Origin of the sequence: Brevibacterium ihuae, from assembly GCF_900184225.1 — a bacterium.
GTDB classification, from domain to species: domain Bacteria; phylum Actinomycetota; class Actinomycetes; order Actinomycetales; family Brevibacteriaceae; genus Brevibacterium; species Brevibacterium ihuae.
This window is the reverse complement of the sequence record NZ_FXWZ01000003.1, coordinates 628,557-741,783: the sequence shown is the minus strand read 5'-3', so window position 1 is coordinate 741,783 and position 113,227 is coordinate 628,557. Positions and strand designations below refer to the sequence as shown.

Here is a 113,227-nt window from a genome sequence, read left to right as displayed (position 1 = left end):
CGACCCGAAGGTGCCCGTCGAGGAATCCGTCAGCGCGATGGCCGAACTCGTCACTGCCGGGACCGTTCGGGAGATCGGACTGTCCGAAGCGACGGCGGAGGAGATCCGCCGGGCCCGGACCGTCCACCCGATCGCCGCTCTGCAGAGCGAATGGTCGCTGTTCTCCCGCGACATCGAGGACGGTCCGCTGCAGGCCGCTCGCGAGACCGGGACGGCGATCGTGCCCTACAGCCCGCTCGGCCGCGGCATGCTCACCGGAGCCGCTCGTTCCACCACCCGGCTGCCGCTCCTCGACTACCGGCGGTTCCTTCCGCGGTGGCGGAGGTCGAACCTCAGGGCCAACCTCGCCGCCGTCACGCGGGTCGAGCGGATCGCGCGGCGGCACGGAGCGACGGCGGGCCAGGTGGCGCTCGCCTGGGTGCTCGCCCAGGGAACAGACGTCGTCCCGATCCCGGGGACGACCCGTCCGGAGAATCTCGAGTCGAACTGGCAGGCGCAGGAGATCGAGCTCGGGAGCGCGGATCTGGCTGCGCTCGACGACATCCGTCCCGCCGGCGAGCGCACCGTCCGATACGACCGACCCGACGCCTGACCGCCGAGCGTCGTTCGGTTGTGCGAGCGCAGGGGCACGGCCTCCGGAGGGTGTGCGGTCGGCTCTGTGACCAGCGGTCCGGATGGACGCTGTGCGCCGGGCCGTGCGGCGTCCCGGGTCAGCGGAACGCGGCGAACACCTCGGCGGGGTCGATCCCCCGGGCCAGGGCGAGCGTGAGTGCGATCCGAGCCGTGCGCGGGTCGAGGCACCCGGCCGGGATCAGTCCCCGCCCGAGCAGATCGATCTCCGCCCCCGGATAGCCGTACGTCGACTCGAGAGTCGCGCCGGCACCGGTGCGGGAGGCGAGGACGACCGGCATCCGCGCGGCGAGGGCGGCCACCCGCTCGACGGCCCACTCAGCGACGTGCCCGCCGCCGGCTCCGGCGATCACCGCGCCCGCGTACCCGAGGTCCGGCAGTGCGGTGAGGTGCTCGAGCCCGTCGTCGAACCCGACCTCGATCTGCGCCACCCGAGGGAACCCGTCGCCCGCACCGGAGTCATGCGGGTCGCCGTCGGCGTTCGGGGGTGCTGATCTGTGCCCCTCGGTGACTTCCTCAGCATCCTCCGGCTCGGAAGCCACCGACTCGGCGTGCTCCGGCACCGCGAGCCCGGCCGGCAGGGACCTCGGCACCGGGACGTGCGGGAGGTGCAGCCGATCCTCCGCGACCCAGCCGAGCGCACCGATGACCGGGCCCGAGGTGAAGGGCGAGACGTGGCTCGCGTGCGCCTTCCGGACGAAGACGGGGTCGTGCACCTCGTCGGCGAACACGAGCGCCGCCCGCAGTCCGGCGGCTTCCGGGGCGAGCGCGACGACGGCGGCCGCGCGGACGTTGGCCGGGCCGTCGGCTCCGGGGAGAGTCGGATTGCGCATCGCACCGGTGAGGACGATCGGGATGCCCGCGTCGTTGAGCAGCGCGAGCGCGAACGCGGAGTCCTCGAGGGTGTCGGTGCCCTGGGTGAGGACGATGCCGGTGGCCCCGCGCCGGGCGGCCGCCCGCGCCGACCGCACGACCCGGTGGAGGATGTCGAGGGTGATGCTGCCGGAGCCGACCTGGGCGAGCTGCTCGACCGTGACCTCGACGGGGTCCCCGGGCAGCGAATCGAGGCGGGCGGCGGCGGTGATCTCCGCCGCGGTGATCGACGGGGCGACACCGGACGGGGTGTCCGTCGGGCCGCCGCCGGCGGATCCCGGCCGACCGGCCGGCGAGCTCGAGGCGATCGTGCCGCCCAGGGCGATGACGTGGAGTGTGCGCATGCGGTCCTCGGATGGTCGGGGGTGCGGGTGTGTGCGGACGAACCGGTGGGCGAGGCCGGAGACGGTTCGGGGAGCCGGATGATCGGACTGCGCCGATCGGACCGGACGCGGTTGAGGAAGCTGCGCCGATCGGGCCGGTCCCGGTTCAGGGCTCCGGGTCGCCCGCCCGGAGCAGGTCGAGGGTGATCTCGAGGTGCCCGAGGTGCTGGCACAGCTCCTCGAACACGTGGAGGAGAACCCCGAAGGTCGTCTGCGACCACGGGCCGTACCCGGTGGCCGGGGCGACCGGCGGTGCGGCCCAGTCGGTGGCGGCGAGGTCGTCGAGGAAGGCCCGGCGCACCTCGGCGGCTCGGACGATGAGATCGGCGACCGGACCGGCGGCGCTGAACTCCGCGTCGCGGTCCCGTGGCACCGTGACCCCGAGATTCACCGTCGAGGACCATCGTCGCATCATCCCCAGGCAATGGGTGAGGAGCGCGTAGGGCGAGTTCGCCCCGGGAACGGCGGGTACGGCGTTCGCGGTCGCGTCGTCGAGTGCCCCCACCGCGTCGACGATCTCGTCGAGCTTGACGAGGGAGAAGTCGATGAGCGTCTGCACGGCGGGCGGTGCGGTCACGACGGGTCCTTCCTGCGTGGGGCCGAGGTGGTCCTCAGCGTGCTCCGGCGGCCGAATCCCGCAGCGGCCGGGGCCCGGTGTCGGCGGGGTGAGTGCGGTGCGGGTTCGTCGGCCGAGATGTCGACGGATCCTGCAGTTGCCCACGATACCTGCACAGTCTCCGTCGTCAGGTGCAGTTTCCGTCGCCGTCTGCAGGATCTGCGCGGTTCTCGGCGGCCGCGTCCGGCCGAATGCGGAGCCCGCAGGCTGCGGCTCAGCCCTCGAGCAGGTACTCGCGGGTGTAGGGCAGGGTGAAGCGGACGTACCCGCGTCCGGCGGCCTCGATGACCCCGCGGGTGATGAGGCGTTCGCGGTAGACGCTGCCGTACTTCGCCGTCACGCCCATCCGGCGGGCGACCTCCGCCGTCCGGGAGCGGTCCTCGTCGGCCGCCATCGCGAGCACGTAGCTGCGCTCCTTCTCGGTGAGTCCTCCGATGGCCGGCTCATGGATCTGCCGATGCATCGCCGCGCGGGCGCGCGCCACCGCCTCCTCGACGTGGACGGCGGTGATGACGTCGTCGTCGCCGGCGGCCCGCCACGAGCGGTCGCCGATGAGCTGGATGAGGAACGGGTAGTGCCCGCTCGCCGCGATCGCCGCCTCGAGCGCTTCGCGGGTGATCGTCTTCCCCGCCTGGGTGATCGGCGCCTCGAGGGCGATCCGGGTGTTCTCCGGGCTGAGGTTGCCGAGCGTCACGCGTTCGGCGCGCCGCAGGTAGGTCGAGACGTCGTCGTCGACGAGGCTCGTGATCGCCTGCGGGAGCCCGGCGGCGACGAACGCCACCGGCGCCTCCTGGCTGAACGCGTAGGCGATCGCATCGGTGACGAGACGGAGCTCGTCGAGCTGCGAGCGGTGGACCTCGTCGAGGGTGAGGACGAGGCCGGTGCCGTGGTCGGCGAGGATGGCGAGCACCCGCATGAGCTGGTGGCGGAAGTCCGGTGTGAGCGGGTTCGTGCTCTCCGTCCGCGTGGTGAGCCCGCCCGCGCCGAAGGGCAGGGTCACTCCGACGACCGAGGACTCCACCGTGTCCGCGGCGTCGAGCGCTGCGAGAGCCTCGGGCAGCCGGGTCGCGGTGAGGCTCGCGGCGAATCCGGGGGAGGCCTGGGCGTGCACGCTCAGCCACTGCCGGCTCGCCGCGACCTCGTGGAAGACGTGGAGCAGGACGCTCTTGCCGACGCCGCGCTGACCGGTGACGAGGGTGGCCCGCCCGGTCGCACCCGGGCCGCTGTCGAGGGCATAGGCGAAGTCGTTGACCTCGGCCTGCCGTCCGACGAGAGCGGGCGGGATGACGCCGAACGTCGGGGTGAACGGCGAGGGCGAGGCGCCGGGCACGGGCGGCGGAGGGATGGTGACGGTCACAGGGAGCACCTCCGTGAGATTCTTTTAGACTTTTGAGAATATCGCTGTCCGTGACGCAACGGAAGGCCTCCGGCCGCCGCGAGACGTGTGCGCAGTCGGTCCTATGGATTCCTTGAGATTCTTTGGACTGCGAGCCTGGGCCGAGCGCGCGGGCAGCCGACCGCGTCACAGGACCATGTCCGGTCAGCCCAGCGCCACCCAGATCATCAGCAGCGTGACGAGGAAGCCGACGACGTAGTTGAGCCACAGGAACACCGACCAGCCGCGGTGGGCCTCGGCCGAGGTGCGATCGCTGATCGACCAGAACCGTCCCGCGTTGATCGCGTACGGGAGGGTGAGCAGCCCGGCGAGCGGCACCGGCCAGGCGGTGGGGACGAGCAGGGCGCCGGCGACGAGGTACATCGCCGTCGTGAGCCGGACGGTCGTCCGTGCGCCGAGCACGGTGGCCACCGAGGCGAGACCGCCCTCGCGGTCCGGGACGATGTCCTGCACCGCGCCGAACGCCTGGCTCGCGATCCCCCAGAGGAAGAACGCCGCGAGGACGAGCCAGCCGTCCGCGCCGATCGGCCACCCGAGCAGCGCGAGGGCGAACCAGGCCGGAGACGAGAAGTGCGTCGACGAGGTGATCGAGTCGAGGACGGGGATCTCCTTGAACCGCAGGCCCTTGATCGAGTACGCGAGCAGAGCGAACACGCTCAGCGCGAGCACGGCCGTCGACAGCGCGGTGCCGAGGACGACGAAGGCGAGGAGGAACGGCAGGCACGCGACTGCGGAGGCGAGGAGGATCCGCCGGTGCTGCTCCGGGGAGGCGAGGTGCCCCTCGACCCCGCCCTTGCGCGGGTTCCGGAGATCCGATTCGTAGTCGAACACGTCGTTGATCCCGTACATCGCGAGGTTGTACGGCACGAGGAAGAACACGACGCCGAGGACGAAGAGGACATCCACCGTCCCGCCGGCGAGCAGGTATGCGGCGCCGAACGGGAACGCGGTATTCACCCAGGACACCGGACGGGAGGCGAGGACGAGCTCACGGATCACGGCGATCGACCTCCTCGTCCGCAGAATCGAGGGCGGCGCCCGGTTCGATGCCGGGATCGCGGCGCACCGCGCTGTCCGGCCGTGCACCGACCCCGGATCCCGGGCGGCGGCGCCGGCCGAGCAGCTCCCACAGGGCGGGCAGGAGGAGGACGGCGACGATCGTGTAGGCGAGGTCCTCGATCGGCATGAGCCCGATCATCACGCCGGAGATCCGGTCCTCGGCGTAGGAGAAGAGGTCGATGCTGATCATGAGGTTGTCGAAGACGATGGTGAGCGCGATCATCGCGCCGGCGGTGACGAGGAGCGCGATCCGCGACAGGGCGCCGGAGCGCCAGGCGAGGGCAGTGATGACGAGGGCCGGTACGAGGAAAACGAGGTTGATGAGCGTGTACGTCACGGCCGGCCCCCTGCCCGCGGGTCGTGCACGTCGGCCGTTCCGGGGGTGCGCGGGGCCTCCCCGCCCGCGACCCGCGGCCGCCCGCCCGTGCCCGCGCCTGCGACCCGCTTGCTCGCCGCCCGGTCGGCCCGCGCGCGCAGGGTCCGGGAGCAGCCGGTGTAGAGGTTCATCGTGAGCCAGCAGAGGAAGGCGAGGAAGACGACCTCCTCGAGCGGCAGCTCGGGTGCGAGGTCGATCCCGATCATGTACGGGCTGTCGCCGCGGTGGAAGATCCCGGTGAGGATCCCCGCGCCATCCCACACGAGGAATGCGGCGAGACCGATCCCGTGGACGATCGCGGCCCGTTTGGGGTCGGCGAACCAGAACAGCCGATGCCGCCGGTCGAGGATCGCCATGCCGACGAGGCTGAACAGCAGGCAGCCGAGGTAGGCCCAGCTCATCACAGGGATTCCAGCCAGCCGCCCGAGGTGTCCCCGCGCAGCTCCTTGACGACGTTCTCCGCGCTGATGAGGCACATCGGCAGGCCGACTCCGGGTGCGGTGAAGGCGCCGGCGTAGAGCAGGTTGTCGAGCCGGGTGGCGCGCAGACCGGCCGGACGGCGGGGCCCGCCGCGGAGGAACACGCTCTGCGTCAGGGTGTTCGACGGCCCGAGCACCGTGCCCTGCCAGGCATGGAAATCGTCCGCGTAGTCCCCGGGGCCGAGCGCGCGGCGCACGACGACGTGCGTGGCGAGATCGTCCTCCTCCGACCAGCGGGCGATCTGCTCGATGATCCGGTCGCAGTACTCCTCGAAGACCGGCTGTCCGGCGCGCAGCGCGGGGTCGGCGGGGCAGGGGACGAGGACGAAAAGGTTCTCGCAGCCCTCCGGGGCGACGCCCGGATCGGTGCGTGAGGGCGCGCAGACATAGACCGAGGCGGGATCGGGGAGCGACTTCTCCTCCCCGAACACGGCCGCGAAGTTCGCATCCCAGTCCGCGGTGAAGAACAGCGAGTGGTGGGCGAGCGATTCGACCCGCCGGTCGATCCCGAGCATGAGGACGATCCCGCCCATCCCGGGATCGCGGCGGCGCCACGTGGCGGGCCCCGCGGTGCGGAACCCCGGGTCGAGCAGGCGGGTCTCGAGATGGTGGAGGTCGCATGCGGCGACGACATGATCGGCGGCGAACACCTCGAGCCCGTTCGCGGTGCGCGCGACGACCTCGGTGATCGTGCCGCGCCGCCGCCCGGTGAGCGTCCGGATGCGCCCGCGCGAGGTCTCCGCGGGGAGCGCGACGACCTCGGCCCCGGTGTGGATCTCGACCCCGGCGGCGAGCGCCAGCCGCTCGATCGCATCGATGATCGTGTGCATCCCGCCGCGCGGGTACTGCACCCCGTCGACGAGGTCGAGGCGGCTCATGAGGTGGTAGATGCCGGGGGCGCGCTCGGGGTACATCGCGAGGAACACCGCCGGATAGCCGAGGATCTGTCGGAGCAGCGGATGCTCGACGGTCGCGTCGATGCGCGCGGCGAGCGAGCCGGTGAGCATCCCCGTGAGCGGGCCGAGGCGGGTGAGCAGCTCGGGGTGGGCGAGCGCGGACGGGGAGCGGAAGGTGCTGTAGAGGAAGTGCCGGAGCGCGAGGTCGTAGGCCTCTGAGGCGGAATCGAGGTAGGCGTCGAGGCGCTCGCCGCTGCCGGGCTCGAGGGATTCGAAGAGCTCCCGGACCTGAGGGCGGCCGTAGGGGACGTCGACGACCGCGCCGGATTCGGAGAACACCCGGTAGCCGGGATCGAGGGTGACGAGATCGAGCTGCTCGGCGCTCGAGGTGCCGCACAGCCGGAAGAAGTGGTCGAACACCTCGGCCATGAGATACCAGCTCGGCCCGGTGTCGAAGGTGAATCCCGCCTCCCGGTGGATGCCGGCCCGGCCGCCGAGCCAGGTGTTGCGCTCGAGCACGGTGACCGCATGGCCGTCCCGGGCGAGGAGGGCGGCGGTGGCGAGGCCGGCGATCCCGCCCCCGATGACGACGGTGCGGGTCATCGTGCTCCTCGGGTGCGTGTCAGGGGGCGGCCGGCCGCGGCGGCTGCCGCGATCGCGAGTTTACGCGGGTTCGAGACCCGGATCCGCGTCGAGCCCACCCGCTGCGCCGGCGTGCGGTCGATGATCCGCGTGAGCTCGCCGAAGATCCCGTGGGCCGTCCACACCGCCGGATGCACGCGCCGGGGGAGGTGCGGGATCCGCTCCGCGGCCCGGTCGAGGTCGGCGGTGATGTCGGCGACGATCGCGGACTTCGCGGCGTCGGTGAGCCGGCGCGGGTCGACGCCGGGGAAGTACGCGCGGCCGCGCTCCGCGTCCTCGCCGAGGTCGCGGAGGAAGTTGATCTTCTGGAAGGCCGCGCCGAGCGAGCGCGCGCCGCGGGTGATCTCCGCCTCGCGGGCGGCCGGGATCGGGGCGCCGTCGAAGAAGGCGCGTACGCACATCTCGCCGACGACCTCGGCGGACCCGTGGACGTAGGCGGCGAGGCCGGCCTCGTCCTGGACGTCGTGGGCGGTGTCGGAGCGCATCGAGGCGAAGAACGGCCGCCACAGCTCCGGTCCGATCTCGGTGTGCCGGGCGGTGTGCGCGAAGGCGTGGGCGATGACGTCGGAGGAGAACCCGCAGGCGACCGCCGCTTCGATCCGCTCCTCGAACCGGTCGAGCTCGGCGCGCGCCTGGGCCGGATCCGCCGTGTCCCACGCCCCGTCGACGATCTCGTCGGCCACCCGGACCATGCCGTAGATGCTGCCGATGTGGGCCCGGACGGGACCGGGCAGCGTGCGGACCGCGAGCGAGAACGAGGTCGAATAGCGGGTGAGGACGAGCTGGGCGGCCCGTTGGGCGGTGCCCGTGTAGAGGCGGGCGGCGGGCGTCGTCATGCCGTCGGCTCCTCTCCCCGCGGACCGTCATCCGGGGTGCCGGTCGCGCGCGGTGCGGAGCCCGCTTCGGCCTGGGCAGCCGCGACCTCGTCCTGGGCGTGCTGGACGGCGCGGGTGAGCATGACGATGATCGCGTCGAACAGCGCGATGTCATCCGGGTGGATCCCGCGCATGACGTGCATCATGTGGTCGACGAGCGGGGCGAACATGTCCGCGCCCATCTGCCGGGCCCGCTCGGTGGCGTGGAGGATGACGGCCCGGTGATCGGTCTCGGACCGGTGGCGGGTGAGGTGCCCGTCGCGCACGAGGCGGTCGATGAGGGCGGAGGTCGCCGGTCCGGAGAGCACGAGGCGCTTGCGGAGATCCGTCGGCGTGATCGCGTACCCGCGGCGGTCGGCCTCGACGACGGCGTTGATCGCATGGACATCGGTGTGCCACATGCCCTCGGTCCGCCGCACCGTCTCGAAGTAGCGGTCCGATTCGACGGTGAACTTCTGGAGCAGGAAGAGCGAGGAGAACCCGGTCTCGTTCCGGTGCGGACTGCGGCTGTCAGCGGGAGCTCCGCCCACCGGCACCGACGCGTTCACCGGTGGGGCTGCGTCCCCGGGTGCCCCTCCGGCATTCTCATCCTCGGTCATAGTTCCACGATAGATCAGAAGGTCGTGAATCGGCCACGTCGATTTCCGAAAGCGGTTCCACGGTGGAACTATCCATCCGGTGACCTCCTCAGCGGTCGCGCGCGAACAGATGTCCGAACGTGCTCCGGTAGCGGGTGGCGCCCTCGATCTCGACCGCGCCGCCGGCCCACCGGGGGTCGGTGTCCGCGCCGGTCTGCGGATCACCGCCGAGCTCGGTGCCGGTGCGTGCGGGGCTGAGCGCGCGGCGGATCGCCGAGGCGGTGTCGAGGCGCGGGCCGTCGGCGCACCACTCGGCGGGTTCGGCATTCGAGCACACCATGTCCTCGGCGACGCTGTGGGCGAGCGCGGTGACGACGGTCTCCGGCAGCCCGGTGATCCGGGCGACGGCGGGTCCGACGACCTCGGCGGGCACGGGGCCGGCGGGCACGTGAGGGCGCCGCAGCCCGGCGACCTGGGCGTACAGGCGGATGAAGTCGGGGTAGCGCATGACATCGGGGCCGCCGATGTCGAGGTGCCCGGTCCGATCCGAGCCGAGCGCCCACGTCAGCGCCCGAAGCACGTCGACGACGGCGATCGGCTGCACCCAGTTGTGCATCCAGCCGGGCACCGGGATCGTCGGCAGGCGCTCGGTGAGCCGCCGGACGAGTTCGAAGCTCGTCGATCCCGCCCCGACGATGATCGCCGCCCGCAGTGACAGGGCGGGGACCGCGCCGGAGGTGAGGATGTCCTCGACCTCGAGCCTGGACCGGACGTGCTCGGAGTGCCGGGTGGAGAACCGGCGGCTGCCCCCGGTGGAGAGATCGGTGCGGGCGAGCGGGCGATCCGCCGGGACGAGCCCCGACTGGTAGACGATGCGCGACACCCCTGCGGCCGCCGCGGCTGCGGCGAAGTCACGGGCGGCCCGGGCGTCGAGGCGGGCGAAGTCGCGGTCGGCCATCGAGTGGACGAGGTAGACCGCGGCATCGCAGCCCTCGAGCGCGGGTCCCAGGGTCTCCGGCCGCAGCGCGTCGAACTCGACCGCGCGCACCCGTGGACCCCACGGGAACTCCGCGATCCGGGCGGGAGTCCGGACGCCGGCGGTCACCTCGTGCCCGGCGGACAGCAGGGCGGGCACGAGACGTGATCCGAGATAGCCGGTGGCTCCGGTGACGAAGACGCGCATGGGGCTCCTGTTCGCTGGCGGTGGGGGCGGGCCGTTCCCCTAGTATCGACCCTGTGGCGCACGTCCAGCACCCGTCCGCTCCCGCCCCCCGCCGCGTCGCGTGGCCGGTCGTGGCGGTCATCGTCCTGTGCCTCGTCCTCGGGACCGCGTTCCTCCACCTGACGTTCCGCGTCGGCTACGACACCGCGCTGTTCTACCGCTTCTCGCTCGTGCTCGGCGCCTGCTGGGTGGCCGTCGGGATCGCCGGCCGTGCGCTCGGGGACGGCTTGACCGGGGCCGAGCGCGCGCCCCTGGGCCGGGCCGTCGGCATCGGGGCGGTCGGCGGTTTCGCGGTCGGGGTGGTGAGCATCATCGGCGCCTGGGTCCTCTCCCTCGTGCCGTGGACCGCCGACCTCATCGTCAGCGTCCTCGGCCCCATCGGCGCGGAGAACTTCACCGCCGTCTTCATCACCGCCGTCCTCGTCGGCGCCGCCGAGGAGCTCGCGTTCCGGGGCGGGGTCTTCGCCCTGTTCCGACGCCGCCCCATCCTCTGGTCGACGGTGATCTATGCGATCGTCACGTGCGCGACGATCAATCCGGCGCTCGTCGTCGCCACCGTGGTCATCGGCGTGCCCTTCGCGTGGCTGCGGGCCCGGACGGGCCGGGTCGCCGCCGCCGTCACCGCCCACGTCGTGTGGACGACGGTGACGCTGTCCGTGCTGTCGGTGATCGTATGAGCGCCGGGGCCTCCGGGGCCGCGCGGCTCCTCGCTCTCGCGGGCGCCGTGGGCCTCGCGTGCGCCGGGTGCGGCGCATTCGGCGCGTTCGGCACACGTGAGGACCCGTTCCCGGTGCAGGCGACGGCGAAGGGCGTGACGCCGCAGTTCGACCTCGCCGTCGAGGACGACCGCCTCGTCGTCGAGTACGTGCTGGAGAACCGCGGGGAGGAGCCCGTCGTCGTCATCGATCAGCTGCCCCGGATCATCGGAATGGGCGAACTCGAAGCTGAGGACATCGATCCCGCGCTCGCCTACGTCAGCGCGCCGGGAGGCGGGATCGTGCGGGTGTCGCGCCAGGTCTGGGGCCTCGGGGACGAATCCGGCGACGCCTCGGTCCAGCCGGTGGTGGGCGGCACCCGGATCGCGCCGGGGGAGGGGCACCGCGGGCGGATGGAGGTGCCGCTCCCCGCCGAGGCGCGCGGTCCCGAGTACTCGAGTCCGGACTACTCCGATCGCGGATTGCGCCGGGCGGACTCGATCCAGGTCTGCCTCGGCATCGTCGACGACCTCGACGGGGACGCCGAGCTCGTGCCGGTGCCGGCGGGCGTCGACGGCCAGGTGCTCCTGTGCTCGGGAACCGAGGCGCTTCCCGCCGAGATGACTCTCGACTGAGGTCAGAGGCACAATGGGAGGTGCACGATCCGAACCGGTCCCCGATCCGAGAAGGTGACACGCATGAGCATCCCCCCTCCGCCCGGAGCCCCGCAGCCCTCCCCGCAGTACGGAGCGCCGCAGTATGGAGCGCAACAACCCGCACCGCCGCCGGGGCCCGGAGCCGTCCCGCCGCCGGGCGGGCAGGCCGGTGGACATCCGGGTGGGAAGCCCCCGGGCCGCGGGATGAAGCGCTGGGGCCAGGGCCTGACGTGGGCCGGAGTCGCACTCGTTGTCCTCGGCATCGGGATCGCTGTCCTCACCGGGGTGCTCGGATTCGGCAATGCGGTGCCGAGCGAGGACCGGATGACCTTCGTCCACACCACCGGCACCGTCGTCGCGGAGGCGGACGAGGACCTCTACCTCTACGTCCGCGAGGGCGACGCGCCGCCGGTATGCACCGTCTACCCGTCGGGACAGGCCGAGGTGCACCCGATCGAGAACCCGATCTCGACGAGCTTCACCCACCAGGGCACGCAGTACCACGCGAACGGCGGATTCACCGTGACGGAGTCCGGCACCTACGAGATCGAGTGCACGACCCCCGAGGTCCTCGTCGCCCCGAGCGTGTCCGGTGGCGCGATCGCGGGCGGAGTGCTCGGCGTCGTCGGCGGATCGCTCACCGCCGTGGCCGGCGGTTTCGTCCTCGTCCTCGGCATCGTGCTGTGGATCATCGGCGCGAACCGGATGAAGAAGTCCGGGATGCGATGACCGCCGCGCCGGACGCGCGCCTCACCGTGCTCTTCGACGGGCACTGCGGCTTCTGCACGCGCTGCGTGGAGGAGGTGCGGCGGCTCGACGACCGGGGCCGCGTCGAGTTCCTCGCGCATCAGGTGCCCGGGGTGCGGGAGCGCTGGGGCGTCACGCGCGCGCAGGCCGAGTACCAGCTGTGGGCGATCGGTCCCGGCGGCGAGCGATCCGGGGGAGCGCAGGCGGTCGCCGCGATCCTCGACACCCTCCTCGGTCTCGATCCGGGGACGCGCGGCCGGAACCCGGGTCGAGTGCGGCTGCCGCGCGCACCCCTGAGCCGGGCCTCCCGGCTCCCGCTCGTCGAGCCGCTCCTCGACCGGGCCTATCAGTGGGTGGCGCGCAACCGCGGGCGGTTTCAGTGGGTGGCGCGCAACCGCGGGCGGTTCCCCGGCACGACCCCCTGGTGCTCCTCCCACCCCACCGACTGCCCCTCCTGAAAGAGCAATTTCCGAAGGTTCCTGAGAGCGACAACGCAGTTCTTCGCAATCTCAGCGGGGTGTGACACCCGCCTCGGCATGCTGCGGGCGCGGTCGGACTGTCGACGACGCGCGCGGGCGGCGTGCACCTGCTCGGCGGGTCCGTTCGCCACCCGCACACCGCGGGTCAGCACCCGAGCCCGAGGCGGATGCTCAGTGCCGCTGAGCGCGGACGCACCTCGCCGCCGAGACGGACGCCTCAGCCGACGAAGATGCAGAACGGGTGACCTGCTGGATCGGCGAAGATGACGATCGGTTCGTCCGGATCGGTGCGCTTATCGATGATCTCCCGCGCCCCGAGCTCGAGGGCGCGAGCGCGGTAGTGGTCGAGGGTGGACGTGTCCCCGACGGTGAAGTCGAGGTGGAGCTGCTGGTGCACCTCGGTGCTCGGCCAGGTGGGACGCGGCAGGTGCTCGGTGGCCTGGAACGCGAGCCGCTGACCGTCGGGGGCTTCGAGGATGAGGAAGTCGTCGTTCCCGCCACCGGGTTCGTCGCCGGCCCGGTAGCGCCAGCCGAGGAGGAGCCGGTAGAACTCCGCGAGGGCGCGATGGTCCTCGGCGTCGAGGACGGTGGACCGCAGTCGGGGATAGTCGTGGTCGCTCATGCGCCCAGCGTCCCACCGTTCGGCCCCGGTGTCAGCCCCCGACGAGGGATCCGGCGCCCTGCTCGCGGGCACGCGCGGTGCGGACCTGCTCCCGGATCGCGAACGGATCCGAGAGGATCCTCCGCGACCCGCGCGCGAGTCCGCGGGCATCGCCGGCCCCGATCTCCCCGGCGCGGTCGAGCCACGTCTCGCGGTCCGCAGCGCTGCTCGTGCGGACCGGTCCGAAGCGGCTGAAGCGCACGGGCCTGAAACCGGTGAACCTCAGGGTCGAGCGGGCGATCTGCTTCTTCGTCGGGTGCCCCTGGAGGGGGCCGAGGTACCAGACCGGCGAATCGGTCGTGAGGAGGAGCCGCGCCGAGCGGCCGGTGAAGTGCCCCTTCGGCATCGAGCCCTCGTAGTGGTAGGCCCACCCGGCTTCGAAGACCCGGTCGAAGAACCCCTTGAGCAGGGCGGGCGTCGAGCCCCACCACAGCGGGGTGAAGAGCGCCAGGTGGGCCGACTCCGCGATGAGCTCCTGCGCCCGGACGAGGTCGGGTTCGAGCGGCTGGTGGCCGCGGTAGCCGCCGTGGAGGATCGGGTCGAAGTCGAGGTCGCGCACGGTGAGGCGCGTGACCGCGCCGCCGGCGGCCTCGGCCCCGGCGGCATAGGAATCGGCGAGGGCGGCGGTGAGGGATGCGGGGTTCGGGTGGCCGTCGAGGACGAGGACGGGGGACATGTCGATCTCCTGGGCGGGGGTGCGTCTCCCGCACGGGACCGTACGGGATTCTTACAGTGTCAAGATGTTGCCGGGATCAGTCTCGACTAGAATCTTTCGCATGTCAAGATCTGTCTCCGAGACCTCGCGTCCGTACCATCACGGCAATCTGCGCAGCGCGCTCCTCGACGCCGCCTTCGACCTCCTCGCCGCGACCCCGCCGAGCGCGCTCAGCCTCCGCGCCGTCGCCCGGCAGGCTCAGGTGAGCCACGCGGCCCCCTACCACTACTTCACCGACCGCACCGCTCTCCTCGAGGCGCTCGGCACCGAGTGCATGGTGCGGTTCGTCGATGCCCAGGAGGAGGCGACGGAGGCCGCGCCCACGGGGATCGAGAAGCTCCGCGCACAGGGCCTCGCCTACATCGGCTTCGCGGAGGAGCACCCGCACGCCTTCCAGCTCATCTACGATCCGACGATCTGCATCCCCGGCAGCCCGACGCCCGAGCGGGCCGTCCAGATCGAGCGCATCGAAACCCTGCTCGGGGCCAACGCCGTCGCCGCACAGCGCGAGGGGCTGTTCGCCGGCGCCCCGAGCGAGGCGCTCGCCGTGGGTCTCTGGGGCACCGTCCACGGACTCGCCCGGCTCCTCATCGAGGGGCACTTCGACCACGCCGCCGCTGTCGCGGCGATCGAGGCGATCGCGGTGCCGGGCGGGCCCTCGGAGGCGGTCGGCTCCTCCTGACGGGTGTGTCGGCGATCGCCGTTACGCGATCGTGACGGCAGGCGCCGCCGAACCCCGGGACAATGGGAGCGGACCTGACCCCGAGGTGCGGGAGCGCCGCGATGACCCTGTTCCGGACCACGACGATGATCTCCGCCGGGTGCCTCATCCTCGGCGTGCTCGCCGCCTGCGTTCCCGGGGGTGATCCCGGTGCCGATGGCTCCGCCCGGCCGGCGACGAGCATCGAGACCGGCACCCCCTCATCCGCGTCGCCGACACCTGCCGCGTCCGACGCCGGTGCGGAACCGGCCGCGCCCGAGGTGCTCGCCACCGGTCTCGACGCCCCCTGGTCCGTCGTGCCGCTGCCGGACGGCTCGGTCCTCGTGTCCGAGCGGGATTCCGGCCGCATCCTCCGCGTGATCGACGGGAGGACGGAGACCATCGGAGAGGTCGAGGGTGTGGCCCACGGCGGCGAGGGAGGCCTCCTCGGGCTCGCGCTCGCACCGGAGCCGGCCGGCCCTGCCGGGACCGGCGACGGCGGGACCGTCTCCGACGCGGCTCGGCTCTACGCCTACCTCACCGCCGCCGACGGCAACCGGGTGGTGAGCTACGCGCTCACCGGGTCCGGTTCCGACCTCGCGCTCGGCGAGCGCCAGGACGTGCTCACCGGGATCCCGGCCTCCGGGATCCACAACGGCGGGCGGATCGCCTTCGGCCCCGATGGTCGGCTCTACGTCAGCACCGGGGACGCCTCCGAACGGCCGGCTGCCCAGGATCCGGATTCGCTCGCCGGGAAGATCCTGCGCCTCGAACCCGACGGGTCCGTCCCGGAGGACAACCCGACGGCCGGATCCCCGGTCTATTCGCTCGGCCATCGCAACGTCCAGGGTCTGGCCTGGGATGATGCGGGGCGGCTCTGGGCCTCGGAGTTCGGGGCGAACGCCTGGGACGAGCTCAACCTCATCGAACCCGGCGGGAACTACGGGTGGCCCGAAGTCGAGGGGTTCGGCGGCACCGGCGAGCACCTCGAACCCGAGCGCGTGTGGCCGACCGCCGAGGCGAGCCCGAGCGGGCTCGCTCATGTGGGCGGCACCCTCGTGCTCGCGAGCCTGCGCGGCGAGCGGCTGTGGGCGGTCGAGGTTCCCGAGGGGGATCCGGAGGTCACCGGTGAGTCCGATCAGCTGCCCGCCGAATCGCTGTTCGCGGGCGAGTACGGCCGCATCCGTGACGTCGTCCCCGATCCCGCGGCGGGGGAGCGCGGCATCCTCTTCATCACCAACGCCACCGACGGCCGCGGCGACCCCGGTCCCGACGACGACCGACTCCTCCGCACCACCCTCCCCTGAGCACTCAATTTCCGAAGGTTCCTGAGAACGCAACCGCAGGAATTCGCGATCTCACGCCGCGTTCCACGCCAGTTGTAGCGGCCCCGCGCGGCCCCGCGTTCTCCGGCCCCGCGCGGTCCCGCGCCCGCAGCGACTCACCCGCGGCGACTCACCCGCTGCGGCACACCCGCGCGTCCCGCATGCCCCGACCGCGCACGGCCATTCGATAGCCTGCTCCTGACACGACCTCCAGCGAAAGGCCCGCCATGCCGGCCACTGCCCGTCCGTCGTCCAGCATCCTCCCCGCCGCCCTCGCCACCGCCGGAGCCCTCGCCGGTGCCGTTGCGCTCACCGCCGGCGGATACGTCCTCCGCAACACCACCTATGCCCGACTCGATCGCCTTCGCGCCGAGCGCGCGGGCTTCGAACTCCGCACGACCATGGTCAACGGCGTCCGCGTCCGCTTCGCCGAGGGGCCCGACTCCGGGCCCGCGCTCCTCCTCATCCCCGGCCAGGTGAGCGACCTGTGGAACTACGCCCGGGTCATGCGTGACCTCGCACGCGACTTCCACGTCTATGCCGTCGACGTCCCCGGGCACGGCGGTTCGGAGGCCGACCCCGACCTCTACTCCACTGCGGTGATCGGCGAGCTGTTCGCCGATTTCGTCGCCGGGGTCATCGGCGAGCAGGCGGTGGTGTCCGGCCACTCCTCCGGCGGTCTCATCGCCGCATGGATGGCCGCCTCCCGGCCCGAGGTGGTCGCCGCCGTCGTGCTCGAGGCCCCGCCGTTCTTCTCCTCGGTGCTGCCCGCCGCGGAGACGACCACGAACCACGTCGACCTCGCGACCTCGGCCCACACCTTCATCGCCGAGGCGCAGGAGCGCCTGGAGCCCGAACGCGCCGCTGCGCCCGGTCCCGCCGCGGAGACCACCCCTCTCGCGGACCCCCAGCGCGCCTCGGCGATCTCCCTGTACCTCGGACCGGCGCACGCCGATCTTCGACATGTTCGGCGACGCCGGTCCGAGGTACAGGGAGAAGGCGCTCGCCCTGCGTGCCGAGCAGCCGCCCCGCACCGTGCGCTGGGCCACCATGCCCCCGGTGCTCAACGAGTTCTTCCGCGGGATGGACGACTACGACCCCCGGTTCGGGCAGGCGTTCTACGACGGCAGCTTCCACGACCACGACGACCATGCGACCACCCTCGCCGCGATCGCCGTCCCCGCGCTGCTCATCCACTGCACCTGGTTCCGCGACGAGAACGGCATCCTCATGGCGGCGATGAGCGGGGACGATGCCGAGCGCGCTCGGTCGCTCATCCCGGACGTCCGGTTCGAGCGGGCCGATTCCGGCCACACCTTCCACTTCGAGCACCCGCGCCGGTACGCCCGGCTGGTCCGGGAGTTCACCGCGGACACCGTGGGCGAGGTCGACTTCCTCGACTGAAGAAGCGGACGACCGAGGCGCCGGACGACCGAGGCGCCGCAGCCCGGCCGGCCCCAGCCAGCGCGGCCGACCCCAACCGACCCAGGTGACACCGACCGGCCCGGCCATTCCCAACCGACCCCGGCCGGCCCCGACCCGGCCGCCTCCTACACTGGGTGCGTGGACAGATCCCTCACCATGCGTCGCCGAGCGCTGCGCGTTCCCGGCCTGCGCTCGATCCGCCGCCCGATCGGCCCCCGGTCCGCCGGTGCCGAGGCGCCCGCCACCGGGCCCGGTCCCCGCGCCGGCGCCCCTGGTGCCCCTTCCGAACAGAACCCCCATACCGGCCCGGAGTTCGACCTCCACTACGTCCGGACCGGGTCGAGCACCTACCGGCGCGGGTCCGATCCCGTCGCCCCCGCCTCGGGCACGGCTGCGCTGCCGCTCGTCATCATCCCCGGCGGACCCGGGCTCGCCTCCGCGCTGCCCTACGACCAGGTGCGCCGCCGGGCCGCCGCCCGCGGTCTCGAGGTCGTCATGGTCGAGCACCGCGGCGTCGGGCTGTCCCGCCGCGACCTCGACGGTCATGACCTGCCGCAGGAGGCGATGTCGGTGGAGCTCGCCGTCGCGGACCTCGCCGCCGTCCTCGACGCCGAGGGCATCGACCGCGCGGTCATCATCGGCTCCTCCTACGGCACGTACGTCGCCCAGGCCTTCGCCGTCGACCACCCCGATCGGGTGGGCGGCCTCGTGCTCGATTCGCCGATGCTCGCGGAGAGCGACGAGAAGGTCGCCCGCGAATTCAGCCGCGACCTCCTCTACTGCGGAACCGCGGGGTGGCCCGAGACGCGCCTGCTCGCCGCCAAGGTCTACGATCTCGTCGACACCGGTGTCGTCGACGAGCTCACCCTGGGTCGCGACGTGCGGATCATCTACGAGTTCGCCGGCCCCCGCACGCTCGACCGGTTCCTCAACCAGGTCAAGGCGGGCCGGGCGAAGCGCACGCTCGCGTTCCTCGACAAGGCCGCCTCGGGCGACACCGGCGAGGGCCTGCCCTACTACATGGAATTCGACATCGTGGGCGAGATCGCGTTCCGCGAGCTCAGCTTCTTCGCCGCCGGCGACGGCCGGATCTTCGACCAGACCCACGAGTTCGAGGCGATCCGGTCGAAGTACTCCGACTATGCCGGTCAGCCCTACGACTTCCCGGCCGCGCTGCCGACCTTCGACTTCCCGGTGCTCGTGCTCTCCGGCGAGCGCGACCTCCGCACGCCGCGGCCGGTCGCCGAGGAGATCGTCCGGCTCGCTCCCCGCGGGCACCTCGTGCCCCTGCCGGACAGCGGGCACAGCGCCCTCGACACGCACCTCCTGCCGGTGCTCGTCGCGGCCGAGGCGATCGCGACCGGCCGTGTCGCCGAGCTCGCGTGGAACCCCGAGCGGTTCGCCGGCCTCCCGCGGGTGACCGGACCCTCGGGCATTCTTCCGCGGCTGATCGACGCGAACCTCATGCTCGATCGCATCCTCTCCCGCTGACCGGGGCCGCTCCCGCTGACCGGGGCCGGGTGCCTGCGGGTTCAGGCGCCCAGCCACCGGCGGTCGCGCCCGTCGACCAGCGCTCCCAGGCGCCACCTCGGCCGCACGGATAGACTGACCGTCACGCCCACAAGGAGGTCCGTCGTGTCCGAATCGCGCTCCCCGTCGTCCCCCTCGGTCGAGTTCCCGGCCGACGCCCCGCTCCAGGTCGAGATCCACGACGGCATCATGACCCTCACGCTCCGCCGCCCGGAGCGGCGCAACGCCGTGAACCAGGACCTCGCCGACGCGCTCGACCGGGCCTTCGCCATCGCCGAGGCGACCGCCTCCGTGCGCGTCATCGTCCTCACCGGGGACGGCGGGTACTTCTCCGCGGGCACCGACCTCAGCGAGGGGACCTCGCCGAAGACCGCGGACGGCGGGTCGTACGGCTTCGTCCGGCGCCGGCGGAGCGTGCCCGTCATCGCCGCCGTCGAGGGGTTCGCGCTCGGGGGCGGGTTCGAGATGGTGCTCGCCTGCGACCTCGTCGTCGCCGCCCGGGACGCCCGGTTCGGCCTGCCCGAGGTCAAGCGCGGCGTCGTCGCGAACTGCGGCGCGTTCTTCCGCACGCCCGCCAAGCTCCCGGCGGTGATCGCCACCGAGATGCTGCTGACCGGGGACCCGATCTCGGTGATGCGCGCCCAGGAGCTCGGACTCGTCAACGCGGTCGCCGAACCCGGTCAGGCGCTCGCCGGGGCGCTCGAGCTCGCGGCCCGCATCACCGCGAACTCCCCGGTCGCCGTCGCCGAGACGACGCGCGCGCTCATCGAGGCCCGCGACCTCGCCGAGGAGGAGCTGTGGCCGCTCACCGAGCACGCCTCCCGCGTGCTGTGGGAATCCCCGGACCGCGAAGAGGGGATCCGCGCCTTCTTCGACAAGCGCGAGCCGCGCTGGACGGTGCGCTGAACCGGCCCGTCAGTCCTGCCGCACCTCGGCGCCGCCCGGTGCAGAGCCCGCGAGCACCTGCTCGATGACCCGCACCGCGGCCGCGCAGCCGTCCTCGGCGGCGTACTCGTCCTGCACGCGTTCCGCCGCCCGGCGGTAGGCGGGATCGCCGAGCAGCCGGGAGACCGCATCGCTCAGCCGCGCGGTCCCGGCATCCCGCCGGTGCAGCGCGATCGCATTGCCCTCACGCGCGCACACGAGAACATTCCACGACTGCTCCGGCTGCATCCCCATCCCGACGAACGGCACCCCCGTGGCGCACGCCGTCTGCACGGTGCCCTGTCCGCCGTGGATCACCGCTGCGTCGACGAGCCCGCCGAGCCGGTGCGCGGGCAGGAGATCGACCGGATGGATGGAGTCCGGCAGCGAATCCTCGTCCCCGGGATTGAGCAGATGTCGCACCGGGGCGATGACCTCGACGTCGAGCCGGGCGAGTGATCGGATCGCGCCGAGCACGGTGCGGCGGTCCCCGGAGGAGCCGAGGGCGAGGTAGATGAGCGGTCGCGGGCCGGCCGCCAGCCGCTCGACGACCTCGGGCACCTCGCACGGGAGCTCGGCGAAGATCGGACCCACCCGGTGGTAGCTCGGCGGCAGCGTGTACCCGTCCAGCTCGGAGGGCATGACGGTGAGGAGGGTGTGATCCCCCTCGAACAGGGCCGCGCCGGTGCGCAGCGGCTCCACCCCGACCTCGCGGGCCACCGTGGTGAAGGCGCGCGGCGCGATCGGCAGGCGGTCGTAGACGAGGCGCAGCGCAGCGGATCCCGCGCGGTCGAGCAGTCGGCGGAGCGGATCCTCGCCGAGCACGAGGCCCAGGTGCGACGTCTGCTCGACGTGGGGCCGGGTGAGGGCGAAGGGCACTGCGTAGAACAGCGGCACCCCCTCGGCCCGCGCGGAGAGGAGCGAGGTCGGATTCGTGCCCATGACCACCGCCTCCGCGCCGGACGTGCGGATGAGGCGGCGCTCGGCGGCGACGCGCTCGCGCACGAGGCGGGCGGAGAACGGGTGCCGGATCGACCGGCCCTGGTCGAGGGCGAGCGCCTGCGCCTGCTCGGCGGGGGTGAGGACCGGGGAGAGGCGCCGGATCTCGAACCCGGCCTGCTCGATGAGGTGGGTGTACGGATCCTCGTAGACCTGGAAGATCGCCCGCCAGGAGGGCCCGAGCGCCCGGGCGATCGCGATCATCCGGGTGGTCTCGGCGAGGTTGAAGGTCACCGGGGCGAAGATCAGGGTCCGCATGGCTCGAGGGTATCGGCGGCACGGCCCGGTGCGTAGACTCGTCCTCCACAGCGCACGACCGCGAGGAGGGAACCGGACGATGAGCACCTGGCAGCCCGAGGACGTCACTCTGTGTGCGACCTGCGGCGTGGAGACGGCGGTGCCCGTGCCCGAGGTGTGCCCGATATGCGCCGACGAGCGCCAGTTCGTGCCCCGCGCCGGCCAGGAGTGGACGAGCCGCGACCGGCTCGCGGTCGAGGGGTTCTCCGTGGGGGTGCGCGAGGTCGAGACCGGGCTGTACGCGATCCGGGTGGAGCCGCGGCTGGGGATCGGGCAGACCTGCTACCTCGCCTGCACCGCGGACGGAAACCTGCTCTTCGACGTGCCGCCCCATATCGACGCCGAGGCTGTGGCCGCGGTGGCGGACCTCGGCGGGGTGGCGGCGATCGTGGCGAGCCATCCGCACATGTACGGCGTGCAGCTCGAGTGGAGCGCGGCGTTCGACGATGCCCCGGTGTACGTGTCGCGCGCCGATGCGGGCTGGGTGCAGCGCCGGCACCGAGGGGCGGCTGCCTCCTCGGGCGCGGGCACCTCCTCGGACGCGGCCGCGGCGCGCGGGCCGATCGTCGAGTACGACGGGCAGATCGAGCCCCTTCCCGGCGTCGTCGTCCGCCAGGTCGGCGGGCACTTCGCGGGCAGCTCGATCGCGGTGTGGCGCTCGCCGGACGACGGGGCGGGGGTGTTCCTCGGCGGCGACACCATCAGCCCGGTCGTGCGGACCGGGTGGGTGACGTTCATGCGGAGCTTCCCCAACTACCTGCCGCTGTCGGCCGCCGTGGTGCGGCGCATGGCAGACACGGTCGCCGACCTCGACTTCGACCGGATGTACGGGAACTTCGGCCAGCGCCTCCTCTCCGGCGGGCAGGCCGCCGTCGAGGAATCGGCCCAGCGCTACATCGCATGGGTCTCCGGCGAGTTCGACCACCTCACCTGAGCCACCGGGCGCACCCCGCCGCGGTTGAGACTGCAAATTCCTGCGGTTCCACGCTCAGGAACCTTCGGAAATTGCTCGTTCAGGGGAGGGTGCGGAGGGTGTGGGCGGTAGCGAGCGCCGCGGTGGCCGCCTCGTAGCCCTTGTCCTCCTGCGAACCGGGGAGTCCCGCGCGGTCGCGCGCCTGCTCGTCGGTGTCGCAGGTGAGCAGCCCGAACCCCACCGGGGTGCCGGTGTCGAGCGCGACCCGGGTGAGGCCGTCGGTGGCCGCGGCGCACACGAAGTCGAAGTGGGGTGTGCCGCCGCGGATCACGACGCCGAGCGCCACCACCGCGTCGTACGCGCCGGCGAGGCGCTGGGCGACCACCGGCAGCTCGAAGCTGCCGGGCACCCGCACGAGCGCGGCCTCGATCCCCGCCTCGTCCGCGGCTCGCCGGGCACCGGCGATGAGGCCGTCCATGACCTCGCCGTGCCACGACGAAGCGACGATCGCCATCGTCAGGCCGCTGTCCTTCTCCGGCGCCAGGTCCGGTGCTCCGTGCTGAGCCATCAGCCCACTCTCCTCTCATCGGTCGTGCCCGCGGTGAGCACGTGGTGCATGCGCACCCGTTTGGTCTCCATGTACTGTGCGTTCTCCGGCCGGACCGGGACCTCGATCGGCTCGCGGTCCGTGACCTCGATCCCGAGCGCGGTGAGTGCGGCGACCTTCCCGGGATTGTTCGTCAGCAGCCGGACCCGGCCCAGGCCGAGACCGGTGAGGATCGCCGCTGCCGACTCGTAGCTGCGCGCGTCGTCGTCGAAGCCGAGCGTGCGGTTCGCGTCCACGGTGTCGGCACCCTGCTCCTGGAGCGCATAGGCCGCGAGCTTGTTCGCCAGGCCGATCCCGCGCCCCTCGTGGTCGCGGAGGTAGACGACGACCCCGCCCTCGGCGGCGATCCGGCGCAGCGCGGCGTGGAGCTGCTCGCCGCAGTCGCAGCGGTGCGAGCCGAACACGTCGCCGGTGAGGCATTCCGAATGGAGCCGCACGAGCGGGGCCGAGGTGTCGGCTGCCGCGCTCTCAGCGAGGGCTCCCGCCGCCCCGCCGCCCCGCCCGGGGGTCGGCACCGGGCCGAGGGACTCGATGGTGAGGTGCTCGACCCCGTCGACGGTCCAGGTGCGGGTGAGGAAGCGGCCGTACGGCGTGGGGAGGGTGACCGGCTCGCCCGCGCGCGCCTCGGGAAGGGCCGGGGGGCCGCTGGTCTCCGCCGGCGCCGCACCCTGATGCTCCCCGGTATCCCGGCCGTCGAGCCAAGTGATGAGATCGGCGATCGACACGGTGACGAGTCCGTGCTCCGCCCCGAAGTCGAGGAGTGCGCCCAGCCGCATCATCGAGCCGTCGTCGTGGACGATCTCGGCGATGACGGACACCGGCTCGAGGCCGGCGAGGCGCGAGAACTCGACCCCGGCCTCGGTGTGCCCGGGACGCTCACGCACGCCGCCGTCCTTGGCGACGAGCGGGAAGATGTGCCCGGGGCGGGAGATCGCGGCGGCCCGGGGCCGGGCCTCGGCGAGCACGCGGGCGGTGAGCGCCCGGTCGGCCGCGCTGATCCCGGTGCTCGTCCCCTCGATCGCATCGCAGGACACGGTGTAGGCGGTGCCCTTGGGGTCCTCGTTCGTCGCGGCCATCGGCGGCAGGTCGAGCTGCCGCGCGCGCTCGGCGGTGAGCGGCGTGCAGATCACCCCGGAGGTGTAGCGGATGAGGAAGCCCATCCACTCCGGGGTCGCGAGCTCGGCGGCCATGACGAGATCGCCCTCGTTCTCCCGGTCCTCGTCGTCGACGACGATGATCGGCCGACCGGCGCGGACCTCGGCGATCGCGGCGTCGATCGTGCCGAGCGCGCGATGCAGCGACTCCGGGGCCGGTGCGGGATCCTGGACGGACGGGGTCATCGTGCCGCTCCTTCCGTGCGGGCTGCGGTGAAGCCGAGCAGGCGCTCGGCGTACTTGGCGAGCACATCGACCTCGACGTTGACCGGACGGCCGACGGTCGCGGTGCCGAATCCCGTTTGCTCGAGGGTGGCGGGGATGAGCCCGACCTCGATCCAGGCGGGCGACTCCCCGGGCTCACTCACCGCGGTGAGGGTGAGGCTCGTGCCGTCGAGCGCGATCGACCCCTTCTCCGCGGTATAGCGGGCGAGGTCCGCGGGCAGGTCGACGCGCATCCGCACCCAGCCGCCGGCGTCGTCGAACCGACTGATCGTCCCGACGCCGTCGACGTGGCCCTGTACGACGTGCCCGTCGAACCGCCCGCCCGCCGGCATGCAGCGCTCGAGGTTCACCCGATCGCTGACGGCGAGCCGGCCGAGGGTGGTGCGCTCGAGGGTCTCGCCGATGACCTCGGCGGAGAAGGTCCCCGAACCGGTCCCGCCCGACCCGACTCCGCTCGAATCGGTCCCGTCCGGGCCGGCGGGTTCGGGGGCGGTGTCCGGCACGGCGGTGAGGCACACGCCGTTGACTGCGAGCGATCCGCCGCGCGGCAGGTCGGCGACGAGCAGCCCGGCCTCGACGGTGAGGAGGGCGAATCCTCCGTCGGCGCGCAGCTCGACACCGGTGACGGTGCCGAGGGATTCGATGATTCCGGTGAACATGGTGCTCCTTCAGTGGCGGGTCGAGGCGGGTGCGAGGGTGAGCGGCGGGTCGCTCGTCGGTCCGGGGCCCTGCAGGCTCCGGACGGCGTGCGGCCTCTCCGCGGCGGACCTCACCGGATCGGACGACGGTGGCGGCGCCGCGGCGGGCACGAGGCGCTGGAAGGTGTCGAGCAGGATCGGGGCGGTGTAGAGGTGGAGCTCGTCGACGAGGTCGGCGGCGAGGAATGCCCCGGCGACGTGCGCCCCGCCCTCGACGAGGACGTGGCCGATCCCCTCGGTGCGCAGCGTGCGCAGCGCCGCACGGGGGTCCCGGGTGCGCAGGTGGCGGGCGGAGGGGTCACCGGCGAGGTGGGATCCGGGGGCGAGGTCGCGCTCGCCGAGCACCACCGGCACCGGCTGCCTCCCGGCCGGTCGGCCGTCGGCATCGCGCGCGGTGAGCCGCGGGTCATCGGCGAGCGCAGTGCCGGTGCCGACGAGGATCGCGTCGACCCGTTCCCGGATCGCGTGCGCATGTGCCCGGGCCCCGGCCGAGGTGATCCAGCGGCTCGTCCCGTCCGCGGCCGCGATCCGGCCGTCGAGGCTCTGGGCGATCTTGAGGGTGACGAACGGCCGGCGCTCGTGCTGGGCGGAGAGCCAGCGCGCGTTGAGGTCCCGGGCCTCGTCGGCGAGGAGCCCGCGGGCCACCTCGACGCCGCGGTCCCGGAGCACGGCTGCGCCGCCGGCGGCGGCGGGGTTGGGATCGTCGATCGCGTGGACGACCCGGCGCGCCCCGGCTGCGGCGAGGAACTCCGCACAGGGCCCGCGGCGGCCGGTGTGGCTGCACGGCTCGAGCGTGACGAGGACTGTGGCCGCGGCGAGATCCATGCCCTCGGCGCGAGCGCGGAGCACGGCGTCGACCTCGGCGTGCGGGGTGCCGGCGCCCCGGTGCCAGCCGGTGACCACGGTGCCGTCCGCTCCGAGCACGGCGGCGCCGACGAGCGGGTTCGCGCCGCGCACTCCGCGCAGTGCGGATGCGAGCGCGGCGCGCATCGCCTGCGTCTCCGGGAACGAGAAAACCGTCCGGTCTGCGTCCATCGACTCCTCCTGGTCTGCACCGGGAGGAGGGAGGGTCGTCACCGAACGGTTCGATGAGTGCAGCGGATGCGGTCGCCCCGGATTCGGGACGGCGCGTCCGCGCGCGTCGAGTTCCTCCCATCCAGACTTTGACTGTCGGTCTCGGAATCTCACCGAGTCAACCGGATCTCCCTGCTGCTGCAGCTCGACCCGGCTCGCGGACTGTACCGCCGGTACGGAATCACACCGTCCCCGGAACTTCGTGGCCCCTACTGTACAGCCGTTCAGTGTGCTGAGCACCCGCCTCCCTCATCGTGAGACACGTCACCGTTCGGTCACGTGCCCGGGGTCGTCGGCTCACGCGCAGGGCGGGGAACGTCCCCGACCACGCGGGCCGTAACGCTTCCGTAACGGGATGGCCCGTCCTCCGGGGTGTGACGTGGATTACTCATAGGGTGGACGGACACCCTCCGACCGGCCCTCACGGCCTCCGGAACGAACACACGCAACCGACATCGACGTCGACAGGGAGCACGCATGCGCACTCGGAACACACTTCTCACCGCCGGCCTGGCCTCGGCCGCACTCGTCCTCTCCGCCTGCGGAGGTGGCAGCGGCGGCGGAGGCGGCGGATCCGCAGAGGGCGAGGGCGACCTCGGCACCGAGTTCATCACCATCGCGACCGGCGGCTCCTCCGGCGTCTACTACCAGGTGGGCGCCGGGATGTCGGAGCTGCTCGCGAGCGAGCTCGGATCCGACACCTCCGTGCAGGCCACCGGCGCCTCGGTCGAGAACATCACCCTCCTCACCGACGGCGGCGCCGAGGTGGCCTTCGCGATGGCCGATGCGACCACCCAGGCGCTCGAGGGTGCCGGACCGTTCGAGGAGAGCGGAGCGGTCGACTCGCTGCCGGCCATCGCCAACCTCTACGACCAGTACCTCCAGCTCATCACCGTCGAAGGCAGCGGCATCGAATCCGTCGAGGACCTCGCGGGCAAGCGGGTGTCGGTCGGCGACATCAACTCCGGTGTCGAGCTCAACGCCCGCACGGTCGTCGACGCGTACGGCATGAGCTACGACGACTTCACCGCCGACTACCTGTCCTACGCCGAGGCGATCGATCAGATGAAGAACGGCCAGGTCGATGCCGCGTTCGTCACCAGCGGTCTGCCGAACTCCGCGGTCACCGACCTGTCGACCACCGAGGACGTCAAGGTCGTGCCGATCACCGGCGAGGGCCGGGAGAACCTCCTCAACGACTACGACTACTTCGGCGAGGGCGAGGTGCCCGCGGACGTCTATGACACCGCAGAGGCCGCCGAGACCCTCACCATCCCGAACCTGCTGCTCGCCAGTCCGGAGCTCAGCGAGGATGCGGTCTACGAGATCACCCAGGCGATCTTCGACAACATCGATCAGATCCACGCGACGCACAATGCGGCGAACGACATCACGCTCGAGAACGCCACGAACGTCACCGTCACCGACATCCATCCGGGTGCCCAGCGCTACTACGACGAAGCCGGCAGCTGATCGGATGAGCACGCGTGACAGCGCCCCGCGGCGGCGATCGCGGTGATCGCCCGTCGCGGGGTGCTGGCGTGGGCGCTCGCACTTCCGTTCCTCACCTCGGCGACCCCGGTCACCGCTCTCGTCGTCCGGGAGCAGCGGCCGGGATCGCGGGAGTTCGCCCGGATCCCGGTGGCCGACGGCGACGTCCTCACGTTCTCGTGGATCCATTCCGTCGACGGCACCCCGTGGACGGAGTACTACCGGGTCGCCGGTCGCACCCTCGTCCTCGACTGCACCGAGATGAGCCTGACCGGGGCGGGCACTCCGTCCGGGGCACCGGAGGTCTCCTACTCCGGGGATCAGACCCGGATGTGCGGACTCGATCTCACCTTCGACGCAGTGCGCTGGATCCACTCCCACCGCGTCGACCATCGCATCACCCTGGGCGACACCCTGCTCATCGCCCCGCAAGCCGTTCCGCATCACTGCCGCGTCGAGATGGCAGTCGTCTGAAAGCGAATCCCATGAGCCACAATCCGCAGCCCCTCGCCGAGGCCGAGGTCGTCGACCAGGAGACGCTGGAGAAGTACGACCGCGAATCCCGCACCCGCGACGTCGACACGACGTTCCTCAAGTGGCCGGTGACGATCGTGGCCGTCGGCCTGTCGGTCTACCACGTGTGGACCGCGCTGCTCGGCACCCCGCCCACCCTCGTCCACCGCAGCATCCACGTCGCCGCGATCCTCGTCCTCGCATTCGCGATCTACCGCCCGTACCAGAAGGAGAAGCGCCACACCATCCCGTGGTTCGACTGGATCCTCATCGCCGCCTCGGCCTCGGTGGCGATCTATCTCGCGACGAACTACGAGACGATCGTCGCGCGCGGGGGACGGTTCGAGACCATCGACGTCGTCATGGGCGGCGTCCTCCTCTTCGTCGTTCTCGAAGGCGCCCGGCGGCTCACCGGCTGGATCCTGCCCGCGCTCGCGATCCTCTTCGTCCTCTACGACTACTACGGGCGGTCCATGCCGGGCCTGTTCCGGCACCGCGGCTACGACTTCGACACGATCCTCAACTTCATGCTCACCACTACCGAGGGCGTGTACTCCACGGCCGTCGGCGTGTCCTCGACCTACATCTTCCTCTTCATCCTGTTCGGCGCGTTCCTCCAGCGGTCGGGCATGGGACAGTTCTTCAACGACATCGCCCTCGCGCTCGCCGGCCAGACGCGCGGCGGGCCGGCGAAGGTCGCCGTCATCGCCTCGGGCTTCCTCGGCTCGATCAACGGTTCCGCGATCGCCAACGTTGTCACCACCGGCGCCTTCACCATCCCGCTCATGAAGAAGATCGGGTACAAGCCGAACTTCGCCGGCGGAGTCGAAGCCTCGGCCTCGGTCGGCGGGCAGATCCTGCCCCCGATTATGGGTGCCGCGGCCTTCATCATGGCCGAGACGCTGGGCATCCCGTATCGGACGATCGCCCTCGTCGCGATCGTGCCGGCGCTGCTGTACTACCTCGGCATCATCGCGCAGGTGCACCTCCGGGCCACCCGACTGGGCCTCAAGGGGATCTCGCGGGAGAACCTGCCGCTCGTCTGGGACGTCATCAAGGAGCGCGGCCACCTCCTCATCCCGCTCGCGTACCTTCTCTACATGCTGTTCTTCAGCGGCTTCACGATCCTCTTCGCCGCGGTCACCACGGTCTTCGTCACGGTCGCCGTCGCGATGCTCCGGAAGACCACCCGGATGGGCTTCGGCGACATCATCGGCGCGCTCCGCGACGGTGCGGTCACCGCGGTGTCCGTCGCGGTCGCCTGTGCCTGCGTGGGCATCATCGTCGGCGTCGCGACGCAGACCGGATTCGGCGTCAAGCTCGCGAACGCGATCGTGACGATCGGCGGCGGTTTCCTCCTGCCGACCCTCATCATGACCGCACTCGCCTGCATCATCCTCGGCATGGGACTGCCGTCGATCCCGGCCTACATCATCACCGCGACGATGGCGGCCCCCGCCCTCACCCAGCTCGGCGTCGAACCGCTCGCCGCCCACCTGTTCGTGTTCTACTTCGGACTGTTCGCCAATATCACCCCGCCGGTCGCGCTCGCGGCCTTCGCGGCGGCGGGCCTGTCCGGGGGCGATCCCATGCGCACCGGATTCGCCGCCATGAAGCTCGCGCTCGCGGGCTACGTGGTGCCGTTCGTGTTCGTCTACAACCCGGTGCTCCTCATGCAGGACGTCCAGGTGCTCGAGGCGGTCCAGGTGGTCTTCACGGCGACCGTCGGCGTGCTCCTCCTCGCCGTCGCGGCGGAGGGATTCCTCATGGTCGTCGTCCCGTGGGTGGTGCGCATCGCACTCGTCGCGGGCTCGATCCTCTTCCTCACCCCGGACGGACTCCTCGATCTCATCGGGATCGGCGTCCTCGTGCTGTCCATCGGCGCCATCGTGGTCATGGCGAAGAAGCAGGGCGAGCTCTCGCTGCGGAACATCTGATCCCTGGCGGCGACCGAGCGGAGCGGGTCGGGTTCATGCCCGGGCTGCCGGCTCGAGTGCAGGGCCGGGGATCCGGTGGTGTGCTCGGATCGGAACACTGCAGGGTCCGCCGCCGAACCGGCCGAGGGTAGCCTGAGGAGGACCACCCCCTGCCGGCTCCCGCCCGGCGCTCGAAAGGAACCGCCATGCGCCTCCCCTCCTGCCTCCGCCCCGTGTTCACCGCGACCGTCCTCGGCTCCGCGCTCGTCCTCGCCGGCTGCTCCGGCGGCGGCGACGCGGGCGGTGGTGCGGCCGACGAGCAGTCGAGCGCCGAGGGCGCCGAGGCGGACGACTCCGGGTCCGGTGCCGCGATCGGCGGCGAGCCGGAGACGGTGTACACCGATGATCAGATCCGCACCGCGATCGAGTCCGTGGATCTCGACGGGGCGTCGTTCTCGGTGAGCGAGTCGAGCGATCTCGGGGATTTCAGCTTCGATCCCAGCGAGGTCGGGATCGAGCCGGCGGAATGCGCGACCGCGTATGAGGAGGCGGTGGGCCATATGCCGGATTCCTCGTCCGGCGTCGTGGGGATCGCGCAGGATTCGGGGATGAGCGCCGGCGGAATCGCACTCGACTCGAGCGAAGCGGTCGAGGAGGCGATCACCGCCCAGGAAAGTCTCGTCGCACCGTGCGCGACGATGACGATCGACATGGAGGGTACCGGCGGCCCCGCTGAGTCGAGCATCGAGCCCGTCGATGTCGGGATCGAGGGAGCGACGGCCTATGACATGAAAGTCGGGTTTCAGGGGGTCGAGGTGACGAACACCTTCGTCCACCTGCCGGTCGGCTCCGCGCTCATCTCCCTCATCGGGGTGTCGACCGTCAACCCCGACGTGGAGGAGGACCTCGTCTCCGCAGCGGAGCAGATCCGCGACAGCCTGGAGTCGCAGGCCGGCTGAGCCCGGCGGGTCAGCCCTCGTCGCCGGTGTGGCGCTGCTCGGTGCCCGGCGAGCCGTCCGATCGCGTCCAGGTGCACACGAGCTCGTCGCGGCTGCCGAACCGCACGAGGTGCCGACCGACGACCCCCTCGAAGCGCTCGACGGAGTCCGCCGGGGCGGTGATCTCGATGTCGAGCGAGTCGGCGCGGTCGGTGAGGGTTGCGAGGACGGCGCCGTCGGCGAACTCGATCGTGCCCTTCCCGGTCTCCGGGTCCCAGGCGGCCTGGGTCTTCCGGCCCATGTGGGACACGAGCTGCTTGGCGTAGCGGCCGGGGCGATCGGTCGTGACATGCGCGGTCGAGACGACCGGGCGGGTGTCGGTGTCGGTCATGACCGGCAGTCTACGCCGGGTCCGGGGTCATGGCACCCGTGTCCGTGCCCCCTCCTAGACTCGGCGGCATGGACAGCGCACTCGGCACCCAGGCCCTCGCCGCACTGCGGGAGCTCACCGGACGGCAGGACGCCGCCTTCCATCCGGGGCAGTTCGAGGCGATCGAGGCGCTCGTGGCCGGGCGACGTCGCGCGCTCGTCGTCCAGCGCACCGGGTGGGGCAAGTCCGCGGTCTACTTCGTCGCGGCGAAGCTCCTCCGCGCCTCAGGCCGCGGTCCCTCCCTCATCATCTCCCCGCTGCTTGCGCTCATGCGCGACCAGGTCGAGGCCGCCGCCCGCGCCGGTGTGCACGCGGTGACCCTGAATTCCTCCAACGTCACCGAATGGGACTCGGTGCTCGCGGACCTCGGCGCCGGTGCCGTGGACGTCCTCCTCATCTCCCCGGAGCGTCTCACCAATCCGAAGTTCCGCGACCACGTGCTCGGAGACCTGCTCACCGAGGTGGGGATGATCGTCGTCGACGAGGCCCACTGCATCTCCGACTGGGGCCACGACTTCCGCCCGGACTACCGGCGCATCGGTGCCCTGCTGGCGGTTCTGCCGGGGGATCTCCCCGTCCTCGCGACCACGGCGACGGCCAACGCGCGGGTGGTCGACGATGTCGCCGACCAGCTCGGCACCGACACCCTCGTCATCCGCGGACCCCTGTCGCGGGCCTCGCTGCGCCTCGGTGTCGCACCCGTCCGCCCGCCGAGCGTACGCATCGCGTGGCTCGCCGAGCACCTCGGCGATCTCACCGGCTCCGGCATCATCTACACGCTCACCGTCGCCGCCGCGCAGGACACCGCCCGTGCCCTGCGCGACTCCGGGTGGGACGTCGCCGCGTACACCGGCGGCACGGATCCGGAGGAGCGGGAGCGGCTCGAGGGCGACCTCAAGGCGAACCGGCTCAAGGCGCTCGTCGCGACCTCGGCCCTGGGGATGGGCTTCGACAAGCCCGACCTCGGATTCGTCGTCCACCTGGGTGCACCCTCCTCGCCCGTGGCGTACTACCAGCAGGTCGGCCGTGCCGGCCGCGCCACCGAGTCCGCCGATGTCCTGCTGCTGCCCGGTGCGGAGGACGAGGACATCTGGGAGTACTTCGCGACGGCCTCGATGCCGGAGGAGGATGACGCGACCGCCGTGCTCGCGGCGCTCGCGGATGCCGGCGGCGCACCCCTGTCGGTTCCCCGTCTCGAGACCCTCGTCGGGGTCAGGCGGTCCCGCCTCGATCTCCTGCTCAAGACTCTCCAGGTCGACGGCGCGGTCGACCGGGTGGCCGGCGGCTTCGTCTCCACCGGACGCGGGTGGACCTACGACGCGGAGCGCTATGCGAACGTCGCGGCCGCCCGGAGGCGCGAGGCCGCAGCGATGCTCGACTACGAGGCCGCCGCCGGCTGCCGCATGCGCTTCCTCGCCGAACAGCTTGACGATCCGGAGGCCGCGGACTGCGGGCGGTGCGACACCTGCGCGGGTCAGTGGTGGTCGGATGCGGTGTCCGAATCCGGTCGCACGGCCGCCCGCTCGGTGCTCAGTGCCGTCGGACTGCCGGTGGAGCCCCGGGTGTCCTGGCCGACGGGACTGCCGTCGATCGGCGTCGAGCTCAAGGGCCGGATCCCGGAGGGGGAGCGGAGCGAGGTCGGTCGAGTCGTCGCCCGGCTCACCGACCTCGGTCCCGGTCAGCTCCTCCGCGAGTTCCTCGACCCCGGTGCGGAGGACCGGCCCGTGCCGTCGGACATCGGGAAGCACTGCGTCCGCGTGCTCGCCGACTGGAACTGGGACACCCGCCCTGAAGTCGTCGTCGCGGTCCCCAACGCACGCCGTCCCGCGACGGTCGCCTCGCTCGCCGCGGAGCTCGCGCGCGTCGGTCGGCTCGAGGACGCCGGCCCGCTGATCGCCCGCCGGGCGGCCGGCAGTCCCGACGTCAACAGCGCATTCCGGGTGCGCGACGTCCACGACGCCTTCGCGGTGAGCCCTGAGCTCGCCGCCGCGGTGGACGGCCGCACGGTGCTGCTCGTCGACGACGAGATCGTCTCCCGCTGGACGATGACCGCGGCCGCCCGAGAGCTCCGTCGCGCCGGGGCCGCCGCCGTCCTGCCCTTCGCACTCGCCCTGCGCGCCTGAGCCCACGGCGCGTCCGAACGTGCTGTGCGACCGGGCCGGCCGCGCTGTGACCGGCCTGCTCGGTCCCGCCCGCTACACTGGGTGACCATGAAGAGCTGATGTCGCCCCCTCCCGCGCTGCGGCCGTGCGCCCGGCGGGACCATCGACGTCTGCATGGGTCATCATGTCAGTCTCATCCTCTTCGTTCCCCTCGTCCTCGCCGAACCGCGGAGCCCATCTGCGCCTCGACGGGATCTCCCACTCCTTCGGCTCCCACCGGGTGCTCACCGACATCACCCTCACCGTGCCCGCCGGATCGCCGGTGGGTCTCATCGGCGAGAACGGCACCGGGAAGTCGACGCTGCTCCGGATCGCCGCCGGGCATCTCGCCCCCGACTCCGGCGCGGTCGCCGCCCGCGTCCCCGGAGGAGCGGCACGGATCGGCCTGCTCCATCAGGAACCGCCATTCACGGCCGGGACCGCGGTGGGTGATGCTCTCGAAGATGCGGTGGCACCCCTGCGCGCGGCTGCCGCAGCGGTCGACGCCTCGGCGGCGGCCCTCGCGCGCCGGCCCGGGGATGCGCAGGCCGCCGCGGAATACGATTCCGCGCTCGAACGGGCTCGGCGGCTCGACGTGTGGTCGGTCGATGCGCACGTCGAGGCGACGGTCGCGGGGCTCGGGCTCGCCGGCATCCCCCGGGACCGTCCCACCGGCGACCTGTCCGGCGGACAGGTGTCGCGACTGTCGCTCGCCTGGCTCCTGCTCAGCCGACCGGACGTGCTGCTGCTCGACGAGCCGACGAACCACCTCGACGACTCCGCCGCCCGGCACCTCACCGGGACCCTGCGCTCCTGGTCCGGCGTCGTGCTGCTCGCCTCCCATGATCGTGCGTTCCTCGACGCGACCGTCGGCCACCTCGTCGACCTCGATCCCTCACCGCTGCCGCACGCCCTCACCGGAGTGCTCACCGGGGGAGACGTCGGTGCGGGAGTGGGTGTCACCCGGTTCACCGGCTCCTACACCGATTACGTGCTCGCGCGGCTCGATGCACAGGACCGCTGGGAGAAGCAGCATCGCGATGAGCAGGAGGAGCTGTCGCGCCTGCGGGCGGCCGTGGCGGACAGCGGCACCGTCGGGCATGCCGGGCGGGGTCCCCGGACCGAGGCGCGCTCAGCGAGGAAGTTCTACGCCGACCGCAACGCCGCGGTGGTCTCCCGGCGGCTGCGCAGCGCGCGGGCCCGCCTCGCCGAGCTCGAGGCCGAGCAGATCCGCAAGCCCCCGGCGCAGCTGTGGTTCCGCGGTCTGCTCGCCGGGTCGCGGGCCGGGAGCGCCCGGAGCGCGCAGACGGAGACCGCCGGCCGGGGTGCTGGCGCCGCCCATCCGGTCCGCGCCGGAGCGGGCCGGGTCGTCGCCGCCTCGGGCGCGGTCCTCACCGCCTCGGCGGTCGCGATCGACGGGCGGCTGGCACCGACCTCGCTGACCGTCGGAGCGGGGGAGAAGTGGCTCGTCACCGGAGCGAACGGGGTGGGGAAGTCGACGTTGATGAGCGTTCTGGCCGGCCGGCTCGAGCCGACGAGCGGGACCGTGCACCGAGCACGCGGCCTCCGGGTCGGATTCCTCGCCCAGTCGACCGAGCTGCCCGACCCGCGCGGCGAGGGCTGCGGGCGCAGCGCGTCACAGGTCTATGCGGACGGGCTCGGGCAGGAGATGGCCGCGCGCGTGCCCCTGTCGACCTTCGGGCTCATCGCCGGGCGGGACGAGAACCGGCCGGTCGGCGAGCTCAGCGGCGGCCAGCGGCGGCGCCTCGCCCTCGCGCTCGTGCTCGCCGACCCGCCTGACGTCCTGCTACTCGACGAACCGACCAACCACCTCTCGCTCCTGGTCGTCACCCAGCTCGAGGCCGCGCTGCCGGACTATCCGGGGGTGGTGGTCGTCGCCTCCCATGACCTGCGGCTGAGAGAGGGGTGGACGGGTCGGCGGCTCGAGCTGCCGAGCAGGGACGGGGCCTGAGCAGGCGGATCGCAGACGGCCGAGGCGGCGCCCAGCGGTCGGAACCCGGACGGCTCCGGTCCCGGGGGGTGGACCGGCAGCGAGGTCAGAAGCGATGGGTGACGGACATCGCCTCACCGAGGATCGCCCCGGTGCGGTACTCGATCGGGGTGTCGCCCGACAACGAGAGGCGGCTGTACTCGAGGACCGGGGCTCCGACCTCGCACTCGAGCTCCGCGGCGAGCTCTGCATCGGCGGTGATCGCTTGCATGGTCTCGGATCCGCCGTCGACGCTGATCCCGCACACCACGCTGAGCTCCCGGTACAGGCTCGTGGTCGAGAAGTCGAGATCGGCGATCGGCTCGGCGAAGCGCAGCGGGATCCAGCTGTCCCCGACGGACACCGGTCCGTCGTCCGAGCAGTAGGTCCATGCCAGGTGGAGCAGAGCGGTGTCCGATTCCACGCCGAGCTTGGCCGCGGCGTCCTTGTTGAGCTCGGTCCGCTGCTCGCGCGTGCGGGTCGTCCCGATCGACAGATCGCCTTCGAGCGGAGGAAGGAGAGTGTAGTCCGGACCGCTCGCCGTCCACGGATCCCTGGTCTGCACCTGGGGTGCGCGCCCCCGGTGGGAGATGATGACCCCCGCATCGCGCAGCGGTCGCAGTGCCTGGCGAACGGTGCCGCGGCTCACACCGTAGTCCTCGGCGAGCTGGACCTCCCCGGGGAACCCGTCGGTGAACTCGCCGGAGTAAATGCGCGAGCTCAGGTCGTCATGGATGCGCTTCCATACGGGATTGGGGCGCGTGGTACCGCTTTCGGCGCTGGTGAACACGTCATGGCCTTTCGTACCCGCGGATGCGGAGGGACCGGCTGCGGTTCGATCGGAACCGACTGCGGTCTGCTGGAGTCGTGGACATTCTCGGTCACTGTACACCCGCCCGACCCGACAATCTACTGATTAGTAACATTTGAGCGGATTGTGATCGCTCGGTTCGCCGCCGGTCGGCGGGTGCGATCGTCCGCCCGGTCATCGGTGGCCGAGGAACAGGAGGTGCGCGGAACACTGCGAGATTCGACATGTTCTCGCAGGCCTCCACCTTACACCGGAGGAGGCGAATGCGGCAGGTTTCATGCGATCGTCGGCCAGGCATTCGGCGCGCACCCGTCGAGCCCCTTGGACTGCTGCTGCATGAGGGGTGCCGGTTCGCCCGGGCCGGGGCAGCTCACGTGTCCGTGGCCGAGCGCGTGCCCCACCTCGTGGTTGACGAGGTACTGCCGGTACACCTCGAGATCGTCGAACTCGTCGGTGCCGAGCATCCAGCGCTTGGCGTTGAGGATGACGTTCGGTCCGTTCCGGCACGACAGCTCGCCGTTGGTGATGAGAGGGGCGCACATCCGATCGACCGTGTCCGGGCTCGCGATGCTGATGACCGAATCGGCCTCGTCGGGATCGACGACGAGTTCGAATGCCACGCCATCGAGCTCCTGCCAGCCGCGCTCGTCCTGCAGGGTGTCGATGACGAACTCGGCGGCGGCTTCGACGTCGATCGGCATGTCGTCCTCGACACGGACGGCGACCGCGAAGCTCCGGCCCTCGTCGCGGTTGGGTCCGATCGCCTCCTCGCTGCTCGCCCACGTTCCGCTGCCCGTCGTGGGCACTTCGGTCGGGGCGTCGCTCGCCGCGGACTGGGCCGGGGCAGGGATGGGCTCCGACGCGGAGGTCCGGGTCGGTGCGGGCTCCGCGGCACCGCCGTCGGCGGTCACGGTCGTTCCGGGTGAGGAGCAGGCTGCGAGAGCGAGCAGCGCGCAGCCGGCGAGCGTGCGGTGCACGCGCTGCCGCCACGGCGTCGAGCCGGAGGCGGTGAGGAGGCGAGGCGCAGGGCCGTGGGGCATGCTCGTCATCGTAATCGACCCTGCGCCGTCGGCAGTGCGCGGGTGCGCAGAGCGGGTCAGGACTGTGCGGCGAGCAGCGCGTCGATCTGATCGGCGGCCTGGCGCATCCCCTCGAGGGCGCCCATGTCGAGGACCTCCTGGAGGGATTCGGCCGAGGCGTAGCGTCCGATCATCGTCATCCGGGTGCAGCCGCTCCCGCACGGTTCGAGGTCGACGTTCGTCACCGTCACCGGGCCGGATTCGCTCACCTCTCCGGCGTCGTCGGCGAACCCGTCGCGGAACTCGAGACGGGTGGGCGGATCGACGGCGAGCACCTGCCACCATCCCGGATGCTCGGTGCCGTCGGGCCCGGTCATGTGGTATTTGACGATGCCACCGGGCTTGAGCTCGTGCTCGTCGACGGTCGCGGGGAAGCCGGGAGGTCCCCACCAGCGCTCAAGCCGGCGGGGGTCGGCCCACATCTCCCAGAGCGCCTCGAGCGGTGCTGCGAACTCGCCGACGACGGTGGTCGTGAGCTGCTCGAGATCGGATTCGGTCCGGATGATCGGCATGATCGCTCCTTCGGTCCGGGAGATCCCCGCTGTCGCATCGTCGCGGCCGGGGTGCGGGCGGCGGTGACCGGTGCCCGTTCTCAGGATACGGCGGACAGACCCCGGGATTCCAGGGTCATCTGCGGCTTGCGCGCATCGCCGGGCGCTTCGTCACCGCGTCGTCGGCGAGCAGCTCCGCGTAGCGAGCGGACTCCATGGGGACCAGGGCGACGCGTCCGCCCGCATCGGAGTGGATACCGAAGCCGTGGGTCTTGGTGAGCGGCGAGGTGCGCAGGCACGCCTGGTCCTTGGAGAAGTACTCCGCCCGCGCGGCCTTGCGGTCCTCCTCGGCGATCCCGCGGCGGTCGGCCCACACGGTGAAGATCACCTCGTCCGAGGTGTGGGTGTACGGATCGGCATCGATGAGCGCGAACTGGCCGGCGGCCACCGAGGGCGTGGCCGCATCGACGTCCGGGGCCCGGGACTGCGTGGCGCGGGTGTCGGGGGCGACGGTGATGAGGGTGTCGGCGGTGTTCGTCGAATGCGCGGCCATGGGTTCAGGATGACCGGCACCGGGTGCCCGGTCAAGGGTGGGCTCGGGAGGAGGATCCCCCTGGGCCCGGCGCCGGGACGGGCGCGACGAGCGGGTCAGGCCTCCGTGTCTTTCGCGGTCCGGTTCGCCCGCATCCCGGACCACACGGCGATGACGACGACGAGTCCGAGGCTGATCCACAGCGCGTAGCGGTCGATCGTCTGGATGACGTCGACGGCGGCCTGGCCGAGCGAGTAGCCGAGGAGCGCGACGCCGACGGTGACGATGAGGCAGGCGAGGAGGTCGGCGACGAGGAACAACCACAGCCGCATGCCGCTCCACCCGGCGACGAGCCACACGAGGGTGCCGGGGATCCCGGGCAGGCGGCTGATGACGGTGAGGAGGAAGAGGAGCCAGGTGGGCATCCGCCGGAATTTCTCGACCTGCCGGCGCTGGCGCTCGGTCGAGGTGAAGATGTTGAGGATGCCGTCGCCCCAGCGCCGGCCGGCGAGCCAGAACAGCCAGTCGAACTTCGCCATGCCGACGAATCCGGCGAGGATGACGAGCCAGAGCGGGAACTCACCGATCCGCGCAAAGGCGGCAGCTCCGACGATCGCGGTCTTCGCACCGGTGAGGAACTCGAGGAGGATCGGCTGGTTCGCGATGAGGAACGGCCGGAACGGCATCATGATGAGGTAGAAGGCGGGGACGGCGAAGATCGCGAACAGGAGCGTCTTGTCGACTCCGGTGGCCGTGCCCTTCCACGGCTTGATGTCGTCCCAGGACTGGGGCGGCGTGCGCTCCTCCGTCGGTTCCCCGTCCGCCGGGGTGGTCCTGTCGGCAGCCGAGGCGCCGTCTGCAGGGGGAGCGCTGTCCGCGGCGGAACCGGGGGCGCCCGGCCGGTCGGGGTGCGGGGGTGACGTTTCGGGGGCCACGGTCTGTCCTTGGCGTCGGGGCGAGCGTTACGGAGCGAGCGGTGCCCGCCGGGTGCCGCGGGCGCTCGTGCCATGGTAGCCGGGAATGCCGTGCGCACGAGGTGCCGGCGGACGACCCCGCGGACTGACGGGCTACCCTGCGGCCGAGAGGCGCAGCCCCTGGGCCTGCATCGCAGCAGTGAGCGCCCGGGCATCGGCCCGGCCCTCCGTCATCGGTACGGCGGCGGCGACGAATCCATCAGGGCGGATGAGGTGGAGGCGATCGGGGAGCAGCCGGCCGCGCGGATCCGCCGGGAACGTCAACGGCCCTGCCACCCAGTCCGGCACCGCGGGTCGCTCCGCTGCTCCGCCGTAGACGTGGAGCTGCCACGAGAGCCGCCGCAGCGCAGCGGCGTTGTCATCCACAGGTGGCAGCCGGAGGCCGACAGCACCCGAACCGGCCCGGCCCGCGATCGGGTACCGGATGCGGTACTGGCCCAGATACCCGGCGAGACGCGCCCCGAGTGCGGAGCCGGCCAGTCGGGAGGCGAGCGGGAACACCGTTCCGGCGGCGATCCGCCTCGCCCCTGCTGTCAGGCGGTTCGGCCGGGCGACCAGCCCGAAAGGCGCGGTCGGTGACGGACACGAGGGTGAGAGCCACCGGGCGGCGCTCGGCCTCGTACCGGTCGAGCGCCGACGGATCGGCCCGTCCATGGACGACGTCGGCGAGGAACAGCCCGAGGTCGTGGGCGTCCTGCAGGCCGGTGTTCATCCCCTGGCCGCCCACCGGGGAGTGGACGTGCGCGGCGTGGCCCGCGAGGAAGGCCCTCCCGCCCCGGAACGCGGAGGCCACCCGATGGTGGATCCGGTACGTGGAGAACCACCGGAGAGCGGCGAGCTCGATGCCGAATTCCGTCCGCAGCCGGGCCGTGACGGCGGATGCGTCGGCCATGTCGGGGGTGCGGAGGCCGACCAGTCGGAAGTCGCCGTCATCCGACATCGGGAACGCGAGTGCGAGGAGTCGGCGCCCCATGCGGATGGAGACGATCCCGGGCACCAGTCCCGCGGAGACGCGCGCATCGGCGACCCAGAAGTCGCCCTCGTCCGTGACGCCGTCGAAGGTGGCCCCGATCGCGGCGCGGACCGGGGAATGGGAGCCGTCGGCGCCGATGCACCATTTCGCCTCGACGACGAGGAGCCCGGACGGATCGCTGACGAGCGCCCGCACCTCGGCATCGGCAGCCCGGGCGCCGGTGAGGAGCGCAATGAGCGAGTGGCGATAGCGCACGGGCCGGTCGTCCTCCGCGAGCGCCTCGGCGAGCAGGGCTTCGTTGCGACTCTGCTCGAACACGCGCAGTCCGGGGAATCGCGTGTCCGCCTCCTGCATCCTCTCGATGGGCAGGGTCCGAGCTGCGGTCGAAGTGCCCATCTGGACGCGTTCGGCGAGGTGGGATGTGCTCAGGATCCGGTCGGCGAGGCCGAGCTGGTCGTAGATCTCCATCGATCTCGCCTGCACGGCCACGGCCCGGGATTCCCGAGTGGGGCCGGGCTTCGCGTCGATGACGAGGGCCTCGACCCCGGCGCGCGCGAGCACGAGGCCGGCCATGAGACCGGTGGGACCGGCCCCCACGACGAGCACATCGGTGCGGATCACCGGAACGTCGGTGAGCGGGACCGGTGGGGTGTCCATCGGGAGGTCCCGGTTCACCGGCGTCGGCTGCCGATGACGAGGAGGGTGATCCCTCCGCCGATCGCGCACACGCTCAGCACGGCGACGACGAGCGCGGTGATCTGGAAGCCTGCTGCGAAACCGTCGAAGGCCTCGGTGTTCCCGCCCCCGCCCAGGAGGAAGAGGCCGAACGGCAGGATGAAGATCAGCACGGACGCGCCGATGCCGAGCACCCCGAGGACGAGGAGCGTGACGCCGAGACCGATGAAGGGCCCCCGCCGAGGTGCCTGCGCGGGCCCGGCGGCATGCGGCACGGGCCCTGCGGGGTGCCGCGCCGGCCCCGCGAGGTGCGGCGCGGGCGCGCGCGGCGGGACGGAGTGCGGACCCTGTCCCCGGTCGCCGGGCGGCGGCGGAGGGGGGAGCGGTGCTCGGTCGGTCATGCGCGGTCCCGTCGTCGGTCGAGATCTGTCCTCCCTCGGACTCTCGTGCACGGTGGCGGAGAGTGCAAGCACCGGACACCCGGGGCGGTCGGCGCGGTGCGGGCCTAGAATCGGGGAACAGCGACAGATCGCTCACGCGGCGTGCTCACCACCCCGCGTGAGCGGACGGGCAGGGGGTGTCGGCGGAATGGACGGGTCGAGTGCGCGGATGACGCTGTTCGGGTCCGAGCACGCCACGGCGCTCGCGTGCATCGCCGTGGGCGCGATCCTGCTCGTGCTCATCGCCCGCCGGGTCCGCGGCACCCGTGCCGAATGCCGGGTCACCTGCGCCGCCGGATGGGTGCTCCTCGTCGTCGCGGTCGGCTGGCTGCTGTGGGGGATGATTCCCGCGCACTGGACCATCGAGCAGTCGCTGCCGTTCCACTACTCCGACGTCCTCCGCATCGTCACCGCCGTCGCCCTCATCACCCGGGCCGGGTGGGCGATCGCGATCACCTACTACTGGGGCCTCACGCTCAATCTCCAGTCGGTGCTCACCCCGGATCTCAACTACGAGCAGTACCCCGTGCTCGAGTTCACCGTGTACTGGTTCCTCCACGCGCTCGTCCTGTGGGCGCCGATCGTCCTCGTCTGGGGTCTCGGCTATCGCCCGACCTGGCGCGGCTTCGGGGTCGCCTACGGTGCGGCGCTCGGCTGGGCCGTCGTCGCGATGACGGTGAACGCGGCCACCGGGGCGAACTACGGGTACCTCTCCCGGCCGCCGGCGGGGTTCTCCGTGCTCGACCTGCTGGGCGGATGGCCGTGGTACATCGGCGTCGAGATCGCCGTCGTCGCGGTCGTCTGGATGCTCATGACCTGGCCCTGGTCGGAGCCGGAGCGCCTCATGCACGCGCCGGTGGTCGACCGCTGGCGGCTGGTACGCCGCTGGGACGGCACTCCGCCGCTCTCGGCCCGCACGCTGCCCGCACGGGAGCGGTCGACGGCCAGGCGAACGCTCAGACGGGACGGTTGACCGCGAGGTCGACCTCGAGGACCTCTCCGCGCTGGGGCAGATGGATGAGGGGCCCGACCGAAGGGACGCCGGCCCAGGCGAGCGGGCCTACCGCCCCCGCACTCGGGCTGCCGATGGACGGGGCGAGACTTCTGCGCGGACCCCGGAATAAACCCTTCCGTCCTAGAGTTGAGTCAGGTGTACGCAACTTTCGCCGGACGGATTTGACACCCGGACGGCATCGTTCAAAGCTTGAGTCGATGGCACTCAATGTGTTCGGGCGAGTGGCTCCGCGACCGTCTCCCGGGGCGGGCCCCGCAGCAGGCGGGGTCCGATTCGGACGCGGCCGTCGCGGAGCCGCCCGCCCGGGCACATCGAACCGCCGACTCGTCCATCCACGAAAAGGAGTTACCCCATGGCACGTGCAGTAGGCATCGACCTCGGCACCACCAACTCGGTCGTCGCCGTCCTCGAGGGCGGAGAGCCCAAGGTCATCGCGAACGCCGAGGGCGGGCGCACCACGCCGTCCGTCGTCGCGGTCAACAAGAACGGCGACTCGCTCGTCGGCGAGATCGCCAAGCGTCAGGCCGTCACCAACGTCAAGAACACCGTCGCCTCCGTCAAGCGCCACATGGGCACCGACTGGAGCACCGAGATCGGCGGCAAGACCCTCACCGCGCCGGAGATCTCCGCCCGCATCCTCCAGAAGCTCAAGCACGACGCCGAGGAGTACCTGCAGGAGGACGTCACCGACGCCGTCATCACCGTCCCGGCCTACTACAACGACGCGCAGCGTCAGGCCACCAAGGATGCCGGACAGATCGCCGGGCTCAACGTCCTGCGCATCATCAACGAGCCCACCGCCGCCGCTCTGGCCTACGGCCTCGAGCGCGGCAAGGAGGATGAGCTCATCCTCGTCTTCGACCTCGGCGGCGGCACCTTCGACGTCTCGCTCCTCGAGGTCGGCAAGGACGACGACGACTTCTCCACCATCCAGGTGCGCGCCACCTCGGGCGACAACAAGCTCGGCGGCGACGACTGGGACCAGCGGATCGTCGACTGGCTCGTGTCCGAGGTCAAGAACGGCTACGGCGTGGACCTGTCCAAGGACACCACTGCGATGCAGCGCCTCAAGGAGGCCGCGGAGCAGGCGAAGAAGGAGCTGTCGAGCGCGACGAGCACGAACATCTCGCTGCAGTACCTCTCGATGAGCGAGAACGGCCCGATCCACCTCGACGAGACCCTCACCCGCGCGAAGTTCGAGGACCTCACCAAGGACCTCCTCGAGCGGACGAAGAAGCCCTTCGAGGCCGTCATCGCCGACGCCGGCATCAAGCTCGCCGACATCGACCACGTGGTGCTCGTGGGCGGCTCGACCCGCATGCCCGCGGTGTCCGAGGTCGTCAAGGAGCTCACCGGCGGCAAGGAGCCCAACAAGGGCGTCAACCCGGACGAGGTCGTCGCGATCGGCGCCGCCGTCCAGGCCGGCGTCCTCAAGGGTGAGCGCAAGGACGTGCTGCTCATCGACGTCACCCCGCTGTCCCTCGGCCTCGAGACCAAGGGCGGTGTGATGACCAAGCTCATCGAGCGCAACACCCCGATCCCGACCAAGAAGTCGGAGACCTTCACCACCGCTGAGGACAACCAGCCCAGCGTGTCGATCCAGGTCTTCCAGGGCGAGCGCCAGTTCACCCGCGACAACAAGGCGCTCGGGACCTTCGAGCTCACCGGCATCGCACCCGCCCCGCGCGGCATGCCCCAGATCGAGGTGTCCTTCGACATCGACGCCAACGGCATCGTGCACGTGTCCGCGAAGGACAAGGGCACCGGCCAGGAGCAGTCGATGACGATCTCCGGCGGATCCGCGATCCCGCAGGAGGACATCGATCGCATGGTGCGCGAGGCCGAGGAGCACGCCGACGAGGACAAGAAGCGCCGTGAGGCCGCCGACAACCGGAACCTCGCGGAGAACCTCGCCTACTCGACCGAGAAGCTCATCGCGGACAACGACGACAAGCTGCCCGAGGACGTCAAGACCGAGGTCAGCGCGGACGTCGAGGCCGTCAAGGAAGCGCTCAAGGGCGATGACGACGACGCCGTGAAGTCCGCCGTGGAGAAGCTCTCGCAGAGCCAGACCAAGATCGGCGAGGCGCTCTACGCGCAGAACGCGCAGGACGCCGGTGCCGCCGGCGAGGGCGACGCCGCGGCCGGGTCCTCGGACTCCGATGACGAGGTCGTCGACGCCGAGGTCGTGGACGAGGACGAGGAGAAGAAGTAATGACTGCCGAGAATCCCGAGAACGGCGCAGCCGAGCAGGGCTTCTCGTTCAGCGACAAGCGCCGCATCGACCCGGAGACCGGCGAGGTCCGGAACCCCTCCGGCGGTCCCGCTCCCGAGTCCGAGGCACCCGCCGAGCCCGACGTGGCCACCGGCGGGGCCCCCGCCCCGGAGACCGACCCGCAGGCCGTTGCGCAGGCGGGCACCGGTGCCGCGGCGGAGCCCGGAGTCGACGTCCCCGACGACATCTCCGGGATCGACGACACCGAGGCCCCGGTGGAGGGAGCGGTCGAGGACGAGCAGTCCGCCGATGCGCGCCTCGCAGCCGAGCGGCTCGAGGACCTGCAGCGGATCAACGCCGAGTACGCCGCCTTTAGGATGCGTGCCAAGCGCGAGCAGGACCGCGCCCGGGAGACCGGCGTGCAGGCCGTCGTCGAAGCGCTGTTCCCGGTGCTCGACGAGCTCAAGCTGGCTCAGGAGAACGGTGACGTGTCCGGTCCGTTCGAGACGCATGCGACGAAGCTCGTCGCGTCGCTCGAGAAGATCGGCGTCGTCCAGTTCGGCGAGCCGGGCGAGGAGTTCGACCCGAACATCCACGAGGCGCTCATGCAGCAGCCCTCCGACGAGGTCGACACCGCCACGGTGTTCCTCGTCATGCAGCCGGGCTACCGGATCGGCGATCGCGTGATCCGGGCCGCCCGGGTGGGCGTCCAGGCACCTGCCGAATGATCCGCTCCCGAGGTGCCCGCCGACCGCAGCCCCCGCCCCGAGCGGAGCGGGGCGCGCGGACCAGCGGCGCACCTCGGGCACGGGCCCGGCGGCAGGAGGCTCCGCCGCCTGCCGCTCGGCACGTGAGGAAGAGAACGACACCCATGCCAGACCACCATGACCGGATCGACGCGAGCGTGAGCTCACAGGAAGGAGGTGCCAGGTGAACACGGGACCTCAGAACGAATGGTTCGACAAGGACTACTACGCGACCCTCGGCGTCTCCAAGGACGCCACGGACGCGGAGATCAAGAAGGCCTACCGCAAGCTGGCCCGCAAGTACCACCCGGACACCAACCCGGGCGACGCCGCGGCCGAGGCGCGGTTCAAGGAGATCAGCCAGGCCAACCAGGTGCTCTCCGACAAGGAGACCCGCGAGCAGTACGACCAGGTCCGCGCGATGGGCCGCGGCGCCCGCTTCTCCGCGGGCTCCGGCGGCGGGGGTCAGGCCGGCGGGTTCGAGGACATCTTCTCCGGTCTGTTCAACACCGGCGGCAATGGCCGCCAGTACCCCCGGTACACCACGCGGGACGGCGGCCAATCGCCCTACGGCGACGTGCCCCCGGACCTCGGCGACCTGTTCGGCGGATTCGGCGGTCAGTCGCCCTACGGCGGCGGGTTCTCGACCGGCCCCCAGAAGGGCGGGGACATCAAGGCGACGACCCGGCTGTCCTTCACCGAGGCCGCCAAGGGCGCCACGGTCAAGCTCCGGATGCCGTCGGGCAAGCCGCTGAGCGTCCGCACTCCCGTAGGGGTCAAGGACGGCCAGAAGATCCGCGTCAAGGGCAAGGGCAAGCCGAGCCCGAACGGCGGAGAGCACGGCGACGTCGTCCTCACCGTCAACGTAGACGCCCACCCGGTCTTCAGCCGCGACGGCGACAACCTCCGGATGGAGCTGCCGGTGACCTTCGACGAGGCGGCGCTCGGCGCCGAGGTCGAGGTCCCCACGCTCTCGGGCATGCCGGTGCGGATGAAGGTCCCGGCCGGCACCCCGTCGGGCCGGGTGCTGCGGATCCGCGGCAAGGGCATCGAGGGCAAGTCGCGCACCGGCGACCTGCTCGTCACCATCGAGGTCGCCGTGCCCCGGACGCTCAGCGCCGAGGCGAAGGAGGCCGTCGAGGCATTCAAGAAGGCGACCGCGGACGAGGACCCGCGCGCAGGCCTGTACTCGCAGGCGAAGTCGAGCTGAACCGATCCGCGAGGCAGAAGAGCCCCGGCGGACGATGACCCGATGAACGGAGGAGGTGGCGCACCATGGCGATCGGACGCACCGCAGCGGTCTACGTGATCTCGGTGGCCGCCGAGCTCGCCGGGATGCACCCGCAGACTCTGCGGCAGTACGACCGGCTGGGGCTCGTCGTGCCCGAGCGCGCCTCGGGCCGGGGTCGGCGCTACTCCGCGGCGGACATCGACCGCCTCCAGCTCATCCAGCGCCTGTCCCAGGACGAGGGGATCAACCTCGCCGGGATCAAGCGGATCCTCGAGCTGCAGCGCGAGGTCGAATCGCTCGGCGCGCACGCTCGGTCACTCGCCGAACGCCTCGACGCCGCACTCGCCGGCGGGGGCGGCAGGGTGTTCGCCGCCGGTGCCGCCGGGGATGTCGTGTCGATCGTGCACGGCACCCGCCCGGACCTCCGGATCGCGGGGGCGCTCGCCCCGGGCCGGTCCGCGCGGACCGATGCGCCGCGCGCAGGCGAGCTCATGCTCTATCGCCGCCGGCGGGCCTGAATCGGACCTGCACGCCCGGGCTCAGAGCCACGGGGGCGGTGCAGGCAGGTCCTCGGGGGTGGAATCGCCGCGGCCGCCCTTGTCGGAGTCGTCGGACACCGAGGCGGGCCATCCGCGACCGGTGAGATAGGACAGCACCTCGGCCGCTTCGCCCGTGACCTCGACCGGGGCCTCCGGGGCGGAGCCCTCCGCACCGTGGCGGATCACCCGGTCCGGGCCATCCGGCCGGTCGGTGAGGTGGATCCGGTAGTGGACGGGCTCGTCCCATCCGGCCCAGACCGCATCGACGTCGTCGAGCAGCCGGTCGACGACCTCGGCCGGGAAGTCCCGCGCCGTCATCCCGATACCGAGGTCGAGGCTGTGCATCCACACCTCGCGGGCGCGCAGCCACGGGATGTCCGCGGCCCGGATCGGGTCGCCGCGCCCGGACACGACCTCGGCGGCCCAGGCCTCGTCGGGCATGCCGTCGAACTCCTCGGTGAGGTCGTCGGCGACCTCGTGGGCGAGCGTGATCGCATCCGCGCCCGAGGTGTGGGCGACGCCCTCGGCGATCTGCTCGTCGCGCCAGGCGCGGGACGGGTACATCGGGTTCTCCTCGCCGGTCCGCGCCCATTCGAGGAGGCGGAGGAACCCCTCGGCGTTGTACGTGACGTGGAGGGCGACGTGCTTGCGGGTCCAGTCCGGCACGACGGACGGCTGGTCGAGGCCGTTGACCGACAGCTGGTCGAGCGCCTGGAGGTAGAAGGTCTCCCCGAGGAGGCGGAAGCCGAGGTCGCGTTCGAGGGCGTTCGTGTCGATGTCCATGTCTCTCACTCTAGTTCTCCGGGCCGTGCGCGGAGGGCCCGCGCGGTGAATGACGGAGCGCCCGCCCCAGACGTACCGGGGCGGGCGCTGCGTGCTCAGGCGATCACTGCTCGCGGGTCTGCTTGACCGACTCTCCCGAGGACTGCGCCTCGGACTTGAGGTGGTCGGCCTCGGACTGTGCGTCCGACTTCACCGTCTCGGTGCCCGACTGCGCCTGCGCCTTGACGCTCTCGGCCGCCTGCTTCGCGGGCTCCTGCATGTTCTGCCCCATGTCCTTGGCGACCTGCTGGGCCTCCTGCATGAGCGGCTGCGCGGCGTCCTTGGCCTGCACGGCGAGCTGCTGCTCCTGGCGCGAGGCCGGGATGAGCGAGCCGATGAGCCAGCCGGCGCCGAGCGCGATGACTCCGGCGGCGAGCGGGTTGCCGCGGGTGCCCTGCTTGATGCGGCCGGGCACCTGGGCAGCGGCGTCGCGGGCCTGGTAGGCCGCGTCGCGCGCACCGTCGGCGGCGCCGTGGGCGCTGTCGGCGAGCTGCTGACGCTGATAGCTCAGCTGGGTGCCGGCGTCGTCGGCCGAACCCATGATCGAGTCCTTCCAGCGACCGAGGGTGTCGGTGAGCTTGTTCTTCTGGCGCGCCACGGCCTTGCCGGGGGACACCTTCTCCGCCATCGCGTCGACGTCGTAGCCGAGGTTGCGACGGGTCTGCTCGATCTCCGCGCGGATCTGCTCCGGGGTCTTGTTCGCGTTGTCGGTCGGGTAGTCGGCGGTGCCGAAGCCGGCGTTGCCCTGGTGCGCGACGGGACGGTTGGGGTCGGCCTGGTAGCCGTGATCATTGGGGTACGTCATGGCGTTTCCTTTGCGGGATTCATGGTGGGCGGGATGTCCTTGGCGGTGTCCACGGTCTTCGGGATGCCCTTGACCTGCTGGAGCTTGCTCTTGCCGAGGAGGCCGAGCACGGTGGCGATGATCGCCCAGATGACGCCGACGACGAGCGCCGACCAGCCGAGTCCGATGAGGTGGCCGAGCGCCATCCACAGCGCGTTGGACAGGAACAGGAGAAAGAACAGCGCGGCGATCGCGGCTCCGGCGAGCATGCCGGCTCCGACGCCGGCGCGCTTGGCCGACTGCGTGGCCTCCGCCTTCGCGAGGGCGATCTCCTGCTGGATGAGCTGCGTGGTGTTGCGGCTCAGCGAGGAGAACATCTCGCCGATCGACTGGTTCTCCGCCCGCACCTCGGCCTGGGCCTCGGCGTAGGCGGCGCGGTCGTACCCGCGGTCCCAGCCGTGGCCGGCGGCGTTGGCGGGGTACTGCTCACCGGGCTGCGGCGGCTCCTGCGCCACATAGGTGTTCTGCGGATTGGGTCCGGGCGGGGCGACGCCGGGCTGGCCGGGGTACCCCGGCTGGCCGGTCTGCGGGGCGTACTGCCCCGGATATCCGCCGCCCGGGTGCTGACCGGGGTGCTGCCCCGGCTGCGCTCCCTGGTTGGGGTCGTAGCTCATCGGTTGTACTCCCCGGTGCCCGGGTACTGCTGGCCGGCCTCGTAGCCCTGGCCCGCGCCGTACTCACCGGCGGCGTAGCCTCCGGCGGACCGGTCGTACCCGGTGCCGTAGGCCTGCTGCTGGCCGTACTGCTGCTGTCCGTAGTGGGTGTCGCTGTACTGGCCGGCCGAGTACTGGCCTCCGGTGGGGTATCCCTGACCCTGGTAGGCCTGGGCCGAGTGCTCCTGGCCCGCGTAGCCGGTGGTCGGGTAGCCGCCCTGGACCGGGTAGCCGTAGTCGGCGGTGCCGGTGCCGGAGTAGCCCTGCGAATCGGAGTCGTCGCCCGAGTCGGTGAGACCGCGGGTGACGCGGCCCGCGACGAGTCCGACGCCGGCGGCGATCGCGAGGAAGGTGAACGGGCGGCGCGCGGCGAACCGGCGCACGTCCTGGATGAGATCCTGCGGGTTCGAGTTCTCGAGGCGGTCGGCGATCGCGGAAACGCGCTCGTCGGCCATGCTCAGGAGATCGCGGGTGACGGCGCCCTTGGGCTCCTCGCCGCGGCGGATGCCGGCGAGATCGTCGGACACCTCGCGCACGGACTTCGCCGCGCGGCCCTGCTGATGCGAGGCCTGGTCGCCGGCGTCGCGCTGGAACTGCTGCCACAGGTTCGATGCCTGGTGCTTCGCCTCGTCGGCGACCTTGCCGGCCTCCTGCTTGGCGGTCGAGCTCACCTGCTGGGCCGAGGCGCTGGCCTCGCCCTGGAGGCGGCGTCCCTCGTCCTTCGCGACATCGGAGGTGCTCGCGCTGTCGGTCGAGGTGTCGCTCACGACTCCGTGACGGCCGTACGATGCGGGCTGGTCCCCGCTGAGAGCGGCGCCCTGGGATGCGGAATGCACGGGCTGCTGCGGCACGTCGGTGCCCGGGTACGGGGCGTTGGCGTCGGGGGTGACTGCGCCGCCCGAATCCGCGGAGCTGTAGTTCTCGGTCATCGATCAGACCTTCCTTGGGGAATCGGTGAGGTGGATCCAGTGCAAGGACCCTTGCTGTTTCAGCCAATCAGGTCCGGCTGAGAAGATCAAGGTGCCAGCTTGTGAACTTCCTGGCAAGCGCATCCGGGCGGGGGATGCGGAAGGGCCCGGGAACCGTGAGGTTCGCGGGCCCTTCCGGGTGCGCGTGGTGCTCAGCGCGGGTCGGCTCAGATGTCGGCCGGGCCGGTCTTCGCGCCGCGGCGGCGGGTGAGCAGCACGGTGGCGGCACCGAGGACCAGGAGTCCGGCGCCGGCGGCGAGGCCGGTGAGCTCGGTACCGGTGCGCGGCAGCTCGTTGCCGCCGGCGTTGTCGTCGGAGCCGTTGTCATCGTTCGAGTCGTCGTCACCGGGGTTGGCGTCATCGTCGCCATAGCCCACGGTGAACGCGTCGGTCCAGGTGTTCTCGCCGCAGGTTGCGGTCACGGTGTACTCGCCGATGTAGGCCTCGGCCTGGTCGGCGTCGAGGCCCTTGACGCCGTGGACGGCGATGCCGTTCTCGTCGGCGGCGACGGTCTCGGTGTAGGGGCGGACGTCGTCGCGGCCGGCGCGGACCTCGAAGGTCACGTCCTGGCCGGGCTCGCAGCCGCGGACGGCGAAGGCGACGCCCTCGTCGACGAACTTCTCCGGGGTGACCCGATCGGACTCGAGGTTGAGTCCTTCCTTGAGCTCGGCACCGTTCCAGGTCCAGTCGTCATCGGCGTCGTCGTCATCGGTCGCGGTGGGCGACGGCGACGGCGAGGCGGTCTCCTCGTCGGTCGGAGTCGCCGTCGGCTGATCGTCATCGTCCTCGTCATCGGCGATGGTGAAGGAGCCTTCGAGGGTCTGTGCCTCGCCCGCGGCATTGGTGACGTCCACGGTGAAATCGACGACCTGACCGGGGGTGAGGTCGGATGCCGGGCCGGTGTAGTACACGGAGAACGCGGCGTTGCTATCGGCGTCGGCGGTAACGACCTCGTCGGTGAGAGTGTTGGTGACGGAGCTGCCGGGCTCGAGGCCGGTGAGCGAGATGGTGGCACCGCCATTCTCGTCGGCGGCCACCTCGGCCTCGACGACCTCGGAATCGACGACCATGACGGCCTCGGCTGCAACCTCGTCGGTCGACGTCGGCGACGCGGTCTCGGGTGCATCCGTGGTCTCCGACGGGGTCGGAGCCGGCTCGGTCGTGGTCTCCGACGGGGTCGTGGCTGCGGACGCCGCGGTGGCGCCGAACCCGGTGAGCGCGATGGCGACGGCCGGGGCGAGGACGAGGCTCTTCTTCATGGTGTGCCTTTCACAGGTATTGGTGAACGATTGGTCTCAACCTAGCCGTCCGATCCGAGGGCGTGAACTTGTGGTCATTGTGATCACAACCTGAGAGCTCGAATTCTGGTGCGCCCCTCTCCACCGGCCGGCGCGGGGCCTCCGCAGCGTGGGCTCATGAACGCACTGCGGCCCCCGACCGGGTGGTCGGGGGCCGCAGCGTGAGCGGGTGGATCAGACGTCGGTCGGGGATGCTCCGGTGCCGCGCCGGCGGGTGACCAGCAGGGTCGCCCCACCGATGACGAGCAGGGCAGCGCCGACTCCGAGACCGCTGAGCTCGCCGCCGGTGCGCGGCAGGGTGCGTCCGTCGTCGTGGCCGGAGTCGTCGGATCCGCCGTGGCCGGGATCGCCGACGACGAACTCGCCGGTGAGGTCCTCGCCGCCCTCGCAGGCCACGCGCACCTCGTAGGTGCCGGCGTAGACGTGCGGCGCGTCGGCATTGATGCCGCGGACGCCGAACGTCACCGTGCCGTCCTCGCCGACCGTCTGGGTGTCGGTGTGACCGGTGACTCCCGAGGAGCCCGCCGGGGTCACGGTGAGCACCGCGTCGGTTCCCGGGGTGCAGCCGGAAGCGGTGATCGACACCGCCTCCTCCTTGACGAAGTCGGCCGGGCTGATCCGCTCCGGGGTGATCGCGAGCGCCCGAGCCGGCGCCTCGTCGGAGTCGTCTCCGCGGTCATCGCGATCGTCACGGTCGTCGCCCGGACGCGAGTCGTCCTCGCCGGGGCGCGAATCGTCGTCGTCATCGTCGTCGCTCGGCGGAGCGGGGTCGCCGACGGTGAACTGACCGCGCAGGGCATCGCCGCCCGCACATTCGACGACCACGTTGTACGTGCCCTCGTAGCCGTCCGGGTTCGACGAGTCCTCACCGCGCACGCCGAACCTCACGGTGCCGTCGTCGCCGACGGTCCGCGTCTCGGTGTGGCCCGTCACGTCGTCGAATCCGTCCGGGGTGACCCGGACCGTCGCATCGGCGCCGGGTTCGCATCCGGTCACGGCGATGGTGACGGCCTGATCCTTGACGAAGTCCTCCGGGCTGATGCGCTCCGGCGCGATCGAGATCGAGCGGCGATCGTCATCGTCGTGTTTCGGTGGGGGTGGGCGAGGGCGAATCGGTCGGCGTGGCAGCCGCATCAGGAAGCACGGTGATCGTGTGGGTGATGGACGGGTCGCCGTCGTCGGCGAGCCAGGTGCCGCGGACCGTGATCGTGCCGCCCTCGGCGCGGAACTTGTCGGCGAGGTGTTTGAGGTCGGTGATGGTGAAGCTCGCGGACTGTCCCATGTCGACGTACCGGTAGCCGGGCGAGTTACCGAAGGTGTTCTCGAACGAGATCCGCATGTTCGAGGTCGTCGATTCGTTCGTCACGGAGATCGGGAACCCGGCTGCGACCTCGTCGGCGGTGATGGTGGCCGGTCCGTTGATCGCCCCGGTGGAGAGCGCGTCGGCCTCACGGGGCTCCTCGGCCGGGGCGGCCTTCTCCTTGCTGCTCGACTCCGAGGCGTCCTCGGCCGGCGCCTTCGCGGGCGACTCCGATTCGGGCGCTTCCTCCTTCTCCTCCTCCTTCGAGCTGCTCTCCTCGGGTGCCGGCGCCTCGGCCTCCGAGGCGTTCTCCTCGGTGGAGGCGGGCGCCTCGGAGGGTGCCGGGGTCTGGGCGAAGGCGAGGGGTGCGCCGAGCCCGGTGAGCGCTGCGGCGACGGCGGGGGCGATGACGAGTGACTTCCTCATGAGGACCTCTCGATGGGAAGGGGCGACTGCATTGTCCGACAACTATGGCGATCAGGTTCCCATTCAAGCCTTCAGCGCTCGGCCTGAGTCAATACGTGCACAACTGAACATGAACGCCAAGTGAATTGCCGGGCGTGACGGCGGAGACCGGCGTCGGGAGCGTCGCGTGCCGACCGGTGCGCCCTGAAGAATGCGCCCGTCTCGGTGCGTCCCGGGTCGGAGGTCGTGCCGGCCTCAGCGGATCGGGATCGGCCAGCCCTCCGCGCGGATGGTGCGGGTCTGCTCCCGGGTCGCGGTGCGCATCGTCAGCGCACGGTGCTCGATCTGCATCGCAAGGTACTTCGACGATCCCACCGCATCCCCGTCGAGCTGCACCTCGATCTCCTCCTCGGACTCGATGACGATCTCCCTGCAGCGGTGGATCTCGGTGTGGATGCCCTTGCGCTTGTGGCGTCCGATGATCGACGCCGCCACCCCGATCCATTCCGCGACGTTCCGGGGGGCGATGACGATGACGTCGAGGATGCCGTCGTCGAGCTCCGCCTCGGGCAGGAGCATGATGCCGCCCTGGAGCTTCCCGCAGTTGCCGGCGACGATCGAGCGGATCTTCTCGGTGAACGGCTCTCCGCCGTCGACCGTCACCCGGACCTTCGTCCGCGTGCCCGCGAGCTTGCGGCTGCCGGCCTCGAGGTAGGCGAGCCAGCCGACCTTCGACTTGAGCTCGGAATCGGTGTCGGCCATGACCGCGGCGTCGAAGCCCAGGCCGGCCATGACCATAAACGCGTGGTCCTTGCCGCCGGGCTCGATCTGCGCGTGCGCGACGTCGACGGCGGTATCCTCGCCCCACAGCGCGATCCGCAGCGCCCACTCGGGCCGGCCGAGCACGATGTCGAGGTTCCGGGCCAGCAGGTTGCCGGTGCCCATCGGCACGACGCCCATGGGGACGCCGGTCCCGGCGAGCACTTCGGCCACGGCGCGCACGGTGCCGTCGCCGCCGGCGGCGACGACGAGGTCGACCTGCTGCTCGAGCGCCTGTCGGGCCATCGTGCAGCCGGGGTCCTCGACCTCGGTCTCGAGCATGATCGGGGCGTCCCAGCCCTCCTGCCGGCACACGGCCCCGGCGGTTGCTTCGAGGCCGGCGGCATCGGGCTTCGAGGGATTGACGATGATCGCGACGCGCGGCTTGGGCGGGACGACGGTCTCCTGACCGGAATCCTCGTCCGCGCTCGTCATCGGCGTGAGGTCCTGGGCACCGCCGGCGAGGTCGACCCTGCGGTCGCGCCCCTTGCTGTCCCCGCCGCGGGAGGCCGAGGAGCGGCGGCCGACCGCGAGGCCGACCCCCAGACCGACGAGCAGCATGACGACGGCGATGATGATGCCGATGAGCAGATCGGTTCCGGTGTCCATATGGCCAATCTAGCCGCTGGGCCTGCGTGCCGGATGCAGGTCGGTCCGGATGCAGGGGGCCTTGATGTCACGGTCAGGCGGGCGGCCCGCTCCGCCGCCCGCTGACTTCATGGCCCGGCCACCGCCGCGCCACCGGCGCGCCCGGCGCGGGTCATCCCGTGTCCGCGCCGGAATGTAGGCTGGAATCGTGATCGACATCCAGCAGCTCAGAGACCATCCCGAGGCGTTCAAGGCCTCCCAGCGGGCCCGCGGCGGGGACGAATCCCTCGTCGACGAGATCCTCGCCGCAGACTCCGCCCGGCGCAGTGCCCTCACCGCGTTCGAGGAGGCCCGCGCCGAACAGAAGGCGTTCGGCAAGAAGGTCGCCCAGGAGAAGGACACGGAGGCGAAAGCCGCGCTCGTCGCGCAGGCGAAGACGCTCTCCGACTCCGTCAAGGCGCTCCAGGCCGAATCCGACGAGGCCGACTTCGCGTTCGAAGCGCTCGTCGCCAAGCTGCCCAATCTCATCATCGACGGCGTCCCGCCCGGGGGTGAGGAGGACTCCGTCGAGCTCCGGCGCGAGGGGACTCCCCGCGACTTCTCCGCGGAGGGCTTCGAGCCGCAGGACCATCTGGCGCTCGGCGAGAGCCTCCGGGCGATCGACACCCAGCGCGGGGCCAAGGTATCAGGCGCCCGCTTCCACTACCTCACCGGGTTCGGCGCGCGCCTCGAGCTCGCGCTGCTGACCATGGCGATGGACACCGCGGAGGCCGCCGGCTTCATCCCCGTCATCACCCCCACCCTCGTCAAGCCGGAGATCATGGCCGGGACCGGGTTCCTCGGGGAGCACGCCGACGAGGTCTACCGCCTCGAGGCCGACGACCTCTTCCTCGTCGGCACCTCCGAGGTCGCGCTCGCCGGGTACTACAAGGACGAGATCATCGACCTGACCGACGGCCCGATCCGGTTCGGCGGCTGGTCCTCGTGCTACCGCCGCGAGGCCGGCTCCTACGGCAGGGACACCCGCGGCATCATCCGCGTCCACCAGTTCCAGAAGGTGGAGATGTTCTCCTACGTCCCCGTCGAGCAGGCGGAGGACGAGCACCAGCGGATGCTCGCACTCCAGGAGGACATGCTCGCCCGGTGCGAACTGCCCTATCGGGTCATCGACATCGCCGCCGGCGACCTCGGCGACTCCGCGGCCCGCAAGTACGACTGCGAGGCCTGGGTGCCCACCCAGGACACCTACCGGGAGCTCACCTCGACGTCGAACTGCACGACCTTCCAGGCGCGTCGCCTCAAGATCCGCGAGCGCGGGGCCGACGGCACCCGGCCGGTCGCCACGCTCAACGGCACGATGGCCAACACCCGCTGGCTCGTCCCGCTGCTGGAGAACCACCAGCAGGCGGACGGCACCGTGCGGATCCCCGCCGCGCTCCAGCCGTACCTCGGCGGGATGACGGCCTACGGACCCGACGGTCCGGTCCGCGCCTGAGCCGCGCTCGTTCCCCACGGGCCGCACCCGTTCGCGCCCGAGAACCGGAGGAAGAATGAAACCCCACATCGTGGCACTCGACGTCGACGGCACCGTCGTCGACTACGACGACATGATGACCGATCGAGTGCGCGATACGATCACCAAGGTCGCCGCCGCCGGGCACCACATCGTGATCTCGACCGGACGCGCGGTGAGCGGCTCGCACGAGGTCGCCAACCGCCTCGGGCTCGTCGAGGGGTTCGTCGTGAGCTCCAACGGCTCGGTCATCACGCGGTTGAGCCAGGACCTCGACGAGGGGTGGGAGATCTTCCACGTCGAGAGCTTCGATCCCGAACCGGCGCTGCGCCGCATGGCGGAGGTCCTGCCGGCCGCGCTCTACATGGTGGAGGACACCGAGCTCGTCCGCTGGGCGTCCGGCGACTTCCCGGAGGGCGAGCTCGCCTCGATCACCAACCTGCGCACGGTGTCCTTCGAGGAGCTCACGCAGAAGACCGCGACCCGCATCGTCATGCGCGAGCTCGAGGGCACGGACGAGGAGTTCGCCGAGGCGGTGGAGAAGATCGGTCTCCACGGCGTGACCTACGCCGTGGGCTGGAGCAACTGGCTCGACATCGCGCCGGAGGGCGTGTCGAAGGCGAGCGGGCTCAAGATCGTCGCCGAACAGCTCGGCGTCGACCGGGAGCACACCGTGGGCGCCGGCGACGGCTCCAACGACATGGAGATGCTCGAGTGGGTCGGTCATGCGATCGCCATGGGGCAGGCGGGCAACGCGCTCAAGGAGGTCGCGGACGTCGTCACCGCGTCGATCGTCGACGACGGGCTCGCGCTGGCGCTCGAGGAGTACTTCGACGTCTGAGCGCCCGCGCCCGGGCTGTGCGTCCGGCGCTGTGTCGACCGTCTGCGGCACTGGCCGGTTCGGTCGCGTGCGATGCGCCCCGGTTCGGGCACATGGTGCCCGGCGGCTCGCGCGGACTCAGGCCTGTGCGGCGATCGCCTGGAGCACCGCGGTGATGCCGCCGTCGAGCACCGCCGGCACGATCCCACCGGCGGCGGCGATCGCATCCGGGTGGCCGTTCGCCATGGCGTAGCCGGAGCCCGCCCACGCGAGCATCTCGATGTCGTTGGGCATGTCGCCGAACGCCGCGACCTCGTGCGGTCCGATCCCCACCGCGGAGCACCAGGCGGCGAGCGTCCCGGCCTTGGTGACACCGGGGGCGGCCAGCTCGACGAGGCCGTTGCGCGGATTCGAATGGGTCGCGTGGAGGGTGTCGCCGATGACCGCGCGGACCGCGGCGAGCATCGCGTCGGAATCCCGCGACCCCGTGCGGAGCAGGACCTTGACGACCCCGGGGACGTGCGGGCTGTCGGTCGGATCGATCCACGTGGCATCGGCGGGGAAGCGGGTGAGGAAGTCCGGTTCGAGGAGCAGGCCGTCGAGGGTCTCGAAACCGAGCACCGCCTCGGGCATGTGCCGTCGCACGCGGGCGACGAACTCCGCGAGGGTCGCGGCGTCGACGGTGTGCGCGGAGACCACCCGCCCGCCGGCGAGGTCGTAGACGATCGAGCCGTTGGCGCAGATCACCGGGCCGAGCTCGGGCACGCTCGCGCGGATCGGCGCGAGCCAGCGGATGGGCCTGCCGGTGACCGGGACGAAGTGGACCCCGGCGGCCAGGCAGCTGCGGATCGCCTCCACCGTGGGCGCGGGGATCGGTTGCCAGTCGTGGAGCAGGGTGCCGTCGACATCGCTCGCGACGAGTCGGATCCCGGTCGGCACTGCGGTTCGCGCCTCCGGCTGCGGCCTTCCGCAGGAGTCGTCAGTCATCCCGGAGCGCCTCCTCGCACCGGGCGACGAGGGCGGAGGAGTCCCCGACGTAGCGCTCGGCGGCGCGGGCGGCCTGGCCGGGGTCGGTGCCGGTGCGCACCGCGACCCGGGCCATCGCCGCGGCCTGACAGGCCTCGGCGGTCTTCGCCGCCGCCTTCGACATCAGGGTGGGCAGCATGCCGACCTCCGTGCGGACCTCCGCGGGGACGACGAGGTCGTCGAGCGGGTACCGGGCGTGGCAGGTCTCGGTGAGCCGGTCGAAGCGATCCGCGAGATCGTTGAGGACGAGCGTCTGCCGGGCGACGACCTCGGCGGCGTCAGCGGGAGCGGTGGCACGAGGGGAGTCGGCCGGTGCCGCGGAAGCACCCGATGCGGCGTCCGGGCTCGTGGCCGCGGGAGTCGGGGAGGTCCGTTCGGCCTCGGCGCGGAGGTCGACCGCCGTGGTGTAGAAGCGGTCGACGGCGCGGAGGAATCGGTCGTGGTGCTGCCGCCACAGGCCGGTGCCGAACCGCCGGTCCTCGGCACGGGTGCCCCCGCGGGCGGAGCGCCGGATGCCCCGTTCGCCCGTGGCGTTGTGCGGCGCAGTCGACTTCGCGTTCGACGCGTCCCCGCCCCGGGCCGGCGCCGGGCGCAGCGACTCGACGAGCCGTCCCCACACCCCCATGACCTCAGTGCCTCCGGTGCTCAGAGGTAGTTGCCGGTTCCCGAATGACCGTCGTCCTTCGGGGTGCCCGCAGCGTCGTTCGCGCCGTCCTGGACGACGACCATGCCGGGCGGCAGCTGGCCCTGGGGCCGGGCGCCCTTCTGCTGGGCGATCGCCTGCTGCGCCATGATCGCGGTCTGGATGCCGTGGAACAGGCCCTCGAGCCAGCCCACGAGCTGGGCCTGGGCGATCCGGAGCTCACCGGCGCTCGGCGCGCTCTCGCCGTCGAAGGGCAGGTTGAGGCGCTTGAGCTCGTCGACGAGCTCGGAGGACATGCCTTCGGCGAGCTCGTCGACCGTGCGGCGGTAGATCTCGGCGAGGCGGACGCGTCCGGCCTCGTCGAGCTCCATCCCGCGGACCTCCTCGAGGAGCTGCTTGGCCATCGTGCCGATCCGCATGACCTTGCCGGGTTCGGAGATCGCCACCTCGGAGTCCTCGTCCTCGGTCCCGTTCGCGTTCGGCGCGGGCGCGGGCGCGCAGCGTGGTGCCCATGACGGACTTCCGGGCGCGCATGAGGGCGTTGAGGTTGAGCTCGGCCTTGACCCCGCCCTGGAGGCCGATGATCATCAGCCGGCCGTCATCGGCGAGGGCCTTGACGTTGCGCTCGAGGTACTTCGCGCCGATGAGGTCGAGGATGACGTTCGCGCCCGGGCGGGTGCCCGCGGCCTCTGCGTCCGCAGCGGTGATCTCCCGGATCCGCTCGACGAAGTCCTCCTCGCGGTAGTTGATCACCGCGTCCGCGCCGAGCTCGGTGCAGAAGTCCGCCTTGCGCTGGGAGCCGACGGTGACGGCGACCTTGGCGCCGAACGCCTTCGCGAGCTGGATCGCTGCGGTGCCGATGCCGGAGCCGCCGCCGTGGGCGAGCAGCCACTCGCCCGGCAGCAGGCCGGCGGCGGCGAAGACATTGGAGTGGACGGTGCTGAGCACCTCGGGCAGGGCGGCGGCCTCCTGGAGGGAGAGGTTCTCCGGGACCGGAAGGAGCTGGCCGGCCGGGACGTCGACGACCTCGGCGTAGCCTCCTCCGGTGAGGAGCGCGGCGACCTCCTGGCCGACCTCCCAGCCGGAGACCTCGGCGCCGAGCTCGACGATGGTGCCGGATACCTCGAGCCCGGGGATGCGGGTCGCGCCCTCCGGCGGATCGTAGTGGCCCTGCCGCTGGAGCACATCGGCGCGGTTGACGCCGGCGGTGTGCACCCGGACGAGCACGGAGCCGGGCGGGCATTCGGGGGCGGGCGCCTCGTCGAGGACGAGGGCCTCGGGACCGCCGGGATTCGGGATGGTGATCGCACGCATGGTTCCACCCTAGCGAGAGGCCGGGCACCTGGGGCGAGTGCGGCGGTTGAGATTGCGAAAAACTGCGGAAAAGCTCTCAGGAACCTTCGGAAATTGCTGTTCGGGGGTCAGACGAACATGCGGAACAGCGGGGAGTCCTGGTTGACCTTCTCGATCTGCAGCGGGGAGGCGTCCATCCGCTCGAGCAGGCCGGCGAGGTCGCGCGGACCGCCGAGGGTGATGCCGACGAACGCCGGGCCGGTCTCCCGGTCGGAGCGCTTGACGTACTCGAAGAGCGCGATGTCGTCGTCGGGGCCGAGCACCTCGTCGAGGAAGCGGCGCAGCGCTCCCGGCTCCTGCGGGAAGTTGACGATGAAGTAGTGCTTGAGGCCCTCGTGGACGAGGGAGCGCTCGAGCACCTCGGAGTACCGGGAGATGTCGTTGTTCCCGCCGCTCACCAGGCACACGACGGTGGCGCCGGGGGCCACGGTGATCGGGGCGTCCGAGCCCTCCGGGCCGATCGCGGCCGAGGCGAGCGCGCCGGCGGGCTCCGCGATGATGCCGTCGACCTGGTAGAGGTCGAGCATCTCCGAGGCGGTCCGGCCCTCGGGCACCGCCTCGATCGGGACGCCGTGGTGCTGGATGATCTCGAACGTGAGATCGCCGGCCCGGCGGACCGCCGCGCCGTCGGCGAAGGAGTCGATGTCCCCGAGCGTGACCGGGCGGCCCGAGGCGAGGGCGGCGATCATCGAGGCCGCGCCCTCCGGCTCCGCACCGATCACCGTGGTGCCCGGCATGTGCTCGGCGGCGTAGGCGGAGATGCCGGCGAGCACCCCGCCGCCGCCCACGGGCACGACGATGACGTCGGGGTCGACGGGCAGCTGGGCGTGGATCTCCGCGGCGATCGTGCCCTGGCCGGCGATCGTGCGGGGGTCGTCGAAGGCGGACACGATGAGTGCGCCGGTGCGGGCGGACCACGCCTTCGCGAGGTCCGAGGCCTCGTCGTAGGTCGAGCCGTCGATGACGACCTCGACGTCCTCACCGCCGAAGTGCCGGATCCGGTCGATCTTCTGCCGCGGGGTGGTCTTGGGGACGAAGATCGTGCCGGTGATGTCGAGCTCGTTGCACGCGCGGGCGAATCCCTGCGCGTGGTTGCCGGCCGAGGCGCACACGACCCCGCGGGCGCGCTCGGCCGCGGTGAGCTGGAGCATGAAGTTGAAGGCGCCGCGGATCTTGTACGAGCGCACCGCCTGGAGATCCTCGCGCTTGAGGTAGACGGTCGCCCCGGTGCTCTCCGACAGGCGCTCCGAGATGTGGAGCGGGGTGGTGATCACCGAGTCGGCGATCCGCGCGGCGGCGGCCTCCACCTCGGTCGCGGTGATGAGTCCCCTGGTCGTCGTGTCGTCGATAAGCACCTCCCCATTGTGCGCCGCCTCCGCCGCGAGTTCCAGTGGACGGACAGAGGGCGTCCGCCATTCGGACCGACAGCGGAGGGTCCGAGGGCCGGGCGCCGGTCGGTCCGGGTGCTGAGAAACCGAGGGTCCCACGATGGACGGGGGTGACACCGGCCCGGTGCCGCCGCGTAGATTGGACGCAGGGCGTCGCCGTCGACGCCTGCCGAGGAGGAGAGCCATGGCACCGGACTGCACGGAAACAGGAGCACCACCTGCCCAGCGCCGCACCCGGCGCACGATCCTCGTCGGCGTGGACGGCTCGCGCAACGCGACCCGCGCCTTCGACTCCGCACTCATAATCGCCGGGATCCGTCATCTCGAGATCCTGCTCGTCGGAGCGTTCACCTACCCCTTCGCCTATCTCGACCCCTACGATCCGGCCGTCGCCGACGAGCGCGCCACGTACCTCGGCGAGGTCGAGGAGCGCATCCGCCAGGCGGCCGCCCCGCTGCTCGCCCGCGCGGAGGAGGCCGGGATCCCGGCCCGCCTCGAGATCTGCGAGGGGGATGCCGCCGGCGCGCTCATGCGCGCGAGCGCGGACGCGGAGATCGGCGTCGTGGGCAAGCGCGGACGCACCCCGTTCGGCGGCCGCTTCATGGGGAGCGTGTCGAACTCGTTCGTGTCCCACTCGCGCTGCCCCGTCCTCGTCGTTCCCGAGGCGTGGGAGGGCGATCCGGGCACCGTGGTCAACGCGCCGCCGGTCGAGGGCGCCGCAGACCGGGAGCCGGTGACCGCGGAGCTGCGGATCGTCTCGCGCACCACGGAGATCCCCGTCCGCGCCGACGACCCGGAGGCCGAGGAGTCCCCGACCGAGGATTCCGAGGGTGCCGAGTCGCCCGCGGACCCCGGGGAGGGGGCGCCCGCCCTCGACGTCGGCGGAGCCGTCGTCCTCGCCGTCGACCCCGGCAACTCGAGCGGTCGCATCGCCCCGCTCGCCGCGGACTGGGCGGTCGCCGTCGGACGGCCCCTCGTCCTCATCAGCGCGCTCGCGCTCGGGGTCGAATCGGAGTCCTGGGTGTCCAACCGGATCCAGCGCCCGCTCCTCGACGCGCCGCGGGTGCACGGGGCCGCGATCGGCAGGCTCAAGGAGATCACCGCCGCGCTCGCCGAGTCCCACCCCGGTCTCGACGTCGAGTGGCGCTTCTACGACGGCATCCCGGCGGAGGTCATCGGCGAAGCCACCCGCACCGCTTCGATCGTCGTCGTCGGCAGCCGCGGCCGCGGCGGATTCACCGGGCTGCTGCTGGGCTCGGTGAGCCGGGCCGTCCTCACCCGCGCGGTGTGCCCGGTCCTCGTCGTGCCCACCCGGCACACCTGAGGACGGGCATTCACGCCGCGTTCACCGCCCCGCTAGGGTGATGACCATGAGCAGCCCTAGCCTCGACACCGTGAGCACCCACTACTCCCGCATCCCGATCACCGACCCGCAGCCGCTCGTCGAGGGCGGCGCGTTCCCGGCGAAGGCGATCGTCGGCGAGATGGTGCCCGTGTCCGCGACGGTGTTCCGCGAGGGCCACGACATCATCGGCGTCAACGCCGTGCTCGTCGACGAGGCCGGCCGCGAGGTCCACCGGTCCCTCCTCTTCAACACCCTCGAGGAGGTCGATCGGTACTCGGGGTTCGTCTCGCCCCGCGCGACCGGCCTCCACCACATCGTCATCGAGGGCTGGGGCGACGACTTCGCGACCTGGCGCCACCGGGCCGAGGTCAAGATCGCCGCCGGGACCGACATCGAGCTCATGCTCGCCGAGGGCGTCGAGCTCCTCGACGACTACCGGCAGGCGCCCGGCCGGGTGGCCCGCGACCGCGACATCCTCAAGGAGGCGCTCGGGCACCTCGAGTCCTCCCACGGCGAACCGCTGTCCCGGCTGCATCGGGCGCTGAGCCCGGCGCTCATCGAGCTCATGACGCGCCGTCCCATCCGGTCGCTCGTGTCCCGCTCCCGGCCGCTGCCGCTGCGCGTGTCCCGCCCGCTGGCCGGCAATGCCGCCTGGTACGAGTTCTTCCCCCGCTCCGAGGGCGCCCGCTTCGATCCCGAGACGCACACGTGGACCTCGGGCACCCTCCGCACGGCGGCCGACAGCCTCCCGCGCGTCGCGGACATGGGCTTCGACGTCATCTACCTGCCGCCCATCCACCCGATCGGCGAGGTCAACCGCAAGGGCCCGAACAACACGCTCACCGCCGGACCCGCCGACCCGGGATCGCCGTGGGCGGTCGGTTCGAAGGCCGGCGGCCACGACGCGATCCACCCCGACCTCGGGACCGTCTCCGACTTCGCCCACTTCGTCGACCGCGCGCACTCCCTCGGGCTCGAGGTCGCGCTCGACCTCGCGCTCCAGGCAGCCCCGGACCACCCGTGGGCGACCGAGCACCCCGAGTACTTCACCACCCAGCTCGACGGCAGCATTGCCTATGCGGAGAACCCGCCCAAGAAGTACCAGGACATCTACCCGCTCAACTTCGACAACGACTACGCGGGCCTGCGGGCCGAGGTGCTGCGGATCGTCGAGCTGTGGATCGCCCGCGGGGTGACGATCTTCCGCGTCGACAACCCGCACACCAAGCCGCTGCGGTTCTGGGAGTGGCTCATCGCGAAGGTCAACGCGGCGCACCCGAACATCGTGTTCCTCGCCGAGGCCTTCACCCGGCCGGCGATGATGCAGGCGCTCGCCGCCGCCGGCTTCCAGCAGTCGTACTCGTACTTCACCTGGCGCAACACCAAGGAGGAGATCGAGGAGTACCTCACCGAGCTGCGCGACGAGACCGGTGCGTTCCTCCGCCCGAACTTCTTCGTCAACACCCCGGACATCCTCACCGAGTACCTCCAGTACGGAGGACCCGCGGCCTTCCGGATCCGCGCGACCCTCGCCGCGACCTCGTCCCCGCTGTGGGGCATGTACGCCGGGTTCGAGCTCTACGAGCACGTCGCCCGGCCCGGCGCCGAGGAGTACATCGACAACGAGAAGTACGAGTACAAGGAGCGCGACTTCGCCGGCGCGCTGGCCGAGGGGCGCTCGCTCGCGCCCTACGTCACCCGCCTCAACGCGATCCGTCGCGCCCACCCGGCGCTCGGCGAGCTGCGCAACATCACGATCCACCGCTCGGACGACGACGCGGTCCTCGTCTTCTCCAAGCGCACCGACGAGGACGTCCTCGTCGTCGTGCTCAACGTCGACCCGCACTCCGTCCGGGAGACCACGGTGCACCTCGACCTCGACGCGCTGCGCCCGTTCTCCCCGTTCAGCGAGGCGCCCCCCGGTCACACGACCATCGCGCCCGACGACGTCGAACACCCCGAGGGCAAGGTCGAGTACCACCCGCCGGTCCGGCTGCCCGCCTCGCGCACCGCAACCGCGTTCGAGGCCCACGACCTCGTCAGCGGGCAGACCTGGACCTGGGGCGCGGACAACTACGTGCGCCTCGACCCCCGCGACGAGCCCGCCCACATCATCGAGGTGCGCTGGCCCGAGGACTGACCGCGTTCGCGGGCGTCGATTCGCTAGAGTGGAGACACGCATTCGACGCAAGGGGGACACCGGTGGCCATCAGCAGTGATCTGGAGCAGCTGCTCTCCGCGTGGCTGCCGCGCCAGGGCTGGTTCCCCAAGCTCGAGACCGAGCTCGGGGCCGACCCGGACATCACCCCGATGTCGATCACCCGGCTGTTCGAGTTCGATACCGCACGGGCCGCCGCCGAGGCCGCGGAATCCCGGCCCGCCCCGGCCGCGGAGCCCGCCGCGCCCACCACCACGGAGCACTACCGCATCGTCGACAACCGGGCGAAGGCGGAGCCCGCCGCTGATGCGGAGCCGGAACGCGAGGTCGGCACGGTGCGCAACATCGGCACCGTCCAGGGGCACCAGGCGATCATCTCCGTGGGCGACGGCCGGACCCTGCGGCGCCTCAACATCCCGCTGTCCTATCGGACCGAGGAGGACTACGCCCTCCGTCCGCACCTCATCGGCACCGTCGACGACATCACCCTCGGCCGCTGCTACGTCTACGACGGATGCGCGGATCCGATCTTCGTCCTCGCCTCCGCCCAGGCGATGGCCGCGGGCCGCCGCTTCGAGGGCGGCCAGGTCCAGGCCGACCGGGTGGGCGAGCACGGACACCCCTTCGCTGCGCTCGACGACCCCGGCACCCTGCTCGCACACGCCGACGTCATCCGCCTCGGGCTCCTCGAGAGCCGCACGAACGAGTCGAGCGTCGTCATCGACGACCCGGCCGACCCCTGCGTGCTCACCTTCTTCCGCGTCATCCGGCCCGGTTTGAGCTCTGCGGTGCGGATCCCCGTCGCCCTCACCGAGGCCGAATCCGGTGCCGTGCCCGAGGTCATCGGCTGGTCGGCCGGACGCTGGTTCGATGCCGCCGACCTCGACACCCAGAGCGCCCCGCTCGCGATCCTCAGCCGCACCGAGCGCGACTCGCAGCCCGCGTGGCGCGAGGCGGTCGACATCGCGTGCGCGGTGGACTCTGGCTCGATCGGTTCGTACAACAAGCGGGCGATGGCGCTCGGCACCCGGGTGGGGGAGCTCCACCTCGACCTGGCTGCGGAGTTCGGCGTGGTGCGGAGCATGGGAGAGCCCACCGCCGAATGGGTGAAGAAGTGGCAGGACCGGGTCGATTGGGCGCTCGCCCGCGCTCCGCTGGCGCTCGGCGCGCTCGGCAGCCGGCTGCGGGCGCACCGCGACGGCCTGCGCGAGCTCGAGAGCCTGGGCGGACTGCAGCGCATCCACGGGGAGCTCACGCTCAACCAGGTGGTATCGAGCCCCGGCGCCGGATTCCGCGTCGTCAACTTCTCCGAGGAGACCCAGGAGTTCCCCAAGCCCGCCGCGATCGACCTCGTGGCGCTGCTGCGGAGCATCGACTACGCCGCCGGGTACGCCCGGCTGCGCCGCACCGGCGCGCTCGATCTCGATGCGCAGCCGGTGGTGCTCGGCTTCTCCGGGCTCGAGGAGTCGGGGGAGTCGATGCAGGAGGTCGTCGACTCGCCGGAGTACCTGTGGTCTTCGCAGGCGCAGAACTCGCTCCTCACCGGCTACTCGCACGCGGTGAATGCCTCGGTGGGCCTCCACGACCCGGTGCTCCGGGCCGTGCTCATCGACCGCCTCCTCGTCGAGGTCGTCACCGAGCTGCGCAACCGCCCCACCTGGCTCATCGTGCCGCTCGCCACCCTCACCCTGCTGCTCGGCGGCCGCCTCGAGCACGACGTGCCCTCCGACGACGAGGACGGTGCCGCCCGCGCATGGGTCGCCCCCGAATCCTCCGAGGTGAGCGCCGAGGAGTTCAGCCAGGCCTCGGCCGACCGCGGGCCGGTCATCCCCGCCGCGGAGTCCAGGGCACGGGGAGCCGCCGCAAGCGGCTCCGGCGCTGCGGACACCTCCGGGACGGACACCGCCCGTGGCACCGCAGGAGCTGCGGCTCCCGGTGCCGCGATCGCGGGAGCCGAGGCGGCTGCCGGTGACGACAGTGATCGTGCCGAAGCCGTCGGTGACCGCTCCGTTGCCGGTGCGGGGAGCGCGGATTCGACGACTGCGGCCGGCTCCGACGGTGCGTTCGGCTCCGACAGCGAGCCCGGTGACGCAGACGCGGTGACCCCGGTCGGTGACTCCGACACCGAGCCCAGTGACGCGGAAACCTCGCGCGGCGACGTTGCCGATGCTCCCGATGTCGTGGCCGCCGGCTCTTCCGACGATTCCGGGAGTGCACTCGCGGATGCCGACGTCGCGTCCGAGTCCGTCGGTTCCGAGTTCATCGGTTCCGATGAGGAGACGGCGGTCGACATCGATGCCGCCGCCGCTGAGACTGACGATCCGTTGCCCGGTTCCGAGGACGCCGACACCAGTGCGCCCGCTGATGCCGATGCGGGGGAGCCTGCCGACGCGGCTCCGTCCGCAGCCGTCGTAGGGGAGCCCGAGCCCGGCGGCTCCGCTGCAGAAGTATCGGAATCCCGCGACGCCGCCGCGGAGGAGGACGACGCCTCGAATCACGAGTTCGCGGACGTGTTCGGCGGCATGGCCGACGATCCGGATGATCCGCTCGACGAATACGACGTCGAGGTCGAGGATCCGCAGTCCGCGCCCTCCGATCCGGCGGACGGACAGCCGACGGATTCCGCGTCCGGGGATCGGCCCGTCGATCCCACGCCCCCGCTGCCGGCCCGGCCGGCTGCGCCCCCGCGCTTCGGCACCGACCGCTGACGCACCCCGACCCAGCCGCGGGCCTGCGCCCAGGAGGATGACGCAACCATGAGCGAACTCACCCCCGACCTGCTCGAGACGATCGCCGCCGGTGCACACTTCGACCCGCACGGTCTGCTCGGCGCGCACCTCGTCGACGCCGCGGAGGACGCCGGGACCGGCCCGACCGCTCCTACGGCGCCGCCCGCCCCCGAGGCACCCGCCTCGGCCGCGGCTCCGGTGGCTCCTGCTTCACCCGCCGCGGCCGGTTCCCCGATCCCGGCTCCGTCCGGAGGCGCTGAGCGCGACTCCGCCGCACCGGGCGTCGCGTCGGGCGCCCAGGCTCCGCCGGTCCCGTCGACCCGACCGACCGTGGGTCCCACATCGTCCCCGCACGCCTCGGCGACCCGCTCCGAAATCCTCGTCCGCACCGTCAAGCACATGGCCCACGCCGTCTCCGTGCTCGTCGACGGGGAGCGCACCCCGGCCGAGCACGTCGGGAGCGGGGTGTGGGAGGCCCGGCTGCCACTCACCGAGATCCCCGACTACCGCCTCGAGGTCGACTGGGGCGCGGGGCCGGTCGTCGTCGACGATCCGTACCGGTATCTGCCCACCGTGGGCGAGCTCGACCTCCACCTCATCTCCGAGGGACGCCACGAGAAGCTCTGGGCGGTCCTCGGCTCCCAGGTGCGCTCGTACGATGTGCCCGGCGGCGATCCGCTCACCGGGACCGGCTTCGCGGTGTGGGCCCCCAACGCCCGGGCCGTCCAGGTGGTCGGCAATTTCAACGGCTGGGACGGGCGCGGTCACGCGATGCGCTCGCTCGGCTCCACCGGCGTGTGGGAGATCTTCGTCCCCGAGCTCGGGGCGGGCGAGACCTACAAGTACCGCATCCTCACCCGCGACGGCCGGTGGATCGACAAGGCCGACCCGCTCGCCCGCAGCGCCGAGGTGCCGCCCGGCACCGCCTCGGTCATCGCCGACTCCGCCTACTCCTTCCGCGACTCCGGCTGGATCGCGGCCCGCGACGCGGAGGTGCCAGCCGACCGCCCGATGTCCACCTACGAGATCCACCTGGGGTCGTGGCGCCTCGGGCTCGGCTACCGCGAGCTCGCGCGCGAGCTCGTCGACTACGTGTCCGAGCTCGGATTCACCCACGTCGAGCTCATGCCCGTCGCCGAACACCCCTTCGGCGGCTCCTGGGGCTACCAGGTCACCTCGTACTACGCCCCGGCCTCGCGCTTCGGGTCCCCGGACGAGTTCCGGTTCCTCGTCGACAGCCTGCACGAGGCAGGGATCGGGGTCATCCTCGACTGGGTCCCCGCCCACTTCCCCAAGGACTCCTTCGCGCTCGCCCGGTTCGACGGCGAACCGCTCTACGAGCACCCGGACCCGCGGCGCGGTGAGCACCCCGACTGGGGCACGCTGATCTTCGACTACGGCCGGCCCGAGGTGCGGAACTTCCTCGTCGCCAACGCGCTCTACTGGATCGAGGAGTTCCACATCGACGGCCTGCGCGTCGACGCCGTCGCCTCGATGCTCTATCTCGACTACTCGCGCGAGGACGGCCAGTGGGTGCCCAACGAGCACGGCGGGCGCGAGAACCTCGACGCGATCCGGTTCATCCAGGAGGTCACGGCGACCGTCGGCAAGACCCACCCCGGGGTGGCGATCATCGCCGAGGAGTCGACCGCGTTCCCCGGCGTCACCGCCCCGACCTCGGGCGGCGGACTCGGCTTCGACCTCAAGTGGAACATGGGATGGATGCACGACTCCCTCGGCTACGTCGGACGCGATCCGATGTACCGGAGCTGGCACCACAACGACATCACGTTCTCGCTCGTCTACGCGTTCTCCGAGCAGTACGTGCTGCCGATCTCGCACGACGAGGTCGTCCACGGCAAGGGCTCGCTCCTCGCCCGGTTCCCCGGCGACCGGTGGAAGCAGCTCGCCGGGATGCGATCGTTCTTCGCCTACCAGTGGGCGCACCCGGGCAAGAAGCTCGTCTTCATGGGCTCGGAGTTCGGCCAGGAGGCCGAATGGTCCGAGCAGCACGGACTCGACTGGTGGCTCACCGACATCCCCGGGCACCGCGGGGTGCAGCGTCTCGTGCGCGACCTCAACCAGCTCTACCAGGAGTCGCCGGCGCTGTGGGAGCAGGACGGGGTCCAGGCCGGGTTCCAGTGGCTCAACGGCGCTGACTCCGGGAACTCGGTCCTGTCGTTCGTCCGCTGGTCGGCCTCCGGGCAGCCGCTCGTGTGCGTGGTGAACTTCTCCGGACAGACGCTGAGCGACTACCGGATCCCGCTGCCGTTCGGAGGGGTGTGGACGGAGAGGCTCAACACCGATGCGGAGACGTACGGCGGGTCCGACGTCGGGAACATGGGGTGGATCGACGGCGAGTCCGAGGGATTCAACGGCTTCGATGCCTCGGCGGCGGTGACGGTGCCGGCGCTCGGCGCGCTGTACTTCACCCCGGCGCGCTGAGCCCGCGGCGCTGCGGCGCGTCGATCGGTGCGGGGCTGAACGAGGACTCAGGGCCCACCCGGTCGGTGCTGGTCGGCCCAACGGTCGGTGCGCTGTCTGGACGGGGTGTGGTCATCCAGTGATCGCACGGTCCGCTCGGTCGTGCTTCTGCCCCGTACTGCGGGGTATCTGCTGATCTGCGCGCAATTGCGCGCAGATGGCGGGATACTGCGCAGTTCGATGGCGTCGTCCTGCGAACCTGGTCCGGAGTGAGGCTGACTCAGACGAGGCCCACGCGCTGGAGGGCGCGGCGGAACCGCTGCAGGTCGATGACATCGGCCCACGTGAGTCGGAGAACGGTGTATCCGCACCGGCGGATCCGGTGTTCGCGCTCCTTCTCGGCCATGAGGACGTCGCGCTGCATGAGATTCGGGTCGAAGCCCGAGGCGTACTTCTCCATGCCGTCGATCTCGATCACCACCCGCGCTCGCTCGATGAGGAAATCGACTCGACCCACTCGAGTGCCTGCCGCATCGTGGATCCATGCCTGCTGCTGCACATCGGTGATGCCGAGATGACGGAACCCCACCGTCGCCAGGCTCTCCGCAGGGGATTCGGCCAGTCCGGTTGCCCAGTCGACAGCAGTGAGAAGTCGCCGCCGTCCGGGACCGCGTCCGGCGATCTCGATGATCGAGGAGAGCGTTTCCCGTCGCACAGCGACGACATCCTCTGCAGGAGGGAACGCGGTGAAGCGGTTCTTCGGGCCACCGGCCAGCTCACCGTGTGCGAGGTAGGAGTCGAGAGCGGCGACCCCGGATTGAATCCCGCAGTCCTTGGCCAGGTCGACCGCAGTGCGTGCCGGGGTGGTGATGCGAAGACCATCCGCTGCGGACACCGGGGCGTCGAGGGTGATGGACTTGTGCTGCAGATGAAGCGGGACGGAGGAAGACGTCGCTGGGATCACGCTTGCGGAACTCGGCCCCGGGATGTCGACGAGGCGCATCGTGTGGGCTTCGGGAATGGTGCGCTGGCGCCGGTGGATGGAACGGCCGGAGCGGCTCGCGACCGGGTTCACCAGCTCGATCCGGCCGGGTTCGGGTCCGATGTACGGCACTCCGTGCACCAGGGCAGCCGACCGATGACTGACGACGTCCTCGGCACGTATGGACCCGTGTGCGCGGATCCAGGCGAGGTGCCGATCGCGAACATACCTGCGCCACAGCGGATCGTGATTGCGCCCGGATGCGATCCCCGTTACCGGAGGACGCAGGGTGCTGGGATCGTCGACGAAGTACCCGAATGGCCGGTGCTCTGACACCGCGCACAGCGAGACGACCTCGTAGACCCCTGAGGAGATCCTCTCGAGGCAGCAATTCAAGCCGGCTCGCAGCCGCTGCTCGACCGAGGGGAGATGGGCGACGTCGGAGTAGGTGAATACGGCAACCATGCTCGATCATGGGCCGAACGGCAGTCCTTGCGCGGCGCAACCGGGGGAGTGTGGAAAACCGCCCGCCCTCCACAGGTCCGATGCACCGGCGAGGGTCCGCTCTCCTCGGGCCGCTCACACACACGTCACCTCAAGCCGTACTCTCGTGCCAACGTAGGCCGCGCTGCCTCGTGCCGTGCCATCACCGAACTGCGCGAGATCTCTCGATCTGCGCGCAATTGCGCGCAGATCGAGAGATCCCGCGCAGTTGGACGGAAGTAGTCCACTAGCCGAAGTCGCAGCCAGCGCGAACGAGGGCTCAGGTACCCGGGCGGTGCTGGTCAGCCCACCCAGGCGGAGCCGTCGGCGCGCGGGTCTGAGGCCGCGGCCGGTGCGGGGCCGCGCAGATCGATGACGTTCGCGTGGCCCATCCAATCGGTGAGCGCGGCGGTCCGCTGCAGTGGCTCCGGGGTCGAGTCCTCGAGCACCTCGACGACCGCGGCGGGGACGTCCGCCTCGATGTGGACGGTGTGCGGGGTGTCACCGGGATGGCGGATTCCCGTGACCCAGCGGGGGAGAGCGACCGCCTGTTCGGCGGTGCCGCCGCGCACGAGGTGGGTGAAGAGCCGCGCGTGGATCTGCGCCTGCGCCTTGCCGCCCATCGTCGCCTGGACGATCGCGGGCCGGCCTTCGGCGTCGGTGACGATGACCGGCATGAGCGTGTGGGGCGGGCGTGCCCGACCGCGGACGAACTGCGGGGACTCCGGATCGAGGGAGAACATCGACCCGCGGTTCTGGAACACGATCCCGGTGCGCGGATCGAAGCACCGTGAGCCGAACGCCGAGTACAGGCTTTGGATGAGCGAGATGCTCAGTTCGCCGTCGTGGGCGGCGATGCCCACGGTGTCGCCGTCGGCCGGGGCCGAGGCACCGGCCCCACCCGCATCCGAGGCGCCCGCGCGCTCTCCCGCAGCCGCGCCGGCCAGTGACCGGTCGAGCAGCGCCGCCGGGTCGGTGTCCTCGGTGAGGATCGAATCGCGCAGGGCATCCGAGTGGGCGAAGGAATCCGCCCAGATCCGGGCGAGCGCGGTGTCGGCGAGCAGCTCGGGACGCACCTCGCTCGCTGGGGCCGCGCCGCCGCCGGTCACTGCCTCGTCGGACCGAGCCCCGGCGGCCACCGCCTCGGCGAGCTCGTCGAGGTACCGGAGGAGCGCGAAGCCCTGGCACGGCGCCCCGCCGGTGTGGACGGTGTACCCGCCGAACGTGGTGCTCAGCGGCTCGGTGGTCCGCACCGCGTAGTCCGCGAGGTCGGCGGCGGTGAACTCCGGCCGCACCGATCGCAGGTAGGCGAGGACGGCGGCAGCGACCTCACCGGTGTAGAAGTCGTCCGGCCCGGCCGCGGCGAGACGGGTGAGCGTCCGTGCGAGCGCGGGGTTCGAGGCGGTGTTCGCGGTCTCCCATTCCGGTCCGAAGAACGCCTCGACGAAGTCTCGCCCCTCGGCCCCGGACGCCGCGGTCCGGTCGATGGCGCCGCGGAGCGACCGGCTGATCGGGTAGCCGTCGCGGGCCGCAGTGATCGCGGGCTCGAGGAGCGTGTCCCAGGGCAGCCTGCCGTAGGCGTCATGGAGATGCCGCCAGCCGCGCAGGGTGCCGGGCACGGTGATGGACGGCGGTCCGAAGGCGGGAACGCGCCCGCTCGTGCCCCACTGCTCGGGTCGGACGTCGCGCGGGGCATAGCCGAACGCATCGACGAGAGCGGGCTCCGGGGCACCGGGGGTCGACACGAGCGCGATGAGGTCTCCGCCGATCGCGGTGTTGTGCGGGTAGACGACGGCGAGCACCGCATCGGCGGCGATCGCGGCGTCGACGGCGCTGCCGCCCGCCTCGAACATCTGACGGCCGGCCTCGGTCGCCAGGTGGTGCGGGGTCGAGATCGCGCGGAAGGTCTTCGTCATGCATTCACTGTATCGAGGCCGGGCTCGCGTCTACAGTGGTGACATGGATCACACGACGGCGCTCGCCGCGATCGGATTCATGCGGGAGCGGTACGCGGAGCGCATCGTGGTCGACGACATCGCCGACCACGTGGGCTACAGCCCCGCGCACTTCGCGCGGTCATTCGCCCGGGTCGCCCGGCTGGGCCCCGGACAGTACCTCTCGGCGATCCGCTTCGACGCGGCCAAGCGCCTGCTGCTCGCCGAGGACTTCGCCGTCGCCGAGGTGTGCGCCGCCGTCGGCTTCGACTCCCTCCCGACCTTCACCCGCCGGTTCGCGCGGGCCGTGGGAACGACCCCGGCGGCGCTGCGGAGGGTCGCCGAAAGCGTCGGCGAGCAGCCGCCTCGGCCGTTCGAGCAAACCGACGCCCGGCACGACCGGATCCGGGTGCACATCACCCATCCCGTCGACGGCTGGTCCGGGGCGGACACCTGGCTCGGCTGGTACCGGCAGCCGGCTCCGATCGGACTGCCGCTCGCCGGCGTGCTCGTCCGGGACCATGCGGTGGTCGACCTCCCGATGTGCCCCGGGGCGCCGTGGCTGCTCGCCTTCGCGGTCCCGCCCGCGGCCGAGGTAGGGGATCACTTCGCGCTCGGTCAGCCGGTCGTGGCGGTGCACCCGGAACCGATCCTGCCGCCGGTTCCCCCGGGCCGGAGCGTCGCCCTCGACCTCGGCCCGGCACCGGTCACCTCGGTCCCCCTGCTGTCGGCGCTTCCGGTGCTGTGGGAACAGAAGCGCAGGAACGGATAATCACGGCCGCGTCCGGCGGAATACGGTGAGATCAATCGGGCGCAGCGTCGCCGCACCGGCGTCGCCCGAGTACACCGCAGTCGCCGCCCTCGGAGCCGAGGGCGACCACGAGAAGGGACACGATCATGGCACGACCGACCGGAGAGCCGACCTGGCTCGAGTACAGCGCCAACGGCATCGCGGACAGCATCGATTTCTACCGGCGGATCTTCGGCTGGGAGTTCGTCGACCAGGGTCCGGAGATGAACGGCTACCAGATGGTCATCGCCGCCGGGAACGCTCAGGCGGGCTTCATGGACACCGCGGGGATGACCTGCCCCGAGGGCGGTGAGATCGACCCGTCGTGGGACATCTACCTCGCGGTCGACGACCTCGACGCCCGGCTGGAGAAGGTGAAGGCCCACGGCGGACGCGTGGTCCTCGAACCGACCGAGGTCGCCGCACGGGGACGGTTCGCCGGGATCCTCGACCCCACGGGCGCCTATGTGGGCATGTGGGAGGAGAAGGGATTCGACGGGTACACCTTCAGCGCCGCTCCGGGGACCCCGGTGTGGTTCGAGCTCATGAGCATGGACTTCGAGGCCTCGACGGAGTTCTACACCGCGGTGTTCGACTTCGACGTCACCCTCATGGAGAGCGATGAGGACGACCCGCAGCCCGACCTGCGGTACGCGACGAACGCGCCGGAGGAGCGGGCGAGCGCCGGCATCTGCGAGGCGAAGTCGTGGTTCCCGGAGGGCACCCCGTCGTTCTGGCGGGCGTACTTCTGCGTCACGGACGCCGATGCGACGGTCGCCGCGATCCAGGAGGCCGGTGGGAAGCTCCTCGACGGGCCGACCGACTCGCCGTTCGGCCGGGTCGCAACCGTGGAGGATCCGAAGGGCGTGACGTTCCAGGTCAACCAGCCGCTCGGCGATTCGGCCCCCGGCGGCGTGTGATGCCGTCCGTGGACACGATCACGCCATTCCTCTGGTTCGACGACTGCGCCGAAGAGGCGATGGAGTACTACGTGTCGGTGTTCCCCGACTCCTCGATCGGTGAGGTCATGCGGTACACGGAGGAGCTCGAGGACATGGGCGAGCAGTTCCGGGGGATGACCGGGAAGATCAACGCCGCGTGGTTCACCCTCGCCGGCCGCCGCTTCGGCTGCCTCGACGGCGGGCCGTACTTCACCCTCAGCGAGGCGGTGTCGTTCGCGATCACGTGTGAGGACCAGGCCGAGATCGACCACTACTGGGAGAAGCTCTCCCACGTGCCCGAAGCGGAGCAGTGCGGGTGGTGCAAGGACCGGTTCGGGGTGTCGTGGCAGGTCATGCCCGCCGGGATGGACGCGCTCGTCGGAACCCCGGCGGCCATGCAGGCGCTGCTCGGGATGAAGAAGATCGTCATCGCCGATCTCGAAGCGGTGCAGGACCGGTGAGCACAGGGCGCGGTGCGGTGCATGACCTGTGGGAGGCCACGCACCGCGCGCGGCAGGACCTCGTCGACGATCTCTCGGGACTCGGTGAGGAGGATTGGCGCCGGCCGACCCTGTGCGGGGCGTGGGATGTCGAGCATGTCGTCGCACATCTCACGGCAGCGGCATCGACCGGTACTCTCGCATGGGTCCGCAGCATCGTGCTGGCCGGGTTCCGCCCGGCTGTCCACAACGAGCGGCGACTGCGAGAGCACCTCGGTCCCACAACGCAGGACACCCTCGACCGCTTCCGGGCGGTGGTGTCCGCGACCGTGGCGCCGACCTCGGACCTCGCCGCATATCTCGGCGAGGTCGTCGTCCACGGCGAGGACATCCGTCACCCGCTCGGGATCGCCGGTCCCGATGTCGTGGAATCCGCGACCGCCGTGGCGGAGTTCTATGCGCGCCGGGACTTCACGGTGGAGAGCAGGACGACCGCCGCCGGAGTGCGGCTGCGGGCCACCGACGGCCCCTTCAAGGCAGGGTCCGGACCCGAGGTCGCGGGGCCGACGCTCGCTCTCGTCATGGTCATGGCGGGTCGCAGCAGCCACCTCGGCCAGCTGACCGGAGACGGCGTGGCCGTGCTCGCGAGCCGGCTCACCTGAGTCCGCGAGCACGGGGGCTGCCGACCACCGCACGGTTGAGCCGGCAACGGGTGTCCGCCCGGCTCAGCCGGCGAGCTCGATCGCGACTGCGGTCATCGGCGGGAGGACGACGTCCTCGGCATCGATGACCGCGGTCGCGGTGCCGGAGACGCCGGTGCCCGTCGCCCCGCCGGGCACGGCCACCCCGCGCGCGGTGAGGAACTCTGCGGTGTCGAGGAGCGTCGCCGCCGCAGGCCGGGGGAGCCGGACGCGCTGCTCCCCGCTCCCGAGGTTGGCGACGAGTGCGAGACCGCCGATGGTGAGTGAGACCCAGCGCTCGTCGCCGCGAGCGTCCTCAGACGCTGCGGGACCGTCCACGCGGATGTCGGCGAAGCGGGGACCGCGAAACTCCGGGCGTGCGGCCCGGATCCGACCGAGTGCGCAGTGCAGCTCGAAGATCGCTCGGCGGGAAGCGTTCTCCGGTCCGCTCTCCTCCGCGAACTCCGACCAGTCGAGGACGGAGCGGGTGAAGGTCTCCGGGTCCTGGGGATCGGGCACCGTCGACTCGTCCCATCCCATCCGGGCGAACTCGCTCTTGCGTCCGTTCGACACCGCCTCGCCCAGCCATTCCTCCCGGTGGTCGGTGAAGAACTGCCACGGGGTCGAGGCCGCCCACTCCTCGCCCATGAAGAGCATCGGGGTGTTCGGTCCGAGCAGCAGGAGCGTCGCGCCGACGGCCAGGGCATCGGGACCCACGAGATGCGAGAGCCGGTCGCCGGCCGCACGGTTGCCCACCTGGTCGTGGTTCTGCGTGCACACGACGAGCTGCCCGGGGTCCACCCGTTTGCCGTCGATCGGGCGACCGTGCGCCCGACCCCGGAACGAGGAGCGGGTCCCGTCGTGGAAGAAGCCGGAGCGGAGCACCTTCGGCAGCGCGCGCGGATCGGCGAAGTCGGCGTAGTAGCCGCCGGTCTCCCCGGTGAGTGCGACGTGCACCGCATGGTGGAAGTCGTCGCTCCACTGGCCCGTGAGACCGTCCCCGCCCTGGGCGCGCGCGGTGATGAGACGGGGATCGTTGAGGTCGGATTCGGCGATGAGGTGGATCGGATGGGACCGTCCGAGCTCCCCGGCGAGCGCCTCCAGGTGGAGCGTCATGTCCTCGAGGATCGGCAGCGCGCGGGAATCGACTAGGGCGTGGACCGCGTCGAGCCGGAAGGCGTCGACGCCGTAGGCGACGGCGAACATCGCGAGGTCATCGAGGATGAACGCGCGCACCTCGTCGGAGTCCGGGCCGTCGAGGTTGATCGAATCGCCCCAGGGGTTCGCGGCCGCGGAGTGGAGGTACGGACCGAAGAGTCCGAGGTAGTTCCCGGACGGGCCCAGGTGGTTGTGGACGACGTCCTGGATGACGCCGAGGCCGCGCGCGTGGGCCGCGTCGATGAAGCGTCGGTACCCCTCCGGCCCACCGTAGCTCTCCTGCACCGCGTACCAGGCGACCCCGTCGTAGCCCCAGTTGTGGAGGCCGGCGAAGGTGTTGACCGGGAGGAGCTCGACCCAGCCGATCCCGAGCGCGACGAGGTGGTCGAGCCGCTCGATCGCGGAATCGAAGGTGCCGCCGGGGGTGAAGGTGCCGATGTGGAGCTCGTAGACGGGAGAGCCGTCCCAGGCGCGCCCGGTCCAGGCCGACGCGGGGTCGGCGGTGAGAGCGGGCACGGTCGCCGACGGGCCGTGAGGACCGTACGGCTGCCGGCGCGAGCGCGGATCGGGCCGGAGGTCGGGGTGGGAGTCGAGGAGGAACCCGTACTCGATGAGCGGAGCATTCGTCGCAGTGTCCGTCTGCTCCGTCCGTGCGACGGCGGCGCGCAACTCGGCGGAGGGGTCGGTCACGGCCCACCACCCCGCCGGGGTGTGCGTCATCGCCTCGATCCGGAAACCGAGCGCATCGAGCTCGGGTTCGGACAGGGGTGACTCGCGGTAGCGATCGCGGACCGCGGCGGGTGACATGTCGAGGTCGGCATCGGTGCGCCAGGCGAGGCGCACGGCTGCGGCTGCGGGCGCCCAGACCCGGAACACCGCAGGGGCCGCCGGGTCCCGAGACTCGGGCAGTCCGCGGTCAAGGGACGGGTAGGCCGGGAAGCGGAGCGTTGTGTCAGGGCCGCCGCGCCGGCTCGCGTCGACGACGATCACGAGGTCTGCGGCAGGTCGACGTTGTGGAGGCGGAGATGTCCGCGCGCCAGAAGCTTGCCGGACTCCTCGGCGGTGATCGAGATGAGCCACAGCTGCTGGGTACGGCCCTGCTGGATCGCCTCGGCCGCCACCAGGACTCGACCGCGGTCGAACGGGCGGATGAAGTCGGTGGCGTTGTGCACTCCCACCGAGTACTGGCCGCGCTCGGCGACGGCATTGCCCCCGGCCATGCTGCCGAGGGATTCGACGATCGTGCAGTACACGCCCCCGTGGACGGTGCCGTAGGGGGTGTGGTGCTCCGGCCCGAGATCGACGTGACCGGTGACCCGGGTGGGGCTGAGCTCGGTGACGACGATCTGCGGATTGGCCGGGGCGCCGATGGTGTGTTCGGCGCCGGAGGCTTGCGGGGTCTGGGTGCTGTCGGTCATGGTTCTCACTCCACTCGTTCGAGGACGGCGACGGGCATGTGTGCGAGGAGGTCGGCGACGCGGAATCGGGTGCCGGTGTACTCGGCTCCGGTGATGACGTCCTGCCAGCGCGGATCGTCCTGTGCGCCGGATGCGGAGTTCCCACCGGGCGCCCCGTCATCGGCGGATCCGGTGCCGGCATCCGTCGCCTCGGGGTCGGTCTCCGCGAGCACCTGCTCGAGGTAGGCCGCATCGTCGAGGGGCCGGAGGTCGTCGTCGGCGACGGTCACCGTGGTGTCCGCCCAGCCGCCGGCCTTCTCGAGACCGATCGGCAGCCGGGTGCCGACGAACAGCACGCGGCTGCCGAACAGTGCGGCGAGGGCATGCTCCCACTGGGCGCCCGCGCGACCGACAGGGAGCGGAGGGCCGGCGAGGAGCGGGCTGTCGGGCACGAAGACGTCGCGGAGGCGAGCGCGCAGATGGAGCAGCCGGGAGGTGAGGAGCAGCTTGACGCCGCCGGAGTCCCAGGCGTCCTCGCTGTCGGGATCGAGTCGATCGAGGGCGCCCAGGAGCGCGCCGCGGGCGTCGTAGTCGACTGCGCGGCGGTTGTCCGGGTCGACGAGCGAGCGGTCCCACAGCTCGGTGCCCTGGTACACGTCCGGCACCCCGGGGGCGAGGAGCTGCAGGGCCTTGGCGACGAGGCCGTTCGACCGGCCGGCCGCCCGGATCCGCTCGTCCATGTCCGCGATGAGCTCCCGGAGTCCGGGGTCGTTCGCGGTCGCTTCCATGGCGGCGCGCAGCTCGCCCTCGAACTCGGCGTGGTTGTCCGTCCACCACGTGTAGAGGCTCTGTTCGCGGGCGGCCTTGAGGGCGTACTCGGTGAGGCGCTCCGGCGAGGCCGGCCAGGCGCCGAGCACCGCCTGCCACAGCAGGACGTCGAACGAGGTGTCCGCGGCCAGCGGCGCCCGGCTCTCCTTCATGCTCGCGTTGATGCCGTACCGCTGGCCGGCGGCGACCGTGAGATCGGATTCGTCGGGCCGGTACCGCACCGCGGTGTGCCGGCGCGCGGCGGCGAGGAAGGCGAGGAACTCCTCGGGCACCTCGGCGAGTGCGAGGATCCGCGCCCGGGTGTCCTCGCTGCGCTTGGTGTCGTGCGTGGTGAGCGAGTTCAGGCCGTAGGGTGTGGTGCGCATGCGCCGCTCGAACTCCTGCCACAGCGCGGTCGGCGCGAGGGGCTCCTCGGGGCGGCCGCCCACCTCGTTGAGCGCGGTGAGCGCGGCGTAGCGGTAGAAGGTCGTGTCCTCGACGCCCTTCGCCATGATCGCCCCGGTGGTCTGGGCGAAGCGGACGAACGTCGGATGATCCGCCGTGGTGAGGACGACGCCGAGGTAGGAGAGCAGGCGGTCCGAAGCGGTGGCCGACCGCGCGGTGGAGCTGATCGCCGCAAGCGCCCGTCGGATGATCTGTCCGTCCGGGCTCAGCGGCGGGAGGTCCGTCGTGTCGACGGAGTCGGACAGGAGGGCGAGGAAGTGCAGGCGGTCGGTGGGCGCCGGCGCATAGACGCGGTAGACGGGGAGGGAAGCGGCGAGGAGCCCGAACACGTCGGCGAGCTGCTCGATGTCGATGTCGAGAGGGTCGGAGCCGATGATCGCGCGGGCGCGGGCGTCGCAGTGGAACCAGCCGATCGCCTTGAGCTCGCGGGCCAGCCGGAGCATCTCCCCGGACAGCGGGCCGAACGCGAAGTGCGTCTTGGCGGTCTGCTCGATCTGGGTGAACAGCCCGTGCACGGAGGTCGGGTGGCGCTGCAGGTGGCGGGCCGCGGAGGCGAGGTCGACCGGATCCCCTTCGGTCTCCTCGCCGGGCAGCGGTCCGCCGGCGCTCAGCTGCTGGCGGGCGGCTTCGAGGTGGAAGAATCCGGCACGGTTCGTCAGGGCGCCGTCGATGTAGGCGATGAGCTCGTAGCCGGTGGTGCCCCGGGCGCCCGCGGCCTCCCAGCTCGCGGGCAGGAGCTCGCGCTCGCCGCGGGACTCGAGCGCGAGGATCTTCTCCGTGACGATGTACGCCCCGGTGAGGTGGGTGAGCCGGGCGAGGTACTCCGCCGGCCGGGCGAGTCCGTCGATGTGGTCGATGCGCAGCCCGTCGACGAGCCCGTCGACGAACCACGAGGCGATCTCGCGGTGGGTGGCGGCGAACACCTCAGGATCGTCGACCCGGATGCCGGCGAGCGTCTTGATCGAGAAGAACCGGCGGTAGTTGAGCTCCCAGTCCTCGTGCTTCCAGTGGACGAGCCGGTAGTTCTGCACCGCGTGGAGCTCCTGCGGCGTCATGCCCTCGCGCAGGCTCCCCGGTGCCACGGGGTACAGGGCGTCGTAGTAGGCGAGGACCGGGGAGCCCTCGTGCTCGCGGATCTCGAGCTTCTCGAGGTCGTCGGGCGAGCCGAGTTCGGCGAGGACGAGCTTGCCGGTGGCCGGACGGTGCCAGCCGTCGTCCGGCCGGAAGGGGGCGGTGTCGTCGGCACCCGCGGCCCAGTCGATGTCGAACCAGTGGGCGAAGCGCGAGGCCTCGCCGAAGGTCAGCAGATCCCACCAGTAGGGGTTGTGGCGCGGAGTGGCGACGCCCATGTGGTTGGGGACGACGTCGACGAGCACGCCCATGCCCGCGGAGTGTGCCGCGCGGGAGAGCGCCTCGAGACCCGCTCGCCCTCCCCGGGCATCATCGACCCACGTGGGGTCGACCATGTCGTACCCGTGCGCGGACCCCGGCTCCGAGGCGAGGATCGGCGACAGGTACACCCAGTCGACGCCGAGGCCGGCGAGGTAGGGGACCTGTTCGGCGGCATCGAACAGGGTGAAGTCGGCTGTGAGCTGGAACCGGTAGGTGGAGGCGGGGACGGGTGCGGGACGCTGGCTCAATCTCACTCCTGCTCGGATGGGTGGGGATTCGGGGCCGGGCTCAGATCTCTTCGTAGCCCGGCCGGACCTTCTCGCCGGCCTCACCGGGGATGCCGAGGTCCTCGACCTCGCGGGTCCCGACCGGTGCGGTCTCGGTCTCGCCCTGCTGCCCGGCGACCGCCCGCGAGGCGAGCGAGGCCTCGACGGTCATCGCGGTCTCCTCCTCCGTGCTCGCCTCCTTGAGGATGAGCATCGACTTGCCGACGAGCGTGACCTTCTCCCCGGCGGTGAACACCTGCTCGTCGGTGAAGAGCCCGGCGGTGTCGAGCTGGACCTCCCAGCCCGGCGCGAAGTCCTCGTTCGGGAAGACGAAGTCGACGTCCTCGAGCGAGGCGTTGTAGAACACGAGGAAGTCGTCGTCGCGGATCGGCCGGCCGCGCTTGTCCATGCCCTGGATGCCGCTGCCGTTGAGGTAGACGCCCAGCGCGTGGGCGAACGAGGTGTGCCAGTCGGTGACGATCATCTCCTCGCCGTCGGTGTTGAGCCAGACGAGGTCGGGAAGCGGCTGTTCGACGTCGGAGCGGACGACCTGCCCGTCGAAGAAGCGCGAGCGGCGGAAGGTCGGATGCTGCTCGCGGATCTCGAACACGCGGGCGGTGAACTCGATGAGCGGCTGGTCGGCGTTCTCCCAGTCGATCCAGGCGAGCTCCGAGTCCTGGCAGTAGGCGTTGTTGTTGCCGTTCTGGGTGCGGCCGAGCTCGTCACCGTGGCTGAGCATGGGCACGCCCTGGCTCAGCGCGAGCGTGGCGATGAAGTTCCGCTGCTGGCGGGCGCGCAGGGAGAGGATCTCCGGGTCGTCGGTGATGCCTTCGGCGCCGTGGTTCCACGAGCGGTTGTGGGACTCGCCGTCGCGGTTGTCCTCGCCGTTGGCCGCATTGTGCTTCTCGTTGTAGGACACGAGGTCGGCGAGGGTGAACCCGTCGTGGGCGGTGACGAAGTTGACCGAGGCGAAGGGGCGGCGGCCGGAGTTCGCGTAGAGGTCCGCGGAGCCGGAGATCCGCGAGGCGAACTCGCCGACGGTCGAGTGCTCGCCGCGCCAGAAGTCGCGGATGACGTCGCGGTACTTGCCGTTCCACTCCGACCACAGCGGCGGGAAGTTGCCCACCTGGTAGCCCCCGGGGCCGATGTCCCAGGGCTCCGCGATGAGCTTGACCTGGCTCACCACGGGGTCCTGCTGGATGATCTCGAAGAAGGTCGAAAGGCGGTCGACGTCGTAGAACTCGCGGGCGAGCGCCGCGGCGAGGTCGAAGCGGAAGCCGTCGACGTGCATCTCGGTGACCCAGTAGCGCAGCGAGTCCATGAGGAGCTGGAGCGAGTGGGGCATCCGGACGTTGAGGGTGTTGCCGGTCCCCGTGTAGTCCATGTAGTGCTTGAGGTCGTCCTCGACGAGGCGGTAGTAGTGCGTGTTGTCGATGCCGCGCAGGGAGATCGTCGGGCCCATGTGGTTGCCCTCGGCGGTGTGGTTGTAGACCACGTCGAGGATGACCTCGATGTCCGCGTGGTGGAGTGCGCGGACCATCTCCTTGAATTCCTGGACCTGCTGGCCGGACTGTCCCGAGGCGGAGTACTCGTTGTGCGGCGCGAGGAAACCGATGGTGTTGTAGCCCCAGTAGTTGCGCAGGCCCTCCTCCTCGAGGCGCTGGTCCTGGACGAACTGGTGGACGGGCATGAGCTCGAGCGCGGTGACCCCGAGCTTCTTGAGGTGTTTGATGACGCTCGGGTGGGCGACTCCGGCGTAGGTGCCGCGCATCTCGGACGGGATGTCCGGGTGCATCTGGGTGAGGCCCTTGACGTGCGCCTCGTAGATCACCGATTGGTAGTAGGGGTGGTTGGGGTGCTGGTCGCCGCGCCAGTCGAAGTACGGGTTGATGACGACGCCGAGCATCATCGAATCCGCGGAGTCCTCCTCGTCGTAGCCCGAGCCGTCGCCGCCCAGGGGGTAGGAGAACATCTGCTGGCCCCACTCGATCTGGCCCGACACCGCCTTGGCGTAGGGGTCGAGGAGGAGCTTGTTGGGGTTGCAGCGCAGGCCCCGGTCCGGGTCATAGGGACCGTGGACGCGGTAGCCGTAGAGCTGGCCGGGCTCGACCTGCGGGAGGTAGCAGTGCCAGACGTAGGCGTCCTTCTCGGTGAGCTCGATGCGGTCCTCGTTGCCCCACTGGTCGAAAAGGCACAGCTCCACCTTCTCCGCCGGTTCGGAGAAGATCGCGAAGTTCGTTCCGGTGCCGTCGTAGGTCGCGCCGAGGGGGTAGGGCGTTCCTGGCCACACTTGCATCGAGGGAGTCTCCTGACTGGCTCGGTTCCACGGGACCGGTGGGTCCTGCTCTAGCCTACCGAGTGGTCCGGACGCGGATTCACCGGCGTCCGCGGCGACGGATGAACTGTTGCCGAACTGTGGCGCGGGTCGCGGGCAGGTGACGACGGGACGATCCGGTCCCGGTGGGCGGTCCCGGGACGGCGGACGTCACAGCGGGGACGCCACGGATGGAGAGCAGCCGGGCCCGGGCGGCGCAATCGGAGCTCCGGCGTCACAACGGGGACGTCACAGCAGGGACGTCGCGGCACCTCGCCCGGGTATGCGGATATGACAGAATGTGGGGTGCACCGCCAGGCAGGACGGGGTCTCCCGGCCGGTCGCCCGGTGCGAGGTGAGTTGACAGAGCGGCCGAATGTGACGGTCTTGAAAACCGTTGTAGGGCAACCCCCTACCCAGGGTTCGAATCCCTGACTCACCGCCGTGCGCCACCCGGCTCGGTGGCCGGATCCGCCCCACACTCCGAGCATGACCCGACCGACCGGATTCGAGTACCGCGAACGCGGCGACGCGGTCGTCATCACGCATCACGGGCGTCCCGCGACCACCCTGCGGGGCCGCCGCGCCGCGGACTTCCTCGACGACGTGGAGTCCGGGGATCCGCAGGAGCTCATGGCACGGCTCACTGGCAATTACCGCCGGGGCAACGAACGGCAGGCTCGGAACCACCCGCGCAACCGATCGCGCTGAAGGTCCGCTGCCCCGCGGCACCGCAGCGCCGCTGCCCCGCAGCGCGGCTGCCCCGCGGCACCGCTGAGCCGCGGCGCGGCGTTCACTCCCTCCGGAAGGCCTCGGCGTTCTTCTCCGCCCATTGGGCGAAGGTGCGGGCCGGGCGCCCGGTGACCCGCGCGACGGTGTCGTGCACCTCGGCGGCCTCCGCAGGCGGATTCGTCGCGAGCTCGATGCCGAACGCGACGTAGTCCTCGGGATAGCCGTACGACCGCAGCCGCTCGCGCTCCTGCTCGACGGTGAGCTGTTCGAAGACGATGTCCTCCCCGATGGCCTCTCCGATGAGGTGCGCTCGCTCGGCCGGCGTGAGCGCCTCCGGACCGGTGACGACATAGGTGCGCCCGGCGTGCCCCTCCTCGGTGAGTGCGGCGACGGCGACGGCGGCGATGTCGGAATCGTGGACGACGGCGCTCGGCCAGTCGGCGAGCATCCGCAGCCTCCCGTCCGCACGGATCCCCTCGGCCCACTCCAGGGCGCCGGACATGAACTCCGCCGGCCCCACCACCGTCCAGTCCAGCGCGGACTCCCGCAGCGCCGGTTCGATCGAGGTCTCCTCCCAGCCGCCGAGCACGGAGATCCGGCGCACTCCCGCCCGCGCGGCGAGGTCGACGATCCGGGGACCGGTCGTCAGGGCCTCTCCCTCGTCTCCGCCGAACGTGATGAGGTGGGCGGCGGAGACGCCGTCGAAGGCGGCGGTGAGCGAGTCGGGATCGGTGAGGTCGCAGGCGACGACCTCGGCGGCTGCGGGCAGGTGCGCCGCGGCGGGATCGCGGGTGAGTGCGCGCACCTGTTCTCCGGCGGCGAGGAGCTGGTCGACGATGATGCTGCCGATGGTTCCGGTGGCTCCGGTGACGAGGATGGTCATGATGGTCTCCGTTTCGTTTCGTTGGGTGAGGTTCAGTCCGCGCTGCGGTTCATCAGGCGGACGCCGAGTGCGAGGCCGAGGGCGGCCGTCGCGAGCGCGGCGACCCATCCCCAGAGGATGGCAGGGGAGGAGAAGTCGCCGGCGAACAGCGCCCGCTCGGCCTCGACGACGTATGCCAGCGGGTTGGCGGTGGCGGCGATCTGCATCCACCGGGGTCCGGAATCCAGCGGCAGGAGCATCCCGGAGAGGATCATGAGCGGGAAGATCAGGGTCTGGTGGACGACCCAGAACATCCAGTCCTGCTTGCGGACCGCGGTCGCCAGGCCGTAGCTCAGGGATCCCAGGCCGACGCCGAGGACGGCGAGGAGCGCCAGGCCGAGTGCCGCACCGAGGACGTCGGCCCGGAACCCGAAGGGGATCATCACGACGATGACGATGAGCGCCTGACCGATGAGGGGCAGCACTTCCTTGAGCGAGCGGCCGACGAGCAGCGAGGGGCGGGACAGCGGGGTGACGAGCATGCGCTCGTGCGCTCCGGTCTGGAACTCGTAGAGGAGGTTCGAGCCGGTGGTGGCGGTGCCGAAGAGGGTCGTCATGACGAGGATCGCCGGGACGAACCACTGCCAGACGTTCCCGCCGAGCCCCTGCTCCCCGCCGAGCGAGCCGGCGAGCAGGGGACCGAAGAGGCCGAGGAACACGAGGGGCTGGACGAGGCTGAAGACGAGGGAGAACGGATCGCGCAGCACGGGTCGCAGTTCACGGGTCATGACGATCCACGTGTCGCGCAGCGGTGCGCTCGCGCCGCGGCGGGCGGTACGGTCTGCAGGTGCCGGCCGGAGTGCGGCCTGGGGCGGTGTCGGGGTGGTCATCATGCGTCCTTTCCGGGGTGAGGGGCGAGTTCGGCTGCGGGCTTCGGTGCGGTCTCCTCGCGGAGGCTGCGGCCGGTGAGGGCGAGGAAGACGTCGTCGAGGGTGGGACGGTCGACGTGTGCCGCCGCGATGTCGATGTCCGACTCCCGGGCCGCGGCGAGCAGCCCGGGCAGGGCACGCGGGCCGTCGGTCACCCGGGCCGTCACGACGGTGCCGTGCACGGCGACCTGGCGGGCGCCGGCGCCGTGGGAGACCAGCTCGGCCGTGCGCGCGGCCGCTGCGGCGTCCGCAGCGGTGAGGCCGATGCGGTCGCCGGCGAGGTGGGACTTGAGCGCATCAGGGGTGTCGTCGGCGATGACGCGGCCGTGGTCGACGACGATGACGCGCTCGGCCATGGCGTCGGCTTCGTCGAGGTAATGCGTGGTGAGGACGATCGTCATGTCGTGGGAGCTGCGCATCGTCGCGATGTGCTGCCACAGATTGGCGCGGTTATGGGGGTCGAGACCGGTGGAGGGCTCGTCGAGGAACAGCAGCCGGGGAGCGTGGACGAGACCGATGGCCACATCGAGTCGCCGGCGCTGCCCGCCGGACAGCTCGGAGACCTTGCGCGCGGCGAGCTCGCGCAGCCCGAGGACCTCGAGGAGCTCGTCGGTGCGGCGCCGGGCCTCGCGGCGGGACAGACCGTACACGAGAGCCTGGGTGTACAGCTCGTCGCGTGCGCGCTGGGTGTGGCCGCCGCCGTTGCCCTGGCCGACATAGCCGATCCGCCGGCGCACCTCGGCCGAATCGCCGACGACGTCGAAACCGGCCACGGTGGCGGTGCCGGAGGTCGGAGGGATGAGGGTCGTGAGCATCCGCATGGTCGTCGTCTTGCCGGCTCCGTTGGGGCCGAGCACCGCGACGAGCTCTCCGGGCGCGATGTCGAGGTCGATGCCGCAGACGGCCTGGACCGACTGCGCACGGCCTGTCGCGAAGGTCTTGGTGAGGGATCGGGCGTGGATCACGGTTCCTCCTGAGGGGATGAGCGGGCCGTCTTCGGCGGCGTGGAACCATGCTTTCGAGTCTTTAGGTCAGTTTCTGTCCACAATAGTGCCTAATCTGGATCCATGTCGACGAGCACACGGATGCTTCAGCTCCTCTCCCTCCTCCAGACCCGCCGGTTCTGGTCCGGCGCCGAGCTCGCCGAGCGGATGGAGGTCACTCCGCGGACCCTCCGCCGCGACATCGAGCGGCTGCGGGACCTCGGGTACCCCGTCGACGCCGATCGCGGCATCGGCGGGGGATACCGGCTCGCCGCCGGTGCCGCACTTCCGCCGCTCGTGCTCGACGACGCCGAGGCCATCGCGATCGCCGTCGGACTGCAGTCGGCGGCCCAGGGCTCGGTGGCCGGGATCGAGCAGTCCGCTCTCCAGGCCCTGACCAAGGTCGTCCAGGTCATGCCGCCGCGGCTGCGGCAGCGGGTCGATGCGGTGCGGGCCATGACCGTGCCCGCGACCTGGGGACCGCGCACTGCGGGTCCGGCGGTCGAGGCCGACACCCTCACCGCCATCGCCCAGGCCTGCCGCGACGACGAGCGGCTGCGCTTCGACTACCGGACCGCTGACGGCCGGACGGCGCAGCGCCATGTCGAGCCGCACCGGCTGGTCTCCCTGGGTGGTCGCTGGTACCTCGTGGCCTACGATCTCGGCCGCCACGACTGGCGCAGCTTCCGGCTCGATCGACTCCGTGCGCCCAGCGGCACCGGCGCTCGGTTCCGACCCCGCCCGTTGCCTGCGGAGGACGCCGCCGCGTTCGTCCGGGAGGGCATCGAGAGCGCGAGCTCCCGCTACGCGGTCGACGTCATCATCCATGCACCCGTCGCCCGCGTGCGCGCTGCGCTCGACGGGTGGGGCGCCATCGAGGACATCGACGGGCAGCGGTCCCGGCTGCGGATGACGACCGACACCCTCGACTGGCCGGCCATGGCGCTCGGCGCGGTCGAGGCGGACTTCGAGATCGTGTCGCCGCCGGAGCTCGGCGCACGGATCGCGGAATGGGGCGAGCGCTTCACCCGCGCCGCCGGGTGAGTGAGGCGGGATGCGCCCGTCTCAGCGGTCGGTGAGATCCGTCCGCGGCGGGCGGGTGCGAGGAGCGCAGCGCCCGCTGGTCAGTGGCCGCCTTCGTTCGCCTCGCCCGCCGTCGACGGCGCGAGCTTCGCGGTGCCCGACGGGGACTCGGCTCCCCGCTCCGCCGGAACGGTGAGGCTGACCGTCGCGGCGAACAGCGCCACGACGACGATGAACAGCGCCATGCCGACGAGCCCGTGTCCGGCGAGCCAGGACCAGGCGAACACGGAGAGGACGGCCACCGCGGCGGCGAGGAGGAGGAACAGCTGCCCGCGCTGCCGGCGGCGTCCGGCCGGGACCGTGACCCACCGGCGCTGGACGAGGGTGACCGCAGTGAGGCCGACGAGGTTCGCGATCATGCCGACCCACACCGGGTGGACGCCCAGGAAGAAGGCCGCCGGATCGAAGTCGGAGAGCGTGTACCAGGTGAGCCCGGAGCCGAAGCCGGCGAGCAGCGCGGTGAGCGCCGCCGAGCGCGTGGCGAGCGGCCAGAAGAACGCGGCGAGCACCGGAGCGAAGGTCGCGCCGTTGCGCAGGGTCCATGCCATGACGTTCCACCACGCCGACTGCTCGGAGCGGAGCAGGGCGAAGACGACCATGACCACCGTGAGGCCGACGAGCGCCCACACGCCGACGGCGAACATCAGCGTGATCATGATGACGTTCATCGTCTGGCTGAAGGCCACCGAGTGCATGCCGCCGGAGGAGAGGAACGCGAGGAGGACCGCGGCGGTGACCGCGATCGACATGGGCAGGGTGAGCCCGGTGACCATGTGGAGCGCCGAGGCGAACGCGATGGTCGTCGCCACGGAGTACATGGGGAAGGTGAGCCCGGTGATGACCGAGCTGATCGCCTTCGCCGCCCGTCCGAACCGGTCGCCGATGATGCCGGTCACCGTCACCACGAGCTTCTCCCGCAGCGGCTTGACGAGGAGGAGGGCGATGAGGAGGACCTGCACCGTCTCCGCGACGCCGTACCAGACCGCAGAGATCCCGGTCCGATAGCTCAGCTCGACGATGGCGATGAAGGACGAGCCGGAGAACAGCCCGGTGATGCAGAAGGCCACGGTCCAGGGGCTGAACGTGCGGCCGCCGACGAAGAAGCCGCCGCGACCGGTCTCCCGGCGGCGGAGTGCGATGCGGCCGCCGACGACGAGCCACAGGGTGTAGGCCGAGGCGAGGGCGATGGTCCACAGCCCGACGGCGGTCATGCGCGGCCTCCCGCCGAGGCGCCGGCGAGGTCGCCGAGGTCCCGGGCGGGCGCCTCGGGGTCGTGGGCGTCCGCGTTCTCGATCGTCAGCACCGGAACCGGGGCGCCCACGGACTCCTGCCGGGTCTCGTAGCCGAGAGCGGCGTTGCAGGCGGCCTCGGCGTCGCCCTCCGCGGTGTTCGCGGCGAAGGACCACGCCACGGTGAGGTCGACGTGGGCGTCGCGGAGCAGGTTCACCGCGGGGCAGGAGTGCTCGACCTCGGCCGCGAACTCCCGCAGCGTCTGCTCGTCGGTCTCCGTGGTGCCGACGCACACCTGGAGGCGGTACGTGTGGAAGTACGGTTGCACGTCGGCGGTGCCGGCGAGCCCGCGCCGGTCCTGCCGGGCGAGCGAGTAGGTGGAGACGCCGGTGAGCTCGAGGCCGCACCGGGCGGCCGCCTGGTCGATGACGACGGTGATGCAGGCTCCCACCGAACCGGCAAGGTACTCCATGGGAGTTGGCCCCTCGTTCCGTCCGCCGATCTGCTCCGGCTCGTCGACGGTGAACGCGAAGTCCCGGACCGCGACGCGGGTCTGCTGCCGCCCGGTCCAGGTCCCGGCGGCGCGGAGCGTCTTGGAATGGGCGTCCTCGGGGTGCGCGGTGAATCTGGGGTGCCTGACTGCACGGTTCATCGGGGGTCACTTCCCGGTCGTCGGTGGGGAGCCCGCTGCCGGGACCGGGGAACGCAGCTGCTGCGCGCGTGTGCTCCGGCGGCGTCGAGGGCCATTCCAGTAGGCCGCAGAATCGCCGGAGCGGTCAATCGCCGATGTCGCGAAACGTCATCTGGCGTCACGTGCCGCCGCGCGGCTGTCGATCAGTCGAGCAGCGCGGCCGCGAACATCGGGCGAGCGGCATCCGGGCTCGCCGGGTGGAACAGGCCGGCCAGAGCGTCCCGGTAGAGCCGGCCGAGTTCGTGGCTGTTGTCGAAGCCGGCCCCGCCGGAGCAGTGGAGTGCGGACTCGACCGCGCGCCGGGCCGCCTCGCCGGCCGTGATCCGGGCGGACACGAGTCGCCGGGGCCAGCCTGCGCCGTGGTCGACGAGCTCGTCGAGGTCCCGCGTGTACGCTTCGAGCTGCGCGGTCACCGGCATGAGGTCGAGCACCGCGTCGGCCAGGCGGTCCCGGAACTGCGGGATCTCGGCGAAGGTCGTGCCGTACTTCGCCGACCTCTTCTTCCCCAGCGCCTCGGCCGCCACCTCGAGCGCCCGGGCGGCGAGCCCCGCGTACACCGAGGCGATGAGGAGCTGGAAGTTCGCAGTGATCCCGAAGGTCAGGAGGTCCGGGTTCGGGCCGGCCGGGATCCGGCGGGCGACCTTCTCCGGTTCCATCCGCACGTCCTCCAGCGTGGTCGAGCGGCTCTGCGTGGCCCGCATCCCCATGACGTCCCAGTTCTCCGACACCGAGATCCCATCCGCGCTTCGCTCGAGGAATCCGTACACCAGCGTCGGCTCCTCCGGGTCGGAGGTGTCGAGCCCGTGGACGAGCAACCGCGTCCACACCGGGGAGAGCGAGGTGAAGATCTTCTTCCCGGTGATCCGGTACCCGCCGTCGTCCTCCGGCACCGCCTGCGAGTTCGACCCCTGGAGCACCCAGTCGTTGCCGGCCTCGCTGATCCCGAACGCGAACACCTCCCCGGCCATGACCTCGTCGAACACGAAGTCGAGGGAGCGGTCGCCGCGCTCGTGCATCGCCCGGACCGTCCCGGTGCACACGAGATGCATGTTGATCCCGAGCGCGGTCGCCGGGGCCGCGGTCGCGAGCCGCTGCTGGAGGCGGGAGACCTCGTTGACGCTCAGCCCCGGTCCGCCGAACTCCTCGGGTGCGAACAGCGTGAGATACCCGGCCGCCCGCAGCTCCTCGAGGTCCTCGGCGAAGAACGCGTTCTCCCGGTCGTAGCGCGCTGCGCGCCCCCGGATCCGCTCGAGCAGCTCGGCGGGCAGGTAGCGGTCGGCGAGCTCGGCGTGGCGGGTCTCACGGTCGGTCATGGGGTCTCCTTCTCGATCAGCGGCGCCGGCAGGCGGTGCGTCGCAGGTGGGCGGTGTGCAGTTCGGGGGACCGGTGCGGCAGGCGCACCGGGAGTGCGGGGGTCATCCCGCCCGCCGCAGCAGCACGGCGGCGTTGTGCCCGCCGAACCCGAACGAGTTCGACAGGACGGTCCGCACGTCGACCTCCCGGGCGGATCCGGCGACGATGTCGTGGTCGGGGAACGCGGGCTTGTCGAGGTTGAGCGTGGGCGGGACGAGTCCGGTGAGCAGGGTGTTCACGGCGAGGATCGCCTCGGTCACCCCGCCGCAGCCGAGGAGGTGGCCGGTGCTCGACTTCGTCGCGGTGATCGGCAGCTGCCGGGCCCGCGCGCCGAACACGGCGTCGATCGCCGCGAGCTCGGCCGCATCGCCCTGCGGGGTGCCGGTGCCGTGCGCGTTGATGTGGTCGACCGCCTCGGGGTCGAGGCCGGCGTCGGCCAGGCAGTCGCGCATCGCCTGTGCCGCGCCCCGGCCCTGCGGATGCGGCGCCGTGGGATGGTGGGCGTCGCTCGCCGCGCCCGCTCCGGCGAGCTCGGCGAGCACCTCCGCGCCGCGGGTGCGGGCGGCGTCCGCCGATTCGAGGAGGATCGCCGAGGCGCCCGCAGCCATGACGAACCCCGTCCGCCGGGCGTCGAAGGGCCGGCTCGCCGCGGTCGGGTCGTCCTCGTACCCGGCGGCGAGCGCGCGCATGTTGATGTTCGAGGCGAGGTTGACCGTGTTGAGGCAGTCCTCCATCCCGACGACGAGCACCGCATCCGCGTAGCCGTGCCGGATCCGGCGCAGCGCCTCGCCGAGTCCTACGGCGCCGCTCGCGCAGGTCGCATTGATGCCCAGCGCCGGGCCGGTGGCGGCGTAGCGCTGGCTCAGCAATGCGGCGGCGGCATCCGGGGCGCCGTAGATCGCCAGGGTGAGCGGCACCCCGCGCGGTCCGTTCTCGAGGAGTGCGCGGGTGGCTTCCTGCATCGCCTCGACGGGTCCGGAGCCGGAGGCGGCGATGATGCCGAACCGATGGGCCTCCATCCCGCCGTCGAGCAGACCCGCCTGTCGCATCGCCTCGTCGGCGGACGCGATCGCCCAGGTCTGGACGGCGCTGAGCCGCCGGGCCAGGGACTTCGGGATCACGGTCGTGGGATCGAACCCGCGCACCTGCGCGCCGATCCGCACCGGGAGATCCGCGAACTCGTCCCCGTCGAGCACGGCGACGGCGCTGCGCCCGGCGACCACGGTGTCCCAGGTGTCCTGCGCGCTCAGACCGCTCGGGGTGATCGCCCCCATCCCGGTGACGACGACGCGACGGTCGGTCCGCGGCGCGCTCACAGGCGAGTCACCCCGGCTCCGGCCCGGACGCGCTCGGCGGTCTCGCCGCGGCGGATCTTGCCGCCGACGGTCCGCGGCAGCTCCTCGGTCGTGTACCAGCGCTGCGGGACGAACTGAGGTGCGAGGTGCTCGCGCGCGTGGGCGAGGAGCTCCGCCTTGGGCGGCGCCGCGCCCTCGATGACGAGCGCGACGGCGGTGCCGAGCTGCGGGCTCGGGATGCCGATCGCGCACACCTCCGCGAGACCCGGCAGGGTCTCGAAGGCGCGCTCGACCTCGGGCAGGGAGACCTTGTGCCCGCCGGTGGCGACGATGTCGCCGGCGCGCCCGCTCAGGCTCAGCCGCCCGTCGACCATCCGACCCTGGTCGGCCACGGTCGCGAAGCCGTCGGGCCCGACGAGCCGGGCGTCGGTCGTCGCACCGACGTACCCGTCCGAACAGGCGGCTGCGCGCACCCACACGGTGCCGATCTCCCCGTCAGGCGCCTCCGCGCCCGCGGCGTCGCGGATGCTCACCTCGATGCCGTCGTAGACGGTGATGAGGGTCCCGTCGCCGGCCCTGCTGTCGCCGATGAAGCCGATCTCGGCCGCACCGTAGTAGCTGATGAGCCGAGCATGGGGGAGCGCGGCGGCGAAGCCGTTGCGGATCGCGGCGGAGAGGTTCGCCCCGCCGGTGACCACGAGCTCGAGACCGGCGAATCTCTCCGGATCGCGCCGGGCGGCGTCGGTGATGCCCTGCACGACGGCGGGTACCGCGACGACCCGGGTGATGCCCTCGTGCGCGATCCGCCGGCCGGCGTCGATCGGGTCGAAGCGGTCGGCGACGTGGCAGCTGCCCCCGGAGGCGAGGCATTCGATGAGAGCGTAGAGCGTGAGGCTGTAGGAGAGTGGGCCGGGTGCGAGCGTGGCGACTCCGGGGGCGGGTTCGAGGTGCGCGCTCGACACCGCGAAGTTGTCGCGGTACTGGCGGCGGGTCTTGAGGAACGCCTTCGGGTTGTCCGTCGTGCCCGAGGAGAAGAGGAGGAGGAACGGCTCGTCGCCGGCGCGCACCTGCGCGCGCTCGGACGGGCGGGCCGCGGCCTCGCGCTCCCGGAGCTCTGCGAGGGTGAGGACTGTGCCCGTCCACCCGGCGGCGTCGAGTGCGTGAGCGAGCTCCGCGGAATCGCTGATGACGACGTCGATCCCGGTGGTGACGACGACGCGGACGCGGTGCTCGAGCGGCCAGCGGGGGTCGATGGTCGCGGCGACCGCACGGTGCAGCCCGAGGCCGGCGACGATGCGCGCGGTGTGGAAGGCCGACGTCAGGCTGACGGCGGTGATCGGCACACCGCGGGTCTCCGGCACGGCGGTCGGCGGGGCGGTCTGTGCGGCGCGGAGCCCGGCGAGTGCGGCGGCCAGGCGCTCGGAGTCGGCGACGAGCTCGGAGTAGCTCAGGCGCTCGCCCTGCCCGACGACCGCAGGCAGAACGGGACGGAGCTCGGCGACCGCGAGGACCTGCTCGGCGAACGGCACACGCCACCTCTCCTTCAGGGGACCCGGACGACACCGAGTATAGGTGCGCGCGCGGTCGGGGACCGGGGCGAGGAGGGGAGGCCTCGGTCACGTCTGTCGGCGCCGTGTCAGAGGTGCTGGGTCTCCGCCTGCGCGGCGTAGGCGCCCACGGTGTCGTCGGCGAAGGCGGACCGGACCTCCTCGAGCTCCGCCTCGTCCACGCTCAGGTAGGACTGTCCGTCCGAGGACGTGCCGAGCCCGCCGATCGGTGCGGAGAAGAAGACGATGTCGTCCTGCCGGACGTCGCGCAGCTGGTAGGCGAGCGATCCGATCCGGCGGGAGTCGAGACCGGAGTCGACGGTCATGTACGGGGAGAAGTCGCGGACGATCCCCGCGATGCGGGTCGGATTGCTCAGGGTGTCGCGGCTGATGAGCTCGTCCATCACTCCGGCGAGGAACGCCTGCTGGTTGCGATTGCGCTGGAGGTCCCCGTCGGCGAAGTTCTTGCGCGCCCGGACGAAGGCGAGGGCCTGCTCGCCGTCGAGGTGGTTGACGCCCTCCTGGAACGCGTGCCCGTCGAGCTCGAACGCCTGCTCGGACACGACGTCGACCCCGCCGAGCGAATCGGTGAGCGCCTGGAATCCCTCGAAGTCGATGATCGCGACGTGGTGGATCGGCGCGCCGATGAAGTCGCTCACCGTCGAGGTGGCGAGGGCCAGCCCGCCGAACGACATCGCCGCGTTGATCTTCGCCTCGCCGTGGCCTTCGATGTCGACCCAGATGTCACGGGGGATCGACATGAGCTGCACGCCGGACCGGTCCTCCGGGATGTGCATGACCATGATCGTGTCGCTCCGGTTGCCGCGCGCATCGGCGAGGTCGACCTCCTCGTCGCGGGAGTCGGAGCCGAGGAGCAGGATGTTCGTGCCGGCGCCCGAGGTCTCCGGGCGCTCGCCCCCGAACGCCTCGTCATCGCTCACGTCCTCGGTGCCGCGGTCGAACTGGTTCGCGAGGTAGAAGGCGTACCCGCCGATCCCGAGCACGGCGAGGAGGACGAGGACGACCGCGCCGACGAGGATCTTCCGCCCGGTCCGCTTCCTCCGGGGCCGTCGCGGCTCCCGGGGCTCCCGGAAGTCGGCATCGTCGTCGGCGAAGATGCTGTCGAAGTCCGAGGTGCTGCGCGGTTCGGTCGCGGGTCTCCTTGGGCGCGGTCGGCGGCGAATGTCCTTGAATCCTAGGCGTCCGCGTTGAGAGACGGCACAGAGAACCCCCTGACGCGCCGGAGAGGCGTATGCGTCAGAGGGTTCGGAGCGGGGTCGGCAGGTGTGCCGAGTGTCAGCCGAGGGCGTCGAGGAGGGCGGTGCAGGCCTTCTCGCACCGGCGGCAGGCCTCTGCGCAGACCCGGCAGTGCTCGTGCATCTCGGCGTGCTGCTCACAGTCGTCCGCGCAGGATCGGCAGGCGGTGCGGCAGGCCTCGAGCAGTGCCCGCGTCACGGCCGGATCGGCCGCGGTCCGTCGGGTGAGGACGGCGCCGGTGGTCCGGCAGATGTCGGCACAGTTCAGGTCCGTGGTGATGCAGCCGCGCATGTCGGCGACCATGTCCTCGGCGAGACATGCGTCGGCACATGCGGTGCACGTCTGGGCGCACGCGAAGCACGCCGCGATGCATTCGGCGAGAACTGCGCGATCGACTCCCGAGGAGTCGTTCGGGTGGGTCTCGAGCATGGTGGTCACATCGGACATGAGGCTCTCCTTTCAACGGCTGTGAGCCGGCTGTCGCCGACCGTCCTCTTCGACGGTACTCCTCCGGCGGCGCATGGAGAACCCCCTCGACCCGACAAGTGTCCTTGTAGGTCGAAGGGGCTCTGCCGACGTCAGGGCGTCACTTCCCGACCAGTTCAGCGGGTCACTGCTCCTCGGTGACCTCGCCGGAGGCCGCATCGACGTGGTAGTCCTTGTCCTCGCCCTGGAGTGAGATCTCGTAGCGCACGGTGTCCCGATCCTTGTCGAGCTCGGCGTCGTCGAGCTCACCCTGGTGCGATTCGCCCACCGCGTTGATCGCCTCGAGCAGGGAGATGTCGGCCGCGCCGACCTCCTCCTGGTCGTCGGCGTCGGCCTTCTCCTCCTCCGTCTTCTCGACGGTGGAGCCGTCGGCGGAGATCGTGTACTCGAACTTCGTCTCGCCGTCGATCGCGGTGACGTCCCAGGTGCCGTCGTCGTCGGAGTCGATGGACGTGGCGACGCCGCCCTCGCCCTCGGCGGTGGCGATCGCGGTCTCGACGGCGTCGATGTTGCTGATGCCCTGGCCGCCGGCGGCGCTCTGCTCATCGGTGGGGCGGTCGGTCGACGTGGTCGGGCGGTCGTCGGCGGCCGCGCTCGTGGCCGAGTCGGCGTTGGGATCGCCGGTCTGGCCCTCGACGTCCTCGGGCGTGTCACCGCCGGCCCCGCATCCGGACAGGACGAGTCCCAGGCCGAGGGTGGATGCCGCGAGGGTGAGTGCGGGGCGCGAGAGAGTGCGCTTCATGACAGGGCTCCTTTCGAAAGACCAGTTACTCTCGCAACGGTCTCTGAGAGGCCGCTATTCCCCGGGAGCGGGGGAGCGCACCGGGATCGCCGGCGGGAAGTGCTACCTTGATGTGTTGACGAACGTTTGTTCAAGGGTTTCAAGCCCGCCGAGACGAAAGGCGCGATCGATGAAGATCGAATCCCTCAGCACCGAGCAGCGACAGGCCTGGCAGGACCGCGTGCTCCCGCCGGTCCAGGAGGTGTCCGAGGGCGTCTGGGCGATCCCGGTGCCGATTCCGGACAACCCGCTCGTCTATACCTACTGCTATGCGATCGCCGAGGACAGCGGCGTCGCCCTGATCGACCCGGGGTGGGACGGGAAGGCGCAGCTCGCCGCACTCACCGAGGGGCTGGCCGGTGCCGGGTTCGCCGTCACCGACATCACGGGGATCGCGGTCTCGCACTACCACCGCGATCACCTCGGGCTCGTGCCCGCGCTCTTCGCGCAGAACCCCGACATGTGGCTCGCGCTCCACTCCCACGACATCGCCACGCTCGACACCTTCCGCCGCCGCGAGAAGGGCGCGGTGACCGGCGCGCACGGCCGCGCCTCGATCGCCGAGATCTACGGGGTGCCCGAGGAGCGCTGGGGGGAGATCTCCCACCTCGAGGGACGACGCCGGGCGGACGCGTTCCAGGTCCCCGACTGGCCGCAGAAGATCATCGTCCTCGGCGACCATGACATGCTGCCGATCTCCGGGCGGACGGTGCAGTCGATGTGGACGCCGGGCCACACCTACGGTCATTCGGCGTTCCACGACGACGCGGCCGGCGTCTTCTTCTCCGGCGACCATGTGCTGCCGACGATCACCCCGAACATCGGGCTCGACGCGCCGTCGATCACCCACAGCCTCGCCGACTACCTCGAGTCGCTGCGTCGGATGTCCCAGCTCGCGGAGTCGGTCACCGTGCTGCCCGCCCACGGCTTCCGGTTCCGCGGCCTGCAGATCCGGGCGGAGGAGATCGCCCTCCACCACGACGAGCGCCTCGCCGAGATCCGGGTGCGCTGGGAGGAGACCGAGGACCACTCCGTCTACTCGATCGCGCAGGGCCTCCACTGGGCGCGAGGCTTCGAGGGCCTGCAGAACTTCAACCTCTTCGCCGCGCTCGCCGAGACCGCCGCGCACATGTACTACCTCGGCCTGCCGGTGGGCACCGACGCTGCACCGGAGCCGCCGACCGAGGTCGAGCTCCGCGGCTGAGAGCGGCCCCGGCGCCCGGTCCGGTATTCCGGAAGGGGGCCGACCCGGGAGCTGCGGCGACGAATGCCCGAGGGGCGGCACTCCGATCACGGAGCGCCGCCCCTCGGGCATGCGGGACGCGGATCAGCGGACCATGCCGGTGAGGCGGCCGGTGATGATCTCCTCGGCGTCCTTGACGATGCGCGTGATGAGCTCGGCGCACGAGGGGACGTCGGTGATGAGTCCCTGGACCATGCCGACGGTCCACTGGCCGGCCTCGATGTCGCCGTCCTCGAACACCTTGCGGCCGCGGGCGCCGGCGACGAGGTGCTGGACGTCCTTGAACTCGCCGCCCTTGTTGAGGATGTCCACGGCCTCGGAGGACACCGCGTTCTTCCGCACCCGGACGGTGTTGCGCAGCGGGCGGAAGTTGAGGATCGTGTCGAGCTCCGAGCCGTCGACGATGGCCTGCTTGACGTTGTCGTGGACCGGGGCCTCCTGGGTGGCGAGGAAGCGGGAGCCCATATTGATGCCGTCGGCGCCGAGGGCGAGCGCGGCGGCCATGCCGCGCCCGTCGCCGAACCCGCCGGAGGCGATGAACGGGATCGAGAGCTTGTCGGCGGCGGCCGGGATGAGGATGAGGCCGGGGATGTCGTCCTCACCGGGGTGGCCGGCGCACTCGAAGCCGTCGATGCTCACCGCGTCGACGCCGACCTTCTCGGCCTTGAGCGCGTGGCGGACCGCGGTGCACTTGTGGACGACCTTGACGCCGTGCTCCTTGAACAGGGGCATGAACGGCTCCGGGTTCGCACCGGCGGTCTCGATGACGGTGATGCCCTCCTCGACGGCGACCTTGACGTACTCGTCGTAGGGGACGGGGTTGATCGTGGGCAGGATCGTGAGGTTGACGCCGAACGGCTTCGAGGTGAGCTCGCGGGTCCTGCGGATCTCCGCGCGGAGGTCCTCCGGGGTGGGCTGGGTGAGGGCGGTGAGGATGCCGAGGCCGCCGGCCTCGGACACGGCGGCCGCGAGCGGGGCCTTGCCCACCCACTGCATGCCGCCCTGGACGATGGGGTGCTCGATGCCGAGCAGATCGGTGAAACGGGTCGAGAGCACGGGATTCTCCTTTGATCGTCCGTGGAACGGGGGCGGTCGGCCCCCGCGGCAGTTTTTCACTGAACCGAACGAACGCACGGACAGTGTTGAATACTGACGGTACGGCTCCGAGCGGGACTTTTCAAGGTTCGGCACCGCGTCATGAGACGACGGGAAGTGTCGGATCGCCTGCGCTTCGGTGCGGATCCCGCGGGCAGACGTGCGGGCCCGCCGCTCGGCGGTGCCGATCGTCGGCGCCGCTTCGCCCGCCGCCGGCACCCCTGTCACCCCGCCGCTCGCCCCGATAGCATGAGATCCATGTCACCTACGGAATCCCACGACCCGCAGCTGTCCCGCTTCGATGCCGACCGGGTGGTCGATCCGGCACTCGTCGAGCCGGAGCACCTCACGGTGGCCGGTGACGACCATGCCGCGCGCGGCCGCAGCCGCGGGGAGCAGGCCGCCCGGGGCATCGCCCTCACCGTCGACGCTTATTCCGCCCTCTTCACCCGTCTGGGGATCCCGCTCGATCAGCAGCGGGCGGCCGCCGAGCAGTCGCTCGAGGCGCTTGAATCCTGGGACCCGAACCAGGTCGTCGAGCTCACCGGGGTCGCCGCGGGTGCCGGTCTCGAGCTCTGGCAGGTGGGCCTCGTCGATGCCCGGACCGAGATCCTCGCCCTCGCCGAGGTGCAGCCGCTCGAGTGCTCCACTCTCGTCCACGCCGCTCCGGGTGCCGCGAAGGCGGTCCAGACCTGGGACTGGCATGCGGAGTTCGCCGACGTCTGGCACTACCAGAGCGTCACCGGGGTCGGCGGCGAGCTCGACCACCACGGCTTCGCCGAGTTCGGCATGCGCGGGAAGATCGGCATGAACTCCGCTCGCGTGGGGGTCATGCTCAACATCCTCAGGAACGCACGGGACGCCGCGGGCGGCGTGCCGGTCCATTCGATACTCGCCGGGGTCCTCGCCCGGGCCCGCTCCGTCGAGGAGGCGGTCGAGATCATCCGGTCCGCGCCGACCACCTCGTCCTCGGTCATCACGGTGACCGGTCCGGAAGCCGCCGCCATGGTCGAGATCGGACCGGCGGGCACACAGGTGCTCACCTCCGACGGCTGGTTCGCCCACACCAACCACTTCGTCGGGTCGGAGCTGCTCGACGGCGCCCTCCCGCTCAACGCCGGGAGCATGTCCGAGGAGCGCCTCGCCCTCCTCGAGTCGCGCGTCGCGGACGCCCCCGCGCCCGCGGACACCGCGGAGATGCTCGGGTACATGTGCACCGGACCCGGCGAGGCCCCGGTGTGCCGCGTCGCCGAGGCGGGCAGGGGATTCGGGGAGCGGGCAGCGACCCTCGTCACGGTGCAGTTCGACCCGGCGGCCGGCCGGGTCGTCATGAGCCCCGGCAGCCCGAATGACGTCGGGCGAACGGAATCGACCGAGTTCAGCGTGAGCTGAGCCCACCCCGGTCGACTGCGGCCCGGTGCGCGCTCAGACCGCGCGGCCGGTGCCCGCCATCGGGCACTCGAACGGGTCGCGGGCCCGGATGCCCACCCGGTTGAGGTAGTCCACCACGGCTCCGTAGGACTGGACGAGGGTGACCTCGGTGTAGCGGATGTCCCGCTCGGCGCAGAACTCGCGGACGATCCGCTGCGCCTTCTTCAGGTGTGGGCGCGGCATGCTCGGGAACAGGTGGTGCTCGATCTGATAGTTGAGCCCGCCCATGAGATAGGTGTTGAAGGTGTTCCCCACGATGTTGCGCGAGGTCGTCACCTGACGGAGCAGGAAGTTGAGCGTCGAGCGGTTCTCGAGCTGCGGCATGCCCTTGTGGTTCGGGGCGAAGGACGCGCCCATGTAGAAGCCCCAGACCGCGACCTGCACGCCGAGGAATGCGAACGCCATGCCGAGCGGCAGGTGCCAGAGCACGAGCGCCGGCACCGCGATGAGGCGGATGCTCAGGAGCACGATCTCCGCGGTGCGGTTCTTGAGCTTCCGGCGCGTGAGGACGGTGAGGATCGCGTCGCGGTAGAGGTTGAGGCCCTCGAGGAGCAGGAGCGGGAAGAACAGGTAGCCCTGGCGCTTGGTGAACTCGCGGGCGAGTCCGGTGCGGGCCTGCGCCTGCTCCGGGGTGAAGGCGACCACGGGGTCGTAGATGTCCGGGTCCTTGCCCGTGGTGTTCGGGTTCGCGTGATGGCGGTTGTGCTTCTGCGTCCACCAGCCGATCGACAGGCCGACGATGAGATCGCCGGTGATGAGGCCGTACCAGTCGCTCACCCGGTGCGAGGTGAAGATCTGCTTGTGCACCGCTTCGTGTCCGAGGAACGACAGCTGCGTGAAGACGATGCCGAATGCGGCGGCGATGAGGAGTTGGAACCACGAGTCGCCGAGCAGCATGAAGCCGGCCACGCAGCCGCCGAGAGCCGCGAGGAGCACGCTCGTCATGACCCAGTAGAAGACGGGGGTCTTCTCCATGAGACCGGCGTCGAGCACGAGGCGCTTGAGAGCGGCGAAGTCGCTCGTCGCCGCGCGGGCGCGGGTGCCGGGCGGGCGGTGCCGCGGTGATGCCGCCGCAGGGGTGTCGACGGCGGTGGCGGAGGTCGTGGCGCTCGCGGCGGGGAGCGCAGAGCTGACCGTGGTCGGTTTCATGGCGGATCCTCGAGACGTCGGTGCATGGGACTGCCCGGATTCAGAGGAGAAGCGTGGTGCTCACCGATCCACGTACGTTCAGGCGACGATGTGGACCACGCTACAGTGCGGAGCGCGGTCGGGACGCCGGGATCTCACGAACCGGCGAATACGCACGGAGTTCACATCCGGCGGTCGCCGGGCTCCTCGACCGGGGTGGCTCGCCAGATCGCCCAGGCGAGCGCGACGCCGAGCAGGTCGGCGACCCAGTCGCCGAACTCACCGGTGCGGTGGGGGATCGCGAACGCTTGGATCGCCTCGCTCACCCCGCCGTAGAGCGCGGCGAGGAGCAGCGTCCACCCCGGCGGGCTGCCGAGGAGCAGGAGCGGGGTGATGAGCGCGGCGAACATCCCGAAGTGCCCGAGCTTGTCGATCCCGGGGATCGATCCCGGTTCCCCGCTGCCGGGGGAGTAGAGCGCGATGAGATGGACGACGAAGGCGACGGCGAACCAGATGCGCAGGGACCACGTCCCGCCGGATGCCCGCACTCCCCACCCCTCGCCTCGTCATGCGCCGGCCGGTGCCGCCGCGGGGCCATCAGCCTACCGGGTCCACCCGGACAGCACGGGACCCCGCCACCTCAACAGGTGGCGGGGTCCCGATCCGCTCAGCGGGCCTTACTTCTTGAAGGCGTCCTTGACCTTCTCGCCGGCCTGCTTGAGGTTCGCGCCCGACTGCTGGGCGTGGCCCTCGTTCTTGAGCGACTGATCGTTGGAAGCGTCGCCGACTCCGGCCTTGGTCTTGCCTGCCATCTCGTCGGCCTTGTTGGAGATCTTGTCACCGAGTCCCATGTACGACTCCCTTCGTCAGCGAACCGACCCTCATGGCCGACTCCTCTCCATCCACCCTAGGGACGCTTCATCAAGATTGGTTGTGAATCGCTCCGGTCGCGCCGTCCGTCTCCGCCGATGGACGGGTCTGCACAGCGCCCGGGTCGCTGAGTAGGGTGGAAGGCGCAGTCGGCAGCCACCCGCATCGCGAAGGAGCCCACCATGAGCGAGACCATCGATATCGCACATCTGCAGGAGTGGATCGGCCGCTCGCAGACCGTCGAGGACTTGGCCACCCCGGCCAAGACCGCCGGGCTGCGCGCCACCCTCGACTACGATTCGGATCCGTGGGACGGCAAGCTCCTCCCGGTGGGGTTTTGGCTCCACTTCACCCCGGATGCGCCGCAGCACGAGCTCGCCGCCGACGGCCACCCGCACAAGGGCGGCTTCCTCCCTCCGGTGCCGTTCCCGCGCCGCATGTGGGCCGGTTCCGACGTCACCTTCCACCAGCGGATCCCCGTCGGCGCTCGGCTGCGCGAGGTGCAGACCATCAAGGACGTCGTCCACAAGTCCGGCCGCTCCGGTGATCTCGTCTTCCTCACCGTCGACCACGAGGTCTACGCCGATGACGCGCTCGCGGTGACCGACGTGCAGTCGATCGTCTACCGCCCGGCAGCCCCGGCTCAGCGCGCCCCCGAGCAGTCCGCCGCCGAGCGGGCCGCGCTCGAGCCCGCCGACACCTCGGACTGGGACTACTCCTACGTCGTCCGGCCCACCGAGACGCAGCTCTTCCGGTACTCCGCGCTGACCTTCAACGCCCACCGGATCCACTACGACCGCGACTACTGCCTCAACGAGGAGGGCTACCCGGGCCTCGTCGTCCACGGCCCGCTGTCGGCGACGCTCATGGTCGACGCCTTCATGCGCAACCATCCCGGCGTCGAGCTCAGGACCTTCGCATTCCAGGCGCGCAGCCCGATCTTCGACAACACCCCGGTCGCCTACGTCGGTCGCGAGACCGGCGAGGGCACGTACGAGGTCGGCGCGGTCAACCCCGAGGGCACCGTCTGCCTCAAGGGCACGATCACCGTCTGAGACCGCCGCCGGGCCGCTGCAACCGACCGTCGACGAACAGGAGACCTCATGACTCTCGACCCCGCATTCCGCACCGCGCTCGACGCCGAGCTCCCGGCGCTCATCGAGCTCTACGAGCACTTCCACCGGCACCCGGAGCTCTCGATGCAGGAGCACCGGACCGCGGAGACCATCGAGGAGCGCCTGCGCGGGTACGGTCTCGAGCCGTTCCGCTGCGGCGGCACCGGGGTCGTCGCGGTCATCGAGAACGGCGACGGCCCGGTCGTCGCCTTCCGCGCCGACACCGACGGCCTGCCGATCGAGGAGCAGACCGGTCTGCCGTACTCCTCCGAGGCCACGGGGACCCTGCCCGACGGCACCTCGACCCCGGTCATGCACGGCTGCGGGCACGACACCCACATCACCTCCGCGCTCGGCGCCGCGAAGCTGCTCACCGAGCACCGCGACCGGTGGAACGGTACCGCGATCATGATCTTCCAGCCCGGTGAGGAGACGAGCGCGGGCGCCGCCGCGATGCTCGACGACGGGTTCTGGGACCGGGTCCCGCGGCCCGAGGCGATCTACGGCCAGCACGTGTGGCCCGGCGTCGCGGGCACGGTGAACATCACTCCCGGCACCGCGATGGCGATGGCGGACTCCCTCGAGGTCATCGTCCACGGACAGCAGGCGCACGGCTCCCAGCCGGAGAACTCGATCGATCCGATCGTCCTCGGCGCCTACATGATCACCCGCCTGCAGACCGTGGTGTCCCGCGAGATCTCCGGTCGCGACACCGCGGTGCTCACCATCGGCGTGTTCCAGGGCGGCCTCAAGGAGAACATCATCCCCGCGAGCGCGCGCTTCACCATCAACATCCGCACCTACGACGAGGCGGTGCGGGAGAAGGTCCTCGCCGCCGTCGACCGCATCATCCGCGCCGAGGCGCAGGCCTCCGGGGCGCCCGACCCGGAGATCCGGCCGATGTACGACTTCCCGCAGGTGGTCAACGATGCGGATCTCACCGAATCGCTCATCGGTGCGCTCGGGGACGAGCTCGGTGCGGATGCGGTCAACGTCACCCTGCCGGTCACCGGTTCGGAGGACTTCGGGCGGTTCGGCGATGCGATCGGCGTGCCGTACGTGTTCTGGTTCTTCGGCGGCTACTCGCAGGCGAAGGTCGACGACCCGGAATCGGTGCTGAGCAACCACTCGCCGTTCTTCGGTCCCGACGAGGTCGGGACGACTCTCGGCACCGGCGTCCGGGCCGCGCTCACCGCGCTGCTCGGGCACCTCGGCGCCCGCTGACACCCCGGCCGCGCCGTCCGGCGCGGCACCGACCGTCGGAAGGCCTCCCATGACCAGCGAACTCACCTGGCTCTCCACGCGGGAGCTCGCCCATCTCCTCGGGACCGGCCGGCTCAGCGCGGTCGAGGCGCTCGACGACCACCTCGACCGCATCGCGGAGGTCAACCCGACGCTCAACGCCGTCGTCACCCTCGACCCCGAGGGTGCTCGGGCGCGCGCCGCCGAGGCCGACAGGGCCTACGCCGCCGGCGAGCGGCTCCCGCTCCTCCACGGCGTGCCGATGACCCACAAGGACACCCACCACACGGCGGGGATGCGCACGACGCTCGGCTCCCCGATCTTCGCCGAGCAGATCCCGGAGACCGACTCGCTCGTCATCGCCCGCCTCAGGGCGGCCGGCGTGAACACGACGGGCAAGACGAACGTCCCCGAGTTCGCCGCCGGCTCCCACACCTTCAACCCGCTGTTCGGCACGACGGTCAACCCCTACGACCCGACCCGGTCCGCTGCCGGTTCCTCCGGCGGGGTGGGTGCGGTGATCGCGGCGGGCGTCCAGGCCTCCGGGGACGGCTCCGACATGGGCGGTTCGCTGCGGATCCCCGGCTCCTTCAACAACGTCGTGGGGATGCGGCCCTCGAACGGCCGGATCCCGCACCTCGCCCCGCAGCACCCCTGGGCGTGGCTCTCGCAGTCGGGCTTCATGGCGCGGACCGTGGGCGATGTCGCTCTCCTCATGCAGGCCGGGTGCGGCCCGGACCCCCGCGGCCCCGGATCGATCGCCGAGCCGGGTGCGGTGTTCGACCTGCCCGAGTTCCGGCTCGGCGCCGACGACGACCCCGACCTGACCGGGGTGCGGGTGGGGTTCGCGCCCGAACTCGGCGGGCGCATTGCGGTGGATCCCGCGGTGCTCGACATCGTCGGGGCCGCCGCCCCGGTGCTCGCGGAGCTCGGCGCGCAGGTCGACGAGGCCTGCATCGGGCTCGACGACGCCGACGCGGTGTTCGACGTCCAGCGCGCCTACGACTTCGCTCTCAACTGGGGTGATCTCGTCCGCGCCCGGAGCAGCGAGATCAAGGAGACCGTCGTGTGGAACACCGAGCGCGGGCTCGCGCTCACCGCCGACGACCTCATCGCCAAGGACCGGGCGCGCACCCGCCTGCACACGGCGGTGCGGGACTTCTTCGGCGAGCACGACGTGCTCGTCACGACGAGCTCCCAGGTGCTGCCCTTCGACGCGCAGATCGAATACCCCACCGAGATCGCCGGCCGCCCGCTCGAGACCTACCTCGACTGGATGCGCGCGGCGACGCTGATCTCCGCGACCGGGTGCCCGGCGATCTCCGTGCCCGCCGGGTTCTCCGCCGAGGGGCTGCCGGTCGGTCTCCAGATCGTCGCCGCGCCGGGGCGCGACGTCGAGCTGCTCCGGGTCGCCCACGCGTTCGAGACGGCCACCGGCCACCACCGGAGGCATCCGGAGATCTGAGGCCGGCGGTCGCTCAGACCGCGGGCCGGGCCGCCGTGGCGCGATCGTAGGCGTCGACGAGCGCCGACGCGTCGTCGAGCGTGCGGCGGAGCTCCTGCCGCGGGACGACGTCGAAGCCCTCCGCCCCGTCCGTTCCGGCGAAGCGCACGTACGGCTGTCCGGCGTGCGGGTCCTCGGCGGAGGCTTCCGCGCCGAAGCGCCAGGTGCCGAGTCCGGCGCGCCGGATGACCTCCCCGGCGTAGCGCACCGCCCCCGCGAGGTATGCCTGCTCGTCCGGGTCGTCCATGTCCCCGGCGGAGTCGTAGCGCTCGCGGAGATCGGCGGCGAGTCGGTCGAGTGCCTCGCGACCGTACTGCCACACCTCCATCCCGCCGCCCTGCTCCTGGATCCAGGCGGCGATCGCCGGCTCGACGCCGCTGAGGAACGCGTCGAGGTGGTCCTGCTCGACCTGCGTGGGCTTCTCCCCTCCGGCGGAGAGGTCGATCCCGGTGCTCGACCGGAACGGGGCGCCCTCCTCGCCGAACTCCGACAGCGCGCCGGCGAGGGCGGTGACGAACACGTCCCCGCGGCGCTGCTGCGCGGCGGTCATGAGGAGGGAGATGAGCGAGATCGGCTGTCCCGCGGCCTCTCCGGCCGGGGAGTCGGGGCGGATGAACGGCATCCCGTCACCGGTCCCGCCCTCCGGGTCGGTGTCCCACGTGCCGCCCACCGTGCGCAGCAGGGTCTCCCCGACGTAGCGGATGACGCCCTCGGAGAACGGCTGGTTCTCCGGTGCCGCCACCGCCGCCGGCGCAGGGAGCTTGGCGAGGGTGTAGGCCTCGACCCAGGGCAGGGATGCGGGGGAGAAGTCCTTGCGGAACTCCTTCTCCTCGCCCTCGCCCACGGTGATCGAGCGCGGGAGGTCGGCGGCGACGAAGGAGCCGAGCTTGACGGGCATGTTGGACAGGAAGGCCTGGAACTCGGCGCGCTGGGCGGCCGGTGAGGGGGTCTGAGAGGTCATGGACCCAGCGTAGTGGGCGCGGGCGGGCCGCGGCCGTCCGGCGCGACGGTGCGGGCCGGCGCCGGGTGCGGGAGGTGATCGCCGGTCGCGGCCGATCAGCCGCAGCAGTCCGGCTCGAAGACGGTGAACGCCTGGAGGATCCGGGTGGTCGGGCGCGGGTCGATGCGCAGCGGTCCGGATCCGCTCCAGTCCGGGATCGCCTTCATCGAGGCCTCCTTGGTGACGGTTGCGAGGAGCTCGACGAGCTCGGGCATCGGGATCGTCGCCCGTCCGCCCAGCCGGTCGAGCACCGCCCCGATGACCGTGGCGAACTGCTGGAAGTGCGCGTCGAGCAGCTCGTCGAACTTCCCCCGCAGCTCCGGGACGCGCATCGCGTGGAGGTGGATCTCCCGTTCCGCGAGGACCCATTCGGCCGACTCCGGGCTCTCGGTGAAGAAGCGTTCGACAGCGAGCTCGATGAATGTGTGCGGATCCGTGTCCGCGGTGCCGACGGCGCCGAGGATCTCGTCGAGCCCGGTGTCCGCGACGGCATTGACCCTCTCCATCGCCCGCGAGATCCCGGCGTCGCACACCGCGAGCACGAGCTCGTCGCGGGAGGAGAAGTTCGAATAGAAGGCGCCGCGCGTCATCCCGGCGGCCTCGGCGAACTCCTCGATCGAGGTGCCGGCCACGCCCTTCGCGGCGAGGAGCGGGATCGCGGCGTCGATGAGCTTCGTCCGAGTGCGGCGGCGCCGCGGCGAGATCTCCTGCTCGTCCCCGGCGAGCATGCGCGCCGCAGCGGTCTCGGTGCGCTTCGGGCGCACGGCGGGAGCGGCCCAGCCGCTGTCCACGGTGTTCATCGATCCGTCATGCCCTCATCATTCGTACCAACTTGCCATGCGGCCTACGGACCAGAATAATACACAACTGTATCCAATACATTTGTGTATCGAGAGTGGTGCTGTGTCCTCATTCCTCTACGACCTCGGACGGGCCGCCTTCCGCCGCCGGAAGACCGTGCTCGCGGTCTGGCTCGTGCTGCTCGTCGTGCTCGGCGGCCTCGCCGGACTGCTCGCCGGTGACTTCGACGACGACTTCACCCTGCCCGGCTCGGAGTCGCAGCAGGCACTCGACTCGCTCGCCCTCACCTTCCCCGAGGTCAGCGGCACCGCCGCGCAGGTGGTCGTCGTCGCCGCCGAAGGGGACGACATCACCGCCGAGCCCTACCGCAGCGCCCTCGAGGACTTCGCCGACGAGCTCGGCGAACTCGACTCCGTCAACTCAGCGACCTCGCCGTTCATGGACGGAATCGAGGGCGTGATCTCCGACGACGACCGGGCCGCGCTCGTCAACATCCAGTACGACGGCGCGGTCGCCGAGCTCGGCGACCCGGTCAAGGACGCCCTCGCCGAGGCCACCGACGCCCTCGTCGCGGACCTGCCCGAGGGCACCCAGGCCTCCCCGGGCGGTGAGCTGTTCGGCGTCACCGGGGTGCACCTGTCCTGGGTCGAGGCCATCGGCGTCGTCGTCGCCTTCGTCGTCCTCCTCTTCACCCTCGGCTCGCTGCGGGCCGCCGGCATGCCTCTCGTCACCGCGATCCTCGGTGTCGCGATCGGGATGGTCCTCATCGTGCTCGCCACCGGCTTCTTCGTGGTGAACTCGACGACCCCGATGCTCGCCCTCATGCTCGGCCTCGCCGTCGGCATCGACTACGCGCTCTTCATCATCTACCGGGCCCGCGACCTCATGGCAGACGGGCACTCCGCGGAGGAGGCCGCCGCCCGGGCGACGGCCACCTCGGGCTCGGCCGTCGTGTTCGCCGGCACCACGGTGATCATCGCGCTCGTCGGCCTCAGCGTCGCCGGCATCCCCTTCCTCACCGTCATGGGCGTGGCCGCAGCGATCACCGTCGCGATCGCCGTCTTCATCGCCGTCACCCTGGTCCCGGCCCTGCTCGGCTTCGGCGGGGAGAAGCTGCGGCCCAAGCCCCGGAAGGCGCGCCGCGACGGCACCGAGAAGCCGCGCTTCGACCGGCGGCTGTTCGGCGCCTGGGAGACCGTCGCGACGAAGGTCCCGGCGCTCACCGTCGTCCTCATCATCGTCGGGCTCGGGCTCTTCGCGATTCCCGCCCAGCGCCTCGAGCTCGCCCTGCCGAACAACGGCGGCGCCGAGGAGGGGACCCCGGCCAAGACGAGCTACGACCTCATCGAGGAGCACTTCGGCCCCGGCTTCAACGGCCCGCTCGTCATGACCGCCGGCATCATCTCCTCCACCGACCCGCTCGGCGACATGGAGTCCCTGGCCGAGGACATCGAGGCCGTCGACGGCGTCCACTCCGTCGTCATGGCCACCCCCAACCGGACCGCCGACACCGGGATCGTGCAGATCATCCCCGAGTTCGCGCCCGACGACCACCGCACCAACCAGGTCGTCGAGGACCTTCGGGGTCTCGCCCCGCAGATCGAGGACGACTACGGCTTCGACACCGCGGTCACCGGCTACACCGCCGTCGCGATCGACGTGTCCGACCAGCTCGGCAAGGCTCTGCTGCCCTTCGGCATCTTCGTCGTCGGGCTCTCGGTCGTGCTCCTCACCATGGTGTTCCGCTCGATCTGGGTGCCGATCAAGGCGACCGTGGGCTACCTGCTCAGCGTCGTCACCGCGTTCGGCGCCGTCGTCCTCGTGTTCCACGACGGCTGGCTGTCGTCGGTCATGGGCATCGCGCAGACCGGACCGGTCATCAGCTTCCTGCCGATCATCCTCATGGGCATCCTGTTCGGTCTCGCGATGGACTACGAGCTGTTCCTCGTCTCCGGCATGCGCGAGGCCCACGTCCACGGCGCGGGCGCACGCGAAGCGGTCCGCAGGGGCTTCCTCGGCTCGGCGAGCGTCGTCACCGCGGCCGCGGTCATCATGATCTCCGTGTTCGGCGCCTTCGTGCCCGCGGGCGAGGCGATCATCAAGTCGATCGCGCTCGCGCTCGCCGTGGGCGTGTTCGTCGACGCGTTTATCGTCCGCATGACTCTCGTTCCCGCGGTCATGGCGCTGCTCGGGGATCATGCCTGGCGCATCCCGAAGTGGCTCGACCGGATGATGCCTCAGTTCGACGTCGAGGGGGAGGGCCTGTTCCACCAGGTCGAGCTCCGCGACTGGCCGGAGCCGGGCGCAGACTACCGGGTGTATGGCGAAGGACTCGGCGTCGACTCCGGCGGCCCGGGGGCGCCGCGCCCGGTGTTCGACGGCGTCGACGTCGCGCTCCGCCCCGGGGACGTGCTCGTCACCACCGGACGCGGCAGCCGGGCTCTGCTGCTCGCCCTCTCCGGCCGGCTCCCGCTCGACCGCGGTGAGCTCAAGATCGGTGCGTTCGTCATGCCCGAGCAGGCCGGCCGCGTGCGGTCGCGCACGCCGCTCGTCGTGGTGAGCTCCGCGGATCCCGCGGTGAGCGCGGGGCCGAAGCGCCTCCGGGCGCTCGCCCAGAACCCGCCCGAGCTCCTCGTTGTCGAGCGCGCCGACCAGCCCGCCGACCCGGAGACCGCCGAGCTCGTCAGCGCGCTCGTGGCGGCCGCGGTCGACGCCGGCTCGGCGGTCGTGCTCGCCGTCAGCCACCCGCAGGCGGACTGGATGGTCCCGCCGCACACCGCATACACGTTCCTCGACCTCGACGACCACCGCGGCACCGGCCGGCCGGACGCAGCGGGGACGGATGACCGTCGAGACCGACCCGACCACGCGCAACTCATCGGAGGACACCGCTGATGGCTCTCTTCGAACGGGCCGATACCGGCCGCCCCGTCACCTGGTTCTCGATCATTGGACTCATCCTCGTCCCGGTGATCATCGCCGCCGGATTCGTGTTCGCCACGTGGCAGGCGAACGATCGCCTCGACACCGTGCGCGCCGCCGTCGTCAACAACGACGAGGGCGCCGAGATCGACGGACAGACCGTGCCGCTCGGCCGGCAGTTGTCGGCCGGCCTCGTCGACTCCGAGGAGGACAACCTCGAATGGGTGCTGTCCGATGACGAGGATGCCGCCGACGGGCTGGCCGCGGGCGACTACGCCGCCGTCATCACTATCCCCGAGGGCTTCTCGCGGGCGGTGATGTCGACTTCCGAGGACGACCCGATGCTCGCCCGCCAGGCGACGATCGACGTCGAGTCCTCGAAGGTGTCCCCGCTCGCCGACGCGACGATCGGCCAGGCAGTCGCCGAGGCAGCGCGTGGGCAGTTCAACGCGGGATTCACCGAGCAGTACCTCGACGGGATCTACCTCGGGTTCAACGAGATGGGCGACCAGTTCCGCGAGGTCGCCGACGCCTCGGGCGAGCTCGCCGACGGCACCGAGCAGCTCGCCGAGGGCACGGGTGCCGCCGCCGAGGGCGCGGTCGCCTACGCCGATGGCGCCGAGCAGCTCGACGCGGGCTCGGCCCCGCTCGTCGAGGGCGCGAACGGGATCTCCTCGGGCGCCGGCGGTCTCGCCTCGGGCGCGCGGGAGCTGTCCGACGGCGCCGGCGAGCTCTCCGAGGGCACCGGGGCGCTCGCCACCGGTGCGCGGGAGCTGTCAGACGGCACCGGGGAGCTCTCCGACGGGCTCGGCCAGATGGCCGACCAGACCGCCGAGCTGCCCGACCAGACCCGGCAGCTCGCCGACGGCGCCTCCCAGCTGTCCGACGGCGTCGACGAGTACACCTCCGGGATCGATGAGCTCGTCCGGGGCCTCAGCGAGTTCGACACCGGCGGGGAGGGCGGCTCCGTCGAGGACCTCACCGAGGGTCTCGACGAGCTCGCCGCGGGATCCTCGCAGCTCTCCGACGGGGTGTCCGCCGTCAACGACGGACTCGCCGACTACCAGCAGGGACTCGACGACCAGGCCGCCGCGGCCGGCGATCTCGCGTCCACCGCGACGAGCCTCGACGACCTCGTGGCCGCCGGCTTCATGACCGCCGCCGAGGCCGAGGGCACGCGCGCCGAGCTGTGCCCCGCCCGCACCCCGGACGAGGTGTGTGCCGGCATCGAGCGCGCCTTCGTCACCGGGCTGCTGAGCGGCACCTCCGGGGCGCTCGAGGGCGCCTCGGCCGGCCTCGACCAGCAGGACCCGCAGACCGGTCAGTCGATCAACTCCGGACTCGACGGGCTCGACGAGGGTGCCTCGCAGCTCGACGACGGCATCCAGGAGCTCGCCGACGGCCTCGGCGCCGCGCTCACCGGGCTCATCGAGGGACTCGAGGAGTTCACCGGCCGCTCCGATGAGCTCCTCGACGGCTCGCAGCAGCTCCGCGACGGCGCCTCCGGCCTGGC

At 71.4% G+C, this 113,227-nt stretch carries 102 protein-coding genes, 1 tRNA gene, 1 pseudogene and 1 riboswitch (2 of these 105 only partly in view); of the genes and pseudogenes, 42 read left to right on the top strand and 62 right to left on the bottom strand.

The window, feature by feature from the left end:
* Window positions 1-592 carry the 3' portion of an aldo/keto reductase gene (locus tag C1A17_RS08740; RefSeq protein ID WP_101652638.1) on the top strand. 377 nt of this gene lie to the left of the window's left edge, so only the last 592 of its 969 coding nucleotides appear in the window; its start codon lies off the left edge, out of view; its stop codon occupies window positions 590-592.
* A 118-nt stretch (window positions 593-710) separates the two neighbouring features.
* Here C1A17_RS08740 and C1A17_RS08735 read toward each other — a convergent pair whose 3' ends face one another.
* From C1A17_RS08735 to C1A17_RS08690, 10 genes are all read right to left on the bottom strand, one after another.
* Window positions 711-1,847 carry an asparaginase domain-containing protein gene (locus C1A17_RS08735; protein ID WP_101652637.1) on the bottom strand — a complete coding sequence of 379 codons (1,137 nt, stop codon included), beginning with the start codon at window positions 1,845-1,847 and terminating at the stop codon, window positions 711-713.
* 145 nt (window positions 1,848-1,992) lie between these two features.
* Window positions 1,993-2,463, bottom strand: coding sequence for a DinB family protein (locus tag C1A17_RS08730; protein WP_101652636.1), 471 nt, complete (start codon window positions 2,461-2,463; stop codon window positions 1,993-1,995).
* 253 nt (window positions 2,464-2,716) lie between these two features.
* Window positions 2,717-3,859, bottom strand: coding sequence for an ATP-binding protein (locus C1A17_RS08725; protein ID WP_101652635.1), 1,143 nt, complete (start codon window positions 3,857-3,859; stop codon window positions 2,717-2,719).
* Between the two features lie 183 nt (window positions 3,860-4,042).
* Window positions 4,043-4,897 (bottom strand): prenyltransferase, encoded by an 855-nt coding sequence (locus C1A17_RS08720; protein WP_245873608.1) that lies wholly within the window; start codon window positions 4,895-4,897, stop codon window positions 4,043-4,045.
* Window positions 4,887-5,294: a lycopene cyclase domain-containing protein gene (locus tag C1A17_RS08715; RefSeq protein ID WP_101652634.1), complete on the bottom strand. Its 408-nt coding sequence runs from the start codon at window positions 5,292-5,294 to the stop codon at window positions 4,887-4,889. The genes C1A17_RS08720 and C1A17_RS08715 overlap by 11 nt, the downstream gene beginning before the upstream one ends.
* Window positions 5,291-5,734, bottom strand: coding sequence for a lycopene cyclase domain-containing protein (locus C1A17_RS08710; RefSeq protein WP_101652633.1), 444 nt, complete (start codon window positions 5,732-5,734; stop codon window positions 5,291-5,293). Before C1A17_RS08710 ends, C1A17_RS08715 begins: the two co-directional genes overlap by 4 nt.
* Window positions 5,734-7,311, bottom strand: coding sequence for a phytoene desaturase family protein (gene crtI, locus C1A17_RS08705; protein ID WP_101652632.1), 1,578 nt, complete (start codon window positions 7,309-7,311; stop codon window positions 5,734-5,736). Before crtI ends, C1A17_RS08710 begins: the two co-directional genes overlap by 1 nt.
* Window positions 7,308-8,186 (bottom strand): phytoene/squalene synthase family protein, encoded by an 879-nt coding sequence (locus tag C1A17_RS08700; RefSeq protein ID WP_101652631.1) that lies wholly within the window; start codon window positions 8,184-8,186, stop codon window positions 7,308-7,310. Before C1A17_RS08700 ends, crtI begins: the two co-directional genes overlap by 4 nt.
* Window positions 8,183-8,824, bottom strand: coding sequence for a MarR family winged helix-turn-helix transcriptional regulator (locus C1A17_RS08695; RefSeq protein ID WP_180953258.1), 642 nt, complete (start codon window positions 8,822-8,824; stop codon window positions 8,183-8,185). Before C1A17_RS08695 ends, C1A17_RS08700 begins: the two co-directional genes overlap by 4 nt.
* Window positions 8,825-8,912: 88 nt before the next feature.
* The gene (locus C1A17_RS08690; RefSeq protein ID WP_101652629.1) at window positions 8,913-9,986 is read right to left on the bottom strand and encodes an NAD(P)H-binding protein; all 1,074 of its coding nucleotides are present in this window, start codon (window positions 9,984-9,986) and stop codon (window positions 8,913-8,915) included.
* Window positions 9,987-10,039: 53 nt separating this feature from the next.
* On the opposite strand from C1A17_RS08690, the gene C1A17_RS08685 reads away from it, so the two are divergent.
* The 4 genes from C1A17_RS08685 to C1A17_RS08670 all read left to right on the top strand — a co-directional run bounded on the left by C1A17_RS08685 (window position 10,040) and on the right by C1A17_RS08670 (window position 12,581).
* Window positions 10,040-10,702: a CPBP family intramembrane glutamic endopeptidase gene (locus tag C1A17_RS08685; protein ID WP_101652628.1), complete on the top strand. Its 663-nt coding sequence runs from the start codon at window positions 10,040-10,042 to the stop codon at window positions 10,700-10,702.
* Complete coding sequence (locus C1A17_RS08680) at window positions 10,699-11,355, top strand: hypothetical protein (RefSeq protein WP_101652627.1); 657 nt, start codon at window positions 10,699-10,701, stop codon at window positions 11,353-11,355. The genes C1A17_RS08685 and C1A17_RS08680 overlap by 4 nt, the downstream gene beginning before the upstream one ends.
* A gap of 63 nt (window positions 11,356-11,418) precedes the next feature.
* Window positions 11,419-12,105, top strand: a complete 687-nt coding sequence (locus C1A17_RS14180; protein ID WP_180953257.1) for a hypothetical protein — start codon at window positions 11,419-11,421, stop codon at window positions 12,103-12,105.
* On the top strand, window positions 12,102-12,581 hold the full coding sequence (locus tag C1A17_RS08670) for a thiol-disulfide oxidoreductase DCC family protein (protein WP_245873607.1): 480 nt from the start codon (window positions 12,102-12,104) through the stop codon (window positions 12,579-12,581). Before C1A17_RS14180 ends, C1A17_RS08670 begins: the two co-directional genes overlap by 4 nt.
* 238 nt (window positions 12,582-12,819) lie before the next feature.
* Here C1A17_RS08670 and C1A17_RS08665 read toward each other — a convergent pair whose 3' ends face one another.
* Both C1A17_RS08665 and C1A17_RS08660 read right to left on the bottom strand, forming a co-directional pair.
* The gene (locus C1A17_RS08665; protein WP_101652625.1) at window positions 12,820-13,224 is read right to left on the bottom strand and encodes a VOC family protein; all 405 of its coding nucleotides are present in this window, start codon (window positions 13,222-13,224) and stop codon (window positions 12,820-12,822) included.
* Between the two features lie 31 nt (window positions 13,225-13,255).
* Complete coding sequence (locus tag C1A17_RS08660; RefSeq protein ID WP_101652624.1) at window positions 13,256-13,939, bottom strand: NAD(P)H-dependent oxidoreductase; 684 nt, start codon at window positions 13,937-13,939, stop codon at window positions 13,256-13,258.
* 100 nt (window positions 13,940-14,039) lie between these two features.
* On the opposite strand from C1A17_RS08660, the gene C1A17_RS08655 reads away from it, so the two are divergent.
* The 5 genes from C1A17_RS08655 (at window position 14,040) to C1A17_RS08635 (ending at window position 19,864) form a co-directional block, all read left to right on the top strand.
* Window positions 14,040-14,660 (top strand): TetR/AcrR family transcriptional regulator, encoded by a 621-nt coding sequence (locus tag C1A17_RS08655; protein WP_180953256.1) that lies wholly within the window; start codon window positions 14,040-14,042, stop codon window positions 14,658-14,660.
* Window positions 14,661-14,761: 101 nt separating this feature from the next.
* Window positions 14,762-15,985: a PQQ-dependent sugar dehydrogenase gene (locus C1A17_RS08650; RefSeq protein ID WP_245873605.1), complete on the top strand. Its 1,224-nt coding sequence runs from the start codon at window positions 14,762-14,764 to the stop codon at window positions 15,983-15,985.
* A gap of 245 nt (window positions 15,986-16,230) precedes the next feature.
* On the top strand, window positions 16,231-17,496 hold the full coding sequence (locus C1A17_RS14865; RefSeq protein ID WP_101653605.1) for an alpha/beta fold hydrolase: 1,266 nt from the start codon (window positions 16,231-16,233) through the stop codon (window positions 17,494-17,496).
* Window positions 17,497-17,566: 70 nt separating this feature from the next.
* Complete coding sequence (locus C1A17_RS08640; RefSeq protein ID WP_146000615.1) at window positions 17,567-18,919, top strand: alpha/beta fold hydrolase; 1,353 nt, start codon at window positions 17,567-17,569, stop codon at window positions 18,917-18,919.
* 144 nt (window positions 18,920-19,063) lie between these two features.
* Window positions 19,064-19,864: an enoyl-CoA hydratase-related protein gene (locus C1A17_RS08635; protein ID WP_219618262.1), complete on the top strand. Its 801-nt coding sequence runs from the start codon at window positions 19,064-19,066 to the stop codon at window positions 19,862-19,864.
* A 9-nt stretch (window positions 19,865-19,873) separates the two neighbouring features.
* Here the strand turns inward: C1A17_RS08635 and C1A17_RS08630 are convergent, their stop codons facing one another.
* Entirely contained in the window at window positions 19,874-21,139 is a 1,266-nt protein-coding gene (locus C1A17_RS08630) for a nucleotide disphospho-sugar-binding domain-containing protein (RefSeq protein ID WP_101652621.1), read from the bottom strand.
* A gap of 79 nt (window positions 21,140-21,218) precedes the next feature.
* Between C1A17_RS08630 and C1A17_RS08625 the strand changes: the two genes are divergently transcribed.
* Complete coding sequence (locus C1A17_RS08625) at window positions 21,219-22,112, top strand: MBL fold metallo-hydrolase (protein ID WP_180953255.1); 894 nt, start codon at window positions 21,219-21,221, stop codon at window positions 22,110-22,112.
* Window positions 22,113-22,191: 79 nt separating this feature from the next.
* On the opposite strand, the gene ribH is transcribed toward C1A17_RS08625, so the two are convergent.
* The 4 genes from ribH to ribD are packed head-to-tail and all read right to left on the bottom strand — an operon-like array spanning window position 22,192 to window position 25,810.
* Window positions 22,192-22,659 carry a 6,7-dimethyl-8-ribityllumazine synthase gene (ribH, locus tag C1A17_RS08620; RefSeq protein WP_101652620.1) on the bottom strand — a complete coding sequence of 156 codons (468 nt, stop codon included), beginning with the start codon at window positions 22,657-22,659 and terminating at the stop codon, window positions 22,192-22,194.
* The gene (gene ribB, locus C1A17_RS08615) at window positions 22,659-24,038 is read right to left on the bottom strand and encodes a 3,4-dihydroxy-2-butanone-4-phosphate synthase (protein WP_101652619.1); all 1,380 of its coding nucleotides are present in this window, start codon (window positions 24,036-24,038) and stop codon (window positions 22,659-22,661) included. Before ribB ends, ribH begins: the two co-directional genes overlap by 1 nt.
* Window positions 24,035-24,736, bottom strand: coding sequence for a riboflavin synthase (locus C1A17_RS08610; RefSeq protein WP_101652618.1), 702 nt, complete (start codon window positions 24,734-24,736; stop codon window positions 24,035-24,037). The genes ribB and C1A17_RS08610 overlap by 4 nt, the downstream gene beginning before the upstream one ends.
* A gap of 9 nt (window positions 24,737-24,745) precedes the next feature.
* Complete coding sequence (gene ribD, locus C1A17_RS08605) at window positions 24,746-25,810, bottom strand: bifunctional diaminohydroxyphosphoribosylaminopyrimidine deaminase/5-amino-6-(5-phosphoribosylamino)uracil reductase RibD (protein ID WP_101653602.1); 1,065 nt, start codon at window positions 25,808-25,810, stop codon at window positions 24,746-24,748.
* A 105-nt stretch (window positions 25,811-25,915) separates the two neighbouring features.
* Window positions 25,916-26,053, bottom strand: a riboswitch (FMN riboswitch).
* A 273-nt stretch (window positions 26,054-26,326) separates the two neighbouring features.
* On the opposite strand from ribD, the gene C1A17_RS08600 reads away from it, so the two are divergent.
* The 4 genes from C1A17_RS08600 (at window position 26,327) to C1A17_RS08585 (ending at window position 30,728) form a co-directional block, all read left to right on the top strand.
* On the top strand, window positions 26,327-27,322 hold the full coding sequence (locus C1A17_RS08600; RefSeq protein ID WP_101652617.1) for a TAXI family TRAP transporter solute-binding subunit: 996 nt from the start codon (window positions 26,327-26,329) through the stop codon (window positions 27,320-27,322).
* Window positions 27,323-27,364: 42 nt separating this feature from the next.
* The gene (locus C1A17_RS08595; RefSeq protein ID WP_180953254.1) at window positions 27,365-27,814 is read left to right on the top strand and encodes a DUF1850 domain-containing protein; all 450 of its coding nucleotides are present in this window, start codon (window positions 27,365-27,367) and stop codon (window positions 27,812-27,814) included.
* Between the two features lie 11 nt (window positions 27,815-27,825).
* Window positions 27,826-29,790, top strand: a complete 1,965-nt coding sequence (locus C1A17_RS08590; RefSeq protein WP_101652615.1) for a TRAP transporter permease — start codon at window positions 27,826-27,828, stop codon at window positions 29,788-29,790.
* Between the two features lie 185 nt (window positions 29,791-29,975).
* Window positions 29,976-30,728, top strand: coding sequence for a hypothetical protein (locus tag C1A17_RS08585; RefSeq protein WP_101652614.1), 753 nt, complete (start codon window positions 29,976-29,978; stop codon window positions 30,726-30,728).
* Window positions 30,729-30,738: 10 nt separating this feature from the next.
* On the opposite strand, the gene C1A17_RS08580 is transcribed toward C1A17_RS08585, so the two are convergent.
* Window positions 30,739-31,098 (bottom strand): DUF2218 domain-containing protein, encoded by a 360-nt coding sequence (locus C1A17_RS08580; RefSeq protein WP_101652613.1) that lies wholly within the window; start codon window positions 31,096-31,098, stop codon window positions 30,739-30,741.
* Between the two features lie 68 nt (window positions 31,099-31,166).
* Here C1A17_RS08580 and C1A17_RS08575 point away from each other — a divergent pair, with 68 nt between their 5' ends.
* Window positions 31,167-33,260: a RecQ family ATP-dependent DNA helicase gene (locus C1A17_RS08575; RefSeq protein WP_101652612.1), complete on the top strand. Its 2,094-nt coding sequence runs from the start codon at window positions 31,167-31,169 to the stop codon at window positions 33,258-33,260.
* 163 nt (window positions 33,261-33,423) lie between these two features.
* Entirely contained in the window at window positions 33,424-35,250 is a 1,827-nt protein-coding gene (locus C1A17_RS08570; protein ID WP_101652611.1) for an ABC-F family ATP-binding cassette domain-containing protein, read from the top strand.
* Between the two features lie 85 nt (window positions 35,251-35,335).
* Here C1A17_RS08570 and C1A17_RS08565 read toward each other — a convergent pair whose 3' ends face one another.
* The 8 genes from C1A17_RS08565 to C1A17_RS08530 form a co-directional block, all read right to left on the bottom strand.
* Complete coding sequence (locus C1A17_RS08565; protein ID WP_180953253.1) at window positions 35,336-36,058, bottom strand: GntR family transcriptional regulator; 723 nt, start codon at window positions 36,056-36,058, stop codon at window positions 35,336-35,338.
* 296 nt (window positions 36,059-36,354) lie between these two features.
* Window positions 36,355-37,119: a DUF3152 domain-containing protein gene (locus tag C1A17_RS08560; protein WP_101653601.1), complete on the bottom strand. Its 765-nt coding sequence runs from the start codon at window positions 37,117-37,119 to the stop codon at window positions 36,355-36,357.
* Between the two features lie 56 nt (window positions 37,120-37,175).
* Window positions 37,176-37,670 (bottom strand): SRPBCC family protein, encoded by a 495-nt coding sequence (locus C1A17_RS08555; protein WP_101652609.1) that lies wholly within the window; start codon window positions 37,668-37,670, stop codon window positions 37,176-37,178.
* A 115-nt stretch (window positions 37,671-37,785) separates the two neighbouring features.
* Window positions 37,786-38,202 (bottom strand): DUF6157 family protein, encoded by a 417-nt coding sequence (locus tag C1A17_RS08550; RefSeq protein ID WP_101652608.1) that lies wholly within the window; start codon window positions 38,200-38,202, stop codon window positions 37,786-37,788.
* A gap of 95 nt (window positions 38,203-38,297) precedes the next feature.
* Window positions 38,298-39,116: a DedA family protein gene (locus C1A17_RS08545; RefSeq protein ID WP_245873602.1), complete on the bottom strand. Its 819-nt coding sequence runs from the start codon at window positions 39,114-39,116 to the stop codon at window positions 38,298-38,300.
* Window positions 39,117-39,248: 132 nt separating this feature from the next.
* The gene (locus C1A17_RS08540; RefSeq protein WP_146000614.1) at window positions 39,249-39,521 is read right to left on the bottom strand and encodes a hypothetical protein; all 273 of its coding nucleotides are present in this window, start codon (window positions 39,519-39,521) and stop codon (window positions 39,249-39,251) included.
* On the bottom strand, window positions 39,514-40,785 hold the full coding sequence (locus C1A17_RS08535; protein ID WP_146000613.1) for an FAD-dependent monooxygenase: 1,272 nt from the start codon (window positions 40,783-40,785) through the stop codon (window positions 39,514-39,516). Before C1A17_RS08535 ends, C1A17_RS08540 begins: the two co-directional genes overlap by 8 nt.
* 14 nt (window positions 40,786-40,799) lie before the next feature.
* The gene (locus tag C1A17_RS08530) at window positions 40,800-41,078 is read right to left on the bottom strand and encodes a hypothetical protein (RefSeq protein WP_146000612.1); all 279 of its coding nucleotides are present in this window, start codon (window positions 41,076-41,078) and stop codon (window positions 40,800-40,802) included.
* A gap of 334 nt (window positions 41,079-41,412) precedes the next feature.
* Between C1A17_RS08530 and C1A17_RS08525 the strand changes: the two genes are divergently transcribed.
* The 5 genes from C1A17_RS08525 (at window position 41,413) to C1A17_RS08505 (ending at window position 46,968) form a co-directional block, all read left to right on the top strand.
* Window positions 41,413-42,216, top strand: a complete 804-nt coding sequence (locus tag C1A17_RS08525) for a YwaF family protein (protein ID WP_245873601.1) — start codon at window positions 41,413-41,415, stop codon at window positions 42,214-42,216.
* A gap of 394 nt (window positions 42,217-42,610) precedes the next feature.
* Entirely contained in the window at window positions 42,611-44,473 is a 1,863-nt protein-coding gene (gene dnaK, locus C1A17_RS08520) for a molecular chaperone DnaK (protein WP_101652603.1), read from the top strand.
* The gene (locus tag C1A17_RS08515) at window positions 44,473-45,201 is read left to right on the top strand and encodes a nucleotide exchange factor GrpE (protein ID WP_101652602.1); all 729 of its coding nucleotides are present in this window, start codon (window positions 44,473-44,475) and stop codon (window positions 45,199-45,201) included. Before dnaK ends, C1A17_RS08515 begins: the two co-directional genes overlap by 1 nt.
* 202 nt (window positions 45,202-45,403) lie before the next feature.
* Window positions 45,404-46,429, top strand: a complete 1,026-nt coding sequence (locus C1A17_RS08510; RefSeq protein ID WP_101652601.1) for a DnaJ C-terminal domain-containing protein — start codon at window positions 45,404-45,406, stop codon at window positions 46,427-46,429.
* A 65-nt stretch (window positions 46,430-46,494) separates the two neighbouring features.
* The gene (locus C1A17_RS08505; protein ID WP_101652600.1) at window positions 46,495-46,968 is read left to right on the top strand and encodes a heat shock protein transcriptional repressor HspR; all 474 of its coding nucleotides are present in this window, start codon (window positions 46,495-46,497) and stop codon (window positions 46,966-46,968) included.
* A 21-nt stretch (window positions 46,969-46,989) separates the two neighbouring features.
* Here the strand turns inward: C1A17_RS08505 and C1A17_RS08500 are convergent, their stop codons facing one another.
* The 8 genes from C1A17_RS08500 to C1A17_RS08465 form a co-directional block, all read right to left on the bottom strand.
* The gene (locus tag C1A17_RS08500; RefSeq protein WP_101652599.1) at window positions 46,990-47,772 is read right to left on the bottom strand and encodes a maleylpyruvate isomerase N-terminal domain-containing protein; all 783 of its coding nucleotides are present in this window, start codon (window positions 47,770-47,772) and stop codon (window positions 46,990-46,992) included.
* Between the two features lie 103 nt (window positions 47,773-47,875).
* On the bottom strand, window positions 47,876-48,616 hold the full coding sequence (locus C1A17_RS08495) for a DUF3618 domain-containing protein (protein ID WP_101652598.1): 741 nt from the start codon (window positions 48,614-48,616) through the stop codon (window positions 47,876-47,878).
* On the bottom strand, window positions 48,613-49,269 hold the full coding sequence (locus tag C1A17_RS14755) for a phage holin family protein (protein ID WP_342750306.1): 657 nt from the start codon (window positions 49,267-49,269) through the stop codon (window positions 48,613-48,615). Before C1A17_RS14755 ends, C1A17_RS08495 begins: the two co-directional genes overlap by 4 nt.
* On the bottom strand, window positions 49,266-50,237 hold the full coding sequence (locus C1A17_RS08485; protein ID WP_101652597.1) for an ATP synthase subunit B family protein: 972 nt from the start codon (window positions 50,235-50,237) through the stop codon (window positions 49,266-49,268). Before C1A17_RS08485 ends, C1A17_RS14755 begins: the two co-directional genes overlap by 4 nt.
* A gap of 206 nt (window positions 50,238-50,443) precedes the next feature.
* Window positions 50,444-51,535 (bottom strand): LPXTG cell wall anchor domain-containing protein, encoded by a 1,092-nt coding sequence (locus C1A17_RS08480; RefSeq protein ID WP_101652596.1) that lies wholly within the window; start codon window positions 51,533-51,535, stop codon window positions 50,444-50,446.
* Between the two features lie 213 nt (window positions 51,536-51,748).
* Window positions 51,749-52,507: an LPXTG cell wall anchor domain-containing protein gene (locus C1A17_RS08475; protein ID WP_146000611.1), complete on the bottom strand. Its 759-nt coding sequence runs from the start codon at window positions 52,505-52,507 to the stop codon at window positions 51,749-51,751.
* Window positions 52,508-52,649: 142 nt separating this feature from the next.
* Complete coding sequence (locus C1A17_RS08470; RefSeq protein ID WP_101652594.1) at window positions 52,650-53,300, bottom strand: hypothetical protein; 651 nt, start codon at window positions 53,298-53,300, stop codon at window positions 52,650-52,652.
* A 234-nt stretch (window positions 53,301-53,534) separates the two neighbouring features.
* Window positions 53,535-54,707 (bottom strand): diacylglycerol/lipid kinase family protein, encoded by a 1,173-nt coding sequence (locus C1A17_RS08465; protein WP_245873600.1) that lies wholly within the window; start codon window positions 54,705-54,707, stop codon window positions 53,535-53,537.
* A gap of 187 nt (window positions 54,708-54,894) precedes the next feature.
* Between C1A17_RS08465 and serS the strand changes: the two genes are divergently transcribed.
* Both serS and C1A17_RS08455 read left to right on the top strand, forming a co-directional pair.
* Window positions 54,895-56,181: a serine--tRNA ligase gene (gene serS, locus C1A17_RS08460; protein WP_101652593.1), complete on the top strand. Its 1,287-nt coding sequence runs from the start codon at window positions 54,895-54,897 to the stop codon at window positions 56,179-56,181.
* A gap of 55 nt (window positions 56,182-56,236) precedes the next feature.
* Window positions 56,237-57,040: an HAD family hydrolase gene (locus C1A17_RS08455; protein WP_101652592.1), complete on the top strand. Its 804-nt coding sequence runs from the start codon at window positions 56,237-56,239 to the stop codon at window positions 57,038-57,040.
* A 117-nt stretch (window positions 57,041-57,157) separates the two neighbouring features.
* On the opposite strand, the gene C1A17_RS08450 is transcribed toward C1A17_RS08455, so the two are convergent.
* The 5 genes and pseudogenes from C1A17_RS08450 to ilvA form a co-directional block, all read right to left on the bottom strand.
* Entirely contained in the window at window positions 57,158-58,006 is an 849-nt protein-coding gene (locus tag C1A17_RS08450) for an HAD family hydrolase (RefSeq protein ID WP_101652591.1), read from the bottom strand.
* Window positions 57,999-58,670 carry a hypothetical protein gene (locus C1A17_RS08445; RefSeq protein WP_101652590.1) on the bottom strand — a complete coding sequence of 224 codons (672 nt, stop codon included), beginning with the start codon at window positions 58,668-58,670 and terminating at the stop codon, window positions 57,999-58,001. Before C1A17_RS08445 ends, C1A17_RS08450 begins: the two co-directional genes overlap by 8 nt.
* Window positions 58,671-58,690: 20 nt before the next feature.
* Window positions 58,691-59,107: a proteasome activator gene (locus tag C1A17_RS14175; protein WP_245873599.1), complete on the bottom strand. Its 417-nt coding sequence runs from the start codon at window positions 59,105-59,107 to the stop codon at window positions 58,691-58,693.
* Between the two features lie 55 nt (window positions 59,108-59,162).
* Window positions 59,163-60,002: pseudogene (locus C1A17_RS08440) on the bottom strand (NAD(P)H-quinone oxidoreductase); the annotation flags it as partial.
* Window positions 60,003-60,109: 107 nt separating this feature from the next.
* A complete protein-coding gene (ilvA, locus tag C1A17_RS08435; RefSeq protein WP_245873597.1) occupies window positions 60,110-61,396 on the bottom strand; it encodes a threonine ammonia-lyase IlvA in 1,287 nt (428 codons plus the stop codon).
* 217 nt (window positions 61,397-61,613) lie between these two features.
* Between ilvA and C1A17_RS14070 the strand changes: the two genes are divergently transcribed.
* From C1A17_RS14070 to glgB, 4 genes are all read left to right on the top strand, one after another.
* A complete protein-coding gene (locus tag C1A17_RS14070) occupies window positions 61,614-62,753 on the top strand; it encodes a universal stress protein (RefSeq protein WP_180953251.1) in 1,140 nt (379 codons plus the stop codon).
* Window positions 62,754-62,793: 40 nt separating this feature from the next.
* Window positions 62,794-64,914 carry an alpha-1,4-glucan--maltose-1-phosphate maltosyltransferase gene (locus C1A17_RS08425; RefSeq protein ID WP_101653596.1) on the top strand — a complete coding sequence of 707 codons (2,121 nt, stop codon included), beginning with the start codon at window positions 62,794-62,796 and terminating at the stop codon, window positions 64,912-64,914.
* Between the two features lie 62 nt (window positions 64,915-64,976).
* Window positions 64,977-67,640 (top strand): maltokinase N-terminal cap-like domain-containing protein, encoded by a 2,664-nt coding sequence (locus tag C1A17_RS08420; RefSeq protein WP_101652587.1) that lies wholly within the window; start codon window positions 64,977-64,979, stop codon window positions 67,638-67,640.
* Window positions 67,641-67,688: 48 nt separating this feature from the next.
* On the top strand, window positions 67,689-70,106 hold the full coding sequence (gene glgB, locus C1A17_RS08415) for a 1,4-alpha-glucan branching protein GlgB (RefSeq protein WP_101652586.1): 2,418 nt from the start codon (window positions 67,689-67,691) through the stop codon (window positions 70,104-70,106).
* A 259-nt stretch (window positions 70,107-70,365) separates the two neighbouring features.
* Here the strand turns inward: glgB and C1A17_RS08410 are convergent, their stop codons facing one another.
* The gene (locus tag C1A17_RS08410) at window positions 70,366-71,532 is read right to left on the bottom strand and encodes a PDDEXK family nuclease (RefSeq protein ID WP_146000609.1); all 1,167 of its coding nucleotides are present in this window, start codon (window positions 71,530-71,532) and stop codon (window positions 70,366-70,368) included.
* A 320-nt stretch (window positions 71,533-71,852) separates the two neighbouring features.
* Window positions 71,853-73,466 carry a gamma-glutamyltransferase gene (locus tag C1A17_RS08405; RefSeq protein ID WP_101652584.1) on the bottom strand — a complete coding sequence of 538 codons (1,614 nt, stop codon included), beginning with the start codon at window positions 73,464-73,466 and terminating at the stop codon, window positions 71,853-71,855.
* A 43-nt stretch (window positions 73,467-73,509) separates the two neighbouring features.
* Between C1A17_RS08405 and C1A17_RS08400 the strand changes: the two genes are divergently transcribed.
* The 4 genes from C1A17_RS08400 (at window position 73,510) to C1A17_RS08385 (ending at window position 76,317) form a co-directional block, all read left to right on the top strand.
* Window positions 73,510-74,256: a helix-turn-helix transcriptional regulator gene (locus C1A17_RS08400; protein WP_180953250.1), complete on the top strand. Its 747-nt coding sequence runs from the start codon at window positions 73,510-73,512 to the stop codon at window positions 74,254-74,256.
* Window positions 74,257-74,381: 125 nt separating this feature from the next.
* Window positions 74,382-75,194, top strand: a complete 813-nt coding sequence (locus C1A17_RS08395) for a VOC family protein (protein WP_101652582.1) — start codon at window positions 74,382-74,384, stop codon at window positions 75,192-75,194.
* A gap of 8 nt (window positions 75,195-75,202) precedes the next feature.
* Window positions 75,203-75,676, top strand: a complete 474-nt coding sequence (locus C1A17_RS08390) for a VOC family protein (protein WP_425427294.1) — start codon at window positions 75,203-75,205, stop codon at window positions 75,674-75,676.
* Entirely contained in the window at window positions 75,673-76,317 is a 645-nt protein-coding gene (locus C1A17_RS08385; protein WP_245873595.1) for a maleylpyruvate isomerase family mycothiol-dependent enzyme, read from the top strand. The genes C1A17_RS08390 and C1A17_RS08385 overlap by 4 nt, the downstream gene beginning before the upstream one ends.
* Before the next feature lie 63 nt (window positions 76,318-76,380).
* Here the strand turns inward: C1A17_RS08385 and treZ are convergent, their stop codons facing one another.
* The 4 genes from treZ to glgX all read right to left on the bottom strand — a co-directional run bounded on the left by treZ (window position 76,381) and on the right by glgX (window position 84,116).
* The gene (gene treZ, locus C1A17_RS08380; protein WP_245873593.1) at window positions 76,381-78,369 is read right to left on the bottom strand and encodes a malto-oligosyltrehalose trehalohydrolase; all 1,989 of its coding nucleotides are present in this window, start codon (window positions 78,367-78,369) and stop codon (window positions 76,381-76,383) included.
* Window positions 78,370-78,479: 110 nt separating this feature from the next.
* Complete coding sequence (locus C1A17_RS08375; RefSeq protein ID WP_101652580.1) at window positions 78,480-78,911, bottom strand: PaaI family thioesterase; 432 nt, start codon at window positions 78,909-78,911, stop codon at window positions 78,480-78,482.
* Between the two features lie 5 nt (window positions 78,912-78,916).
* A complete protein-coding gene (treY, locus tag C1A17_RS08370; protein WP_101652579.1) occupies window positions 78,917-81,802 on the bottom strand; it encodes a malto-oligosyltrehalose synthase in 2,886 nt (961 codons plus the stop codon).
* Between the two features lie 40 nt (window positions 81,803-81,842).
* Window positions 81,843-84,116: a glycogen debranching protein GlgX gene (gene glgX / locus C1A17_RS08365; protein ID WP_101652578.1), complete on the bottom strand. Its 2,274-nt coding sequence runs from the start codon at window positions 84,114-84,116 to the stop codon at window positions 81,843-81,845.
* A gap of 372 nt (window positions 84,117-84,488) precedes the next feature.
* Here glgX and C1A17_RS08360 point away from each other — a divergent pair.
* Both C1A17_RS08360 and C1A17_RS08355 read left to right on the top strand, forming a co-directional pair.
* A tRNA-Ser gene (locus C1A17_RS08360) sits at window positions 84,489-84,576 on the top strand.
* Window positions 84,577-84,623: 47 nt separating this feature from the next.
* Window positions 84,624-84,845, top strand: coding sequence for a hypothetical protein (locus C1A17_RS08355; RefSeq protein ID WP_101652577.1), 222 nt, complete (start codon window positions 84,624-84,626; stop codon window positions 84,843-84,845).
* A gap of 82 nt (window positions 84,846-84,927) precedes the next feature.
* Here C1A17_RS08355 and C1A17_RS08350 read toward each other — a convergent pair whose 3' ends face one another.
* The 3 genes from C1A17_RS08350 to C1A17_RS08340 are packed head-to-tail and all read right to left on the bottom strand — an operon-like array spanning window position 84,928 to window position 87,622.
* Window positions 84,928-85,749: an NAD(P)H-binding protein gene (locus C1A17_RS08350; protein WP_101652576.1), complete on the bottom strand. Its 822-nt coding sequence runs from the start codon at window positions 85,747-85,749 to the stop codon at window positions 84,928-84,930.
* Window positions 85,750-85,781: 32 nt separating this feature from the next.
* Window positions 85,782-86,618, bottom strand: a complete 837-nt coding sequence (locus tag C1A17_RS08345; RefSeq protein ID WP_101652575.1) for an ABC transporter permease — start codon at window positions 86,616-86,618, stop codon at window positions 85,782-85,784.
* Window positions 86,618-87,622, bottom strand: a complete 1,005-nt coding sequence (locus C1A17_RS08340) for an ATP-binding cassette domain-containing protein (protein WP_101652574.1) — start codon at window positions 87,620-87,622, stop codon at window positions 86,618-86,620. The genes C1A17_RS08345 and C1A17_RS08340 overlap by 1 nt, the downstream gene beginning before the upstream one ends.
* A 102-nt stretch (window positions 87,623-87,724) precedes the next feature.
* On the opposite strand from C1A17_RS08340, the gene C1A17_RS08335 reads away from it, so the two are divergent.
* On the top strand, window positions 87,725-88,684 hold the full coding sequence (locus tag C1A17_RS08335; RefSeq protein WP_101652573.1) for a helix-turn-helix transcriptional regulator: 960 nt from the start codon (window positions 87,725-87,727) through the stop codon (window positions 88,682-88,684).
* An 80-nt stretch (window positions 88,685-88,764) separates the two neighbouring features.
* Here the strand turns inward: C1A17_RS08335 and C1A17_RS08330 are convergent, their stop codons facing one another.
* The 8 genes from C1A17_RS08330 to C1A17_RS08295 all read right to left on the bottom strand — a co-directional run bounded on the left by C1A17_RS08330 (window position 88,765) and on the right by C1A17_RS08295 (window position 97,324).
* Complete coding sequence (locus tag C1A17_RS08330; RefSeq protein ID WP_101652572.1) at window positions 88,765-89,934, bottom strand: sodium:solute symporter family transporter; 1,170 nt, start codon at window positions 89,932-89,934, stop codon at window positions 88,765-88,767.
* Complete coding sequence (locus C1A17_RS08325) at window positions 89,931-90,605, bottom strand: OsmC family protein (RefSeq protein WP_101652571.1); 675 nt, start codon at window positions 90,603-90,605, stop codon at window positions 89,931-89,933. Before C1A17_RS08325 ends, C1A17_RS08330 begins: the two co-directional genes overlap by 4 nt.
* A 182-nt stretch (window positions 90,606-90,787) precedes the next feature.
* Window positions 90,788-91,957, bottom strand: coding sequence for an acyl-CoA dehydrogenase family protein (locus tag C1A17_RS08320; RefSeq protein ID WP_101652570.1), 1,170 nt, complete (start codon window positions 91,955-91,957; stop codon window positions 90,788-90,790).
* 102 nt (window positions 91,958-92,059) lie between these two features.
* Entirely contained in the window at window positions 92,060-93,313 is a 1,254-nt protein-coding gene (locus tag C1A17_RS08315) for a beta-ketoacyl-[acyl-carrier-protein] synthase family protein (protein WP_101652569.1), read from the bottom strand.
* A complete protein-coding gene (locus C1A17_RS08310; RefSeq protein WP_101652568.1) occupies window positions 93,310-94,821 on the bottom strand; it encodes an AMP-binding protein in 1,512 nt (503 codons plus the stop codon). The genes C1A17_RS08315 and C1A17_RS08310 overlap by 4 nt, the downstream gene beginning before the upstream one ends.
* 107 nt (window positions 94,822-94,928) lie before the next feature.
* Complete coding sequence (locus C1A17_RS08305) at window positions 94,929-95,843, bottom strand: LCP family protein (protein ID WP_245873591.1); 915 nt, start codon at window positions 95,841-95,843, stop codon at window positions 94,929-94,931.
* Between the two features lie 292 nt (window positions 95,844-96,135).
* Window positions 96,136-96,543, bottom strand: coding sequence for a four-helix bundle copper-binding protein (locus C1A17_RS08300; protein WP_101652567.1), 408 nt, complete (start codon window positions 96,541-96,543; stop codon window positions 96,136-96,138).
* A 163-nt stretch (window positions 96,544-96,706) separates the two neighbouring features.
* A complete protein-coding gene (locus C1A17_RS08295) occupies window positions 96,707-97,324 on the bottom strand; it encodes a PepSY domain-containing protein (RefSeq protein ID WP_101652566.1) in 618 nt (205 codons plus the stop codon).
* Window positions 97,325-97,493: 169 nt separating this feature from the next.
* On the opposite strand from C1A17_RS08295, the gene C1A17_RS08290 reads away from it, so the two are divergent.
* Entirely contained in the window at window positions 97,494-98,567 is a 1,074-nt protein-coding gene (locus C1A17_RS08290; RefSeq protein ID WP_101652565.1) for an MBL fold metallo-hydrolase, read from the top strand.
* Window positions 98,568-98,690: 123 nt separating this feature from the next.
* Here C1A17_RS08290 and C1A17_RS08285 read toward each other — a convergent pair whose 3' ends face one another.
* On the bottom strand, window positions 98,691-99,662 hold the full coding sequence (locus C1A17_RS08285) for an NAD(P)H-dependent flavin oxidoreductase (protein WP_101652564.1): 972 nt from the start codon (window positions 99,660-99,662) through the stop codon (window positions 98,691-98,693).
* A gap of 297 nt (window positions 99,663-99,959) precedes the next feature.
* Between C1A17_RS08285 and C1A17_RS08280 the strand changes: the two genes are divergently transcribed.
* Complete coding sequence (locus C1A17_RS08280; RefSeq protein WP_180953249.1) at window positions 99,960-101,093, top strand: C45 family autoproteolytic acyltransferase/hydrolase; 1,134 nt, start codon at window positions 99,960-99,962, stop codon at window positions 101,091-101,093.
* A 33-nt stretch (window positions 101,094-101,126) separates the two neighbouring features.
* On the opposite strand, the gene C1A17_RS08275 is transcribed toward C1A17_RS08280, so the two are convergent.
* The 3 genes from C1A17_RS08275 to C1A17_RS08265 form a co-directional block, all read right to left on the bottom strand.
* A complete protein-coding gene (locus C1A17_RS08275) occupies window positions 101,127-102,281 on the bottom strand; it encodes a fatty acid desaturase family protein (protein ID WP_101652562.1) in 1,155 nt (384 codons plus the stop codon).
* Between the two features lie 161 nt (window positions 102,282-102,442).
* Complete coding sequence (locus C1A17_RS08270) at window positions 102,443-102,808, bottom strand: VanZ family protein (RefSeq protein ID WP_101652561.1); 366 nt, start codon at window positions 102,806-102,808, stop codon at window positions 102,443-102,445.
* A gap of 129 nt (window positions 102,809-102,937) precedes the next feature.
* Window positions 102,938-103,111, bottom strand: a complete 174-nt coding sequence (locus C1A17_RS08265) for a CsbD family protein (protein WP_101652560.1) — start codon at window positions 103,109-103,111, stop codon at window positions 102,938-102,940.
* A 201-nt stretch (window positions 103,112-103,312) separates the two neighbouring features.
* Here C1A17_RS08265 and C1A17_RS08260 point away from each other — a divergent pair, with 201 nt between their 5' ends.
* From C1A17_RS08260 to C1A17_RS08250, 3 genes are read left to right on the top strand one after another with little or no spacing between them, the layout of a single operon-like run.
* Complete coding sequence (locus C1A17_RS08260) at window positions 103,313-104,185, top strand: HTD2 family dehydratase (protein ID WP_101652559.1); 873 nt, start codon at window positions 103,313-103,315, stop codon at window positions 104,183-104,185.
* A 48-nt stretch (window positions 104,186-104,233) separates the two neighbouring features.
* Window positions 104,234-105,469: an amidohydrolase gene (locus tag C1A17_RS08255; RefSeq protein WP_101652558.1), complete on the top strand. Its 1,236-nt coding sequence runs from the start codon at window positions 104,234-104,236 to the stop codon at window positions 105,467-105,469.
* 49 nt (window positions 105,470-105,518) lie between these two features.
* Window positions 105,519-106,952, top strand: coding sequence for an amidase (locus tag C1A17_RS08250; RefSeq protein ID WP_101652557.1), 1,434 nt, complete (start codon window positions 105,519-105,521; stop codon window positions 106,950-106,952).
* A gap of 13 nt (window positions 106,953-106,965) precedes the next feature.
* Here C1A17_RS08250 and C1A17_RS08245 read toward each other — a convergent pair whose 3' ends face one another.
* Together C1A17_RS08245 and C1A17_RS08240 are read right to left on the bottom strand one after the other, a co-directional pair.
* Entirely contained in the window at window positions 106,966-107,952 is a 987-nt protein-coding gene (locus C1A17_RS08245) for a hypothetical protein (protein ID WP_101652556.1), read from the bottom strand.
* A gap of 95 nt (window positions 107,953-108,047) precedes the next feature.
* Window positions 108,048-108,791: a TetR/AcrR family transcriptional regulator gene (locus C1A17_RS08240; RefSeq protein ID WP_101652555.1), complete on the bottom strand. Its 744-nt coding sequence runs from the start codon at window positions 108,789-108,791 to the stop codon at window positions 108,048-108,050.
* 103 nt (window positions 108,792-108,894) lie between these two features.
* On the opposite strand from C1A17_RS08240, the gene C1A17_RS08235 reads away from it, so the two are divergent.
* Entirely contained in the window at window positions 108,895-111,687 is a 2,793-nt protein-coding gene (locus tag C1A17_RS08235; protein ID WP_101652554.1) for an MMPL family transporter, read from the top strand.
* Window positions 111,687-113,227 carry the 5' portion of a YhgE/Pip domain-containing protein gene (locus C1A17_RS08230; RefSeq protein WP_101652553.1) on the top strand. It continues 1,039 nt past the right edge of the window, so the window shows 1,541 of its 2,580 coding nt (coding positions 1-1,541); it begins with the start codon at window positions 111,687-111,689; its stop codon lies off the right edge, out of view. Before C1A17_RS08235 ends, C1A17_RS08230 begins: the two co-directional genes overlap by 1 nt.

Excerpts from the sequence above, each read along its gene's own strand:
- ribH (WP_101652620.1), bottom strand. The coding sequence starts at position 22,659 with ATGGCTCAGCACGGAGCACCGGACCTGGCGCCGGAGAAGGACAGCGGC.
- C1A17_RS08550 (WP_101652608.1), bottom strand. The coding sequence starts at position 38,202 with ATGGCCGCGCATTCGACGAACACCGCCGACACCCTCATCACCGTCGCC.
- C1A17_RS08650 (WP_245873605.1), top strand. The coding sequence starts at position 14,762 with ATGACCCTGTTCCGGACCACGACGATGATCTCCGCCGGGTGCCTCATC.
- C1A17_RS08665 (WP_101652625.1), bottom strand. The coding sequence starts at position 13,224 with ATGAGCGACCACGACTATCCCCGACTGCGGTCCACCGTCCTCGACGCC.
- C1A17_RS08625 (WP_180953255.1), top strand. The coding sequence starts at position 21,219 with ATGAGCACCTGGCAGCCCGAGGACGTCACTCTGTGTGCGACCTGCGGC.
- C1A17_RS14180 (WP_180953257.1), top strand. The coding sequence starts at position 11,419 with ATGAGCATCCCCCCTCCGCCCGGAGCCCCGCAGCCCTCCCCGCAGTAC.
- C1A17_RS08670 (WP_245873607.1), top strand. The coding sequence starts at position 12,102 with ATGACCGCCGCGCCGGACGCGCGCCTCACCGTGCTCTTCGACGGGCAC.
- C1A17_RS08660 (WP_101652624.1), bottom strand. The coding sequence starts at position 13,939 with ATGTCCCCCGTCCTCGTCCTCGACGGCCACCCGAACCCCGCATCCCTC.
- C1A17_RS08555 (WP_101652609.1), bottom strand. The coding sequence starts at position 37,670 with ATGCCGATCATCCGGACCGAATCCGATCTCGAGCAGCTCACGACCACC.
- glgX (WP_101652578.1), bottom strand. The coding sequence starts at position 84,116 with ATGCAAGTGTGGCCAGGAACGCCCTACCCCCTCGGCGCGACCTACGAC.
- C1A17_RS08735 (WP_101652637.1), bottom strand. The coding sequence starts at position 1,847 with ATGCGCACACTCCACGTCATCGCCCTGGGCGGCACGATCGCCTCGAGC.
- C1A17_RS08325 (WP_101652571.1), bottom strand. The coding sequence starts at position 90,605 with ATGAACCGTGCAGTCAGGCACCCCAGATTCACCGCGCACCCCGAGGAC.
- C1A17_RS08570 (WP_101652611.1), top strand. The coding sequence starts at position 33,424 with ATGTCAGTCTCATCCTCTTCGTTCCCCTCGTCCTCGCCGAACCGCGGA.
- C1A17_RS08695 (WP_180953258.1), bottom strand. The coding sequence starts at position 8,824 with ATGACCGAGGATGAGAATGCCGGAGGGGCACCCGGGGACGCAGCCCCA.
- ribB (WP_101652619.1), bottom strand. The coding sequence starts at position 24,038 with ATGACCCCGTCCGTCCAGGATCCCGCACCGGCCCCGGAGTCGCTGCAT.
- C1A17_RS08395 (WP_101652582.1), top strand. The coding sequence starts at position 74,382 with ATGGCACGACCGACCGGAGAGCCGACCTGGCTCGAGTACAGCGCCAAC.
- C1A17_RS08265 (WP_101652560.1), bottom strand. The coding sequence starts at position 103,111 with ATGGGACTCGGTGACAAGATCTCCAACAAGGCCGACGAGATGGCAGGC.
- C1A17_RS08470 (WP_101652594.1), bottom strand. The coding sequence starts at position 53,300 with ATGAGGAAGTCACTCGTCATCGCCCCCGCCGTCGCCGCAGCGCTCACC.
- C1A17_RS08700 (WP_101652631.1), bottom strand. The coding sequence starts at position 8,186 with ATGACGACGCCCGCCGCCCGCCTCTACACGGGCACCGCCCAACGGGCC.
- C1A17_RS08710 (WP_101652633.1), bottom strand. The coding sequence starts at position 5,734 with ATGAGCTGGGCCTACCTCGGCTGCCTGCTGTTCAGCCTCGTCGGCATG.
- C1A17_RS08585 (WP_101652614.1), top strand. The coding sequence starts at position 29,976 with ATGCGCCTCCCCTCCTGCCTCCGCCCCGTGTTCACCGCGACCGTCCTC.
- C1A17_RS08405 (WP_101652584.1), bottom strand. The coding sequence starts at position 73,466 with ATGACGAAGACCTTCCGCGCGATCTCGACCCCGCACCACCTGGCGACC.
- C1A17_RS08250 (WP_101652557.1), top strand. The coding sequence starts at position 105,519 with ATGACCAGCGAACTCACCTGGCTCTCCACGCGGGAGCTCGCCCATCTC.
- C1A17_RS08320 (WP_101652570.1), bottom strand. The coding sequence starts at position 91,957 with ATGACCGACCGTGAGACCCGCCACGCCGAGCTCGCCGACCGCTACCTG.
- C1A17_RS08410 (WP_146000609.1), bottom strand. The coding sequence starts at position 71,532 with ATGGTTGCCGTATTCACCTACTCCGACGTCGCCCATCTCCCCTCGGTC.
- C1A17_RS08465 (WP_245873600.1), bottom strand. The coding sequence starts at position 54,707 with ATGGACACCGGAACCGATCTGCTCATCGGCATCATCATCGCCGTCGTC.
- C1A17_RS08280 (WP_180953249.1), top strand. The coding sequence starts at position 99,960 with ATGTCACCTACGGAATCCCACGACCCGCAGCTGTCCCGCTTCGATGCC.
- C1A17_RS08295 (WP_101652566.1), bottom strand. The coding sequence starts at position 97,324 with ATGAAGCGCACTCTCTCGCGCCCCGCACTCACCCTCGCGGCATCCACC.
- C1A17_RS08610 (WP_101652618.1), bottom strand. The coding sequence starts at position 24,736 with ATGTTCACCGGAATCATCGAATCCCTCGGCACCGTCACCGGTGTCGAG.
- C1A17_RS08480 (WP_101652596.1), bottom strand. The coding sequence starts at position 51,535 with ATGAAGAAGAGCCTCGTCCTCGCCCCGGCCGTCGCCATCGCGCTCACC.
- C1A17_RS08400 (WP_180953250.1), top strand. The coding sequence starts at position 73,510 with ATGGATCACACGACGGCGCTCGCCGCGATCGGATTCATGCGGGAGCGG.
- C1A17_RS08255 (WP_101652558.1), top strand. The coding sequence starts at position 104,234 with ATGACTCTCGACCCCGCATTCCGCACCGCGCTCGACGCCGAGCTCCCG.
- C1A17_RS14070 (WP_180953251.1), top strand. The coding sequence starts at position 61,614 with ATGGCACCGGACTGCACGGAAACAGGAGCACCACCTGCCCAGCGCCGC.
- C1A17_RS08655 (WP_180953256.1), top strand. The coding sequence starts at position 14,040 with ATGTCAAGATCTGTCTCCGAGACCTCGCGTCCGTACCATCACGGCAAT.
- C1A17_RS08485 (WP_101652597.1), bottom strand. The coding sequence starts at position 50,237 with ATGACCGAGAACTACAGCTCCGCGGATTCGGGCGGCGCAGTCACCCCC.
- C1A17_RS08600 (WP_101652617.1), top strand. The coding sequence starts at position 26,327 with ATGCGCACTCGGAACACACTTCTCACCGCCGGCCTGGCCTCGGCCGCA.
- C1A17_RS08680 (WP_101652627.1), top strand. The coding sequence starts at position 10,699 with ATGAGCGCCGGGGCCTCCGGGGCCGCGCGGCTCCTCGCTCTCGCGGGC.
- C1A17_RS08350 (WP_101652576.1), bottom strand. The coding sequence starts at position 85,749 with ATGACCATCCTCGTCACCGGAGCCACCGGAACCATCGGCAGCATCATC.
- C1A17_RS14755 (WP_342750306.1), bottom strand. The coding sequence starts at position 49,269 with ATGAGCTACGACCCCAACCAGGGAGCGCAGCCGGGGCAGCACCCCGGT.
- C1A17_RS08425 (WP_101653596.1), top strand. The coding sequence starts at position 62,794 with ATGACCATGAGCAGCCCTAGCCTCGACACCGTGAGCACCCACTACTCC.
- C1A17_RS08500 (WP_101652599.1), bottom strand. The coding sequence starts at position 47,772 with ATGGACATCGACACGAACGCCCTCGAACGCGACCTCGGCTTCCGCCTC.
- C1A17_RS14175 (WP_245873599.1), bottom strand. The coding sequence starts at position 59,107 with ATGCGGATCGGCACGATGGCCAAGCAGCTCCTCGAGGAGGTCCGCGGG.
- C1A17_RS08560 (WP_101653601.1), bottom strand. The coding sequence starts at position 37,119 with ATGCCCCACGGCCCTGCGCCTCGCCTCCTCACCGCCTCCGGCTCGACG.
- glgB (WP_101652586.1), top strand. The coding sequence starts at position 67,689 with ATGAGCGAACTCACCCCCGACCTGCTCGAGACGATCGCCGCCGGTGCA.
- C1A17_RS08630 (WP_101652621.1), bottom strand. The coding sequence starts at position 21,139 with ATGCGGACCCTGATCTTCGCCCCGGTGACCTTCAACCTCGCCGAGACC.
- C1A17_RS08495 (WP_101652598.1), bottom strand. The coding sequence starts at position 48,616 with ATGACGTACCCCAATGATCACGGCTACCAGGCCGACCCCAACCGTCCC.
- C1A17_RS08240 (WP_101652555.1), bottom strand. The coding sequence starts at position 108,791 with ATGAACACCGTGGACAGCGGCTGGGCCGCTCCCGCCGTGCGCCCGAAG.
- C1A17_RS08580 (WP_101652613.1), bottom strand. The coding sequence starts at position 31,098 with ATGACCGACACCGACACCCGCCCGGTCGTCTCGACCGCGCATGTCACG.
- C1A17_RS08535 (WP_146000613.1), bottom strand. The coding sequence starts at position 40,785 with ATGGACACCCCACCGGTCCCGCTCACCGACGTTCCGGTGATCCGCACC.
- C1A17_RS08450 (WP_101652591.1), bottom strand. The coding sequence starts at position 58,006 with ATGACTGACGACTCCTGCGGAAGGCCGCAGCCGGAGGCGCGAACCGCA.
- C1A17_RS08355 (WP_101652577.1), top strand. The coding sequence starts at position 84,624 with ATGACCCGACCGACCGGATTCGAGTACCGCGAACGCGGCGACGCGGTC.
- C1A17_RS14865 (WP_101653605.1), top strand. The coding sequence starts at position 16,231 with ATGCCGGCCACTGCCCGTCCGTCGTCCAGCATCCTCCCCGCCGCCCTC.
- C1A17_RS08690 (WP_101652629.1), bottom strand. The coding sequence starts at position 9,986 with ATGCGCGTCTTCGTCACCGGAGCCACCGGCTATCTCGGATCACGTCTC.
- C1A17_RS08290 (WP_101652565.1), top strand. The coding sequence starts at position 97,494 with ATGAAGATCGAATCCCTCAGCACCGAGCAGCGACAGGCCTGGCAGGAC.
- C1A17_RS08455 (WP_101652592.1), top strand. The coding sequence starts at position 56,237 with ATGAAACCCCACATCGTGGCACTCGACGTCGACGGCACCGTCGTCGAC.
- dnaK (WP_101652603.1), top strand. The coding sequence starts at position 42,611 with ATGGCACGTGCAGTAGGCATCGACCTCGGCACCACCAACTCGGTCGTC.
- ribD (WP_101653602.1), bottom strand. The coding sequence starts at position 25,810 with ATGGACGCAGACCGGACGGTTTTCTCGTTCCCGGAGACGCAGGCGATG.
- C1A17_RS08335 (WP_101652573.1), top strand. The coding sequence starts at position 87,725 with ATGTCGACGAGCACACGGATGCTTCAGCTCCTCTCCCTCCTCCAGACC.
- C1A17_RS08505 (WP_101652600.1), top strand. The coding sequence starts at position 46,495 with ATGGCGATCGGACGCACCGCAGCGGTCTACGTGATCTCGGTGGCCGCC.
- C1A17_RS08345 (WP_101652575.1), bottom strand. The coding sequence starts at position 86,618 with ATGACCACCCCGACACCGCCCCAGGCCGCACTCCGGCCGGCACCTGCA.
- C1A17_RS08245 (WP_101652556.1), bottom strand. The coding sequence starts at position 107,952 with ATGACCTCTCAGACCCCCTCACCGGCCGCCCAGCGCGCCGAGTTCCAG.
- crtI (WP_101652632.1), bottom strand. The coding sequence starts at position 7,311 with ATGACCCGCACCGTCGTCATCGGGGGCGGGATCGCCGGCCTCGCCACC.
- C1A17_RS08275 (WP_101652562.1), bottom strand. The coding sequence starts at position 102,281 with ATGAAACCGACCACGGTCAGCTCTGCGCTCCCCGCCGCGAGCGCCACG.
- C1A17_RS08515 (WP_101652602.1), top strand. The coding sequence starts at position 44,473 with ATGACTGCCGAGAATCCCGAGAACGGCGCAGCCGAGCAGGGCTTCTCG.
- C1A17_RS08525 (WP_245873601.1), top strand. The coding sequence starts at position 41,413 with ATGACGCTGTTCGGGTCCGAGCACGCCACGGCGCTCGCGTGCATCGCC.
- C1A17_RS08445 (WP_101652590.1), bottom strand. The coding sequence starts at position 58,670 with ATGGGGGTGTGGGGACGGCTCGTCGAGTCGCTGCGCCCGGCGCCGGCC.
- C1A17_RS08590 (WP_101652615.1), top strand. The coding sequence starts at position 27,826 with ATGAGCCACAATCCGCAGCCCCTCGCCGAGGCCGAGGTCGTCGACCAG.
- C1A17_RS08375 (WP_101652580.1), bottom strand. The coding sequence starts at position 78,911 with ATGACCGACAGCACCCAGACCCCGCAAGCCTCCGGCGCCGAACACACC.
- C1A17_RS08300 (WP_101652567.1), bottom strand. The coding sequence starts at position 96,543 with ATGTCCGATGTGACCACCATGCTCGAGACCCACCCGAACGACTCCTCG.
- C1A17_RS08260 (WP_101652559.1), top strand. The coding sequence starts at position 103,313 with ATGAGCGAGACCATCGATATCGCACATCTGCAGGAGTGGATCGGCCGC.
- C1A17_RS08330 (WP_101652572.1), bottom strand. The coding sequence starts at position 89,934 with ATGACCGCCGTCGGGCTGTGGACCATCGCCCTCGCCTCGGCCTACACC.
- C1A17_RS08575 (WP_101652612.1), top strand. The coding sequence starts at position 31,167 with ATGGACAGCGCACTCGGCACCCAGGCCCTCGCCGCACTGCGGGAGCTC.